The organism is Methylobacterium sp. J-067, from assembly GCF_022829465.1.
Taxonomy (GTDB): Bacteria; Pseudomonadota; Alphaproteobacteria; order Rhizobiales; family Beijerinckiaceae; genus Methylobacterium; species Methylobacterium litchii.
In genome coordinates this window covers 1-89,066 of record NZ_JAKSXZ010000074.1, presented here as the reverse complement: position 1 = coordinate 89,066, position 89,066 = coordinate 1, and the positions used below count along the sequence as shown (strand labels likewise).

General features: G+C 67.6%; 84 protein-coding genes, 1 tRNA gene and 2 pseudogenes. 51 read left to right on the top strand and 36 right to left on the bottom strand.

All coding sequences use genetic code 11. From position 1 onward, the window contains the following. Window positions 1-269, top strand: a pseudogene (locus tag MKK52_RS07885) (chemotaxis sensory transducer); the annotation flags it as partial. A 66-nt stretch (window positions 270-335) separates the two neighbouring features. Here MKK52_RS07885 and MKK52_RS07880 read toward each other — a convergent pair. The 4 genes from MKK52_RS07880 to MKK52_RS07865 all read right to left on the bottom strand — a co-directional run bounded on the left by MKK52_RS07880 (window position 336) and on the right by MKK52_RS07865 (window position 4,202). After that, window positions 336-1,814 carry a DUF2336 domain-containing protein gene (locus tag MKK52_RS07880; protein ID WP_243953254.1) on the bottom strand — a complete coding sequence of 493 codons (1,479 nt, stop codon included), beginning with the start codon at window positions 1,812-1,814 and terminating at the stop codon, window positions 336-338. Beyond that, window positions 1,811-2,905, bottom strand: coding sequence for a lytic transglycosylase domain-containing protein (locus MKK52_RS07875; RefSeq protein ID WP_243953253.1), 1,095 nt, complete (start codon window positions 2,903-2,905; stop codon window positions 1,811-1,813). The genes MKK52_RS07880 and MKK52_RS07875 overlap by 4 nt, the downstream gene beginning before the upstream one ends. A gap of 96 nt (window positions 2,906-3,001) precedes the next feature. Beyond that, the gene (locus MKK52_RS07870; protein WP_243953252.1) at window positions 3,002-3,631 is read right to left on the bottom strand and encodes a flavin reductase family protein; all 630 of its coding nucleotides are present in this window, start codon (window positions 3,629-3,631) and stop codon (window positions 3,002-3,004) included. 7 nt (window positions 3,632-3,638) lie between these two features. Next, on the bottom strand, window positions 3,639-4,202 hold the full coding sequence (locus MKK52_RS07865; RefSeq protein ID WP_243953251.1) for a nitroreductase: 564 nt from the start codon (window positions 4,200-4,202) through the stop codon (window positions 3,639-3,641). Window positions 4,203-4,333: 131 nt separating this feature from the next. Here MKK52_RS07865 and MKK52_RS07860 point away from each other — a divergent pair, with 131 nt between their 5' ends. Next, window positions 4,334-5,290 carry a hypothetical protein gene (locus tag MKK52_RS07860; protein WP_243953250.1) on the top strand — a complete coding sequence of 319 codons (957 nt, stop codon included), beginning with the start codon at window positions 4,334-4,336 and terminating at the stop codon, window positions 5,288-5,290. A gap of 132 nt (window positions 5,291-5,422) precedes the next feature. Further along, window positions 5,423-5,827 carry a PRC-barrel domain-containing protein gene (locus MKK52_RS07855; protein WP_243953249.1) on the top strand — a complete coding sequence of 135 codons (405 nt, stop codon included), beginning with the start codon at window positions 5,423-5,425 and terminating at the stop codon, window positions 5,825-5,827. A 36-nt stretch (window positions 5,828-5,863) separates the two neighbouring features. Here the strand turns inward: MKK52_RS07855 and MKK52_RS07850 are convergent, their stop codons facing one another. From MKK52_RS07850 to MKK52_RS07815, 8 genes are all read right to left on the bottom strand, one after another. Beyond that, entirely contained in the window at window positions 5,864-6,889 is a 1,026-nt protein-coding gene (locus MKK52_RS07850; RefSeq protein WP_243953248.1) for a YcjF family protein, read from the bottom strand. 19 nt (window positions 6,890-6,908) lie between these two features. Then, the gene (locus MKK52_RS07845) at window positions 6,909-8,348 is read right to left on the bottom strand and encodes a YcjX family protein (protein ID WP_243953247.1); all 1,440 of its coding nucleotides are present in this window, start codon (window positions 8,346-8,348) and stop codon (window positions 6,909-6,911) included. A 140-nt stretch (window positions 8,349-8,488) separates the two neighbouring features. After that, window positions 8,489-9,598: a hypothetical protein gene (locus MKK52_RS07840; protein ID WP_409564631.1), complete on the bottom strand. Its 1,110-nt coding sequence runs from the start codon at window positions 9,596-9,598 to the stop codon at window positions 8,489-8,491. Between the two features lie 19 nt (window positions 9,599-9,617). After that, window positions 9,618-10,406, bottom strand: a complete 789-nt coding sequence (gene hisN, locus MKK52_RS07835) for a histidinol-phosphatase (protein ID WP_243953246.1) — start codon at window positions 10,404-10,406, stop codon at window positions 9,618-9,620. 68 nt (window positions 10,407-10,474) lie between these two features. Further along, window positions 10,475-12,505, bottom strand: a complete 2,031-nt coding sequence (locus MKK52_RS07830) for an AI-2E family transporter (protein WP_243953245.1) — start codon at window positions 12,503-12,505, stop codon at window positions 10,475-10,477. A gap of 123 nt (window positions 12,506-12,628) precedes the next feature. Continuing rightward, window positions 12,629-14,101: an MmgE/PrpD family protein gene (locus MKK52_RS07825; RefSeq protein ID WP_243953244.1), complete on the bottom strand. Its 1,473-nt coding sequence runs from the start codon at window positions 14,099-14,101 to the stop codon at window positions 12,629-12,631. Between the two features lie 66 nt (window positions 14,102-14,167). Next, complete coding sequence (locus MKK52_RS07820) at window positions 14,168-15,463, bottom strand: nicotinate phosphoribosyltransferase (RefSeq protein ID WP_243953243.1); 1,296 nt, start codon at window positions 15,461-15,463, stop codon at window positions 14,168-14,170. A 114-nt stretch (window positions 15,464-15,577) separates the two neighbouring features. Further along, the gene (locus tag MKK52_RS07815) at window positions 15,578-16,078 is read right to left on the bottom strand and encodes a pyridoxamine 5'-phosphate oxidase family protein (protein ID WP_243953242.1); all 501 of its coding nucleotides are present in this window, start codon (window positions 16,076-16,078) and stop codon (window positions 15,578-15,580) included. A gap of 156 nt (window positions 16,079-16,234) precedes the next feature. On the opposite strand from MKK52_RS07815, the gene apbC reads away from it, so the two are divergent. Together apbC and mobA are read left to right on the top strand one after the other, a co-directional pair. Next, on the top strand, window positions 16,235-17,383 hold the full coding sequence (gene apbC / locus MKK52_RS07810; protein ID WP_243953241.1) for an iron-sulfur cluster carrier protein ApbC: 1,149 nt from the start codon (window positions 16,235-16,237) through the stop codon (window positions 17,381-17,383). Between the two features lie 6 nt (window positions 17,384-17,389). After that, window positions 17,390-17,995 (top strand): molybdenum cofactor guanylyltransferase MobA, encoded by a 606-nt coding sequence (mobA, locus tag MKK52_RS07805; RefSeq protein ID WP_313898736.1) that lies wholly within the window; start codon window positions 17,390-17,392, stop codon window positions 17,993-17,995. A gap of 42 nt (window positions 17,996-18,037) precedes the next feature. Here mobA and MKK52_RS07800 read toward each other — a convergent pair whose 3' ends face one another. The 6 genes from MKK52_RS07800 to MKK52_RS07775 form a co-directional block, all read right to left on the bottom strand. Then, on the bottom strand, window positions 18,038-18,499 hold the full coding sequence (locus tag MKK52_RS07800; protein WP_243953240.1) for a peptidylprolyl isomerase: 462 nt from the start codon (window positions 18,497-18,499) through the stop codon (window positions 18,038-18,040). A gap of 46 nt (window positions 18,500-18,545) precedes the next feature. Beyond that, a complete protein-coding gene (locus MKK52_RS07795; protein WP_243953239.1) occupies window positions 18,546-19,046 on the bottom strand; it encodes a hypothetical protein in 501 nt (166 codons plus the stop codon). Then, a complete protein-coding gene (locus MKK52_RS07790) occupies window positions 19,043-19,588 on the bottom strand; it encodes a peptidylprolyl isomerase (RefSeq protein ID WP_243953238.1) in 546 nt (181 codons plus the stop codon). The genes MKK52_RS07795 and MKK52_RS07790 overlap by 4 nt, the downstream gene beginning before the upstream one ends. A gap of 33 nt (window positions 19,589-19,621) precedes the next feature. Beyond that, window positions 19,622-20,122, bottom strand: a complete 501-nt coding sequence (gene coaD / locus MKK52_RS07785) for a pantetheine-phosphate adenylyltransferase (protein WP_243953237.1) — start codon at window positions 20,120-20,122, stop codon at window positions 19,622-19,624. A gap of 55 nt (window positions 20,123-20,177) precedes the next feature. Beyond that, entirely contained in the window at window positions 20,178-22,205 is a 2,028-nt protein-coding gene (gene thrS, locus MKK52_RS07780; RefSeq protein ID WP_243953236.1) for a threonine--tRNA ligase, read from the bottom strand. 106 nt (window positions 22,206-22,311) lie between these two features. Then, complete coding sequence (locus tag MKK52_RS07775) at window positions 22,312-23,655, bottom strand: RsmB/NOP family class I SAM-dependent RNA methyltransferase (RefSeq protein WP_243953235.1); 1,344 nt, start codon at window positions 23,653-23,655, stop codon at window positions 22,312-22,314. 68 nt (window positions 23,656-23,723) lie between these two features. Here MKK52_RS07775 and MKK52_RS07770 point away from each other — a divergent pair, with 68 nt between their 5' ends. Both MKK52_RS07770 and MKK52_RS07765 read left to right on the top strand, forming a co-directional pair. Next, window positions 23,724-23,942: a DUF1674 domain-containing protein gene (locus MKK52_RS07770; protein WP_243953234.1), complete on the top strand. Its 219-nt coding sequence runs from the start codon at window positions 23,724-23,726 to the stop codon at window positions 23,940-23,942. 67 nt (window positions 23,943-24,009) lie between these two features. Continuing rightward, complete coding sequence (locus tag MKK52_RS07765; RefSeq protein ID WP_243953233.1) at window positions 24,010-24,318, top strand: cupin domain-containing protein; 309 nt, start codon at window positions 24,010-24,012, stop codon at window positions 24,316-24,318. A 7-nt stretch (window positions 24,319-24,325) separates the two neighbouring features. On the opposite strand, the gene MKK52_RS07760 is transcribed toward MKK52_RS07765, so the two are convergent. The 3 genes from MKK52_RS07760 to bluB form a co-directional block, all read right to left on the bottom strand. After that, entirely contained in the window at window positions 24,326-25,183 is an 858-nt protein-coding gene (locus MKK52_RS07760) for a DMT family transporter (protein ID WP_243953232.1), read from the bottom strand. 113 nt (window positions 25,184-25,296) lie between these two features. Next, window positions 25,297-25,794, bottom strand: a complete 498-nt coding sequence (locus MKK52_RS07755) for a L,D-transpeptidase (RefSeq protein WP_243953231.1) — start codon at window positions 25,792-25,794, stop codon at window positions 25,297-25,299. 177 nt (window positions 25,795-25,971) lie between these two features. After that, window positions 25,972-26,616 carry a 5,6-dimethylbenzimidazole synthase gene (gene bluB, locus MKK52_RS07750; protein ID WP_243953230.1) on the bottom strand — a complete coding sequence of 215 codons (645 nt, stop codon included), beginning with the start codon at window positions 26,614-26,616 and terminating at the stop codon, window positions 25,972-25,974. Window positions 26,617-26,986: 370 nt separating this feature from the next. On the opposite strand from bluB, the gene MKK52_RS07745 reads away from it, so the two are divergent. After that, on the top strand, window positions 26,987-27,361 hold the full coding sequence (locus tag MKK52_RS07745) for a DUF2794 domain-containing protein (protein WP_243953229.1): 375 nt from the start codon (window positions 26,987-26,989) through the stop codon (window positions 27,359-27,361). Here MKK52_RS07745 and MKK52_RS07740 read toward each other — a convergent pair. The 4 genes from MKK52_RS07740 to MKK52_RS07725 all read right to left on the bottom strand — a co-directional run bounded on the left by MKK52_RS07740 (window position 27,327) and on the right by MKK52_RS07725 (window position 32,854). Further along, a complete protein-coding gene (locus tag MKK52_RS07740) occupies window positions 27,327-28,214 on the bottom strand; it encodes a dihydrodipicolinate synthase family protein (RefSeq protein ID WP_243953228.1) in 888 nt (295 codons plus the stop codon). The two genes, MKK52_RS07745 and MKK52_RS07740, sit on opposite strands and share 35 nt — an antisense overlap. 93 nt (window positions 28,215-28,307) lie before the next feature. Then, a complete protein-coding gene (locus MKK52_RS07735; protein WP_243953227.1) occupies window positions 28,308-29,084 on the bottom strand; it encodes a Bax inhibitor-1/YccA family protein in 777 nt (258 codons plus the stop codon). 247 nt (window positions 29,085-29,331) lie between these two features. Beyond that, complete coding sequence (locus tag MKK52_RS07730) at window positions 29,332-31,899, bottom strand: ABC transporter permease (RefSeq protein WP_243953226.1); 2,568 nt, start codon at window positions 31,897-31,899, stop codon at window positions 29,332-29,334. Window positions 31,900-32,152: 253 nt separating this feature from the next. Beyond that, window positions 32,153-32,854 (bottom strand): ABC transporter ATP-binding protein, encoded by a 702-nt coding sequence (locus MKK52_RS07725; RefSeq protein WP_243953225.1) that lies wholly within the window; start codon window positions 32,852-32,854, stop codon window positions 32,153-32,155. Window positions 32,855-32,998: 144 nt separating this feature from the next. On the opposite strand from MKK52_RS07725, the gene MKK52_RS07720 reads away from it, so the two are divergent. Both MKK52_RS07720 and thpR read left to right on the top strand, forming a co-directional pair. Next, on the top strand, window positions 32,999-33,622 hold the full coding sequence (locus MKK52_RS07720; RefSeq protein WP_243953224.1) for an arylesterase: 624 nt from the start codon (window positions 32,999-33,001) through the stop codon (window positions 33,620-33,622). Beyond that, window positions 33,622-34,161 (top strand): RNA 2',3'-cyclic phosphodiesterase, encoded by a 540-nt coding sequence (gene thpR / locus MKK52_RS07715; RefSeq protein WP_243953223.1) that lies wholly within the window; start codon window positions 33,622-33,624, stop codon window positions 34,159-34,161. The genes MKK52_RS07720 and thpR overlap by 1 nt, the downstream gene beginning before the upstream one ends. Before the next feature lie 6 nt (window positions 34,162-34,167). On the opposite strand, the gene MKK52_RS07710 is transcribed toward thpR, so the two are convergent. Continuing rightward, window positions 34,168-35,628 carry a methyl-accepting chemotaxis protein gene (locus MKK52_RS07710; protein ID WP_243953256.1) on the bottom strand — a complete coding sequence of 487 codons (1,461 nt, stop codon included), beginning with the start codon at window positions 35,626-35,628 and terminating at the stop codon, window positions 34,168-34,170. Between the two features lie 397 nt (window positions 35,629-36,025). Here MKK52_RS07710 and MKK52_RS26900 point away from each other — a divergent pair, with 397 nt between their 5' ends. The 3 genes from MKK52_RS26900 (at window position 36,026) to MKK52_RS07700 (ending at window position 37,565) form a co-directional block, all read left to right on the top strand. Then, on the top strand, window positions 36,026-36,160 hold the full coding sequence (locus MKK52_RS26900) for a hypothetical protein (RefSeq protein ID WP_279597690.1): 135 nt from the start codon (window positions 36,026-36,028) through the stop codon (window positions 36,158-36,160). Between the two features lie 119 nt (window positions 36,161-36,279). Beyond that, on the top strand, window positions 36,280-37,083 hold the full coding sequence (locus MKK52_RS07705; protein ID WP_243953222.1) for an ABC transporter permease: 804 nt from the start codon (window positions 36,280-36,282) through the stop codon (window positions 37,081-37,083). A gap of 92 nt (window positions 37,084-37,175) precedes the next feature. Continuing rightward, window positions 37,176-37,565, top strand: a complete 390-nt coding sequence (locus MKK52_RS07700; RefSeq protein ID WP_243953221.1) for a phage holin family protein — start codon at window positions 37,176-37,178, stop codon at window positions 37,563-37,565. Between the two features lie 10 nt (window positions 37,566-37,575). On the opposite strand, the gene MKK52_RS07695 is transcribed toward MKK52_RS07700, so the two are convergent. Beyond that, window positions 37,576-37,797, bottom strand: coding sequence for a hypothetical protein (locus MKK52_RS07695; RefSeq protein ID WP_243953220.1), 222 nt, complete (start codon window positions 37,795-37,797; stop codon window positions 37,576-37,578). A gap of 75 nt (window positions 37,798-37,872) precedes the next feature. On the opposite strand from MKK52_RS07695, the gene MKK52_RS07690 reads away from it, so the two are divergent. The 21 genes from MKK52_RS07690 to MKK52_RS07590 all read left to right on the top strand — a co-directional run bounded on the left by MKK52_RS07690 (window position 37,873) and on the right by MKK52_RS07590 (window position 55,166). Continuing rightward, window positions 37,873-38,586, top strand: coding sequence for an SDR family NAD(P)-dependent oxidoreductase (locus tag MKK52_RS07690; RefSeq protein WP_243953219.1), 714 nt, complete (start codon window positions 37,873-37,875; stop codon window positions 38,584-38,586). 49 nt (window positions 38,587-38,635) lie between these two features. Further along, window positions 38,636-38,710: transfer RNA gene (locus tag MKK52_RS07685), tRNA-Gln, on the top strand. A gap of 321 nt (window positions 38,711-39,031) precedes the next feature. Further along, window positions 39,032-41,257 carry a tyrosine-type recombinase/integrase gene (locus MKK52_RS07680; protein ID WP_243953218.1) on the top strand — a complete coding sequence of 742 codons (2,226 nt, stop codon included), beginning with the start codon at window positions 39,032-39,034 and terminating at the stop codon, window positions 41,255-41,257. Window positions 41,258-42,141: 884 nt separating this feature from the next. Next, window positions 42,142-43,632: a PAS domain S-box protein gene (locus MKK52_RS07675; RefSeq protein WP_243928207.1), complete on the top strand. Its 1,491-nt coding sequence runs from the start codon at window positions 42,142-42,144 to the stop codon at window positions 43,630-43,632. 128 nt (window positions 43,633-43,760) lie between these two features. After that, window positions 43,761-43,940, top strand: coding sequence for a hypothetical protein (locus MKK52_RS07670; protein ID WP_243928206.1), 180 nt, complete (start codon window positions 43,761-43,763; stop codon window positions 43,938-43,940). Between the two features lie 90 nt (window positions 43,941-44,030). After that, window positions 44,031-44,291 (top strand): GlsB/YeaQ/YmgE family stress response membrane protein, encoded by a 261-nt coding sequence (locus tag MKK52_RS07665; RefSeq protein ID WP_192710943.1) that lies wholly within the window; start codon window positions 44,031-44,033, stop codon window positions 44,289-44,291. Between the two features lie 49 nt (window positions 44,292-44,340). Next, window positions 44,341-45,327 carry a PhnA-like protein gene (locus MKK52_RS07660; protein WP_243928205.1) on the top strand — a complete coding sequence of 329 codons (987 nt, stop codon included), beginning with the start codon at window positions 44,341-44,343 and terminating at the stop codon, window positions 45,325-45,327. Further along, entirely contained in the window at window positions 45,324-45,830 is a 507-nt protein-coding gene (locus MKK52_RS07655; protein ID WP_243953217.1) for a YsnF/AvaK domain-containing protein, read from the top strand. Before MKK52_RS07660 ends, MKK52_RS07655 begins: the two co-directional genes overlap by 4 nt. Then, window positions 45,827-46,759, top strand: a complete 933-nt coding sequence (locus MKK52_RS07650; protein WP_243928203.1) for a YsnF/AvaK domain-containing protein — start codon at window positions 45,827-45,829, stop codon at window positions 46,757-46,759. Before MKK52_RS07655 ends, MKK52_RS07650 begins: the two co-directional genes overlap by 4 nt. A 48-nt stretch (window positions 46,760-46,807) precedes the next feature. Next, window positions 46,808-47,110, top strand: coding sequence for a hypothetical protein (locus MKK52_RS07645; RefSeq protein WP_243928202.1), 303 nt, complete (start codon window positions 46,808-46,810; stop codon window positions 47,108-47,110). Window positions 47,111-47,161: 51 nt separating this feature from the next. Further along, window positions 47,162-47,461, top strand: coding sequence for a hypothetical protein (locus tag MKK52_RS07640; protein WP_243953216.1), 300 nt, complete (start codon window positions 47,162-47,164; stop codon window positions 47,459-47,461). Window positions 47,462-47,501: 40 nt separating this feature from the next. Then, entirely contained in the window at window positions 47,502-48,002 is a 501-nt protein-coding gene (locus MKK52_RS07635) for a YidB family protein (protein WP_243953215.1), read from the top strand. Between the two features lie 97 nt (window positions 48,003-48,099). After that, window positions 48,100-48,297, top strand: coding sequence for a hypothetical protein (locus MKK52_RS07630; RefSeq protein WP_243928199.1), 198 nt, complete (start codon window positions 48,100-48,102; stop codon window positions 48,295-48,297). Window positions 48,298-48,386: 89 nt separating this feature from the next. Beyond that, window positions 48,387-48,734, top strand: coding sequence for a CsbD family protein (locus MKK52_RS07625; protein ID WP_243928302.1), 348 nt, complete (start codon window positions 48,387-48,389; stop codon window positions 48,732-48,734). Window positions 48,735-49,148: 414 nt separating this feature from the next. After that, window positions 49,149-50,321, top strand: coding sequence for a chromosome partitioning protein ParA (locus MKK52_RS07620; protein ID WP_243953214.1), 1,173 nt, complete (start codon window positions 49,149-49,151; stop codon window positions 50,319-50,321). A gap of 370 nt (window positions 50,322-50,691) precedes the next feature. Continuing rightward, window positions 50,692-50,991, top strand: a complete 300-nt coding sequence (locus MKK52_RS07615; RefSeq protein ID WP_243953213.1) for a hypothetical protein — start codon at window positions 50,692-50,694, stop codon at window positions 50,989-50,991. Between the two features lie 97 nt (window positions 50,992-51,088). Then, entirely contained in the window at window positions 51,089-52,303 is a 1,215-nt protein-coding gene (tal, locus tag MKK52_RS07610) for a transaldolase (protein WP_243953212.1), read from the top strand. Between the two features lie 61 nt (window positions 52,304-52,364). Continuing rightward, the gene (locus MKK52_RS07605) at window positions 52,365-52,742 is read left to right on the top strand and encodes an acyl-CoA thioesterase (protein ID WP_243907806.1); all 378 of its coding nucleotides are present in this window, start codon (window positions 52,365-52,367) and stop codon (window positions 52,740-52,742) included. A gap of 152 nt (window positions 52,743-52,894) precedes the next feature. Further along, on the top strand, window positions 52,895-54,175 hold the full coding sequence (locus MKK52_RS07600) for a cation:proton antiporter (protein WP_243953211.1): 1,281 nt from the start codon (window positions 52,895-52,897) through the stop codon (window positions 54,173-54,175). Between the two features lie 300 nt (window positions 54,176-54,475). Further along, window positions 54,476-54,829, top strand: coding sequence for a hypothetical protein (locus tag MKK52_RS07595; RefSeq protein ID WP_243953210.1), 354 nt, complete (start codon window positions 54,476-54,478; stop codon window positions 54,827-54,829). A gap of 52 nt (window positions 54,830-54,881) precedes the next feature. Beyond that, window positions 54,882-55,166, top strand: a complete 285-nt coding sequence (locus MKK52_RS07590) for a hypothetical protein (RefSeq protein WP_192710956.1) — start codon at window positions 54,882-54,884, stop codon at window positions 55,164-55,166. 485 nt (window positions 55,167-55,651) lie between these two features. Here MKK52_RS07590 and MKK52_RS07585 read toward each other — a convergent pair whose 3' ends face one another. From MKK52_RS07585 to MKK52_RS07575, 3 genes are all read right to left on the bottom strand, one after another. Next, entirely contained in the window at window positions 55,652-56,122 is a 471-nt protein-coding gene (locus tag MKK52_RS07585) for a regulator (RefSeq protein WP_243928193.1), read from the bottom strand. Window positions 56,123-56,198: 76 nt separating this feature from the next. Beyond that, window positions 56,199-57,377 carry a zinc-dependent alcohol dehydrogenase gene (locus tag MKK52_RS07580; protein ID WP_243928192.1) on the bottom strand — a complete coding sequence of 393 codons (1,179 nt, stop codon included), beginning with the start codon at window positions 57,375-57,377 and terminating at the stop codon, window positions 56,199-56,201. Between the two features lie 742 nt (window positions 57,378-58,119). Beyond that, entirely contained in the window at window positions 58,120-58,296 is a 177-nt protein-coding gene (locus MKK52_RS07575) for a hypothetical protein (RefSeq protein ID WP_243928162.1), read from the bottom strand. 204 nt (window positions 58,297-58,500) lie between these two features. Here MKK52_RS07575 and MKK52_RS07570 point away from each other — a divergent pair. Next, a pseudogene (locus MKK52_RS07570) lies at window positions 58,501-58,743 on the top strand (hypothetical protein); the annotation flags it as partial. 257 nt (window positions 58,744-59,000) lie between these two features. Here MKK52_RS07570 and MKK52_RS07565 read toward each other — a convergent pair. Beyond that, window positions 59,001-59,540, bottom strand: a complete 540-nt coding sequence (locus MKK52_RS07565; RefSeq protein WP_243953209.1) for an MAPEG family protein — start codon at window positions 59,538-59,540, stop codon at window positions 59,001-59,003. A gap of 361 nt (window positions 59,541-59,901) precedes the next feature. Continuing rightward, window positions 59,902-60,582, bottom strand: a complete 681-nt coding sequence (locus tag MKK52_RS07560; protein ID WP_313898735.1) for a FadR/GntR family transcriptional regulator — start codon at window positions 60,580-60,582, stop codon at window positions 59,902-59,904. Window positions 60,583-60,942: 360 nt separating this feature from the next. On the opposite strand from MKK52_RS07560, the gene MKK52_RS07555 reads away from it, so the two are divergent. The 7 genes from MKK52_RS07555 to MKK52_RS07525 are packed head-to-tail and all read left to right on the top strand — an operon-like array spanning window position 60,943 to window position 68,966. Then, window positions 60,943-62,370 carry an FAD-binding oxidoreductase gene (locus MKK52_RS07555; protein ID WP_243953208.1) on the top strand — a complete coding sequence of 476 codons (1,428 nt, stop codon included), beginning with the start codon at window positions 60,943-60,945 and terminating at the stop codon, window positions 62,368-62,370. Window positions 62,371-62,396: 26 nt separating this feature from the next. Beyond that, window positions 62,397-63,728: an MFS transporter gene (locus MKK52_RS07550; RefSeq protein ID WP_243953207.1), complete on the top strand. Its 1,332-nt coding sequence runs from the start codon at window positions 62,397-62,399 to the stop codon at window positions 63,726-63,728. Window positions 63,729-63,739: 11 nt separating this feature from the next. Then, window positions 63,740-64,840 carry a four-carbon acid sugar kinase family protein gene (locus tag MKK52_RS07545; protein WP_243953206.1) on the top strand — a complete coding sequence of 367 codons (1,101 nt, stop codon included), beginning with the start codon at window positions 63,740-63,742 and terminating at the stop codon, window positions 64,838-64,840. After that, window positions 64,837-65,865: a 4-hydroxythreonine-4-phosphate dehydrogenase PdxA gene (gene pdxA, locus MKK52_RS07540; protein WP_243953205.1), complete on the top strand. Its 1,029-nt coding sequence runs from the start codon at window positions 64,837-64,839 to the stop codon at window positions 65,863-65,865. The genes MKK52_RS07545 and pdxA overlap by 4 nt, the downstream gene beginning before the upstream one ends. 8 nt (window positions 65,866-65,873) lie before the next feature. Further along, a complete protein-coding gene (locus tag MKK52_RS07535; RefSeq protein ID WP_243953204.1) occupies window positions 65,874-67,001 on the top strand; it encodes an iron-containing alcohol dehydrogenase in 1,128 nt (375 codons plus the stop codon). Between the two features lie 11 nt (window positions 67,002-67,012). Continuing rightward, window positions 67,013-67,903, top strand: a complete 891-nt coding sequence (locus tag MKK52_RS07530; protein WP_243953203.1) for a dihydrodipicolinate synthase family protein — start codon at window positions 67,013-67,015, stop codon at window positions 67,901-67,903. Between the two features lie 43 nt (window positions 67,904-67,946). After that, window positions 67,947-68,966, top strand: coding sequence for an SMP-30/gluconolactonase/LRE family protein (locus MKK52_RS07525; RefSeq protein WP_243953202.1), 1,020 nt, complete (start codon window positions 67,947-67,949; stop codon window positions 68,964-68,966). A 292-nt stretch (window positions 68,967-69,258) separates the two neighbouring features. Here MKK52_RS07525 and MKK52_RS07520 read toward each other — a convergent pair whose 3' ends face one another. Beyond that, the gene (locus MKK52_RS07520) at window positions 69,259-70,950 is read right to left on the bottom strand and encodes a methyl-accepting chemotaxis protein (protein WP_243953201.1); all 1,692 of its coding nucleotides are present in this window, start codon (window positions 70,948-70,950) and stop codon (window positions 69,259-69,261) included. 704 nt (window positions 70,951-71,654) lie between these two features. Between MKK52_RS07520 and MKK52_RS07515 the strand changes: the two genes are divergently transcribed. From MKK52_RS07515 to MKK52_RS07500, 4 genes are all read left to right on the top strand, one after another. Beyond that, entirely contained in the window at window positions 71,655-74,153 is a 2,499-nt protein-coding gene (locus MKK52_RS07515) for an EAL domain-containing protein (protein WP_243953200.1), read from the top strand. A gap of 545 nt (window positions 74,154-74,698) precedes the next feature. Beyond that, window positions 74,699-75,754: a hypothetical protein gene (locus MKK52_RS07510; protein WP_243953199.1), complete on the top strand. Its 1,056-nt coding sequence runs from the start codon at window positions 74,699-74,701 to the stop codon at window positions 75,752-75,754. A gap of 805 nt (window positions 75,755-76,559) precedes the next feature. Further along, window positions 76,560-77,249: a hypothetical protein gene (locus MKK52_RS07505; protein ID WP_243953198.1), complete on the top strand. Its 690-nt coding sequence runs from the start codon at window positions 76,560-76,562 to the stop codon at window positions 77,247-77,249. Window positions 77,250-77,262: 13 nt separating this feature from the next. Further along, window positions 77,263-77,631 carry a DUF3768 domain-containing protein gene (locus MKK52_RS07500; RefSeq protein ID WP_243953197.1) on the top strand — a complete coding sequence of 123 codons (369 nt, stop codon included), beginning with the start codon at window positions 77,263-77,265 and terminating at the stop codon, window positions 77,629-77,631. 65 nt (window positions 77,632-77,696) lie between these two features. Here MKK52_RS07500 and MKK52_RS07495 read toward each other — a convergent pair whose 3' ends face one another. After that, the gene (locus tag MKK52_RS07495; protein WP_409564630.1) at window positions 77,697-77,945 is read right to left on the bottom strand and encodes a helix-turn-helix domain-containing protein; all 249 of its coding nucleotides are present in this window, start codon (window positions 77,943-77,945) and stop codon (window positions 77,697-77,699) included. Window positions 77,946-78,072: 127 nt separating this feature from the next. Between MKK52_RS07495 and MKK52_RS07490 the strand changes: the two genes are divergently transcribed. Both MKK52_RS07490 and MKK52_RS07485 read left to right on the top strand, forming a co-directional pair. Beyond that, window positions 78,073-78,627 (top strand): DUF805 domain-containing protein, encoded by a 555-nt coding sequence (locus tag MKK52_RS07490; RefSeq protein WP_243953195.1) that lies wholly within the window; start codon window positions 78,073-78,075, stop codon window positions 78,625-78,627. A 169-nt stretch (window positions 78,628-78,796) separates the two neighbouring features. After that, entirely contained in the window at window positions 78,797-79,513 is a 717-nt protein-coding gene (locus MKK52_RS07485; protein ID WP_243953194.1) for a hypothetical protein, read from the top strand. A gap of 574 nt (window positions 79,514-80,087) precedes the next feature. Here MKK52_RS07485 and MKK52_RS07480 read toward each other — a convergent pair. Together MKK52_RS07480 and MKK52_RS07475 are read right to left on the bottom strand one after the other, a co-directional pair. After that, window positions 80,088-82,697 (bottom strand): DEAD/DEAH box helicase, encoded by a 2,610-nt coding sequence (locus MKK52_RS07480; protein WP_243953193.1) that lies wholly within the window; start codon window positions 82,695-82,697, stop codon window positions 80,088-80,090. Further along, complete coding sequence (locus tag MKK52_RS07475; RefSeq protein ID WP_243953192.1) at window positions 82,694-83,767, bottom strand: DUF1837 domain-containing protein; 1,074 nt, start codon at window positions 83,765-83,767, stop codon at window positions 82,694-82,696. Before MKK52_RS07475 ends, MKK52_RS07480 begins: the two co-directional genes overlap by 4 nt. 585 nt (window positions 83,768-84,352) lie before the next feature. Here MKK52_RS07475 and MKK52_RS07470 point away from each other — a divergent pair. From MKK52_RS07470 to MKK52_RS07460, 3 genes are all read left to right on the top strand, one after another. After that, a complete protein-coding gene (locus MKK52_RS07470) occupies window positions 84,353-84,973 on the top strand; it encodes a tyrosine-type recombinase/integrase (RefSeq protein WP_243953191.1) in 621 nt (206 codons plus the stop codon). Window positions 84,974-85,606: 633 nt separating this feature from the next. After that, complete coding sequence (locus tag MKK52_RS07465; protein ID WP_243953190.1) at window positions 85,607-87,967, top strand: putative bifunctional diguanylate cyclase/phosphodiesterase; 2,361 nt, start codon at window positions 85,607-85,609, stop codon at window positions 87,965-87,967. A gap of 142 nt (window positions 87,968-88,109) precedes the next feature. Then, the coding region (locus MKK52_RS07460) for a cache domain-containing protein (RefSeq protein ID WP_243953189.1) at window positions 88,110-89,066 on the top strand (957 nt) is incomplete at its 3' end.

Below are 89,066 nucleotides of genomic sequence, written 5' to 3'. Positions count from 1 at the left end.
GGATCCGCGAGATCAACAGCGTGGCGACGTCCATCGCGGCGGCGGTGGAGCAGCAGGGGGCGGCGACGCAGGGGATCGTGCGGAACGGGGCACAGGCCTCGGTCGGCACGTAGGAGGTGACGAGCAACATCGTGGCCGTGGCGCGGGCCGCGGAGGATACCGGTGGGGCGAGGCGGCAGGTCCTGTCGGCGGCGGGCGAATTGGCCCGCCAGTCCGAGGACCTGACGGCCGAGGTGGCGCGCTTCCTCAACACCGTCCGCGCGGCGTGATCTGCAGACGAAAAAGCCCCCCGTCCTGACCGGGCGGGGGGCTTTCGTCGTTCCGGGGAAGCTGCTTCACGCCGCGATGGCGATGCCATCCTTGACCGGGGCGATGCGGCTCGCGCGGAACTCCGCGATGAGCGCGGCATCGAGGTCGGCGAAGACCGTGTCCGGCCCCGCCTGGACGGCCGTCCGGTCCCGGCCGCTGCGGAACCATTCCAGGATCTGTTCCGGCAGGGATTCGAGGATCGCGCCGACCGGGTCGGTGCGGCCCTCCCCTGCGGCGGGCGGCTCCACCGCCGGGGCCTCGGCGCCGGATTCGGCCCGGCGATGGGCCTCCAGCGCCTCGCGCCACGCTGCGTCGGCGGCGATCCGGCGGCGCTCGGCGGCCTCGCGGGCCGTCGCCTGGGCGAGGATCGCGCGGGTCGTCTCGCGCGCCTCGTCGCGGGCGGCCTCGGCCTCGAAGCGGGTGAGCAGGGCGACGACGCTGCGGATCTCCGGGCTCTCCCAGCCCTCGCAGGCCGCGATGGCGTGCTCGATCATCCGCCGGGACAGGCCCGCGCCTTTCGCGCCGCCCGCCGCCGTGTGGGCGGTCTCCCGCCACGCCGCGAGCACCGCGTGCATCGCCGGCAGGAGCGGCGCAGGCAGGCCCGCCTTCTCGTGCAGGTCCGCGACGGCGCGGGGATCGCGCATGGCGCGGGCGACGCCCGCATGGTCGAGGCCCGACAGGTCGGCGAAGGCGGTCTGGGCGAACTCGATCCGGCCGGACAGGATCGCCCGCAGGATCAGCCCGGCATTGAGCTGGTGGCTCGCGCGCAGGTAGCTCACGAGGCGGGAGGTCGCCGCCGCGCCGGCCCCGGCGCTGAGGTCGAGGGCCGTCCGCTCCGCCACCTCGCGGTTCATGCGCTCGCAGCGCGCCTCCCCGAGCCAGCCGCGCTCGGTGGCGAAGGCCGACAGGCTGCGGGCCAGGGCGACGGCCACGGCGTGGCGCACCTCCGGCGGCAGGTCGTGGCGGGCGAGCAGCGCCTCGCGCAGGTCGGCCTCGTGGCCGAAGCGCTCGATCATCCGCAGGAGACGCCCCCCGGTGATCCGCGCGGTCGGGTTGCCCGCGAGCGCCACGAGGGTCGGCAGGTCGGCGATCTCGGCGAGCGCCCCCGAGACGGCGGGGGTGAGGTGATGGCGCCGGGCAATGGCCGCCCGCGCGTCCTCGTCGCCGAGCGCCGCCGCCTCCACGAGGTCCGCCTCGGTGAGGACGGGGGAGCGCGCCAGGATCGGTTCCGCCACCGCGAACGCGTCGCAGGACAGGGCGACCACGATGGGACGCGGGCTGCGGGCGGAATCGGCGCAGACCTCCGCGAGCGCCCGGCGCACCGAGGGGGCCGGGTCGTCGAGGAGGCTGAGCAGCGCCGTCTTGGCCTCCCAGAGGGCGTCGGTGTCGAGGTCGCCGTAGAGATAGGCCCGCGCCAGCGCCGCCCCGCCCTGCGCCCGGCGGTCGGCCGGGGCGTTCAGGGTCAGGGCCAGGAATTGGCGGATGATCATGGACTTCTTGATCATGGGCCTCTCCGGGGCGCGAACAGGGAATTCGGAAGGGGGGCCGCGCCGAACTCCGCCGGGCGGCGGGGCGGCAGGGGCGCGTGGACGAGGGCCGGGCCGGCCGGCACCGGACTGTCCGCGAGGCTGCCCGTCGTCGCCGGGACGTCCTCGGGATCGGCCGAGGCCAGCATCGCCGCCGGGGCGGCGCTCGGGCCTTCGTCGGAGCGCGGGAAGTAGGAGGGCGCCGGCCGGGCCGTGGCGGTGCCGGAACTGCGCCCCTGCCAGAGCTTGGCGGCGGCGTCGGTGGCGGTGACGCGACGGTCGGTCTGGAACAGGCTGCGCAGGTCCGATCCGCCGCCGAAGGCCGTCGCCGTCATGGCGTAGGCGGCGGCGGAAGCCGGCACCTCGCCCCCCTCGGGACGGGACAGCACCACGACGGGATTCGTGCCCTGCGCCGCCCCCTGGGCCGCCGCCGCGAGGCTGGCATAGAGCTCGGCGGCCGTGCGCGGGCGGCCGGTGCGGTCGTAGAACAGGGCGCGGTTGGCGGCCGCCGCCTCGGGCAGGTCGAGGGCGGCGGCGCGCTCCGGGAAGGTCTTGGCGGTGGCGATAAGGCTCGCCGCGCCCTTCGCCCCCAGCACATGGGCGGCGTAGAGGTCCCCCGGCGTCGGCTCGTGGCCCAGGGCCGCCTGGAGCGCCTGCGCGTTCTTCTGGGTGAGGGCGCCGGCCAGGACGGCGGCCACCTTCGGGTCGCGCCGCAGGTCGAGGATCGCCTGCTTCTGGGAGGGGTCGGCGACGGCGTAGGTGCCGTCGGACTGGCGGGAGATGGCATCCGCCTCGGCCTGCAGGCCGAGCTGCGGGCCGGCGTTCTTCATCGTCCCGAGCCAGGTCTGCTCGATGAACTGGAACAGCCCCGTGGCCGAGGAGGTCGGCGCCTTGGCGGAGGGGTCGAGGGCCGATTCGCGGCGGGCGGTGGCGAGGAGGTAGTCGAACCCGACCCCCGTGGCGCTCGCCCCGTCGCGGATCGCCTGCACGACCGGGGCCGGCGCCGGGCGCACGAGGGCCGGGGGCGTCGGGATCTCCGGGGGGCTGGCCGTGGTGGTGAACAGGAACATCCGGCGTCGGCCAGTCTGGTGGGACCGGCCGACCCTGCTCCCGCTATGGTAAACAAAGCCTCAAGGATGACGGGGACTTAACGGGGGCTTGCGCCGCTAACGCTCGGTGAACTCCGCCGCCCCCTTGGGTCGACGCATGGTGAAGCGGCTTTCGGCCGTGATGTGGAAGTAGTCGAAATAGCCGCCGCGCATGATCGGATGCATCGCGCCGGTATCGACCATGCCGTCCGAGACGAAGCGGTCCTCGACGTAGATCGAGACCACCTGCCCGATCACGAGGAAGTTCTCGGCCTCGCCGCCGCCGAGGGGCACCAGTGGCACCGTCTGCAGCCAGCGGCATTCGAGGGCGGCGGGGGAGGCGGCCACGCGCGGCGGACGGACCTTCTGCGAGGGCGCCGTCTCCAGCTTGGCGAAGGCGAACTCGCTCTCCCCGCGCGGCAGGGGCGCGGAGGAATCGTTCATCCCGTCGCGCAGGTCCCAGGTGGCGAGGCTGCACACGAACTCGCCCCCCTCCTCCGCGAAGGTCATGGCGTCCTTCCGCCCGGAGGACGAGAAGGCCACCATGGCATCACCCACCGCGTTGAAGAACGAGTAGGGCGCGAGGTTCAGGCGGCCCTGCTTGTCCATGGCGCTGATCCAGCCGATGGGCCGGGGCGCGACGATGGCCTTCAGCGGGTTGTGCGGCAGGCTGCGGGCGTCGCGGGGCAGGTCGAGATCGTAATGCACGAAGGCCTCACAGGGTGGTGACGATGTCGGCGAGCGCCGGCCGGGGCCGGTCCGAGGGGATCTCCCGCCCCTTCCCGATATGCACGTAACCCGCGAGACGTTCCTGCGGCGCGAGGCCCAGCGCGTCGAGCACCCGCCGGTCGTAGGCGTGCCACTCGGTGAGCCAGGAGGTGGCGTAGCCCATGGCGTTGGCGGCGACGACGAGGTTCATCGAGACCGCCCCAGCCGAGAGCACCTGCTCCCATTCCGGGATCTTCACATGCGGTCCCGCCCGCGACACGACGGCGACGACGACCGGCGCGTGCTGCAGGCGGCGGCGCTCCTGGTCGAGCCTGTCCGGCCCGGCCTCGGGGTTGTCGGCGGCGAAGGCGGCGGCGATGATCTCGCCGACCCGCGCCCGCGCCTCGCCCGCGATGACGATGAACCGCCAGGGGGCGAGCTTGCCGTGGTCCGGCACCCGCGCGGCGAGGGTGAGCAGGGTCTGCATCTCGTCCACGGAGGGGCCCGGCCCGTCGAGGAGGGGCGGCGGCACCGAGCGGCGGGTGCGCAGGAGGTCGAGTGTTGCGGTCATGGCTCCCGTCCGAAGGAGGTCGCGGCGTCTCCGGCGGGTGTCGCACGGGGCGCCGCCGCGCGAAAGGTGCGGCCTTGCCGCCGCCATGGTCGCGCGGCACAGGGGCGGCGGCGGGCGAGAGGACGGACGGCATGGGCGCGGGACGGCGGACGAGGCGGGGCATTCTGCCGGCGGCTCTGGCGATGGCGCTCGTGCCCGCCCTGGCCCTCGCGCAGCAGAGCCTCGTGCCCGGCACCGGCACGCCGCTGCTGACGCCCTCGATCACCAGCCCCGCGCTGCCGCCCTCCCTCCCCCCGGCCGAGCCCGACGCGCAGCTCACCCTGTCGGCGATCTTCACCGGCAGCGGCACGCCCCTGCGCGACGGCCTCGCATGGCGGATCTTCGACGACCGGGGCGAAGGCGCGCGGCCGGCCATCGTCGCCCGCTCCACCGAGGCCGAACCGCATTTCACCCTGCCGCCGGGGGCCTACGTCGCCACCGTCACCTACGGCTTCGCCAGCGCCTCGAAGCGCATCGTCCTCGGCGGGCAGGCCGCCAGCGACACGCTGCGGATCGCGGCCGGGGCGCTGAAGCTCTCCGGCGCGGTGGGCGACACCAAGATCCCGCCGGACCAGCTGAGCTTCTCGGTCTTCGTGCCGGTGGGGACGAACTCGGAAGGGCGCCTCGTGCGCTCGGGCATCCACACGGGCGAGTTGCTGCGCCTGCCCGAGGGCACCTACCACGTGGTCTCGACCTACGGGGAATCGAACGCCATCCAGCGCGCCGACCTCAAGGTCGAGAACGGCAAGGTCACGGAGGCGACCCTCAACCACCGGGCGGCGACCGTCACCCTGAAGCTGGTGGCCACCCCCGGCGCCGAGGCCTTCGCGGGCACCGCCTTCTCCGTGCTGACGCCGGGCGGCGACACGATCCGCGAGGCGATCGGCGCCTTCCCGCAGGTGACGCTGGCCGAGGGCGACTACGTCCTCATCGCCCGCCACGACGGGCAGGTCTTCACCCGCGAGTTCAAGGTGGAGAGCGGCCTCGACCGGGACATCGAGGTGCTGGCGAAGTCGGAGCCGAAGCCGGAGCCCGCTGCGGCGAACTGAGTTGCCTCGCCATCGCCCGGCGAAGCCCCGTTCGGTTCCATGTTCCGGCCATTAACATTTCCGTGGGGCGGCGGAACGATCGGCGCGAACGGGCCATTCTATGCCGCCCGTTCCGGGTGGTTGGAGAATTCCATGCGCCGTCTCGTCCTTGCCTCGCTCGCCGCCGCGCTGCTCGCCGGTCCCGCCCTGGCCGCCGAACACAATGCCACCCCGCCGACCGTGGCGCCGAAGTTCGTCAGCGTCCCGCAGGATGCGGTGCTCAGCTACAACCTGATCGGCCTGAACGTCACGGACGCGCAGAACAACACCGTCGGCGAGATCAAGGACCTCGTCATCGAGAGCCAGAAGCTGTCGGGCTACATCCTGTCCGTCGGCGGCTTCCTCGGCATGGGCGAGCGCTACGTGGTCGTCGGCCCCGATTCCATCGCGCTGGGCTACGATGCCGACGCCAAGAAGTGGAAGGCGATCATCGGCGCCACCAAGGACCAGCTGAAGTCCGCGCCGGAGTTCAAGTACGACGGCAAGTTCAAGCGCTGAGCGGCGCCGGCCCCTCCCCCCTTGGGAGGGGCCCTCTCACGCGTCCTTGTCCTCGCCCGAGCGCAGCAATTCCCCGGCGACGTCGGTGAGGCGCGGCGGCTCGATCCGCACGAAGGGCAGCGGGCGGCACACGGCCAGGGCCGCGAGGCCGAACCGGGCGGTCATCAAGCCGTTCATCACCCCCTCCCCGAGCTTGGCCGAGACGCGGGCCGCGAGGCCGAGCCCCAGCACCTGCTGCATCATGCTCTCGCCGACCGCCATGCCGCCGGTCACGGTGAGATGCGCCAGCGCCGAGCGGGCGAGTCGCAGGAAGCCGAGGAAGCCCGGCCGTCCGCCGTAGATCGTCGCGATCCGGCGCAGCAGCCGCACCCCCGCGAACAGCACGAAGGCGACATCCACGATGGCGCGGGGGCTGAGCGCCGTCACCGCCGAGACCTGCTTGGCCGTCGCCGCGATGGCGTTGCGCGCCTGCCGGTCGAGATCGGTCAGCAATTCCCGCTCCGCGAGGCCGATCCGGTCGTCCACGTCGAGGATCGCATCCGCCGAGGCGTCGAGGCGGGCGCGGGCGGCACTCAGCCGGTCGCGGCCGGCATAGAGGGTGGAGACCTCCTTCACCACGGCGAGCGCCCCGGAATGGTCGCGGGTGGCGATGGCGTCGATGGCCGATTGGCGCAGGCGCTCGATCCGCTTCTCCCGCCGCAGGCCCGCCAACTCGCGCCCGAGGATGACGGCGAGCGCCAGCAGCGCGACGACGAGGAGGGCGAGCGCCACCCAGCCGAGCCAGGGCGCCGCCTGGAACAGCTCGGCGATCATCCGCTCGACGGAGAGGCCGATCCCGAGGGAGACGAGGCCGCCCGCCGCCGACCAGAACAGCGCCCCCCAGGGGGACCGGCTCTTCGGCGCCACCGGCACCGGCACGCCGTCGGCGGCGTCCACGATCTCGAAGGGCTCCTCGACGATCACCGGGGCGGGGGCGGCGCGCTCCGGCGGCGGCGCGAAGCCGGGGCCGGGCGGCGGCTCGGGGGACAGGCGGAAGGCGCGGGGTTTCTGGCCTGAGGTCATCGCGAGGGATCCGAGAGAGTCAGGCGAGCCGGTCGCCGATCAGGAACTGCATCGCCCGGTCGAGGCGGATCTGCGGCAGGTGGCCGGGGCGGCCGTGGGCATCCGGCCGGATGAGCGGCGGGCGGAAGCGCGGGAAGCGCAGGGAGCCGGGTGCGACGGCGCCCTCCAGCACCGCCTCCGGCCGGGCGGGCAACTCGCCTGGGAAGACCGCCGCCTCGCTCTGGCCGTCGAAGGTCTCGTCGCCGACCACCTCCCCGGCCTCGGGCGTGCCCGCCACCGCACGCAGCACCTCGCCGTCGTCGTGGACGGTGGTCTCGCGGGTCGCCCGCACGGAGGCCAGCGCCACCGTGCCGACGCGGGCGCCTGCCGCTTCCGTGCGGCGCATGGCGCGGGAGACGAGGAGGCGCAGCAGCGCGTCGAGCCGGTCGTGGCTGGTCTGGTGGAGGTGGTCGGCCTTGGTGGCCGCGAACAGCACCCGGTCGGCGCGGGGGGCGAAGAGGCGCGACAGGATCGAGTTGCGGCCGATGTTGAGGCTGAGCAGCACCGCATCGATGGCCTCCTCCAGTTCGGCGAGCGCCGTCGGGCCGGCATCCACCGCCGAAAGGACGTCCACCAGCACGATCTGCCGGTCGACCCGCTGGAAATGGTCGCGGAAGAACGGCGTCACGACCTTGGACTTGTAGGCCTCGAACCGGCGCTGCATCAGCCCCGCGAGGCTGTCCGGGTCGATGGTGTCGGGCAGGCGGTCGAGGGGGGCGAAGGTCAGCGCCGGGGAGCCGGCGAGGTCGCCCGGCATCAGGAACCGCCCCGGCGGGGTGGTGGCCACCGCCTCCGGCCCGGCCCGCAGCGCCGAGAGGTAGGTCTTGAACGCGTCGCTCGCCCGCTCGGCGGCGATCTCGTCGAGCGGCGAGGCCGGGTCAAACCCCTGGAGGGCGGCGAGCCACGGGGCGGCGATGGCGGCGCGGCCGGGCCGCCGCGTGCCCGCGATGGTCGAACGCGACCACGCCACGTAGTCGGTCTCGATGAGGGCGAGGTCGAGGAGCCATTCGCCGGGGTAATCGACCACGTCGAGCATCAGCGTCGCCGGGCCGGAGCGCCAGCCGGCGGCGCGCTCGTAGGCGATCTCCAGGCGGAACTGGCTGATCCGGTCGGTGGAGCGCGGCCACGCGCGGGCCTCGGTGAGGGTCGCGAAATGCTCCTCGAAGGGGAAGCGCGGCACGTCGTCGTCGGGCTGGGGCACGAGGCGGGCGCGGCGCAGGCGCCCCTCCTGCGCGGCGGCGAAGGCCGGCAGGGCGTGCGTCTCCACGAGGTGGTGGATCAGCGCCGTGGTGAACACCGTCTTGCCCGAGCGGGCGAGGCCGGTGACGCCGAGACGGAGCGTCGGCTGGACGAGGAGGTCCTGGGACGCCTCGGCGAAGGCGCGCAGGGCCGAGCCGGCGCGGGAGGTGAAGTCGGTCAAGGGAGGGGGCACGGGCCGGCGACGGTTGGAAAGGGGCGGGCGTCAGGTGGCGCGGGGACGGCGTGGCTGCAAGGGTGTTCGATGCGGCTGCGCCGACTCTCCCTCCCCAGCAGAGGGGGGAGGGAGTGCAGTCTGCCCCGTCAGTCCTTCGCCGCGCTCTCGCGGGGCGGCCCATCCTGTGTGAGCCGCCCGATCGCGCCCGCGACGAGGTCCGGCCCGGCGCGGAGGGTGCCGAGTTCCACCGCCGACATGACGAGCATCACGGCGGCGAGGTTGGGCAGGGGCGATCCGTCCGGCGCGAACAGGTGAAGGTCGTCGCCCGGCTTCACGCCGACGCTGCCCGCGATCCGCGCGGCATAGGCATTAATGCGCACCTCGTCGCCGGAGCACAGGGGGGCCGGCAGGCGCAGGTCGAGCAACGGGAGGCCGGCGGCGATGGCCGGCAGCAGGGCCGATTCCGCCACCATCCTGTCCGGGCTCGGCACCCGGCTGCCCGATAGCAGCGCGGAGGGGTCCGCGACCGGGCGCGGGGCGGGTGTCGCCCGCGTCCCGAGGCCGGAGGCGATGTCGGCCACCGGACGGGGTGCGGCGATCCGGGTGCGGGGGCGGCCACCGAGGCGGGCGAGGGGCGACCAGGGCTGGACCCGCAGGCCCCCCGCCGGCGCGCGCCGCGCCGCCGCGACGCGGGGGGCGCCGCCCGGCCGGTGGCGGGCGAGGAAGCGGGCGCGCAGGGTCTTGCTGAGCCCGCGCGGCGCCAGCGTCGTCGAGACGGCGGGCGTCGCGACGGAGGCCCGGCCCAAACTCAGGCCGGCGCTCCTGCACTCGGAGGGCGCCCAGCGGCGCACGATGGCGAGCGCGCTGCGGCGCTCGTAGTCGCGGTAATAGCGGCGCAGGAGCCGCGCGGCGGCGTCGGCCCCGTCGGCCAGCGTGGCGAAGGCGGTGTGCCCCTCCCCGTCGGCGCCGATCTCGCCGGGCCAGCGGGCCGACTTGATGCACCAGCCGTTGTTGAGCCGCACGCAGCGGGCGACGTAGGGCGGGTCCTTGCTGAGGCTCGCCGTGAGGGCCAGCGCCCGGGGCCGGAGCGCCTCAGCCGTCTGCGCGTGCCAGTTCGACACCGCCCGCGTCGCCGGGTCGAAGCGCGGCGCCTCGGCCGGCCCGGGACTCGCCGGGGGCAGGAGCGGGTGCGACGGCAGGGCGGCGTGCAGGCTGCCCCACAGGCTCGCGGTGGCGAGGAGGAGACTCAGCAGCACGGGCCGCCCATCGAACCTCTCACGGGTTCAGCACCTTGAGGGCCGCCTCGTGCAGCCTGGGGTCGCCCGCCGCGACCACCCGGCCCCCCTTGGCGGCGGAACCGCCGTCCCAGGCGGTGACGCGCCCGCCCGCGCCCTCGATGATCGGGATGAGCGCGCAGATGTCGTAGGGCTTCAGCCCAGCCTCGACCACGAGGTCGACCTGCCCCGCCGCGAGCATGCAATAGGCGTAGCAATCGGTGCCGTAGCGGGAGAGGCGCACCCGCCCCTCCAGGGAACGGAAGCGCTCCGCCTCCTCGCCGTCCGCGAACAGGCGCGGGTCGGTGGTGGCGAGGAGCGCCTGGGCGAGGTCGCCGCAGCGGCGAGTGCGCAGGGTGCGCTCCCCGGCCGGGCCGCGCAGCCGCGCCGTATGCCCGTCGCCCGTGAAGATCTCGTTCAGGTAGGGCTGGTGCATCAGGCCGCGCACCGGCACCCCGTGGCGGGTGAGGCCGATCAGCGTGCCCCAGGTCGGCAGGCCGGCGATGAAGGCGCGGGTGCCGTCGATGGGATCGAGCACCCAGACGCATTCCGCATCCTCCCGCTCGGTGCCGAACTCCTCGCCGAGGATGCCGTGGCCGGGGAAGGCCTTGCCGATCAGCGCCCGCAGGACGACCTCCGCCGCCCGGTCGGCCTCCGTCACCGGATCGAAAGGCGCGCCGCCCCGCGCCTTGTCCTCCAGGGCGAATTGCGCCCGGAAGAACGGCAGGATCGCCTTGCCCGAGGCGTGGGCGAGGTCTTCCATGAACCGGCCGAGTTCGACGACGCTCATGCGGGAACTGCTCCGACGGGCCGGCGGCCCGCCGGCGGTCAGACGAAGGCTGGCGCGGGGCCCCGGCGTCAAGCCCCCTGCCCTACGACTTCGGGGGCCAGAGCCGCCGGGGCGGGCGCCTCCGTCCGAGGCCGCGGCGCGACCGTCGCGTCCGCCTCGGCGGCGGCGAGCACCGCCTCCACCGCCTCGTGCAGGGAGCGGGCGGTGATGTCCGCGTCGAGGGTGAAGGTCGGGCGCCGCTCCTCCTGACCGGTGAGCCACAGCCCGGCGAGCACCGGCACGGCGGGCATGCGCTGCCGCAGGCGGGCGATGAGCCGGTTCAGGTGCTGCGGCTCGCCGCCATGGGCGATGGAGACGACGCAGGCGATTTGTGCCGCCCCCGGATCGAGCCGGGAGAGCCGGGCCGAGGCGGTCTCGGAGAAGGGCACCGTCCGCGCGCCGATGCCCCGCTTGGCGAGGATCTGCGCCAGGATCGCCACGGCGGCGGCATCGAGGAAGCCCCGGCCGGAGATGCACAGCACCGCCCCCTCGCGGGTCCAGCCCTCCGGCAGGTCGCCGGGAATCGGATGCACCGGCAGGGGGCTGCAGGCCCCTTCGGCCTCGCAGACATCGGCCGGGTCCTTGTCCCGGTGCGCGCCGCCGACGGGGCCGTCCGCCCGGTCGGCGAGGTCGTCGATCAGTTCGGAGAGCGTGCCGCGCATGGCGCTCTTCTGGGCGGGGGTGAGGACGCCCCGCGCCGCGTCCCTGGCCGCCAGTTCGAGCGCCTTCAGCACCACGTCCTCGTAGTACGAGGAGAGCGAGCAATGCTGGAGGATCAGCTCGGCATGGCCCAGCACCTCCTCGGAATCGCCCGCGAGGATGCGCTGGTAGAAGTTCTGCACGGGTGTCAGCGCGGGCCTGTCGCCGAACAGCACATCGAGGAACTCGAGATGGTCGGCATGGCGCCCGAGCACCACGAGGCAGGCGGTGAGCGGCGTCGAGAGCAGCAGGCCCACCGGCCCCCACAGCCACGTCCAGAACAGCGCCGAGACCAGCACGGCGGTGGGCGAGAGGCCGGTCGACTGGCCGTAGAGCATCGGCTCGATCACCTGCCCGGTGATCGGTTCGAGGATCAGGAACAGGATCGCCGTGGCGATGGTCATGTTCCAGCCCGGCTCGATCGCGGCGGCCAGCAGCATCGGCAGCAGGGCCGAGAGGAAGGCGCCGAGATAGGGCACGAAGCGCATCAGCGCCGAGACGATCCCGCACAGGACCGGATTCGGCACCCCGATCAGGTAGAGCCCGGCGCCGATCACCACGCCGAAGGCGGTGTTGAGGGCGAGCTGGGCCACGAAGTAGCGCGAGAGCCGCTTGGCGGCGTCGTCCATCGCCACCGTGGTGCGGTGGAGGTCGCGCGAGCCCGCCAGCCGGACCAGCCGGTCGCGCAGGTCCTCGCGCTGCATCAGCACGAAGAGCAGCACCACGAAGACGATACCGAGGGTGGCGAGCGGCTGCATGATCGGCGAGAGCAGCGTGCTCGCGGTCTCCAGCGGGCTCGGCGGGGTCGCCGTCATCTCCACGAGCATCGGCTTGCGCTCGGACGGGGGCTCCCCCTTCGCGGCCGGCGGCGGGGGCGCGGCGGCGGGCTTCGGCTGCGTGTCGGCGTTGCCGGCGTTGTGGATCGCCCGGCCGATGTTGGCGACGTAGTCGGTCATGCGCCCGGCGGGGCTGTCGCGCAGGCTGTCGAGCTTGCGCTCGATCGTGGCGCGGTAGCGGGGCACGTCGCCGACGAGGTCCGCGACCTGGATGCCGATCAGCGTCCCCAGCGCCCCGACGATCCCGAGGGTCATCAGGACGGTGAGCCCCACGGCGACGAGGCGCGGCAGGCGCCAGCGGCGCAGATAGTTCACCAGCGGCCCGAGGACGAAGGACAGCAGCAGGGCGATGGCGATGGGGATGAAGATCTCGCGGCCGAAATACAGTCCGGCCACGAGGATCGCCCAGACGATGAGCGGCGAGGCGAGCGCCGCCTTGGGCCGCTCGGCGGCGGTGACGCGGGTCGGACGGGGCCGGATCGACGGACCATCCATGCCGAGCCCCACGCTGCTCCTGTTCACCATCGACGACCCACGAGCCCCCACGACGCCACACGCGGCGCCGACCGGGGCCGGGGCGCCGGCTGAGGAACCGACCGGGAGGCGAAAACGATCCCGGCCGGATGAAGCTCAGCCGTCAGGCGCGGATCACGCCCCCTGCACCCCCGCCCGCGCGACCTCGCCCGCGTCCTTCAGGTCGGGCAGGGAGCGGCACAGGGCGAGCACGCGGTTCGCCTGCGTCGCGGGGAGGATGCCATCCGCGAGGTCCTTGAACTTCGCGTCGAGCTGGGCGTCCGTCATCGGCTTCTCGACGCTGCCGATGGCGTGGTCGATGTGGCGGTGGATCGTGCGGCCGTCGTTCAGCGTCACAATCATATCCACCTGCGCCGGGTCGACGCCGGGCGTGACCACCGGGTTCACCTTGCTCCGCAGCGCCACGACGCGGGGGTCGTTCACCGCCCGGTCGCTGAACTGCTTCTCGCCGCCCGCACCCTCCACGAAGGCCACCGCCACCGCGTGGTAGATGCTGAACTTGCCCTCCAGACCCGTCTTCGGCGCGGTCTTGCCCGTGAGCTCCAGCACCAGCGGATGGACCTTAAGGTCCACGGACTTGATGTCCTCCGGCTTCACGTGGTCCTCGTCGCGGATCTGGATCGCCGCGTCGATGGCCGGATGCATGACGATGCCGCAGGCGAAGGGCTTGTAGGTGTTGAGCGCGCTCTCGTAGCGGCTCCCCAGCCCGTCGGTGATCTGCGACCAGTCCTGCTTGGTCGAGATGGTCTGCGCCCAGCCCCGGCGGACCTCGATCATCTTCTCCGACGACGTGAAGCCCTTCGCGGCCAGGATCGCGGCGAACAGCCCGTTGGCGGCGGCGCGGCCGGGATTGAAGCTCTTGTTCATGGAGCCGAACGACTCGCGCAGGCCCACCGGCTGCGAGGCGGCGAGGCCGAGCGCGTAGATCGTCTGCTCCTCGGTGAGCCCCATCAACTTCGAGGCGGCGGCGGCGGCGCCGAACGGCCCGCAGGTGCCGGTGATGTGCCAGCCGGCATCGTAATGGTTCGGATAGACCATGTTGCCGATGCGGCACTCGACCTCGATGCCCACCACCAGCGCGTCGAGGAAATCCTTGCCAGAGACGGGCTTCATCTCGGCATAGGCCAGGATCGCGGAGGCGACCGGCCCGGCCGGATGGATGATCGTCTTCAGGTGGGTGTCGTCGAAATCGAAGATGTGGCTCGACACGCCGTTGAGGAAGGCGGCGTTCATGATGTCGAACCGCTCGGTGCGGCCGAACAGGCTGGCCTGCGGCGGCCCGGAGAAGGGCTGCAGCGCCGAGACCGCGATGTCGAGGGTCTCATGGTGCGAGCCGCCGATGGCGACGCCCACCCAGTTCAGGAAGCTGCGCACGCCCTCCCGGCGGACGTTCTCCGGCAGGCCGTCATAGGTGGAGCCGCGGATGAACTCCGCGAGGATCTTCGTCACGGGCGGAGGCGGCGGGGCCTTGACTGCCGGGGCCTTGACCGCCGGGGCCGGCGTCTCGGCCGCCTGCGCCGCATTCAGGGCCGGCGCGCCCAGCGCGAGGCCGGCGGCGCCGAGGAGCGAGCGGCGGTTCATACCCATCAGATTGTCCTCCCGCGCGGGCCGTCTCGGGCCCGTCGTGGTCGACCTTATACCCGCTGCGCGCGCTCAGACCAGAACGGGAAGGGCGGCCTGTTCGCCCACCCCGAACACACGGCGGTAGCGGGCGACCTCGTCGGCGGGCCCCTGCGCCTTGGTCGGGTTGTCGGAGAGCTTCACCGTGGGGTGGCCGTTCGCGTCGATGACCTTGCAGACGACGGAGATCGGATCGAGCCGCCCGTCCGGCATCAGGCCCCGGAAATCGTTGGTGAGCAGGGTGCCCCAGCCGTAGCCGATGCGCATCCGCCCGTGGAAGCGGGCATGGATGCGCTCGATCTCGGCGATGTCGAGCCCGTCGGAGAAGATCGCGAGCTTGTCGCGGGGGTCGCGCCCGTGCTCCTGCCAGAAGCGGATCGCCTCCTCCCCGCCCTCGATCGGGTCCTTGGAATCGATGCGGATGCCGGTCCAGTCCGCCACCCAGTCGGGGGCGTTGGCGAGGAAGCCGGTGGTGCCGTAGGTGTCGGGCAGGACGATGCGGAGGTTGCCCGCGTAATCCTCCTGCCAGTCGTCCAGCACCGCGTAGGGCGCCGCCGCCAGGGCGTCGTCGTCGGGGGCGAGCGCGGCGTAGACCATCGGCAATTCGTGGGCGTTGGTGCCCACCGGCTCGACCTCGCGCTTGGCGGCGATGAGGCAGTTCGAGGTGCCGAGGAAGCGCGGCTCGCCCAATCCCTCGGCCATGGCCTGCACACACCAATCCTGCCACAGGAAGCCGTGGCGCCGCCGCGTGCCGAAATCGGCGATGGAGAGGTCGGGCAGGCGCTGCAGCCGCTCGATCTTCTCCCACACGCGGGTCATGGCGCGGGCATAGAGCACCTGCAGCGTCAGCTTGCCGAGCCCGCGCAGCACCGAGCGCGCCCGCAACTCGTTGAGGATGGCCAGCGCCGGCACCTCCCACATCGTGGTCTCGACCCAGGGGCCGTGGAAGGTCAGTTCGTATTGCCCGTCGCGGGTGGCGAGCTCGTACTCAGGCAGTTGGAAAGTCTCGAACCACGCCACGAAGTCGGGTTCGAGGATGCGGCCCTGGCCCCGGAACACGTTGCCCCTCAGCCACGTCACCTCGCCCTTCGAGAGGCGCAGGGAGCGGGCATGGTCCAGTTGCTCCCGCAGCAGCCCCTCATCGACCTCGTCGGCGATGCGGACCCGGGCGGTGCGGTTGGCGATGCCGAAGGTCGTCTCCACCTGCGGGTGCCGGCGCAGGATCGTCTGCGCCATCAGGAGCTTGTAGAAATCCGTATCGAGGAGCGACCGCACGATCGGATCGATGCGGAAGCTGTGGTCGTACACCCGCTTCGCCAGATCGAGCATTTTTGGGACTTCGGGTCGCGCCGGGGGAGTGGGAGGGCGCATGGATTCACGCCCCGCGTCAATGCCCGGCGCGTTGTCCCTCCCCCTTTGCGGGGGAGGGAGAGGCGGTGGTGACTACGACAGGCCGACCTTCTTGGTCTCGGTCTTCGGGCTCTCGCCGGTCAGGGCGGCCTTCACGGTGCCGTAGAGGTGCAGCATCGTGGCGTTCGGGCTGTCCCAGTACTCGCCCTTCTCGGGGCAGACGCGGATCAGGGCGACCTCGGGGTCGTCCTTGCCGTTGGGAAACCACGTCTTCAGGCTGGCATTCCACTTCTCGTCGATGAGCGCCTGATCGCGGATCACCTCGGCCTTGCCGGCGACCGACACGTAGTTCTGGCTCGACGGGTCCGAGTAGGCGAGGTTCACTTGGTTGTCGCGGCTGATCTCGGCCGTCTTCGGCGAATGGAGCTTGGTGAAGAACCATAGGTCGCCGTTCGGATCGATGTCGTTGTTCCACATCGGGCGGCTGTTCAGCGTGCCGTCGGTGTCGACGGTGGTCATCATCGCGACCTTCACGTCCTTGATGAGTTCGAACAGCTTCTCGGCGCCCTCGTGGTCGCGATGGTTCTGGTGCACGGCGTGACTCCTGCCTCGACGGGGGCCAGCCTGGGGGGCCGGCCCGGATTCGCGTCTTCAACGGGCGAGGCTCCGGTTGGTTCAGGCCGCGCGCCAGGGTGGTGTTTCGCTCGGGCGCGTATAGATGGAGACAAACGAGTTTCGGAGCCCCTGACCTTGGCCATCACCCGCGACGACGTGCTGCGCGCCCTGCAATCGGTGACGATCGACGCCGCCGGCACCACCCTGCCCGGCTCCGGCCGCCTCTCCCAGGTCGTGGTCGATCCGACCAACCGGGTCATGTTCTCGATCCTCGTGGACGCCTCCGAGGCCGAGAAGTTCGAGCCGGTGCGGCGTCAGGCGGAGGGCCGCGTCCTGCAGATGCCGGGCGTCTCCGGCGTGTTCGCGAGCCTCACCTCCGAGCGGGACGGGAGCCATCCGGCGCAGAGCAGCGCCGCCCCGCACCCGGTGAGCCCGCCCCCCGTCGCCCCGCCCCGGCCCGGCGCCCCGCCGCAGCAGGGGCCGAAGCTGCCGGGCGTGCGCCACATCGTGGCGGTGGCCTCGGGCAAGGGCGGCGTCGGCAAGTCCACCACCGCCTGCAACCTCGCCCTCGCCCTCCAGGCGCAGGGGCTGAAGGTCGGCCTCCTCGACGCCGACATCTACGGCCCCTCGGTGCCGAAGCTGTTCGGCCTCACCGGCAAGCCGACCGTGGTCGACAACAAGGCGATGGAGCCGATGGTCGGCTACGGCCTGAAGGTGATGTCGATCGGCTTCCTGATCGAGCCCGAGGCGGCGATGATCTGGCGCGGCCCGATGGTCCAGTCGGCGATCACGCAGATGCTGCGCGACGTGCTCTGGGGCGAACTCGACGTGCTCCTCGTGGACATGCCCCCCGGCACGGGCGACGCGCAGCTCACCATGGCTCAGGCGACCCCGCTCTCGGGCGCGGTGATCGTCTCGACGCCGCAGGACCTCGCGCTCATCGACGCCCGGCGCGGGGTGACGATGTTCAAGAAGGTCGCGGTGCCGATCCTCGGCATCGTCGAGAACATGGCGACCTTCGTCTGCCCGAATTGCGGCCATGCCTCGCACATCTTCGGGCACGGCGGCGCGCGCAACGAGGCGCAGCGCCTCGGCGTGCCGTTCCTCGGCGAGGTGCCCCTGAACATGACGATCCGCGAGACCTCCGATGCCGGCCGCCCGGTGGTGGCGACCGATCCCGAGGGGCCGCAGGCCAAGGTCTACCGCGAGATCGCCGCGTCGCTCTGGGCGAACCTCTCCGGCGCGGGCCCCGCCCGCTCGGCGCCGAAGATCGTCTTCGAGTAGGCGCCGGTGGCGGGGCCCGTCCTCGGCCTGATCCTCGCGGGCGGCCTCGGGCGGCGGATGGGCGGGGTCGACAAGACCCTGCTGCCCCTCGGGGGACGGCCCCTCCTGGCGCGGATCGCGGCGCGCGTGGCGCCGCAATGCCCGGCCGGGCTGGCGCTCAGCGCCAACGGCGATCCGGCGCGGTTTGCGGGGGTATTCGACGGGCCGGTCCTGCCCGATCCCGTGCCGGGCGCCGTGGGGCCGCTGGCGGGCATCCTGGCCGGGCTGGAACACGGCGCCGGCCTGCCCGGCGTGACGCATGTGCTGAGCGTGCCGGGCGATGCCCCGTTCCTGCCGGAGGATCTCGTCGTGCGGCTCACCGCATCCCCCGGCGCGGGCCCCATCGCGGTCGCGGCCTCAGGGGGGCGGGAGCATTACACGGCGGCGCTCTGGCCCGTCGCCCTGCAAGACGACCTGCGGGCGTGGCTCGCGTCCGGCGAGCGCCGGGTCGGCGGCTTCATCGCCCGCCACGGGAGTGCGGTGGTGGAATGGCCGGTGCAGCCGGTCGATCCGTTCCTCAACCTCAACGCGCCGGAGGATGTGTCCCGGGCGGAGGCCTGGCTCGGGGCGTGAGGGGTCCCTCCCCCCGCCGGGCGGGGGGAGGAGCCGGAAGCCTTACGCGGCGGCGCCGACGGTGGCCTTCACGATCTTGTCCGGGGAGCGCGGCGGCTCGCCCTTGTTGATCGTGTCGATGACGTCCATGCCTTCCACGACCTTGCCCCACACGGTGTACTGCTTGTCGAGGAAACGGGCGTCCTCGAAGCAGATGAAGAACTGCGAGTTCGCCGAGTGCGGAAAGTTCGTGCGGGCCATGGAGCAGGTGCCGCGCACGTGCGGCTCGGCGTTGAACTCGGCCTTCAGGTCGGGGAGGTCGGAGCCGCCCGAGCCGGTGCCGGTCGGGTCGCCGGTCTGGGCCATGAAGCCGTCGATGACGCGGTGGAACAGCACGCCGTCGTAGAAGCCCTGGGAGGCGAGCGCCTTGATCCGCTCGACATGGTTCGGGGCGAGGTCGGGGCGCAGCCCGATGACGACGCGGCCCTTGGTGGTCTCGAGGACGATGGTTTCGTTGTCCGCCATGATCGGTTCTCCGTTGGTCGGGTGGGGGATGGGGGTCGCCGGCCGGTCAGGCCGGGGGATGGTAGACGAAGCGCAGGGCCAGCGGGCGGCCGGCGATGGCCCGGCCGAGGCCGGGGGTGAGGTGCGCCGGGGTGCAGCGCCCGAGCGCCGCGAGGGTGGCACGGGTGAGCGTGGTGCGGTCCCCGCCCGAGACGCCCGCCGCGTAGGTGATGCGCGGGGTGCCGATCACGCTGCCGTCCCGCCGAAGCGAGAACCGGGCCGTCACCTGCACGTCCGGCCCCTGCGGGGTGGCGGCGAAGTGGGGCGGGCTCCAGCAGGCGGCGAGCGCCGGGAAGAGCTGCCGCAGCGTGTTCGCCGCGCCCGGAGGCCGGTCCGCCATCGGCACGGCGATCGTCGCCGCCAGGGTCTCCGGCAGGGCCAGGGAATAGCCCCCGCCGGGTTCGTAGACATAGCCCGAGAAGAGATGCCTGCCGTCATAGGCGCGCGCCGGCAGCGCCGCGCCGAGGACGAGGGCGCCCCAGAGGACGGGCCGGAGGGTCCGCCTCACTGAGCCTTCCCGGCCAGCGTCATGCGCACGATCTTGTCGGGATCCTGCACCGCGCCGCCGGGGGCGCCGGGGGCCGCCTTCTTGATCTTGTCGAGGACGTCGAGACCGTCCGTGACGTTGCCGACGATCGTGTACTGGCCGTTCAGGAACGGCGCGTCGCCGAGGCAGATGAAGAACTGCGAGTTGGCCGAGTTCGGGTTGCCCGAGCGGGCCATGCCCACCGTGCCGCGCTTGAACTGGGCGCTCTGCGAGAACTCGGCCGGGATGTCGGGCAGGTCCGAGCCGCCGGTGCCGTTGCCCTTCGGGTCGCCGGTTTGGGCCATGAAGCCGTCGATCACCCGGTGGAACTTCAGCCCGTCGTAGAAGCCGCGCGAGACCAGCGTCTTGATCTGCTTCACGTGCTTGGGCGCGAGGTCGGGGCGCAGCTCGATGGTGATGCGGCCGTCCTTGGTCTGCAGGTAGACGGTGTTCGAATCGGCGGCGAAGGCCGGCGCGGTGAGCCCGAGGGAGAGGGCGAGCGCGAGGAGCGTGCGGCGTTTCATGGCTCGTATCGGATCCTTCTGGTCTGTCGGATGTCAGGCCGGCGCGAAACGCGCCTTGAGCCGGGCGGCGACCTCGGCGGGCACGAAGGGCGAGACGTCGCCCCCCATCCCGGCGATCTGCCGCACCAGGGTCGCGGTGATGGGCCGCGCGCTGGTCGAGGCCGGGAGGAACACGGTCTGGACCTCCGGCGCCATGGCGCCGTTCATGCCGGCAAGCTGCATCTCGTAGTCGAGATCGGTGCCGTCGCGCAGGCCCCGGATGAACACCGTGGCACCGCAGCGCCGCGCCGCGGAGACGGCGAGGTCGTCGAAGGTCACGACGTCGAGGGTCGCCCCCTCGGCGCCCGCCACCGGCCCGCAGGTGATCTGCAGCAACTCGGCCCGCTCCTCGGCGGAGAAGAGCGGCGCCTTGCCGGGATGCACGCCGATGGCGATCACGAGCCGGTCCACCAGGCGGCAGGCCTGGCGCACGACGTCGAGATGGCCGTTCGTGACCGGATCGAACGAGCCGGCATAGAGGGCTATACGGGTCATCGCCGGTTGCCCTAGCCTGTTTTGGGGCAGGACGGAACCTTCGGGTGGCCCGGCCTCAAGGGACCGGAGCCTCCCCGTGGTGCGAATCGAGCACCGTGTCGCTGGTCGGGACGGTCTCGGCGACCGCGTCGGCGCGGCGCCGGTCGGGGCTGGTGGCCTCCTCCACGAAGCTCGCCACGGCCTCGGTCAGCGGCAGGGTCCGCGTCTGCTGGCTGCCGAGCCGGCGGATCGAGACGGTGCCCTCCTCCGCCTCGCGCTTGCCCAGCGCCAGCAGCACCGGCACCTTCGCGAGCGAATGCTCGCGGACCTTGTAGTTGATCTTTTCGTTGCGAAGGTCCGCGTCCACGCGCAGGCCCGCCTTCTCCAGCGCCCGCACCACCTTGGCGGCGTAGGCGTCGGCCTCGCCGGTGATGGTGGCGACCACCACCTGCACGGGGGCGAGCCAGAGCGGGAAATGCCCGGCGAAATGCTCGATCAGGATGCCGGTGAATCGCTCCATCGAGCCGCAGATCGCCCGGTGGACCATGACCGGTGGCTTCTTCTGCCCGTCCGCATCGACGTAGAACGCGCCGAACCGCTCAGGCAGGTTGAAATCCACCTGCGTCGTCCCGCATTGCCAGTCGCGGCCGATGGCGTCGCGCAGGACGTACTCGAACTTCGGCCCGTAGAAGGCGCCCTCTCCGGGGTTGATGGCGGTCTTGATCCACCCGCCCGACTGCTCCTCGATCTGCGCCAGCACCCGCGTCATCACGCTCTCGGCGTGGTCCCACAGGGCGTCAGAGCCGACGCGCTTCTCCGGCCGGGTCGAGAGCTTCACGACGATCTCGCCGAAGCCAAAATCGGCATAGGTCGAGAGGATCAGGTCGTTGATCTTCAGGCACTCGTCGGCGAGCTGGTCCTCGGTGCAGAAGATGTGCGCGTCGTCCTGGGTGAAGCCGCGCACCCGCATCAGCCCATGCATGGCGCCGGAGGGCTCATAGCGGTGGACCACGCCGAATTCCGCCATGCGCAGAGGCAGATCACGGTAGCTCTTCAACCCATGCTTGAAGATCTGGACGTGACCCGGGCAGTTCATCGGCTTGAGGGCGAACCAGCGCTTGTCCTCGGCCTCCTCGCCCGCCGATTGCGCGGCGAACATGTTCTCGCGGTACCAGCCCCAGTGGCCGGAGGTCTCCCACAGGGCCTTGTCGAGGATCTGCGGGGCGTTCACCTCGGCGTAGTCGCCCCGCAGGCGGCGGCGCATGTAGGCGATCAGCTCCTGGAAGATCGTCCAGCCCTTGGCGTGCCAGAACACGACGCCCGGCCCCTCCTCCTGGAAGTGGAACAGGTCCATCTCCCGGCCGAGCCGGCGGTGGTCGCGGCGCTCGGCCTCCTCCAGGCGGTGGATGTAGGCGTCGAGGTCTTCCTTCGTGGCCCAGGCGGTGCCGTAGATGCGGGTGAGCATCGGGTTGTTGGAATCACCCCGCCAATAGGCGCCCGCGACCTTCATCAGCTTGAACGCCGTGCCGACCTTGCCGGTCGAGGTCATGTGCGGGCCGCGGCAGAGGTCGAACCACTCGCCCTGGCGGTAGATCTTCAGATCCTCCCCCGGCGGGATGGCGTCGACCAACTCGACCTTGAAGCCCTCCTTCTTCTCCGCGAACAGGTTGCGCACGTCCTCGCGCTTCCAGACCTCCCGGGTGAAGGGCGCGTCCTTCGCGATGATCTCGCGCATCCGCGCCTCGATCTTCGGAAAGTCCTCCGGCGTGAACGGGGCCTCGCGGTGGAAGTCGTAATAGAAGCCGTTCTCGATGACCGGGCCGATGGTCACCTGCGTCTCCGGCCAGAGCGACTGCACCGCCTCGGCGAGCACGTGGGCGCAATCGTGCCGGATCAGTTCCAGGGCGCGGGGGTCGGCGCGGTCGAGGAACTCGATCCGGGCGTCCCGGTCGATCCCGTCATCGAGGTCGCGGACGGTGCCGTCGAGGGCCATGGCCACGGTGCGCTTGGCGAGCGACTTCGCGATGCCCTCGACCACGCTGCGGCCGGTGGTGCCGGCGGCGACCTCTCGTGTGTTGCCATCGGGAAAGGTCAGGACGGGCATGGTCTGTCTCCTGGCTCACTCCTGCGAACGGGGCAGGTAAGCGGGTGGTCGGGTGTCGCGACGAGGCCGGCCGTTTAGACCGTTTCGCGGCGGGAGGGAATGCGGGTCAGCCCTGGTGCACCAGCCGGCCCGCGAAGAAGCCGTCGAGGCCCTGGCTCGGCAAGGTGCGCAGGTCGCCCGCCCCGTCGATCAGGTCGGCCCGGCCGCCGACCTCCTCGGGGCGGAGCGGCACGCGGGCGAATCGCGTGTTGCGGGCGAGGAAGGCGGCGATCTGCGCCTCGCCCTCGGCCCGCTCCAGGGAGCAGGTGCAGTAGACGAGCCGCCCGCCCGGCCGCACCAGCGTCGCCGCCCGGTCGAGGAGCCGGGTCTGCAACTGCGCGAGGCGGACGATGTCGGATTCGTCCTTGGTCCAGGCGACGTCGGGGTGGCGGCGGATCGTGCCCGTGGCCGAGCAGGGCGCATCGAGGAGCACCGCGTCGAAGGGCTCGGCCTGATAGACGGTCGCGTCGCCCACGGCGATCTCGGCCTTCAGGCCCAGGCGCGCGAGGTTTTCGCGCAGGCGCTCCAGGCGGGGGGCCGAGCGGTCCAGCGCCGTCACGGTCGCGCCCCGGCTCGCGAGCTGCATCGTCTTGCCGCCCGGCGCGGCGCAGAGGTCGAGCACGCGCTCGCCCGCCCCGACGCCGAGCAGGCGCGCGGGGATCGCGGCGGCAGCGTCCTGCACCCACCACGCGGCCTCGCCGAAGCCTGGCAGGTCGGGGATCGCCGCCCCGTCCGGCGGCATCCGCAGGGAGCCGGTCGGCAGCAGGGTGGCGCCGAGGCGTTCCGCCCAGGCCTGTCCCTCGCCCTCGTTCCGGAGCGTGAGGTCGATGGGCGCGTTGGTGAGATGCGCGCGGGCGATCTCGGCGGCCAGGTCCCCACCGTAGGCTGAGACCCAGCGGCGGGCGAGCCAGTCGGGGGTGTTGTCGCGCAGCGGTTCGACCGCCGCGAGGATCGCCTCGCGCTCCCGCGCCACCCGGCGCAGGACCGCGTTGACCATGCCCGCGAAGCCGGCGGTGCGGTGGTCGGCCTTGGCGAGGCGCACCGCGAGGTCGACGGCGGCGTGATCCGGCACCGCGAGGTCGAGGATCTGGGCCGTGCCGGTGGCCAGCAGCGAGAGCAGGCGAGGCTTGCCCTCCGGCAGGCCCTTGTCGAGGCGTTCGGCCAGCACCCGGCGGATCTGGCCCAGGCGGCGGAAGGTCGCCAGGGCGATGGCCCGTGCGAGCGCGGCGTCGCCCGATTCGAGGCGTTCGGCGCGCAGGGCGGTGGCCAGCGCCTCGTCGAGGGCGGGGGGGCGCTCCTGCCCGATCAGCTCGGCCACGGCCTGCGCCGCCGCCCGCCTCGCGCCGAGCCCCGCCGCGTCCTGACCCGTTTCACTCTCCGCCGCGTTGCGGACCTTGCCCCGAGATGCCACGTCTAGCCTTGAAAACCCTGTCGATCCCGACACGACCTCACACCCGAGCGAGTTCGATGCAAGACCACATGCAAGACCATCGCGACGATTCCGCCCCCGAGACGGCCCCGCCGCGCGCCCTCACGCCTGCCGCCGAGCGGGCCTTGGCCGAGGCCGCCGAGCGCCGCGCCGCCATCGACGCCCGCGCCGCCGCGATCCAGGCTCGCCCCGAGCGCCAGGGCCGGGGCGGTTTGGAGCCGGTGCGCTACGAGGATTGGGAGGTGAAGGGTCTGGCGGTGGATTTCTGACGCGGGCCCCGTCGCGGAACAGGGCCGCGTCACCCCCGGTTGCCCCGCCATTCACGGGAGAGCGACCATGGTGACGACGGTTTCGGCGAAGCAGGCGGTGACGGGTCCGCACGGGGAGATCGGCCTCGCCCAGGGCGAGCGCATCGGCATGCGGATGTGGCGCAACGAGGAACCGAACGCCGACAAGCCCATGACCCGCTCGGAGCACGAGACGGTGGGTTACGTGGTGAGCGGCCGCGCCGAATTGATCGTCGGCGGTGAGACGGTGACGCTGGCCCCCGGCGATTCCTACCTCGTCCCGGCCGGGGCGGAACACACCTACCGCATTCTCGAGACCTTCACTTCCGTCGAGGCGACCTCGCCCCCGGCGAAGTAGGCACGCCTCACGCGAAGCGCCGCGCTCCGGCGACGCAGAGCACCACCGCCGCGCTGACGGCGAGCATCGTCCCCGAGACGGGCTCGCCGACGATCAGCGCGGCCAGGGCGAGGCCGAGGAAGGGCTGGAGCAGCTGCAACTGCCCCACGCTCGCGATGCCGCCGAGGGCGAGGCCCCGGTACCAGAACACGAACCCCACCAGCATGCTGAAGACCGAGACGTAGGCGAGGCCGCTCCAGGCCAGCGCGCCGATGCCGTCCCACCGCGCCGGCCATGTGGCACAGGCGAGGATCGCCATGGCGGGGAGCGCCAGCAGCAGCGCCCAAGAGATCACCTGCCAGCCGCCGAGGCGCCGGGACAGGGCCGCACCCTCCGCGTAGCCGAGGCCGCAGAGCAGGATCGCCGCGAGCATCAGCAGGTTCGGTTCCACGCCCGCCGCCACGCCCTGCGACAGGGCGAAGCCCGCCACGGCGGCGCTGCCGAGCACCGAGAACAGCCAGAAGGCCGGGCGGGGGCGCTCGCCGCCGCGCAGCACCCCGAAGAGGGCGGTGGCGAGGGGCAGCATCCCCACGAAGACGATGGCCTGCGCCGAGGTCATGCCCCGCAGCGCCAGCGCCGTCAGAAGGGGGAAGCCCACGACGACGCCGAGGGAGACGAGGGCGAGGGCCGCGAGGTCGCCCCGCGCCGGGCGCGTCTGGCGCAGGAGCCAGAGTAGCGCGCCGCCGAGGAGGGCGGCGATCACCGCCCGCGCGGCCGTGAGGAACAGCGGCGCGAAGCCCGACACCGCCAGCCGCGTCGCGGGCAGTGACCCGCTGAAGATCAGGACTCCGAGAAGCCCGCTGCCAAACCCTGCCTTCGCCCGCATGATCCACCTGCCTTGGAAGCGGATGGCTTACGGGGCGGGGCCGCCGGGGGACACGGACGGAACCGGACGGTCGGCACGAACTGTACCGCTCGCCCGGCCGGGACGGAGGCGCGTCAGTGCGTCATCAGCACCGGGGTGCCGACATCGACCCGCTGGTACAGGTCGACCACGTCCTGATTGTACATGCGGATGCAGCCATAGGACGCCCAGGTGCCGATGGAGCTCGGGCGGTTCGTGCCGTGGATCGCGTATTGGCCACCGGCCAGGGTCATCGCGGCGGCGCCCATCGGGTTGTGCGGCGAGCCCCCGGCGATGACGTTCGGCAGGCGTGGGTTGTCGCGCTTCACCTCCCACGGGGGCGACCACGCCGGGGCGACGTACTTGCCGTCGATCTGCGCCGTGCCGAACCATTGCTTGCCCGGCTTGCCCACCGCCACGGGGTAGCGGATCGCCGTACCGTCCCCGTTCACGAGGTAGAGCTTGCGCTGCGACACGCTGATCACGATCGTGCCCGCCGAGCCCTCCCCGAAGGGCACCACTTCCCGCGCCGAGGCCGACCCCGCCGCGAGCAGGGCGGCCAATCCCATCACAACCGACACCCGACCCGACATGCCCGCGACTCCTCAAGCGTGAGTGTATGCGGGCGATCAATTCACGGCTGCGCGGCGCCGTTCCAGTGAAAGCTATGGTTGATCCCTGGCGAACCACTGAAATGCGTGGTGACGGTAAAGAGGATCGGTGAACACGCATCGTAAATGTGGAGTATTACGCAGAGGGACGGGACACGCTCACCGCTCGTAGAGTTCCGCGCCCCTGCGGTCCTCCTCCTGCCAGCCGTGCCGTTCGAGCTCCGGGTCGGGGTGCTCCTCCTGCGGCAGGCCGAGGCAGAGATAGGCGATGAGGTGCCAGCCGGGCGGCACGTCGAGGATGTCCGTCACCGCACAGGGATCGAGGATCGAGACCCAGCCGAGGCCGATGCCCCGGGCGCGGGCGGCGAGCCACAGGCATTGCACCGCGCCCACCACCGAATAGGCCAGGGTCTCCGGCATCGTCGCCCGCCCGAGGCCGAGGCCCGCGCCGGTCTCGCCGTCGCAGAAGACGGCGAGGTGGACCGGCGCCTCGTTCAGCCCGGCGAGCTTGAGCGCCCGGTAGCGCGCGGCGCGCTCATCACCGTAGGCGGCGGCGGCCTGCGCGTTGCAATGCCCGAAGCTCGCCGCCACCGCCGCCCGCCGGGCCGGGTCCGAGACGCGCACGAAGCGCCAAGGCCGGCTGTTGCCGACCGAGGGCGCCCGGTGGGCCGCCGCGAGGCAGGCGCGCAGGGCCGCCTCGTCCAGCGGATCGGGGCGGAAGCGGCGCACGTCCCGGCGCCACGCGAAGAGCGTGTCGAGGCGATGCGCGAAGGCATCGTCGAAGGCGGGCGGGTCCGTGGTCACGCCAGGGGCATATCCTGTCGGAGGCGCGGACGGCAAAAGCAAAAAGAGGCCGCCCGGGTGGGGCGGCCTCAAGTCCCTTGGGTCTCGAAACCTCGGAGTGCCGGCTCAAGCCGTGATGGACGTCGGCCGAGGCTGGGGAGCACGGGTTCGGCAGACGGCCGGACAGGATCCGGCGAGGTTCGAGCCGTGTTGTCGGGCCGCAACACGGCTCGCAAAAGGCGCCAATGGGGCGAAAGCGTGGAATTTGTCGCTTGGATGTGTCTCGCGCGGCACGGGCCCGCCGGAGCGGGGCGCGACGTCTCCCGCCCCTTGCGGCGGGCGGCGGCGGGGACCATCATCCCAGGCTAAGGACAGCGCGCCAGGAGCGACGATGAGCGAATGGACAGGTGCCGGGTCGCGGCCCGACGAGTCGGCGGGGCATGTGATCCCCTTCCCGTCCCGTGCGGAGCCCCCGCAGATTGCCTTCCAGCGCGACGAATTGCGGGTGATCTTCAACCTGTATGGGCGTCAGGTCGCCCAGGGCGAGTGGCGCGATTATGCCCTCGACTTCCGGCGGGACAAGGCGGTGTTCTCGATCTACCGCCGCGCCTCAGAGATGCCCCTCTACCGGATTGAGAAGGATCCGAAGCTCGCCCGCCGCCAGGGCGCCTACGCGGTGATTGCCGCCGACGGGCGGGTGCTCAAGCGGGGCACCGACCTCGCGCGGGTCATCACCGTGCTGGAGCCCGGCCCTCGAGCCGTGTGACGGCCGCGAGCGCCCGCGCCCTCACCTCCTCCGGCAGGGGCAGGATCGGGCGTGGCGGGATCGCGCCGGCGAGCGCGTGCACGATCCGCAGGGACGAGTGGGCCTTGAACAGGTCCCAGAGCGGGGCCATCGCCCCGTCGAGGGATCGGGCGCGGGCCGCGTCCCCGGCCTGAACGGCGCGGACGATGGCGAGGCAGGGCTCCGGGAACAGGCCGGCGGCCACGCTGTACCATGCGTCCCCGCCCTCGATCAGCGCCTCCGTCGCGTTCCAATCGCCGCTGAAGCCGAGGGGGAAACCCTCCGGCACGGCCTCGCGCAAGTGCGCGACGGTCTGCGCGGCCTCCTCCGGCGCCGGACCGGGGCACTTGGCGGCCACCACCCCCGGCAGGCGGGCGAGGCGGCCGATCAGGGACGGCGTGAAGCGGAAATGGGTGGTGGCCGGGTTGTCGTAGATGACCAGCGGCAGGCCCCCCTCCTCCGCCACGGCGGCGAAATGGGCGAAGACCTCATCCTCGGTAAGCGGCGTGTAGGAGACGGGGGCGAGCAGCCCCGCCGTGGCGCCGGCCGCCTTCGCGTCTTGGGCGAGGCGGATCGCCTCGTCGGTGCGCAGCGCCCCGATCCCCACGAGCAGCGGCACGCGCCCGGCCACCGCCTCGGCGGCAACGGTCACGGTGCGGCGGCGCTCCTCGCGGGTGAGGTAGGCGTAGGTGCCGGTGCTGCCGAGCAACCCAATCGAATCGACGCCCGCCTCGACCAGCGGCGCGAGGAGGCGGCGCAGGTGCGCCGCGTCGAGCCGCCCGTCTGCATCGCAGGGGGTGATCGGGAAGGCGGAGAGGCCGGTATACGCGCCCATGATCTCGCTCGGTCGGAGAATCCCAGGCGCCGAGCTTAAACGAAAAAGGCCCCGGCGGTCTCCCGCCGGGGCCCTTGCGTTCCGTCCGTTCGCTTAGCGGCGGTCGCCGACCAGCGAGAGCAGGAACTGGAACATGTTGATGAAGTCGAGGTAGAGCGTCAGGGCGCCGTTCACCGACATCTTGGCCGCCATCTCACCGTCGAAGCCGCCGTAGAGATACATCTCCTTGAGCTTCTGGGTGTCGTAGGCAGTCAGACCCGCGAAGATCAGCACGCCGAGCACCGAGATCGCGAACTGCATCGCCGACGAGGCGAGGAAGATGTTCACCAGCGAGGCGATGACGATGCCGATGAGGCCCATCATCAGGAACGAACCCATGCCCGACAGGCTACGGCTGGTCGTGTAGCCGTAGAGACTCAGGCCGCCGAAGGCCGCCGCCGTGATGAAGAACACCTGCACCACGCTCGCCCCCGTGAAGACGAGGAGGAGAGTGGACATCGACGCGCCCATCACCGCCGCGAAGGCGAAGAACATCATCCGCGCCGAGGAAGCCGACATGCGGTCCATGCGGAACGAGAAGACGAAGATGAAGGCCAGCGGCGCCAGCATCAACAGCCACTTGAGGGGGCTGGTGTAGAGCATCGCGCCGAAGGGCGTGAGCACCGGCCGCGTGCCCTGGTAGGCCGCGACAGACGCCATGTTGAGACCCAGCGCCACGAGGCCGGAAATCCCGAGCCCCACGATCATGTTGTTGTAGACGCCGAGCATGAAGGAGCGCAGGCCCTGGTCGACTTCGACCTGGGTCCCGGCATAGCCGGTGGCCGGCTGCTGCTGCTGGCCGTACCGGAAGGGGCTGTTATCGAATGCCATGGGAGTGTCCTTGCGGAGGCTCTCTCAGCGTGGTGTTTCGGGCGAGGCCCACGCAGGACCTCTGGCGCCGGATGGCGCCTCGTCCCAGAATATGTTGCGGGACGCCCCGGGGCACAAGGCCCGGCCGAGGTTCCGCGAGCGGTTTTCGGCACCGCGCGCATGTAAATTTGTCCATGTCGTCAGGGATTAAAACCCGCGACCGATCGGATCGACCGCAAGACGACTGGTAGAGCGATTCAAGCGATCCTTATAACTCGCGCAGGTACGGTGCCGGCTTCTGGCCGAGGATCCGCGCGGTGCCCGCGAGCCCGAGCAGCACCGCCAGCAGCACCGCCGCCCCGGCCGCGAGCAGCGCCCCGGAGAGGTCGAGGCGGAAGTCGAGGTGCATCACCTTGGCGACGATGACCCAGCCCGCGAGGCTCCCCGCGATCAGCCCGAAGACCGCCGTGGCGAGGCCGAGCGCCGCGTATTCCAGGGCGTAGGCCGAGAGCAGCCGCGTCCGGCTGGCGCCGAGCACCTTCAGCACCACGGCGTCGTAGAGCCGCGCCCGGTGGCCTGCCGCCACCGCCCCGCCGAGGACGAGGAGGCTCGCGAGGATCGCCACGCCGCTCGCCCCCCGGATCGCCAGGACGAGGCGCCCCACGAGATCGCCGACCGCGTCGAGGGCGTCCTTCACCCGCACCGACGTGACGGAGGGGAACTCCTTGGCGACGCCGCGCAGGATGCCGTTCTCGAGTCCCGCATCGGTGCCGCCGGGCAGGCTCAGGGTGGCGAGGTCCGAATGCGGCGCGCCCTTGAAGGTGCCGGGGGAGAAGACCATCACGAAGTTGATGCCGAGGTTGCGCCACTCGACCTTGCGCAGGTTGAAGATTGTCGCGGTGACGTCCCGGCCGAGCACGTTGACGGTGACGCTGTCGCCGACCTTGAGGCCGAGCATCCGGGCGAGGTCGCCCTCGAAGGAGACGAGGTGGCCGGCGCCCTCCCCCGAGTCCCACCAGCGCCCCTCCTCGACCTTCGTGCCCTCCGGCACCGAATCGGCGTAAGTGATGCCGCGATCCCCGTCGAGCACCCAGGCGGCGTCCTCCGGCGGGCGGATCTGGCGCACCGGCACGCCGTTGAGCGCCACGATGCGCCCGCGCATCATCGGCACGTCCTCGATCTTCGCGGCCGGGGCCTCCGCGTGGAGATAGTCCCGGAACCGGGCCGAGTCGCGGGAGGGGATGTCGAGGAAGAACAGGTTCGGCGCCTTGGCGGGCAGCGTCGCGCTGATCGTACGGCTGACATTGGCGTCGATGAGGCTGAGCGCCACGAGGAGCGTCACCCCGAGCCCCAGCGACAGCACGATGGTCGGCGTCAGGGCGCCCGGCCGGTGGAGGTTCGCCAGCGCCATCCGGGGCGCGGCCCGCTTCGGGTGCGGCAGGCGCTTGGCGCCGGCCATCAGCCCGAGGGCCACGAGGTGCAGCAGCCCGAAGGCGATGCCGGCGGCGGCAATGAAGATCAGCGCCACGCGGCGGTCGAAGGCGCTCGCCACCGACAGGCCGACGAGGAGCGCCAGCGCCGCGCCGAGCCAGATCCGGTAGCGCCGCCGGGGGGCGACGCGGGCGCGGTCCACCGTGTCGCGGAACAGGCCCGAGACCGGCACGTCGTGGGCGCGGCCGAGCGGCGTGATCGCGAAGGCGAAGGCGGTCAGGAGGCCGTAGGCGGCGGCGAGCGCCAGTTCGCCGGGGGCGAGCGACGGGTTCAGCGGCAGGGGCAGGCTGTCGGCAAACAGCGCGTCCACGAGGAAGGGCAGGCTCGCCCCGGCGGCGAGGCCGATCAGCGTGCCGAGGCCGGCGATGAGCATGACCTGCGTCAGGTACAGGCCGACCACGGTGGAGCCCGGCGCGCCGATGCTCTTCAGCGTGGCGATGGAGCCGCTCTTGCGCTCCACGAAGGCGTGGACGGCGTTCGCCACCCCGACCCCGCCGACGATCAGCGCGGTGAGACCGACGAGCGTCAGGAACTGCGTGAACCGCTCGATGCTCTGGGCGAAGCGCGGGTCGGCGTTGGCGCGGCTGCGGACCTGCCAGCCGGCCTCCGGCGCTGCCTGGCGCACCCGTGCCTCCACGGGATCGAGGGCGGTGCCCGGCGGCAACTGCACCCGGTAGCTCCAGCGGCTCAGGCTGCCGGGCTGGACGAGGCCGGTGCCGCGGAGCGCCGCCTGCGACACGATCAGCCGGGGGCCGAAGCCGATGCCGCCCGCGATCTTGTCGGGCTCGGACAGGATCGTTCCCCGGAGCACCAGCGGGTGGCCGGCCAGCGTGATCCGGTCCCCCAGCTTGAGGTCGAGGCGGGTCAGGAGCGCGGGGTCGGCCAGGGCGCCGGGCGCGCCGTCCCTGTCGGCGAGGAGGTCCGCGAGGTTGCCTGCCGGCTCGGTGACGAGCTCTCCGGCGGCCGGGTAGGTGGCGGGGTCCACGGCCTTGAGTTCCACCAGCGTCGCGTCGCCGCCGGGCGCCACCGCCATGGCGCGCAGCGCCGCCACGATGTCGAGCGTGCCCTCGCGGGCGAGGGTGGCGCGTTCCGCCTCCGTCGCCTCGCGGTTGATGAGGCTGTAGCTGAGATCGCCGCCGATGATCCGCCGGCCCTCGCGCCCGAGCCCGTCCGACAGGGAGCGCGACACCGAGGCAATGCCCGCGATGGCCGCGACGCCCAGCGCGATGCAGGCGAGGAACACGCCGAACCCGGACAGCCCGCCGCGCAATTCGCGCAGGGCGAGGCGCAGGATGAGGGGGCTGCGGCGGGGGGCGCTGGCCGTGGGGGGAAGCGAACCGTGCATGACTACTCGTTCCGAAACACGCGCATGTCCCTGTCGCGCAGGGAACGTCGTTGCGACACCGGCCTCGGACCGCCGGTCCCGCCCATCGCCCTCATCCTGAGGTGCGGCGACAGCCGCCTCGAAGGAGGGCTCCAGGGATCGCGGAGCCTTCTGGAGCCCTCCTTCGAGGCCCGCCGAGGCGGGCACCTCAGGATGAGGACCAGGGAGGGAGCCATGGCGCAACGATGTTCGCTGCGGGGGGCGGCCCGCCCACTCACGCCGCCACCGCCTCCTCGACCACCCCCGAGCGCAGGCGCACCGTGCGGTCGCAGAGGCGGGCGAGGCCGTTGTCGTGCGTCACGAGGACCAGGGTCGCCCCCCGGTCGCGCTTGAGGCGGAACAGCAGGTCCACGATCTGCCGGCCGGTCGTCTCGTCGAGGTTGCCGGTGGGCTCGTCGGCGACGAGGATCGCCGGATCGGGCGCCACCGCGCGGGCGATGGCCACCCGCTGCTGCTCGCCGCCGGAGAGCTGCGCCGGGTAATGGTGCAGCCGGTGCCCGAGGCCGACCGCCTCCAGCTCGGCGCGGGCGCGCTCATGGGCGCCGGGCCGGTCGGCGAGTTCCAGCGGGAGGGCCACGTTCTCCAGCGCCGTCATGGTCGGCACGAGGTGGAAGGACTGGAACACGATGCCGATCCGCCGGCCCCGGAACCGGGCGAGCGCGTCCTCATCGAGGCGCACGAGGTCGGTGTCCTCCACCAGCACCCGGCCGGCATCCGGCCGCTCCAGACCGGCCATCACCATGAGCAGCGTCGACTTGCCCGAGCCCGAGGGCCCGACGAGCCCCACCGCCTCGCCCCGCCCCACCGACAGGGAGATGCCCCGCAGCACATGGACGCGGGCAGGCCCCCTCCCGAGACTGAGATCGATGCCGTCGAGGCTGATCGCCGGAGGGGCGGGTGCCTTGCCGTCGCTCATGGTGTGTCCGATCTGTGGGCGATGACGAGCATGACACGCACGGCTCCGCGCCGGATTGGGTTGCGGCGCGATATGGGTGATGCATTGCGGCTCCGCCATGACAGGCGCCGCCGATTCCCCGTCTTCGCCGCGATTGCCGCACTGATGAGCCTGATCTTCGCCGCCCCGGCCCCATCGGCCGCCCAAGCCGCCCCCCGCCCGATCAAGCTGGTGGCCTTCGGCGACAGCCTCACCGCCGGCTACCGGCTGCCGGCCGACGCCGCCTTCCCCGCCGTGCTGGAACGGATGCTGAAGGCCCAGGGCCGGGACGTGCAGATCGCCAATGCCGGCGTCTCCGGCGACACCACGACGGGGGGCCTCGACCGGCTCGACTGGTCGGTGCCGGACGGCACGGACGGGGTGATCCTCGAACTCGGCGCCAACGACATGCTGCGCGGCACCGACCCCGCCGTCGCGAGGCGCAACCTGACGGCGATGCTCGACGCCCTGAAGGCCCGCCACATCCCCGTGCTGCTGGCCGGGATGCAGGCGGCGCCCAATCTCGGCCCCGATTACCGGACGAAATTCGACGCGATCTTCCCCGATCTCGCCCGGCAGGACGGCGTGATGCTCTACCCGTTCTTCCTCGACGGGATCATCGGCGACGCCGGCCTGCACCTCGACGACGGGCTGCACCCGAACGTGAAGGGCGTCGAGACCATCGCCGCGCGGATGCTGCCGACCGTCGAGCGCTTCCTCGACACCCTCCCGGCCCAGGCGACCCGCTGATGCCGCGCCTGTTCACCGCGCTGGCCGTCCCGCCTGAGATCGCCGACGCGCTCGCCGTCTACCGGTGCGGGCTCCAGGGCGCCCGCTGGGTCGAGCCCGCCGACTTCCACGTAACGCTGCGCTTCCTCGGCGATGTCGAGCGCCCGGTCGCGGAAGACTTTTTGGATTGTCTCGCCGAGGCGCGGCTGCGCGGGCCGCTCACCGTGACCCTCGACGGGCTCGGGACCTTCGGCGGGGGGAAGCCCCGCGCGCTCTACGCTGCGGTCCACCCCACCGCCGACCTCGCCGACCTGCAGACCGAGCAGGAGCGCTTCGCCCGCCGGGCGGGCCTCGCGCCGGAGACGCGCAAGTTCACCCCGCACGTCACCCTCGCCCGGCTGCGGCGGGAGGCGAGCCCCGAGGCCGTGGCGATGTACCTGTCTCAAGGACCGGTCTTCACGCCGCTGACCTTCACCGCCGACCGGGTGACGGTCTATTCGGCCCGCGAATCGACCGGCGGCGGGCCGTATCTCGCGGAGGCCGCGTTCCCCTTCGCCTGAAAGGCGTCAGCTCGCCTTCAGGAAGGTCTGCATACTGCCGCCGAGGCTGCTCGAATGCTCGGCGAGGCGTTCGGAGATCTCCCGGACCTTCTCGGCCAGCGAGCCCGTCGCCCCGGCCGCCGTCGAGACACCGGAGATGTTCACGGTCATCTCCTGGGTCGAGGCCGCCTGCTGCTCCACCGCGCCCGCGATGGCGAGGGTGAGCCGCGACAGTTCCTCCACCGCGCCGGTGATCGTGCCGATGGCCGAGACCGCCTCGCCGGTGGCCGACTGGATGGCGTGGATCTGCTGGGTGATGTCGTCGGTGGCCCGCGCCGTCTGGCCCGCGAGCTCCTTCACCTCGGCGGCCACCACAGCGAAGCCGCGCCCGGCCTCCCCCGCCCGCGCCGCCTCGATGGTCGCGTTGAGGGCCAGCAGGTTGGTCTGGTCGGCGATCGACTTGATCATCGCCACCACGGAATCGACCTTGCCGGTCTTCTCCGCGAGCGCCCGCACGGTCATGTCGGTGGCGCCCGCCTGATCGGCGATCTGGTTCGCCCGCTCCGAGACCCGTCCGACCTGGCCGGAGATCTCCTTGACAGTGCTGGCCATCTCCTCCGACCCGGCGGCCACCGTGGCGGCGAGGCCGCTCGCCTCGTCGGCGGAATGGTTCAGCCCCTCGGCCGACTGGCGCATCTCGTCGATGGCGCGGCCCAGGGCCTCGACCACCCGCGTCACCTCGCCCGCCATGGCGACCTGCGCCGTCACGACCGCCCAGGTCAGCATCGGGCCGAGGTAGTTGCCCTCGGGGTCCTTGATCGCGGAGACCTGCAGATCGAGGGTTTCCGGCCCGACCCGGATCCGCGTCCGGTGCGGCAGGCGGCTCGCATCGGCCAGCATGGTGCGCTGGTGGTGCGGGTTCTTGTGGAAGATGTCGAAGGAGCGGCCGACCATGTCGGCGACCTTCACCGGCAGGTGCTGCTCGATGGTGCTCAGCGTCTTGGTCGACGTCCGGTTGAGGTAGTTGATCTTGAACTCGTCGTTGATGTCGGCGGTCATCACCGCCACCGGCATGTCGTCGATCATGGTCAGCAGGCGGCTGACCTCGTTCTTCTTGGCCGTGATGTCGGCCGCGACCTTGATGACCTTGAACGGCTTGCCGTCCTGATCGAGGACGGGGTTGTAGCTCGCCTCCAGCCAGACCCGGCGCTTCGTCTTGTCGAGGCGCATGAACTCGCCGGAGACGAACTCGCCCGCGCGGAGCGTCCTCCAGAACGCCTCGTAGTCGGACGAGCCGGCCACGCTCTCTTCCATGAAGACGCGGTGGTGGCGGCCCTTGATCTCGGTGAGGTCGTAGCCGACCACGCGCAGGAAGTTGGCATTCGCCGTCAGGATCGTGCCGTCCATCCCGAATTCGATGACGGCCATCGAACGATCGAGGGCATCCATCACTGATTGTGAATCGTTGGGCTTTGCGCGTCTAAATATCACCGGATCGACCCTCACTCCTATGACGCACAGAGTGGCGGGAGAATTCTTAAAAATCACGATTCCCACTCGTCGAGTCCTTGGGCGATTTTCAGAAATTCATGCCGTGAAACCGCTCAGAAAAGAATTTATCTCAGCAATTCGAGGGGGCGAATACAAAATTTGCACTCCAATATTGTCCCAATTGATCCAACCGCATGGCTAATACGATCCAGTCATTCCGAGCGACAGACAGCGCCATCAGCCGGTCATGCTGCGCCGCACCCATGTTCAAGCCCCGGTCAATGCGGCCAGCGCGGGGCGGATAGATTGAATTTGCGCTCCTGCCCGGGGCTCGGTTCCGCCATGATGCTGCATCGCACCATCGCGCCGACAGGCTCTGCCGCCGGAGGTTTCCATGACCCAGATCGCCAAGACCGTCGCCCGCGGCCTCGCGAGCCGCTTCGGCCGCGCCCTCACCCGCTCGGTCGCCCACCGCTACGCCGAGCAGCGCCTCCACATGGAGCGCACCGGCTTCGGCGGGATGCTCTGAGCCCCCTCCCCCCTCGGACTGGGAGCGCGGCGGCGACGTAGTTTTGTCGCTTTCCCCCAGCATATCCTCCCGCGCCGGTCGCGCTGCGTCAGCGGCCGAGAGACGGGACCGTAAGGGCGATGGCGATAGGCCTGACGACGAGCGTGCGCGAGGGAGACCGGCTCAGTCCCCTCGAATCCTACCTGCACGTCCTCCACGCCCTGATGCTGCGCGACATGCGCACCCGCTTCGGGGGCACCCTGTGGGGCTACGGCATCGTGGTGATGTGGCCCTGCGTCCACGTCTTCATGCTGATCGCGATCTACACGTTCCAGCATCTGCCGGCGCCCGTCGGTAGTAGTGCGCCGCTCTTCTTCGCCACGGGCGCGGTGCCGGTCCTGATCTTTCAGTACATCTCCCGCGAGGTGATGAAGGCGACGATGGTCAACAAGCCTCTTACCTATTACCCGCAGGTGAAGCTGTTCGACCTGATCCTGGCACGTGTGCTCGTAGAGATCGTCACCGGCTTCCTCGGCCTTCTCGTCATCGTCGCCGTGTTGACCGCCCTGGGCACCGACCCCCGACCGGTAAACAGTTCCATTGCAGTCTTCGCCTACCTCGCGTCCATCCTGCTGGGCATCGGTGTCGGCGTGGTCAACGTAGCAATCGTGGGCTTCTTCCCCGGGTGGCTCGTCGGCTACGCGCTCTTCAATATTCTCATGTATGTCGCCAGTGGCGTGATGTTCATGCCGAGCTTCTTGCCTGAGAAAATCTACTACTGGATGAAATACAATCCGGCGCTCCAACTCGCCGAATGGATGAGGTCTGCCTATTATCCCTCGGCGGGCCTGAAAGTCGATCATCTCTACGTGGTCATGTTCGCTCTCACCTGCATGGTGATGGGCCTGCTGATCCTGAAGCACGTGGTCAGCAAGCGGAGCTGAGACGCCACCCCTCGGCGCGCGCGGAACCACCGGGCGCGGACGCCGTTGGCGCCGTGTCCGGCGACATCCTGTCGGGCCGGCCGAGGGCCCCGATGCGTCAGACCGTTCCGCTGCAGCACCTCCTGGCCTCGGCTCTGCGCGACAGCGCGGACCATGTCGGTCAGTTGCTTCGGCTTGCGCGCATCGAGACCGACGCGACCCTGCGGACTTGGCTCCGGCTGGCGGGGATCGTCGGGACGATCCCGATCCTCGCGATCGCGATCTTCTTCCTGGGGCTGGACGCGCTGGTGAAGATCATCGCCGCCTTGAGCGGCGCGCCGTTGATCTCCGCTCTGATCGTGGCGTCACCCTTCATCGGCGTCGCCCTCGTGCTCGTGCGCCTCGGCGCACGACGGATGGCCCTGTCGAACCTCGAACCCTGGCGCACGTGGCGCCAAACGGGCCGCCCCTCATCTCCGGCGCGCGCCCGCCCGGCCGCATGAACGGCCGAGATCAGTGCGAGGGGTCGTCCTTGGTGGAGGATTTCGCGAGGTGGAGAAAGCTCCGCTCTCCAGTCGCCGCCTCGGCGACGTGCTGGATCGCATCAAGTAGTTCCGCGACGGGGCGGGCCTTCATGGGCCGGAAGCAGGCGAGCCCTGCGACGCGCCGCGGCGCAATGCGCCCGACGGCCAATTGCGCCTCGCTCAGCGCGTCGAAGTTCCGATGTTTGACCATGCTCTCGAACCTCCACAGGGAGCCTGGGTCCACGATGGTTGACGAAAGGTTAATGTCCCGTCCGGAGGGGACGGCATGACGAGTGCGGTCATCGTAGGGGCCTCCGGCGGCATCGGCCGTGCACTGATCGACAGGATCGTCGCGGGCGGCGCGCATCGGCCAGTTTTCGCCCTGTCGCGATCGGGCGCGGACCTCGGAGCCGGGGTGGTCGCGGGTCTCATCGATGTAACCGACGAGGAGAGCATCCAGGCGGCGGCGGGCCGTGTGGCCGAGAACGGTCCGGTGGGCCTCACCCTCGTCGCGACCGGCCTCCTGCACGGCCCCGGCGTCGCGCCGGAGAAGGCGCTGAAGGCCCTCGACCCGGCCGCGCTGGCCCGACTTTTCGCGGTGAACACGACCGGTCCGGCCCTGGTAGCCAAGCACATGGTGCCACTGATGCCGCGTACGGGCCGCAGCGTCTTCGCGGCACTCTCGGCGCGGGTCGGCTCCATCGGCGATAACCGGCTGGGTGGCTGGTACGGCTACCGCGCCTCGAAGGCGGCGCTCAACCAGATCCTGCGCACGCTCGCAATCGAATTGGCCCGCACTCACCCGGACGCGATCGTGGCGGGCCTGCATCCGGGCACGGTGCGCACGGCGCTGTCACATCCGTTCCGCCCCGATGCCGACAGCCCCGACACGGTGACGCCAGAGGCCGCAGCGGCCCATCTCCTCGCTGTCCTCGACGGCCTGACACCGGCCGAGAGCGGAGGAGTCTTCGCCTGGGACGGCCGACCGGTCCCGCCTTGAGAGAAGACTTGCCAGAGCGGGGATGGCCGTCTAGAGGATCGCCGGTCCTTGGGGCGTCGCCAAGTGGTAAGGCAGCGGTTTTTGGTACCGCCATTCCCAGGTTCGAATCCTGGCGCCCCAGCCAAGCCTCCGTTAAGTCATTGATCTGATTGCATTCGGCTCTCGGCCGCTTCAGCGGCCATGCCGATTGTACGCAGAGCTGTTGCACGCGCTTGTCCACAGGGGCAGGCCGTTGACGATTTGTTCTAACGTGTTCCGCCGCGGGGCGGTATACTGGTGGCGAAGGCGATTCCGTTGCGATGAGCGGACGCGACCCTCTGGTGCCCCAGTTAGGGGGAAGTCCATCACGGTCGCTCTGAGCCTGGGCACCTCCGACCCAGCAAGTGCGCGCACACTCGGCTGGGGGCTTAACGCGGAAAGCCTCCGCGTCCGGGATGACCCCGCCATGCAAACAGCGGCTCAAATCCGCGACCACCTCCGCGCCTTCGTCGACCGGGAGCGAAGCGCGCGGATCGCGCGCTTGCAGCGTGACCTCAATCCACCGCGCGCGCCTCTCATCGGCGACTGGTCCACGCTCATGGAGAAACGGGAGCGGGAGTACCGGATCTTCGGACGCCTGCAGGCGCTGGCGGCGGAGGAAGGCTTCGACGCAGGGTACGACAGTGAACTCGATGCGCGCCTGAAGCGGGAAGGCTTCAGCCTACCGGAGCGTCGAGCCATTCGACGGCGCATCGAGAACGGTTACCTGCGCGATCTCGGTCGGCCAGACGAGACTGGTCGGCTCACGCCACCGCGCGCTTATCTTCAGACGATGCTGACCAGCATGAACGAGCCTTTGACGGAGGCTGGCCTCAATCGCTGCCTCCGTGGCCTCGCGGCGCTCTCCAGCCATGTTTCACGCGAATTCGCCTCCACCTATGCCGAGGCGCGTGCGGATCCACGGGAGGCTTGGGCCAACCTCTCGGCGATGCGTGCCAGGGGTGAGATGCCGCGTGACACGCTGGGCTGGGCCACATCCGACTTCGACGGCGCTGACAGCTTCGAGTGGGGCGACTTCGAAGTCCAGGCCTCCACAACAGCGCCGCTGTCAGAAAGCAGTTATACAGATCCGGCCACTCTCAAATCCGAACCCGTCGGCCAGCCAGCACCCGAGCAAGGCCCCATAGTCGACCGGAACCATCCACCCGCGGCGCCAGCTCCTGCGTCGTACCCTCCAAAAACGGAGGCCGCCGCGCCGGAAGAGGCGTCAAGGCCATCGTCTGGATCTTCGGAGCGCGACGGAGCGGATCATGGTCCAGCCTTCACCGATTGCGCTCCAGGCCTCGACCAGCGAGGCCTGAACGATGCGCATGTGGGTAGCGAAGTCGGTTCTGGCCCGGTCACGAACTCGCTGACCGAAATGGTCGAAGAGCTCATCACGCACAAGGGCGCCACTTGGGACGAGAAGACCCAACGGCAGCATCGGGCGGTCGCGGCAATGCTCGGCGACATCGCTGGCACCGATGACCTGCGGCAGATCCGGCATGCCCATCTCACTGCCTATATCCAGAATCTCTCCAACCTGCCGAAATCCTACGGCAAGAGTTCACGTGATGCGGCACTGTCGATCGCGGACCTAGTCGAACGCGGCCGAACGATGCGGGCCGCGGGGCAGACAGAGAAAGTGGGGCTCAGCCCCGCGACCGTGAACCGACATATCACGCAGCTCTCGACGATCGCGAAGTACTGTCGGGCCAAGCAGCGTCCGATTGGGCAGGTCGAACTTCTGGGCGACTTCCGCCTGATCGACCCGGAGCGGGATGGCGAAAAGCGACCGGCCTTCGAGATCGACGAGTTGAAGACCCTGTTCGCGCACCCCGTCTGGACGTCGACGGCCTCGGAAGCGGAGATGCTGCGGGTCGCACGGGGGCAGCAGATCTTCGCGGCCGTCTACTGGCTGCCGCTCCTGGGCTACTACACCTGCGCGCGCCTATCCGAGTTGGTCTACCTCGAGCTCGGTGACATCGACCTGGAGCAGGCCACGCTCAAGATCCGGCCGACACGCAGACGGCGCCTGAAAAACGCGGTGTCGCGTAGGACGCTGCCGCTCCATCCAGAGCTGATCCGCCTCGGCTTCCTAGATTACGTGCGGGGCAGATCCGGTGCACGAAGCGATCTGATCTTCGCGGAGATCGCGCAATTTGGCGAGAACACGCCGTTGTCGAACCTGTTCGACAAGCGCTGGGCGGTCGTTCTGGACGAAGCCGTGCCCTCGGCCCGTGAGGAGCGCAAGACATTCCATTCCTTCCGGCATTTCGGCAATACGGAGATGATCCGGCGGCTGGTGCTCGATCCGATCCGCGAGTCGATGATGGGCCATGAGGGCTCCACCGTGAACTCACGGAACTACAAGAAGACGCTCAAGCCTGAAGATCTGCGGACGGCCATTGCCGCCATTCCCGAAGTCACGCGTGGACTTCGGGCGTGTGACTGGGCGCTCATTGGATCATCGTTGACGCTCGGCTCTCTGGAAGGCCAAGAATCGGCAGAGGGACGTTGCTTGCGCCGCCGATGGCTCTTGTCTTCGTCTCCTCACTACGCGCGCAAAGCTGCGGCGAAAGGACCTGGACGGTCCTCCCCATATACGGAAGCTTGTCCGCGCCGAAACCAGAAGCCGTTTAACGTGCCGTGAAAACCCATGCAGCACGTCAGCTTCGGCAACCAACTCGCTGAAGCTGCGGTGCCGCTTTGTGGTCCATCTCGGCCATTCAGCAGACTTCCGGCATCTCAGAGGCGGACACTCTTCTACGCGGCAGCCGTCATGAACCTCGTCAGGCGGCTTGCCCGCTCAGCCTGACTTCTCGGATGGACTCTCAGATGCGCCAAGAGCTGACATCAGCTCGCTGCCCGAAACCAGACGTTCGGCTTCGCGCCCAATTCAGCCATTCAGGGGCATCTGCCGACATCTCCGAAGCGGACATCGGCGCGGAGCGAGTCAGATGTCACAGTTACGTCGCTTCCGAACCTTCATCTGTAGCCAGCGGATGCTCGCTCGTGACATGACGAATATAGCGGATGCGGACGGCCCTAAACTCGAAGCTCGGGTTTCCCATTCTGGGTCGGGCTTCGCGACGCTTCCGGAGATCCTGCGGCGCCGGAACAGGCCCCGGAAGATGCGGAACTGCAGGAAGCGAGCTTCAGGACGGCCCGGGCGAGCAGGACCGCTAGCAACGCGAGGACGGCCAGGAAAGTGTTAAGCACCGCCGACGACCGCCGATGCCTGGCCCGGAAGGCCGACCGGGTCATTCGGAAGGGGGGATTCTTCCTATCGGACCTGGCGGATGCGGTCAGGCCGTTCGTCATGCCCGAGCCCGAAGTGGTCGAGAGCCGAGGGTCGGATCACAGGGGTGTCCAAGTCTGGAAACGCGTGTCAGGCCGAGGCGACGACCTTCCCGACGAAGGCAAGGATGTCGGCCGGCAATGTCCGGGGTACTGCCCGACCCATCGTTTGGGACGTTGGCACCCATGCGTGGTTGCGAGGCGGCCACTGACGCCCTTCGAACGAGCCGAGCCATCATGACCCAGTTCGAGCAGCGGCAACTGGCACAGGTCGTCGCCGGCCTCGCCGAGGGCGTGATCCTGATCGAGCCGGATCACACCATCGCCTACGCCAACGACGCCGCCCTCGCAATGCATGGAGTCGCCGAGATCGGCGACCTCGGAGCCACGGTCGCCGAGTACCGGGCCAACTTCGTCCTGCGCTACCGCAACCACCGCGAGGTCGGCCCCCTGCAGCATCCGGTCGAGCGCATCCTGGCCGGCGAGGCGTTTCGCGACGCGGTGGTCGAAGTCCACAATTTCCGGGATCCCGCGAGGATATGGACGCATCGGATGCGGGGACTGGTGACGACGAACGATGCCGGTGCACCGACCGGCCTCGCGCTTCTGATGCAGGACGCCAGCGACCTTTACGAGGCGGAGGAGCGGTTCGAGTGCATGTTCCGGGCGAACCCGGCCCCAGCCGTGGTCTGCCGGCTCTCCGACCTGCGCTACCTCAAGGTAAACCAGGGTTTCGTCGAGCTCACCGGATACGTACGCGACCAGGTCATCGGCCGGACATTCACCGAAGTCGACCTTCTCGGACAGGGCGAGCATCGCGCCTCCGCGGTCGAGCACCTCCATGCCGGCACGACCATCAGGCAGCGGGAGGCGTGCCTCTCGGTCCCGTCCGATGCCGAGAAATATGTCATCGTCGCCGGCCATCCCATCGAGATGCCGGGCGGCGAACGTTGCATGCTGTTCACGTTCGCCGACCTGGAGGACCGGCGGAAGGCGGAGGCCGAGCTCCGTCTCAGCGAGGAGCGCTTCGCCAAGGCGTTCGAGCTCAGCCCGATCCCGACGGTCCTCCTCAGCTCGGCCACCGACCTGCCGACCAACGTCAACGACGCCTACGCCTCCACCTTCGGCGATGCCGAAAGCGCTTCCGTGATGCCCTGGGTGGAGGAGGCGGAGCGGACGCGCTTCAAATGGGAACTCCAGCGCTACGGCAGGGTGCGCGCCTTCGAGGGGCGCCTGCGCACGCGCGACGGCGACGTCCTCGACTGCCTCGTCTCCGCCGAGAAGGTCACCGTCGGCGGCGGCGAGGGCCTCCTCTGTGCCGTGCAGGACATCTCGTCCCGAAAGCGGACCGAGACTGAACTCATCTCGGCCATCGAATCCGTCATGGCTGACGCGTCGTGGTTCAGCCACGGCGTGATCGAGAAGCTTGCCCTGCTGCGCAACCCGCCCAGGCCGGGCAAGCCGCAGGCGGTGGCCGAAAAACTCACGACCCGCGAGTGTGACATGCTGGAGGGCATTTGCCGCGGCGACACGGACGAGGAGATCTCCAAGGCGCTCGGCGTCTCGCTGAGCACCGTGCGCAACCACGTTGCCAGCCTGTATCGCAAGATCGGCGTCAACCGACGAAGCGCCGTGGTCGTCTGGGCCAGGGAACGCGGCATAGGCGAGAAAACATCATTTGAGCATTACGGCAAAAATACAACGCGAAAACCAGGTCGAAAACACTAAACGGCCTAAGCTGAAATACTTTAATGTAAATCGGCGGAACATTGGTTCGATAGAATTATTCGGTGGGTGTAGCTCTGCTCGTTCCGGGCATCTCGACGACGGCTAAGCCGGACAGAGAGGTGCCGCGAATGGGCAAGGGCCGCAAGGTTCTGTCGAGCGATCACGCCCGTGCCCTGATCAAGCAGGCCATCGGCATGATCTTCGGGGACACCAAGGTTGAGGCGGAGGCCACGACCGAGATCGCTACGATTGAAGCGCGGCACACTACGGACAAGCCAACCCGACCCCGGCGCCCCGCGCGCACCTAGCCCCGGCCCCGCAGGCCATCGAGACCCATGCCCCAGCCCGCGCAGGCCCTGCGTCGGGACCCTTCCGCACGCCGAAAACCGGAGCCCGTCATGTCCCTCCTCGCCTGGATCGTCCTCGGCCTGATCGCCGGCTTCATCGGCAGCAAGATCGTCAACAACACCGGCCAGGGCCTGCTTGTCGACATCCTGCTCGGCGTCGTCGGCGCGGTCGTCGGCGGGTTCCTGTTCAACCAGTTCGGCGAGCCCGGCGTGTCGGGGGTCAACCTCTACAGCCTGCTCGTCGCCATCGTCGGCGCCGTGATCGTGCTGTGGCTCTACCACATCGTCATGGGCCGCCGCCGGGTCGTCTGACCCACCGCGCCCTTCCAGCTTACCGACCTCACAACTCAGGAATACCACCATGGCCACCGTTACCGAGCCCACCCCCGTATCCCCCAGTCGTCCGATCACGGATCGCACCGTCGTCGACCGCGACCTGCCGCAGACCACCATGGTCACTCCGGCCGAGGACATGCGCACGATGATGCTGTATTCCGTCTCTTGGGGTGCGGTCCTCGCCGGAGCCACGGTCGCGCTGATCTCGCAGGTCATCCTGAATATGCTGGGGCTCGGCATCGGCCTCTCGACAGTCGATCCGATGGGCGACGGCACCCCGGCGGCGAGTTCGCTCGGCATCGGTGCCGGCTTGTGGTTCGTCGTCTCCGGCGTGCTGGCGGCTGTAGCCGGCGGCTACTTCGCCGGACGCCTGTCCGGCAAGCCGTCGACCTCAACGGCGGGCTATCACGGCCTCCTCGCCTGGGCGGTCTCGACGCTCGTGGTCCTGTACATGCTGTCGTCGGCTGCCAGCGGCATCGTCAGCGGCGCCCTCGGCACCGCCTCCTCGGCCATCGGCGGGGTCGGCAACGCCATGGGCGGCTCCGCCTCGACCCTGGCGCAGGCTGCCGCCCCGTCGCTGACCAAGGTCACCGACCCGTTCTCGAACATCGAGTCCAATGTCCGCAACGGCACCGGGTCCGATCCGGCCGCGCTGAAGGACGCCGCTGTGACCGCGATGCGCGCCGCCGTCTCGGGTGACGGCGCACAACAGGCCGCCGCCCAGGAGAAGGCCGCCGTGGCCCTTTCCAAGGCGCAGAACATCCCGGTCGAGCAGGCCCGGACCCAGGTCGCGCAGTACACCCAGCAGTTCAGGGAGACCGTCACCTCGGCCAAGGAGCAGTCCAAGCAGATTGCCGACGCCACCGCGCGCCGTGTCTCCCAGGGCGCGCTGTTCGGAGCCCTCGCGCTGATCTTCGGGGCGCTCGCATCCTTCTTCGCCGGCCGTGGTTCGGCCGTCGATCCGACCGTCACCCGCACCGCCCCAAACACCTTGACGCCTCGCCGGGCATGAGCGTCGGCGACCGCGCCGCGACCGAGCCCCGCGGGCTCGGGACGCCCTTCGGTACCGCGGCGGAGGTCGCCATCGGCGAGGAGGCGGTTCTCTCGCTGATCGAGGAGACCGCGCGCATCGAGAAGCGTGCGGTGGAGACCGAACGGGTCCGTGTCAGCACGCGAACCGACACCGTCGACCAGGTCCTGCGCGAGACTCTGCGCAGCGACATGGTCGGCGTGACCCGGGTGCCCGTCAACCGGACCCTCGCCGAGGGCGAGGTACCCCCGGTGGTCAGGACGGAGGCCGGGGTGACCATCATCCCGGTGCTGGAAGAGATCCTCGTCGTCGAGAAGCGCCTCTTCCTGAAGGAGGAGGTGCACATCCGTCGGACCACGGCGGACGAGGACGTCGAGATGCCGGTGACGCTGCGCAGGCAGCACGCCGTGATCGAACGCGTGTCCCCCGAGGGGCACGTCACGGAACAGGCCGCCATGCACCCGTCACAGGAGCCGACATCATGACCCAGACCATCACCGCCATGTACGACACTCATCCCGAGGCGGTCGCCGCCCAGGGCAAGCTCGTCGGCCTCGGCATTCCCGCCGGTGCCATCAAGCTCATCTCCGGTACCCAGGCCGGCGCGGCCGGAACCGCGACCAAGGCCGACGAAGGCATGTGGGGCTCGATCAAGGACTTCTTCATGCCGGAGGAGGACCGTCACGCCTACGGCGAGGGCCTGCACCGCGGCGGCACGATGCTGAGCGCCGAGGTTGACGACGCGCACGTCCACGCCGCCTCCGATATCCTGGAGGAGCACGGTTCGGTCGATCTCGACGAGCGCGAGGCCGCCTGGCGCAAGGAAGGTTGGGACGGCCGTGCGACCGGTTCCACCACAGGGACCGCGCCGGTTGCCACCGCAGCGCTCGGTGAGGGTGCGATGTCGTCCGACCACGCCGCCACGACCCGCGACACCGGCCTGCACGCCGCCGCAACGTCCGAGGCCGTCGCCGCCCACGGTACCGCCACAGGCACCGATTACATCCCTGTGGTCGAGGAGCGCCTCAACGTCGGCAAGCGCATGGTCGATGCCGGCCGGGTCCGGGTTCGGTCCTACGCCGTCGAGAAGGATGTCAGCGAGAACGTCACCCTCCACGACGAGAAGGTGAACGTCGACCGTCGCGTCGTCGACCGCGCCGTCACCCCGGGCGACATGGCGCTGTTCGAGGACAAGGTCATCGAGGCGACGGAGATGCGCGAGCAGGCGGTGGTGTCGAAGAACGCCCGCGTCGTTGGTGAGGTCGGCATCCGCAAGGATGCGGCCCAGCGGGTGGAGACCGTGACCGACAAGGTCCGCCACACCGAGGTCGAGGTCGAGGACGGTCGGGGGGCGGTCAGCCGTACCGGCACCACCGGCACCTCCACGGAAACCACCCCGCGCAAGCCGCTCTGAGCTCAAGTCCGGGACCGATTCGAGCCGGTCCCGGCTCCGTACGATTCCATGTCCACCTATCGCGAAAGCCCCGTCGCCGTGACCAATCTCCGCCACCTCGTCGTATTCGCGGCCCTCGCATCGTCATGCGTCCCGCTCGGCGCGCAGGCTCTTGAGAAGACCGGTTCAAGGGCATCGCTGAAGCCGTTCTGTTCGGCCGACTACGCCCGTTTCTGCAACGGCCTCGACCTAAACGGACCCGAGGTCGTCGCCTGCTTCCGCAAGAACGCCCGGGAGGTCTCGCCTGGCTGCCGGGCTGCCATTGCCGACTACGTCGTGACGGCCTCCGAACAGTCCGCCCCCTCGCGGTAGCGGTCCCTCGCCTGCCCGGTCCGCATCCTATCCCAACCCGAAGGAAACCCCATGAAGATCCTCAACACCCTGTCCGTAGCGGCGGCGATAACGCTCCTTGGCGCCGGCATCGCCTCGGCCAAGCCATGTGCGGTCGGGACGACCACGAACAGCACCGGCCAGGTGGGCTCGGCCGACGCTTCCTCGAAGGTCGACGGTGACACGACCGCGAAGGTCTCGCCCGGTGCCAAGGCAGAATCCTCCGGGACGGTCGGCGCGATGAACAATGTCGGCTCGAATGCGACGCCCGCCACCAACGAGGCCAAGCCGCCCGAGGGCAAGGTCGTGAAGCCCGGCGACGACGATTGCTGATCGGCCCAAAGGTTTCATCGAAACGGAACGGAGACACCCGATGAGTGACGGCTTTCCCTCGATGACCGCGCTGCTCGGCCTGTTGGCCGTGGCGGGCTTCCAGAACCGGGACAAGATCCAAGAGATGCTCGGCGGATCTGGCCACGGTGGTCCCGCAACCGCAGGTACGCCCGCCGGACAGGGCGGGATCGCGGGACAGGATGGTCTCGGCGGCCTGCTCGGTAATCTCGGAGGCGCCCTTGGGGGTGCTGGTGCCGGTGGCCTGCTCAGCGGCGGCCTTGGCCAACTCGTTGACCGCTTTCGCGAGAACGGCCACGGCGAGGCGGCCGACTCTTGGGTCAACCACGGGCCGAACGCCGAGATAAAGCCCGATCATTTGAGATCGGCCATCGGTCCTGACGTCCTCGATACGCTGTCGAGGCAGACCGGCCTCTCGCACGACGACCTTCTGTCCAGGCTCTCGCGCGAACTGCCGTCCGCGGTGGACCGCTACACCCCTGACGGCAGGCTTCCGTCCGCGGTCGCTGGCATGCCCGCCTGAGAAGCCACCCGGTCGATCCCGCTGGTATCGAAGCCGCAGAACCGACCGGCCACACGTTTGCACCGGGGCACGTAAATCCCCGTCACGGGAGGGACAGATGTCCGGAAGCGTGCACGCCAAGGCCGCCGAACACCACAAGGCGGCGGCCAAGTCACACCAGAAGGCCGCTCGCCACCTCGACGACGGCAACGAGAAGAAGGCCGCCAAGCACGCTTCGAAGGCCGACGACCGGGCGAAGAAGGCCAACCAAAGCTCGATCAAAGCGCGACCCAGGAAGGCCGTGTCGAAGAATTAGTCAGCGCCTCGCATCGGCTCGAAGCATGTTTTGCTGCGGGCCGGCTCTACTTTGAACCAAACGGAGATTGATCAGAGGACGAGAACCGCATCACCGGCGCCGCCAAGGAACTCGGCGGCAAGGTTCAGGGCGCTGTCGGTGACGTCACGGGCGACCGGGAGACCCAGGCCAAGGGTACGGCTAACGAGGTCAAGGGGGCCGCCGAGAACCTCGTCGGACAGGCCAAGGACGCCGTGCGCGACGTTGCCAGACAGGCGAGCGACCTCGCCGACAAGGCGATCAACCGGAGCCGCGACGCCTTCCCCGAGGCCGAGCGTGCCTACCGGCAGGGTGGCGATGCCGTCGCACAGTATGCGAAGGAGTCCCCGCTGGTGCTGGCGGCCATGGCCGGAGCCATCGGATACCTGCTCGCGATGGTCGTTCACGGCCGTCGCTGAACGGTCGTCGCCCACGGCTACGCTTCCGACGAGGGCGGTCCTCGGACGGGGACGAGACATGGCGGACCCTCCGATGTCACCCATGCGCACGCTGATCCATGACGGGTCGAACGACGACCGCTGGTACCTATGCCGCGGCGGCGACCCTGCCGACGTGTACGTCTTCCATGAACCAAACGGGCCATCCGGCGGGAGGCCGTCATGCATCGAGATCGCGGATTTCCTCGCCTCGGCGAACGGATCCCCGAGCACCGCGCGCTCCTCGTCATGATCGGCTCCCTGGTCGGGGCGGGTCATGGCGGTCTCGCATCGAGTGTTTCCACCCCCGAGCCGGGGGCTGCCAGTGCCGAACCGACGCCTGGCGAGGCTGCCTCGTCGATCTGATCCGTTCCCTCCAACGCCCGCGAGAACGCCATGGCCATCGACTACCGTTCCGAACTTCGCAGGCCCCTTCCGTTCAGCCTCGCCGTCGTGGCGGTGGTACTCCTGGTCTGGCTCGTCGTTGCCTCCATTGCGGGCGCACGGCAGAGGACCGCCCGGGACCATCGCATCCAGGACCTGGAGACGCGGCAGGTCTCCCTGCAATCGGACCTCGATCAGCAGCGGGCGGCGGCGGGTACCCTCGACGGGCTCCAGGCGAGGATCGCATCGGCCCAGCAGCAGGAGCGGGATATCACTCAGGCCGGCGAACAGGCCAAGACGAAGGCGGCAAGCCTGGCGACGGAACAACAGGAGGCCGAGCGCAAGGCCGGCGAGGCCAAGGCCACCACCGAGGCCGAGACGACCAAGCTCACCGGGCTGCAGGCCCAGGTCACCCAGGCTGAGCAGAAGCTCGCTCCTATGAAGGAGGCCACCACGGCAGCCGAGCAGGCGGCGACCGCCAGGACCAAGGAACTGTCCGACGTCGGGCGCCGGCTGGAAGAGACGCGCCAGCAGGAGGCAAAGCTGCGGTCCGATATCGCCGCCATGTCCCAGGAGGCGACCGCTAAGACTGCCGACCTCGCCAAGGCCGAGGAGAGCCAGCAGAAGGCGCGCGAGGGCTCGGCTGCCGCTCAGAAGGAGCTGGCCGATGCCCGCGCCGCGACTGAGCAGGCGACGAGGCAGAAGGCCGAACTGGAGCGGGCCGTCGACGGTCTGACCGCCAATCGTGAAAAGCTGGCGAGCGACGTCTCGCAGGCTGGCCAGCAGGTGCAGCAAGCCAAGGATGGGTTGGCTTCGACGCAGAAGCAACTCGCCAAGGCGCAGTCCGAGCGGGACAGTGTGATCTTGGAACGGAGCCAGGCTGAGCAGGCTGTCCAGAAGCTGGCTTCCGACCGCGACGGCGCGGCCTCGGCGGTAGAGGCGCTGCAGAAGCGGCAGGCCGACGCCCAGGCGCAGTTGGCGACCCTGACCGAGACGCTGGCCTCCCGCAACAAGGAGATGGCTGCCCTTGAGGACCGGCTGGGAACGACCCGTCATGACCTTGCCGCGGCCCAGGCTAAGCTCGCCGAGGCACGTCAGCAGCTATCGGACCATCCTCCTGCCATGACGGTGCATCCCGGCCCATCCCAGCCGCAAGCGCCTGCCATCGCTCCCAAGTCCGAATGAATCCCGCGGGACGGGGGTCGAAGGGGGCTGAACCAGGATGAGCCCAGCCTCAGATGAGGCTGGGCCCGTTTTTTCGCCGGGCAGGGAACGGACAGGGGGCTGCAGATCGGCGGGATAGGGAGGAAGCGCTCTGACCGGCGGATTTTCGGACATGGCGTCACAGACGCCCAGGGTGGGTGCTTGCTGCGATTTGAACCGTAGTGGTCAATGCAGCTTCGGATTGCATTGTGAATTCCACCCTCGCGTCCGTATTAACGGTTCGCCACCGGAACGGTCCCGCGCGCCGGCCCTTTGCCAAAGACGATGGAAGTCGATCCCGAATGTTCTTTCGAGGTCCTTCCGGACCCATCGACAATAAACCGGAGGCGACATGTCCAGGACGATCTCAGCCGATTTCAAATCCCGCCGGGATGCGGAGATGGCCGTCGAGCACATCGTGCAGGATCACGGCCTTGATCGGAACGCGGTGCAGGTCGGCCCTGCCTCGGACGAGAACACGGCTGGGACCGAGGCGGCGCGGGCGGATGTCGAGGACGGGCACCTGAAGGCCGGGAATGAGGGCGAACCCGCGCTGGCCGGCAAGGTCAGGGTTTCCGTCGCGGTCGACGACGCCATCGCCGAGAAGGTGCTGTCGTCCTTCGCGACCTTCCACGGTGACGTCGGCGGCTGAACCGGCACCCGACGGTCACTCACGGGGGTTGGTCGGCACGGCCGACGCCGGCCCACGGGGGACGGCTCCCACCCATCCGCCCTGACGGAAAGAACCGATGACCGATCCCCTCCATGACCTCGCAGCGGCCGGCGTCGCCATTTGGTTGGATGACCTCAGCCGGCCCATGATCGAGTCCGGCGCCCTTGCGGAAGCGGTCGAGCGCGATGGTGTCATCGGCATCACCACCAACCCGACCATTTTCGCCAAGGCCATCGGGGCCGGCGAGGGCTACGACGGCCACGTGCGCGATCTGGCGCTGCGTGGGACCGCCATCGGCGAGACGGTTCGGCTGCTGACCGCCTGGGACGTCCGGACCGCCTGCGACGTCCTCCGTCCGGTCTACGACCGTACCGGCGGCCGCGACGGCCGGGTATCCATCGAGGTCGATCCGCGCATCTCGGGCGATACCGAGCGCACTGTGGCCGAGGCGCGCGGCCTGTGGTGGCTGGTCGACAGACCGAACCTCTATATCAAGATCCCCGCGACAGATGCCGGCCTGCCCGCCATCTCGACCTGCCTGGCGGAGGGCATCTCGGTCAACGTGACCCTGATTTTCTCGGTGGCCCGCTACGAGGCGGTGCTCGACGGGTTCCTCACTGGACTCGAACGTCGGGCGGCCGCCGGCGAAAGCCTCGTTGGGGTGGAGAGCGTCGCCTCGTTCTTCCTCAGCCGCGTCGACATCGAGGTGGACCGCCGGCTGGCGGAGGGGGCAGGCAATGCCGTCGAACGCGACCGCGTCCGTGGCCAGGCGGCCATCGCCAACGCCCGCCTCGCATACGGGGTATGGGAGGACAGCGTCGCCTCCGCGCGCTGGCACGCCCTGAAGGGAGCACGGCCCCAACGCCTTCTATGGGCATCCACCGGGGTGAAGGACAAGGCCCTCGACGACACCCGTTACGTCGTCGAGCTCGCCGGGCCCGAGACGGTCAACACCATGGCGCAGCCGACGCTTCGCGCCGTAGCAGATCATGGCCGTATCCGGCCGGACACGATCCATGCGCCCGCCGGCGCGGCCCAGGCCATTCTCAACGAATTGGAGCGGCTCGGCATCGACATGGCGGACGTCGCCACCACGCTGGAGGCCAAGGCCGTCGCCTCGTTCGAGGCGAGCTGGAACGAGCTCATCGCCTCGGTCACCGGACAACTCGAACGGGCCGGCGCCGGCGTCATGCCGGCCGGGGCGGTCTGCCCTGCATCCGGCCAGGACGCCCCGAAGGGTGCCCCGGCCGCGGCGGCCCCGGTGCGATCAGGGAACGGCGCTCGGACATGAACTTTTCCACGCCGATTGTCCGTTTTTCGACCCGACCGAAACCAGGGGCGAGGCATACGATATGAGCGACACGGTCCCGAACGTCTCCGATGGCCCACACCTGCGCACCATCGCCATGCCACGCGACACCAACGCGGCCGGCGCCATCTTCGGCGGCTGGACGGTGTCCCAGATGGACCTGGCGGGCGGAACCTTCGCCGCCCAGCGCACCAGGGGGCGCGTCGCGACCGTCAGCATCGACGCGATGCGCTTCCTACGGCCGATTGCGGTCGGCGACGAGGTGAGTTGCTACTGCGCCCTGCAGCAGGTCGGCGAGACGTCGTTGGGCGTGAAGGTCGAGGTCTGGGTGCGTGATAGGACAGGCGGCGATCCCGAGAAGGTCACCGAAGGGGTCTTTACCTACGTCGCCCTTGACGACGATGGAAAGCCGCGGAAGTAGGAGGGGGCCGGCGGAACTGGACATGGCGACATCCTCGGTCCGCGGGCATTCCATCAGACTTGTCCGACCGGCCCGGTCGGCACGGACCTGTCGCCATCGTCGCGGATAGTTCGATTCATTGAACCGAGGTTTCCGAAATCACTTGAGTCCACATGGAAACCTATGTCGTCGTCGCCGGGTTCGGTGTCCTGGTGCTTCTGACGGCTTGGTTGCCGATGGTGCTTCGGGCTCTGCCCCTGTCGCTTCCCATCTGTTGCGTCGGGATCGGCGCAGCCCTGTCGGTCATCCCCGCCATCGGTGAGCTCACGCCCCATCCTGGCTCCCATGCCAAGCTCATCGAGCATGCCACCGAGGCCGTGGTCGTGATCTCGCTGATGGGGGCCGGCCTCAAGATCGACCGCCTCTTCGGTTGGCGGAGCTGGTCGATGACGTGGCGCCTCCTCGGCATCGGCATGCCCCTGACCATTCTCGCGCTGACCGCGCTGGGGTCGGCCCTTCTCGGGCTCGGTCTTGCCTCGGCCCTTCTCCTAGGGTCGTCCCTGGCCCCGACGGACCCGGTTGTGGCATCCGACGTCCAGGTCGGCCACCCCGACGAGGCCCACGAGGACGAGCCGCGGTTCGCCCTGACCTCCGAGGCGGGTCTCAATGACGGCCTCGCCTTCCCGTTCGTGAACCTCGCCATCGCTCTGGCTGGTACCGGCGGCCTGGCCGGTTTTTCGTGGTCTCACTGGCTTGCCGTCGACGTGCTCTGGAAGATCGCCGTCGGCGCCGTCCTCGGGGCGGCGATAGGGCGGGCGCTAGGATGGCTGATGTTCCACCTGCCCAACCTGTCGAAGCTCTCCCGCACCGGCGACGGCTTCGTGGCACTCGGCGTGACCTGCATCGCCTACGGATGCGTCCAGATCGTCGACGGCTACGGCTTCGTTGGCGTGTTCGCGTCGGCCGTCGCGCTGCGCTCTTCCAGCCGCGGGCATGACTACCATCGCAAGATGCATGACTACGCCGAGCAGCTCGAACGTCTCCTGATGATGGTTCTGCTCGTCGGGTTCGGGGCGGTGCTCATCGGCGGGGGACTGCTATACGACCTGACTTGGCCCGCCGTCGCCTTCGCGCTGGTCGCCGTCCTGATCGTCCGGCCCCTTAGCTGCTGGATTGGCCTGATCGGTAGCGGTCGGTCCTCGGAGGACCGTGCCGTCGTCAGCTTCTTCGGCATCCGCGGGCTGGGGACGGTCTACTACTTGGCGTTCGCGACGGGTCATGCGTCCTTTGATGGAACGGATCTTCTGTGGTCGACGGCCGGCCTCACCGTCCTGATCTCCATCCTCCTACACGGCTTCACGGTTACGCTGGTGCTGCGCGCCCTCGACCGCAGGATGGGACGGGACACGGAAAGCGCTCAGCTGGACCTGACCCTTCCCCGTCCCACGGCCTGACCGCGCGTAGCTAAAGGCCGTTTCCTCGTGCCCCCCTCATCAATAGTCGATCAACGGAATACTGCCGAATGCCGATGGACCGGGTGAACCAGTCGACAGCGAACCGAGCTCGCCGACGGGTCGTCCGGCTCGGCGCCATGCCGAAACGCAATCTAGTCCCGCGTCTGATATTGCAGTGCAACAACACGCCTTCTCCGCCGTTGTACCGACGCTACCCTTGCAGTGCCGCGTGAGGGACGGCATCGAGTTAATCGCTCGTCGAGCGCAACTGCGATGCTGCCACCCACCGAAAGCACCCCAATGCGCTTAGCACCCATCCTGGCAACCCTCATCCTCACAATCTCGCCGCTTCCGGCCCTGGCGTCCTCCTGCGCCGAGCAGATCGGCACCATCGAGCGCCGCCTCGACAGTGCAGGTGCGGTGCAGGTCGCTGGCCTGCAGGCCGGGCGCTCGTTGCGGACGGGCTCGCCGCGCGGGGTGACCGCCGCCCGCAAAGACACGCCCAGCGACCCCGCTACGGTCTCGACGGCCGACCATGTCGTCGGCGCGCGGACCCTGATCCTGCGGGCGGGCGAGGAGGACCGGCGTGGAGACCAGCGCGCCTGCGAGAACACGATGACCGAGGCCAAGGGCATGATCGGCGCCCTGCCATAGGCACGCGTTCAGACGCATGGACCTGCCGACACCAGCATAGGGAAGCCCGGACATGATCGGACCTGCCGAGATCGATGACATGCGGCTGGATCTTCTAGCCATGAACGAGCGGGCACGTCTTTACGATGCCGCCCTGATCCCCCTGAACCGGCACTGGGCCGAGCGCGGCGCCGCCTCCGTCGGCAGCGTCAGCCAGATTTGCGAGCGCGTCTTCGCCCGGGCGGAAGACCGCCCGCTCTCGGACTGGAAGGCGGTCGCCACCGAGGCCGTCGCGGATGCCGGGTTCGGCATCGTCTGGAACGGCGACGCGGTGGCCTCGCTTGAAGCCCACAGGTGATCCGCCAAACTTACGTAACGGTCTCGATCCCAACGCACCGCCGTCAAGCTGGCGCCGTGCACTCTTAACCGGAGGGGCAAATTCAGCCAGGTCCGACATCGGGATCTCGGCGATGGCGGACCTCCAACCTGAGGGCCTCTAGGCGTAACGGCCGCCGGGGGTCGGCAGGAAGCCTCGGGAGCATCCGTATGGCCGCAGGCACCGGAAGATCCGAGGCTGACCTCCGACGCTTTCGGACACCATCGCGCGAGGAGCGCGTTGAACACGCTCTTACGTTGGAAGTCGGTGCGACAGGGCAGCCCTAAGACCGACGCCTCCGACCCGCATCTCAGGATGCAGACCCCGTCCACGCAATACGTGCAGCCGCCGTTCAACGACCAACGTAGGCAGGCGTAGGGTCACGCCTGCAGTTGGCCTTTCTATAAGCTCCGCGCGATAGGAGTCTCGCACGTGCGATCCAGCGCCCGGAGAGCGGTTTTAGTCGCTCAGACGAGTCTTCCCTCGACCCTGGCATAGGTCCCGGAGGACACCTGGTCGGCAAGCTGTGCCTTGAAGTCCGCGATGCCGAGGACCTGCACCGGGTTTCCGCTGTCGTCGAGGAACTCGTAGAGCGCGTCTTCTATGTTGCGATTGCTAAAAAACACGATGGCGTCCTCATCGCCGCCGCCCTCCATGTGAGGCTCGCCGTTGGCAGCACCGGAGACGTAGCTTCCGGTCGGACGGACCTCCTTCATCTCCCCGTTCTCGCGGTAGAACCGAAGCTCGCCCTGCATCACCAGGGTGACGTAGGGGCACTTGTGCCGATGGAGCATCACCTTTTGGTTGGCCGCGAACTTGAACACGACGTCGACGATGCGGCTCTCCTCGTCGACCTTGTAGACGAAGAACGCGATGTGCGGGAGCCAGTCCAGCGTCCGCCAGGTGATGTTGCCCTCTTCGAAAGCATAGTTCGGCATCGGTTGTCATCCATTTATTATTGTTGTTTGGGGCCAGATGTGCTTGGCGCACGTGTTCCGGCCCCGTCGGGGGTGTTTAGCCGTGCGGCTTGAACACGACCTTGGTGCAGTTGTCCTTCTTGTCCCGGAACATGTCGTACAGCGCCGGGCCATCCTCCAGGTTGGTGGAGCGGTGGCTGATGATGAAGGACGGGTCGATGTCGCCGTTCTGGATGCGCTCCATCAGCGGCTTCATGTATCGGACCATGTGGGTCTGGCCGGTCTTCAGGGTCAGGCCCTTGTTCATCAGGACGCCGAGGGCGACGGGACCGACCGGCCCCGCGAAGACGCCCGGCATCGAGACGTTTCCGCCCGGACGGCAGGCCAGGATTGCCTGGTTTAGGGCGAAGGGACGCTCCAGGCTGACGGTGTGCTCCATGATGGCGGAGGACACCTTCTGGAGGGTGGTGTCGGCCCCGTGCGACTCCATGCCGACCGCCTCGATGACCGAATCCGGACCCAGGCCATGGGTCATCTCCATCAGTGTGTTTTGGACGTTCTCGGTCGACAGGTCGATGGTCTCGGCGCCGGCCTCGCGGGCCAGGGCGAGGCGCTCCGGCACGCTGTCGATGGCGATGACGCGCTTTGCGCCCAGCATCAGGCAGCACTTCACCGCGAGTACGCCGACCGGGCCGCAGCCCCAGATGGCGACGGTGTCCTCCGGGCCGATGTCGCAGTGCTCGGCGGCCTGATAGGCCGTCGGGAAGATGTCGCTGAGGAACAGAACCTGCTCGTCACTGAGACCCTCGGGGACCACGATGGGGCCGACGTCGGCGTAGGGCACCCGCAGGTACTCGGCCTGGCCGCCGGCGAACCCCCCGGTGATGTGCGAGAAGCCGAACAGGCCGGCCAGGGGGTAGCCGTAGGTCTCGGCCTGGAGCTTGCCGTTCGGGTTGGTGCGCTCGCAGCAACTCCAGTTGCCCCACTTGCACTGCCGGCACTCGCCGCAGCAGATGGTGAAGGGCACCACGATGCGGTCGCCGACCTTGAGCTTCCGGTTGTCGCGCCCGACCTCGATGACCTCGCCCATCGTCTCGTGCCCAAGGACGTCGCCGCACTCCATCGTCGGCATGAACCCGCCCATGAGGTGGAGGTCGGATCCGCAGATCGCGCAGGCAGTCACCTTGATGATGACGTCGCGGCCATGTTCGATCTTCGGGTCGGGAACGGTCTCGCAGGAGATCTTGCCCCTGCTTTGCCAAGTCAGCGCCTTCATGCGTGTCATTTTCTCCAGTGGCGCCGAACCACTGGATGGAAGAGCCTTCCACCGGTCGACGCCAGTCCAGGATCAATCGCTTCGGAAGCGCGGATGATCCTCCGCCACCGGAATTAGGTTGCCTCGAACGGGGAGTGATGCCGCAGCAAGTAGGCCGGCGTGGAGGCTTTGCTCGGTCCACGCCCTGTCACCCACCAGCCACCACTACGACGAGTAGCAGTGGGGCGATGATGTTGGTGATCTTGATCGCCGAGTTCACGGCGAGTTCGGCGTTGCCATAAGCAAGGTAGCTTGACCGACCGGAGAGGTGCCGTTTGCGTCTAACCGAACGCTCGAAGCCGGGGGGTCGAGGTCCGGTTACCTACCGCATAAACTCCGAAGCAGCCATTCCGCTTACGGCCAACTTCGGTCGCGTTGGCAGACGCCGCTGAACGGCTGGGTTGGGTAGAAAGCCGCAGGTCCGCTCTCGGACGTCAACGCAGAGAAGCAGACGTCGCCATCGCGCGCGTTTCCAACCTTTCTTTATGGTTCGAAAAATTTACTTGCAGGCAACCTGATCCGCCGCTGCGACCAAGTCTGATCAGACCCGCTGCACCACAGCGTTCCACACGAGTCATAGGTGTCGGCCTTTTGAGCGTTCCAAACTCTGCACATACCTCTTGGAACGACTTGGCCGAAATTTTAGATCGTCCCACTGGGGCAAGCTTTAACGGAACGGTGATTCCACGTTATGGTCGCGATTTCAATGCTCCGTCCCCGGCATGTTTGGACGTGGCACACCGCCGTGGTCCTTGATGAGGTTGGAGCGTTCCGGGTCACCTTTTAAATTAGCGACTTGCTTCCGCGCGCCCAGTGCGAGGAAGCCGACGCCGCCGATCGTGCCAAGCGCCAAAAATAAAAGGAAGATGCCACTGCCCATGAGACGTGCCTTTCGTCGGGAGAACCGTCGAAGGAAGGGCGACGGGGAGCACAATGCTATAAGATGAACTTGGCACCCGACCATAAGTTACTGATTTTGATTGGAATGAGGGTGCGACATCTTCCCTCAATATTTTTAGTCAGGATCATTCAGGGCTCGAGCCACGTTGATTTTGGCGGCCTCTACTGCAGCCTGGAGAGTCTTATGTACAATCCTTTCTTTTCGTCGATGATGCTAGCGATTGAGGCTCAGCGCGTCATCGAACTACGCATGGTCCGTCTCGCCTGGGGCGGCCGTGAGGGCCGAGCCGAGGCTCAATCCATGGTCGTTGAGAAAATGCATGCGGCGAGCGAGGCGATGACAACGTTGATGTCGGGTGGATCGCCTGAGATGGTCATCGCGCGCTACCGCGAGCATGTCGCTTTCAATACCAAGCGCTTGACCGCAGCCCAAACCCCATCACACGAGCCACACGAGGCGCTACCATTGGTGTGCCACTCGCGAAGCACTCGGAAACATTCCTCAACTTAAGCGTTTGGCGTTCCGCACCGTAAGCCCTATTGGAACGCAGACCCCACGTCTGCATATGGGTGCAGCTCATATCGGTAGTAACGGCGAGGTTGGGTCGCTATCCGACCGGCTGTTCGGGTCGAGATTGCGCCGTCGCGCTCTCGACCACACGAGGCGACGGGGCCTTACTGGTCTCATCCTATAACGACGTCGACTGCTGATATCCCCAGCAACGCAACAGTTGGGTAGAATGTCAGGGCGAACCCGAGCGCACGACCGTGTGCACCACGCTGATAGCCGATCCAAAACATTGCCCGGCCGACGCAAAACAGCGCAGTGACCGTCATCAACACGCTCATCGGATGGACTGCGGCCGTCGCGAACGCCAGGTGTGTTGGGATTGCTAGAATGCTCTGCTCTAGAGTGTTCTGTAGAAATGCTACGGCATCTTGCACGGGTTTTGATCCGGGCCCTGCCTTGCTTCCTGCGATATCATCAAGTGAGAAAAACCTCAGTCGCGCGACATTCGCGATTGCAGCAGCAAGCCAGACGATGACGAACAGTTCTGTTCGCAGTGCAGCTTGCAGACGTTCAGCAAGCGGTTTCACCGGCATTCCCACCGGCTCCCACGAAGTAGCCAGCGTCAATGCCAGGGCAGTGATTGCTAAGCCCGACGCCATCCCCACCGCTACCCGGCGCTGCTCCATATGGAATTCGTCAGTGTCTTGCATCATCTGCCAGCAGCGTTCGCGTATCCCATGCACACTTCATCAGCACGACGAGCGGCTTGCAACGAAGGTTCTCCGAAACGGCGTCCGCTCCCGGGAAAAGCGAAGCAGGGATTAAGTGGCAGAGTTGGGTCGGATGCGGAATGACCGGGTTGGGTGGGATGCCGTAGGACCGCTTGGGGTGGTTTCCGGCCCGTCCGTTATGAGCGTCGAATTCAAAAAAACGGACATAGGACATTCGGCAGGGTCTGGCCGAAAGCGATCCGTCCGGTTCGTATAACGCTACTTCGGAAAGCGGACGGGCCTCCGGGAATCTTACTTCGTCGTATGATCTAATTGACAATCGGCCTGGCCAAGATCCCGGCGCTCAGAGCGAAAGATCGAGCAGCCGTCCTTCGAACAAGCGGTCCCGCGACGTGCGTATATGTGCCGCCATCGAGTGACGCGCTGCTTCGGCATCCCCATCTCGGATCGCGAGGAAAATACCCTCGTGCTCTTCGAGCACGCCTTTCAGACCCGAATTAGGTCCGAGCAGGGACAGGCCATGGATCTTCATGCCTACCGCGATGTGCGAACGCAGCGCCTGAAGTGAGGCCGCATAATAGTGGTTGTTCGAAGCCTCCGCGATCGCATGGTGGAACGTGAAGTCGGCATCTTCCCGGTGCTGCTCCTGGCGCGTTGCCGCCGTGAGAAGCTCCAGCGCCGCCTCGATGCGGTGGAGGGCGGCCTCGTCGCGCCGTAGGGCCGCGTGGAAGGCAGCATCCGGCTCGATCGTGAGCCGAAACTCATAGCACCGTTGAATGTCGGCGATGCTCTCCACCGGCGCGAAGCCAAGCGTCTGCTTCGCCTCGCTCGCCCGGACGAAGCTTCCCGCGCCGCGCCTCGACACAATGGTCCCCTCGCGCCTCAGCCGGTCGAGGGCTGAACGCACCACGGGTCGCGAGACCCTGAACTGGCCGGCGAGATCGTGCTCGCTCGGCAAGCGGTCATTCGGCGCATAGGTGCCGTCCGCCACGCCGGCGAGGATCGCCCGGTAGACGGTATCCACCAGACTTGTCGGGCGAGGCGTTGGCGTCTCGGGAGATAGGGCCAAGGATGCTGTCACTGCCGTTCTGTTCCCACACTGCCGCTCTGATGGGAGTCGGTTCGAAAAAGCCTCAACCTGACACATCTTGGTGCTCGCGTCATCCGAGTTGTCAAAAAGATGTCAGGTGCTTCATGGCTCTTGCCGAACCGTCAACGCGCTGCCCCTGATGCGCGCATTGCGGGAGGCATGAGTCTCCCCGACATAACCTGTCTTAAATTGGGCGGCCAAGACCACTTGACCTGTCGCAAAACGAAGGGTATCTACATTACAACTTTATAACAAGTAGATGCAGGGCTGGGGCCCGCTCGTAGGGAGATCGCCGTGAGTGATACTCAAGGCTTCATCGATCGCCTGTCCGGCATCGTCGGCCTACGGAATGTGATGGGCCCGCAGGACGACCTCGCCCCTTACGTGACCGATTGGCGCGAGCGCTATCACGGCCAGGCCGACGCGGTGGTGAAGCCCGCGAATGTCTCCGAGGTGTCGCAGGTCGTCGCACTGGCTCACCGCGAGGGCGTCGCCATCGTCCCGCAGGGCGGCAATACCGGCCTGTGCGGCGGCGCCACCCCGACGGCGCCCGGCCGCAACCTCGTGATCCGGCTGGACCGGATGCGGGCAATCCGGGCGGTCAGCCCGCTGGCCAACACCATCACCGTCGAGGCCGGCTGCGTGCTGGCCGACATCCAGGCCGCGGCCGAGGCGGCGGACCGGTACTTCCCCCTGAGCCTCGGGGCCGAGGGGTCGTGCCAGATCGGCGGTAACATCGGCACCAACGCGGGCGGCACCGCCGTGCTGCGCTACGGCCCGACGCGGGAGCTCGTGCTCGGAATCGAGGCGGTGCTTCCCGACGGCCGGATCTTCGATGGCCTGCGCGCCCTGCGGAAAGACAACACCGGCTACGACCTGAAGCAGCTCTTCATAGGCGCCGAAGGCACCCTCGGCATCATCACGGGCGCGGTGCTGAAGCTCTTCGCTCGGCCCCGGGTGTCGCTCACGGCGCTGGCGATGCTGCCTGGCGTCGAGCAGGCGCTGGAAGTGATGGGTCTGCTCCGCTCCCATGTCGGCGACCGGCTGGGTTCGCTGGAGATCATGAACCGCAGCCAGATCGAGGCGATCCGCAATCATGTGCCGGACACGGCGATCCCGTTCAGCCTCGACACGCCGTGGTATCTCATCATCGAGCTTACCGACACGCTGGCCGGGACGGATCTCGCGACCCCCCTCGAAGCCGCCCTGGGCGAGGCTCTGGAGCGGGAGCTGATCTCGGACGCGCTGATCGCGTCGAGCGAGGCACAGGCTAAGGGCATCTGGAAGGTCCGCCACAGCGTCTCGGAGGGCAACAAGCGGTCCGGCTTGGTTGTCTCCCACGACAGCGCCGTTCCCCTCGATCGTCAGGCCGCCTTCGCGGTGAACGTCGAGAGGCGGATCCAGGAGGCGGTGCCGCACGCCATCGTGGCGATGCACGGCCATATCGGCGACGGCAACATCCATGTCTGTGCCCTCATCGACCGGGCGCGGCTCACGGAGAGCGGCGAAACCGAGCGGGTCGTCGCGCTCATCAACGGCATCGTCGACGACGAGACCCGTCTGCAGCGCGGCGCCATCAGTGCCGAGCACGGCATCGGCCTGTCCAACCGAGGCCGGCTCGCCCGCGTCACCGATCCCCTGGAACTTGACCTGATGCGGGCGATCAAGGGCGTGCTCGATCCGGCCGGCCTAATGAACCCCGGCAAGGTCTTGATGGACTGAACGACTATAAGAGGGAGGAACACGCCATGACGGGACAGGCCACGATAAAACTACCGAAACAGCGCTGGACCATCGTTTTGATGTGTTTTCTGGCGGTGGCGATCAACTACATCGACCGCGCCAACCTCGGCGTCGCCGTGCCGATGATCCAGAAGGAATACGGGATCGATCCGGCCCTGATGGGCCTGATCCTGTCGGCGTTCTTTTGGTCCTACGTGCTGATGCAGCTGCCGGGCGGCTGGCTGATCGACAAGTTCGGCTCGCGGCTGACCTACACGGTGGCCACGCTGATCATGTCGGTCGCGACCCTGGCGACGGCGTTCGCGGGTGGCGTGGCCTCGCTCATCGCCTGCCGCATGGTGCTCGGGATCGGCGAGGCGTTCTGCTATCCCGTAAACGCCAAGGTCACCTCCCTGTGGTTCCGCCGCTCGGAGCGCGGGCTCGCCACCGGCGTCTGGGCCTCGGGCTCGCGCGTCGGCTCGGCGATGACCCTCCCGCTCGTCGCCTTCATCATCGCCAATTTCGGCTGGCGCGAGGCCTTCCTCGTCACCGGCGCCATCGGCCTCGTGTGGATGGTGCTGTGGTACGTGCTCTATCGCGATCCGAAGAACCATTCCGCCGTCACGGCCGAGCAGCTCGCCGTGCTGGAAGCCGACTACGCGGTGAAGGCCGGCGCCAAGAAGATCCGCTACGCCGAGTTGTTCCGCTATCGGACAATCTGGGGGATGATGATCGGGTTCTTCTGCCTGAACTTCGTCATCTACTTCTACACCACGTGGTTCCCGTCCTACCTCACCCAGTCCCGCGGCTTTTCCCTGGCGAAGCTCGGCACGCTCGGGCTGGTGCCCGGCCTCGTCGCAATCCCAGCCGGCTGGCTCGGCGGCTACCTGTCCGACCGCTTATTCAAGGGGGGCTGGAGCCTCACCGCCGCCCGCAAGACCTGCCTCGTCGGTGGCCTGCTTGCCTCCTCAGTGGTGGCCCTCGCGCCGCTGGTGCCCGGTGACGCGGCGGCCCTGACGCTGCTGGCGATCTCGTATTCCGGCCTCGCCTTCGCCGGCGCCAACATCTGGACGCTGCCGGGCGACGTTGCCCCGACCCCGGCCCATGTCGCCTCGATCTCCGGCATCCAGAACTTCGCCTCCAACCTCGCGGGCATCGCCATCACCACCTTCACGGGCGTGATGGTCTCGATCACCCAGGGCTCGTTCGTGGTGCCGCTCGCGGTGGCGGGAACGCTGAGCATCGTCGGCGCCTGCTCGTACCTGTTCATCGTCGGCGAGATCGCGCCGTTGAAGAGTCGGGACGACGAGGCCGAGGGCAGCGCCCTCGCGGCCGGCGCCACCCCGTCCAAGGCCTGAGGCAGGCTCCGATGCCCACCCTGCGCCTGATCGCCGACGATCTGACTGGGACCCTCGACACGGCGGCCGGACTCACCGGCCTCTGTGGCACCATCCCGGTCGTCTGGCCGGAGATCCTGCCGGATCGGGCATCGGGTTCGCTCGCCATCGATTCCGGGACGCGGGAGCGCGCGTCGGAGGAGGCGGTGCGGATTACGCACGGCCTCCTGCCCTGTTTCGCCGAGGCGGACATCGCCTTCAAGAAGCTCGACAGCCTCATGCGCGGTCCCTGGGCGGCGGAACTGGCGACCACGGTGCAGGCGGGCGACTGGCAACGCTGCGTCGTGGCGCCCGCCTTCCCCTACCAAGGCCGGGCGACGGTAGAAGGCCGCCAACTGATGAGGCGCGGCGAGGACTGGACCCCTGTCTCGGCCGATATTGCCCAGACTCTGCGCGAGGCCGGTCTCCCCGCCCGCCGGGCTTCCGTCGCGGACGGGCCGGTCGAGGGCGTCGCCGTCTACGATGCACGCAGCGATGAGGATCTTGCCGCCATCGCGGCCCTGCCGGCGGATGGCCCCGTCCTGTGGTGCGGCAGCGGCGGCCTCGCCGCCGCTCTCGCCAGAGGGGTGACGCCGCCGTCCAACGTCCGGTTGGAAGGGCCGGTCCTCGGATTGTTCGGGTCCGACCGCGAGGAGACCGGGGCTCAGCTCGCAGCCTGCGGGGCCCTGCGGCTCGTCCTCGACCACGGCGCGCCTCATCGCGACCTCATCATGGACCGCCTGTCCCGCGACGGTGCGGTGATGGCGAGCCTCGACCTTCCCCCCGGCACGGCCCGCGAGGCCGCCGCCGGGCAGATCGCCAGGGCCTTCGCGAGACTGGCCGACGATCTTCCCCGGCCAGGGAGCCTTCTCGTAGCCGGGGGCGAGACGCTTAAGGCGCTCTGTCTCGCCCTGTCTGTCGAATGCCTCGACGTGACGGGGCAGATCGCCCCCGGCCTCCCACGCTCGGTCCTGCGCGGCGGACGCTGGGATGGCCTGCCGGTCGTGTCGAAATCGGGGGCCTTCGGCGCGCCCGGCCTCTGGCGCGACCTCCTCCACCAGAACGGCTTTCCGCACGACAGGAGCGGCACATGACCCCCCATCTCGCCATCACCATGGGCGATCCCGCGGGCATCGGCCCCGAGATCATCGTCAAGGCCGCCGCGCGGCTGAAGGACCGTATCGATGCCGGAGACCTTAAGCTGATGGTCATTGGCAGCGTCCCGGCCCTGCGCCGGGCGGAAGAGGCCTTGAGCCTTCTCCCGGAGCGGATCGTCGAAATCTCCGAAGCAGCGACCTGGCCTGCCCTCTGCTGCCTGCAGGCGGATGCGGAGGGCGCCCCCATCGAGCCCGGCAAGCTCTCCGCCGATGGCGGCCGCTTCGCCTACAAGGCGATCGAGGCTGGCGTCCGTCTGGCAATGGCGGACAAGGTCGGCGGCATCGTCACGGCGCCGCTCAACAAGGAGGCGCTCAACAAGGCCGGCTATCACTATGCCGGCCATACCGAGTTGCTGGCCGAACTCACCGGCGTGCGCGGCTCGGTGATGATGCTCGCCCACGGCAACATGCGCGTCTCGCACGTCACCACCCACGTCGCCCTGCAGGACGTTCCGAAGCGCCTGACGCCGGAGCGCCTGCACCTCGTCATCGACCTCACTCACAAGGCGCTGAGGAGCCTCGGCCTGGACCGGCCGAATATAGCGGTGGCCGCGCTGAACCCCCACGCTGGCGAGGGCGGCCTGTTTGGGCGTGAAGATCTCGACGTCAGCACGCCGGTCATCGAGAAGGCCAATGCCGATGGCCTGAACATTCACGGCCCGGTGCCGGGCGATACGGTATTCGTGAAGCTGCGCGCCGGCCAGTACGACGCTGTCATCGCGATGTACCACGATCAGGGGCACATCCCTGTGAAGCTGCTCGGCTTCGAGATCGACCCGGCAACCGGCAAGTGGATGGACCTCTCGGGGGTGAACATCACCCTCGGCCTGCCAATCATCCGCACTTCGGTCGATCACGGCACCGCCTTCGACATTGCCGGCAAGGGTATCGCGAACGAGCGCAGCCTGATCGAGGCGATCGAGTTCGCCGAGAAGCTCGCCGCCAACCGCCGCGCCGCGTGAGGGTCGCCATGAATATCGCCTCACCGATCGACCTCGTCCGGCCGCAGGAGATCGCCTTCGGCGCGGGCACCCTGTCCCGCGTGGCGCGCTTCCTCGCCGAGCGCGGCTACCGCCGGCCCCTCGTCGTGGCCGATGCCTTCAACGCCGGCCGAGTGGATCTGCTCGGCCTTTCCGGCGACTTCACCGTGTTCGGCACGGTGAAGCCAGAGCCGGACCTCCCGAACCTCGATGCCGTGATCGCGCTCGCGGAAGAGGTCCGCCCCGATTGCGTGATCGGCTTCGGCGGCGGCAGCGCCATGGATCTCGCCAAGCTCGTCGCCGTCCTGCCGGGCAGCGGCCAAACCCTGCGCGATGTCGTGGGCCCCGAGAAGGTGCTCGGTCGCCGGATCGGCCTCGTCCAGGTCCCGACCACCGCAGGCACCGGCAGCGAGGCGGGCACGCGCTCCCTCGTCACGGACCCGGAGGCGCAGGCCAAGCTCGCGGTGCAGAGCCGCCACATGCTGGCGGACCTAGCGGTGATCGACCCCGACCTGACCATGACCGTGCCGGCCGCCGTGACCGCCGCCACGGGCGTCGATGCCATGGCCCATTGCGTCGAGGCTTTCACCAGCCGGAAGGCGCACCCGGCCATCGATCTCTACGCGCTGGAAGGCGCCCGCCTCGTCGGCCGCTACCTGCCGCGTGCGGTCGCCGATGGCTCCGATCGTGAGGCCCGGGCCGGGCTGTCTTTGGCCTCGCTTTATGGCGGGTTCTGCCTAGGACCGGTGAACACCACAGCCGGGCATGCCGTGGCCTATCCGCTCGGCACTCGGCACCATGTCGCCCACGGGCTCGCCTGCGCGGCGATCTTCCCGCACACCCTGGCGTTCAATGCGCCCGCCGTCCCGGAGAAGACCGCGCTCGTGCTCCAGGCGCTCGGTGCGCCGGCCAGCTCCGACGAGGCCCTCGTCCGCGAGTATGCGACCCGCTTCTGCGCGGATCTCGGCGTGGAGCTGCGCCTGTCGCGCATCGGCGTGCCGGAGGACGATCTCGACGCGATGGCGGGCGAGGCCCACGCCATCCGTAGGCTCCTCGACAACAATCCGCGCGACATGAGCCGCGCCGACATCCTCACGCTCTACCGAGCCGCCTACTGAAGGTTCCTGTGATGACCGTCCTTCATCCCCGCGGCGTGTTCTGCGCCGCCGCTACGCCGCTCACAGCCGATTACGCGCCCGACCACACGCTGTTCGTTGCCCATGCCAAGCGGCTCATCGCGCAGGGCTGCGACGGCGTCGCCCTGCTCGGCACGACCGGGGAAGCGAACTCGTTCTCGCCGGTTCAACGCAAGGCGCTATTGGAGGTCACGGTCGAGGCTGGCGTCGCCCCGGAGAAGCTGATGCCTGGCACCGGCGTCGCGGCGATTGCGGAGACGATCGACCTGACGAAGCACGCTCTTTCGCTCGGCGTGAATACGGTCGTGATGCTTCCGCCCTTTTACTACAAGGGTGTCACCGATGACGGCTTGTTCGCCGCCTATTCGGAGGTGATCGAGCGGATTGGCGATGCGCGGCTTCGTGTCGTGCTCTACCACATCCCCCAAGTCTCGGCCGTGCCGATCTCCCACGACCTGATCGAGCGACTGCGGGCGCGCTATCCGGAGACCGTCACCGGCATCAAGGATTCCTCCGGCGACATCGCCAACCACGTAGCGATGATCGAGCGGTTCCCTGGCTTCGCCGTTCTAACTGGCGCCGACCCGCTGTTGCTGCCGCTTCTGGCAAAGGGCGCTGCGGGTTGCATCACCGCCACCTCCAACCTTTGTGCGGCCGATCTCGCCTTCGTCTACCGGCACTATGCCGACCCATCGAAGGCAGATGAGGTTGCGGCTGCTCAGGCCCGCGTCGTCACAGAGCGAGAGCGAACCGTCGGCCCTCGTCAGATGGCCGCGATCAAGACCCTGATCGCCCAGGCGACGGGCAAGGACAGTTGGCTTCGCCTGTGCCCACCTCTCATGGCCCTCACCACGGACCAGCGACGCGCATTGCTCGGCGCTTGATCAGATCAACCTGAACTCAGGAAACGTCGGGGAGATCGAGAGCATGACGACTACCACGCGCCGGGACCTGTTCTCGCTTGCGACCGGTGCAGCCTCTTTCCTGGCGGCGGGGCCTGCGGCCGCGCACTGGGACGACACCGTGCGCTATCCGGATCCCGCTTTCGAGATCCTCGATCCGAGCTTCGCCAAGTACAGGTTGGATGCCGGTGGTGTCGAGCGCCTCTGGACGGGAGCCCGCTGGAGCGAGGGCCCCGTCTGGATGGCCGATCAGCGCTGTCTGATCTGGTCGGATATTCCCAACGACCGAACTCTCCGCTGGCAGGAATCCACCGGCCTGGTTGACGAGTTCCAGAAGCCGGCCGGCTATCCGAATGGCCATACTCGCGACCGTCAGGGCCGGCTTCTCACGTGCGAGCATGGCGGCCGACGTGTGACGCGGCTCGAACCGGACGGCAGCCTCACCGTCATCGCCGACCGTTTCTACGACAAGCGTCTGAACTCGCCCAACGATATCGTGTGCAAGTCGGACGGCTCCATCTGGTTCACAGATCCGCCGTTCGGCATCCTCGGCAATTACGAGGGCGACACCGCCCCTCAGGAGTTGCCGACCAACGTCTACCGCGTCGACGGCCGGGACGGGCGCATCACGATCGTCACGGGGGATGTTGGGCGACCGAACGGTCTGGCCTTCTCGCCCGACGAGTCCTTGCTCTACGTCGTTGAGGCCGCCGCAAATCCGCGGGTGATCCGCGTCTTCGACGTGGTGGATGACGGCACGAAGCTCGCCAACAACCGGGTTTTCATCCAGGCGCAGCCCGGAGAGCGGCCGGACGGGTTCCGGGTGGACGTCGATGGAAATCTCTGGTGCGGGTGGGGGATGAGCGAGGCCTTCGATGGCGTGCGCATTTTCGATAAGACCGGCAAGGCCATCGGTCATATCCATCTCCCGGAACGATGCCCCAACGTGGCCTTCGGCGGGCGCAAGCGAAACCGGCTTTTCATGGCCGCAAGTAAATCGCTTTATGCTGTCTACGTAAATATCCAAGGCGTGGCGGGCGGATAAGCTGATGCATTCAATCTGGAATACCAGAGTATTGGGTTGAATGTGCCATCAGTGTCCGCTTCGGCTTGCCAACCGTCACATCCGCTTCCAAGCGAACGACCATCCTCATTGAATGCCTGCGGTAGGCACGTGACTGCTGGAGAAGTGGCGGAAAACATGTCCGCATTCGGGAGCCGCACGACCATTCGTGTAAGACTGCGTTGGGTCGGACGCGGAAGGGCAGCTTGGGGTGGTTTCCTGCCCGTCCGCTTCTGCTCGGTTATGTGCGGAAGCGGACGGGTGAGGGTTCGTGTCAGGCCGTGCGCACGGTGGCAAGGAAGCGCTCGACCTCGCTCCGCAGTTGCTCCGACTGGCGCGACAACTCCGAGGCCGCCCCCAGAACCTGGTTCGCGGCGGCGCCCGTCTCCTCGGCCGCCCCCGCGACGCCAGCGATGTTGCTCGTTACCTCGCCCGTACCTTGCGCCGCCTGGGAGACGTTCCTGACGATCTCTTGCGTCGCCGCGCCCTGCTGCTCCACTGCTGCCGCGATCGAGGCTGCAACGCCGTTAATCTCGCGGATCCGTCCGGTGATGCCGGTGATAGACGTGACTGCCTGCCCGGTCGAAGCTTGGATCTGCGCAATCTGCCCTGAGATCTCACTGGTAGCCTTCGCGGTCTGCTCGGCCAGCGCCTTCACTTCAGCGGCCACTACGGCGAAGCCCTTGCCCGCTGCCCCGGCCCGGGCCGCCTCGATCGTTGCATTCAGCGCCAGCAGGTTGGTCTGCCCGGCGATGTTCGCGATCAACCCAACCACGTCGCCAATTCGAGATACGGCCGAGCTTAACTTCTGAACGAGCGAGCTAGTTTGGTCCGCCTCGTGTACGGCGCACTGAGCCAGATCAGCAGAACCGGCCACCTGGCGGCTGATCTCCTGGACAGAGGATCCCAACTCCTCCGCTGCTGCGGCAACCGTGTTGACGTTCGACGCGGCTTCCTCGGCAGCAGCGGCTACCGTGGTCGACTGGCTGGCCGTCTCCGTCGCCGTGGCCGTCATGGTCTGTGCCGTGGCCTGTAACTCCGTTGCCGATGAGGACACCATGCCAATGATGCCGCCGACTGCCTGATCGAAATTGTCCGCCATCTGCCTCATGCCGGCCTTGCGCTGTTCCTCGGCAGCCAAACGCGCTTGAGCGGTCTCAACTTCTAGCTGCCGCGTGTGGAGGAGGTTGTCCTTGAACACCTGTACCGCCGCCGCCATCGAACCGATTTCGTCGCCACGCCGGAGGAATGGCACCTCAACCCCTGCATCGCCAGTCGCCAGTTCGGTCATCCTGCCAGTCATCAACTGGATCGGGCGCGATACGCGCAGGAAACCGAACATAGCGGCTGCTGCAGCGGCAGTGAGAGCAAGGGCGATTGCGATATAGACCGCGATCATCGCCTCTCCTGCTGCTGTCATAGCTGCGTCGGATTCTGCCCGAGCGCCACGCTCGTTGAGAGCAACATCGCGGCTCAGGGTCTGACGGACATCATTATAAAGGTTGATGTTGTCGGGCCGGCCAATGAGTCCCAATCCCTCGTTGGTATGGCCTGCATCCGCAAGACGCATTGCTTCGCGGCCGACGGCTTCATACCGGTCCCAGGCGGCAACGAATGCGTCGTAGAGACCGCGCTCCTCATCCGAGGATATCAACGGCTCGTATGTCTTTCGCGCTGTTGTTAGCGCGGCAAGGGCATCCGTTAGCTGCCGTCTGTTGTCAGTTCGCTGCTCGGTGTTGTCGGAGTTCGCCAGGAAGCGCAACTGTTTGATGCGAACCTCCGACGCGGTAGCTCTGATGTTCGTTACGGCGACGACCGAGGGAAGCCAGTTGGTGGACACCTTGGCAACCGAATGCCGGATGCCCGAGAGTTTGACTATCGAGAGCGCCCCCTGGCCTACGCAGATCAATGCCAGGAAGCTGAATGCTATGGTGAGACAAGCTCTGATAGATAGATTGAAGTGCATGGTTCGAATCTGCGCGGGAGAGACCAAGCGATGCACCGCGCATTCAGTCGCTGGGTTTAGTCAGCCTTCAACACTCCCAGGGCCTGATTAACCAAAATGTTATTTCTGACCAAAAATTTGATCACATATACGTGTCAATATGAATTCGATTTACTTGTTTTCTGGTTAATAGCGCTGCGTCGTAACAACCTAGAGTTGCTTAGTTTCACCGGCATCGGCGGTGCTCGCTGTAGGTGCGCTTTCTGGTACTGGCGGTGACGTCCGAAATGGCTGGGTTGGGTCGCTCTAGAGTCTGATACAGACCTGCGCCTTTGCCAGTTTCGGAGGGATGCAGTCCCGTTACTTCCGGTGGAACTGTTGATCGAGGACCACCCCTTTTGCCCATCATGTCGCTTTTAATAGTCCGTCAAATTATTCTTGGCGACATGCGTTTTCTGAAGGTGTTCTATCATACGATTTTGATCCTTTCGTGCGCCGAAAAATCTTCGAACTGTCTGAAATTGGGCCATAGCGAGTGAAGATATTAATTCAATTTGAGATGCGAACGCTGATCGGCTCATTTGCCCTTAACCAAGCGAGCGCTACCAACCGTTGAATACGTTCCGAGACAGCGAACCATGACGCGTGACGAGATCGCTCCACCTGAATGCGTCCGGCCCACGCCGACTCCGGAATATCCGGGGCGCTTCGCTTTGGATGCGTCCATGAACACGCATCAGACTAGAGCCGAAGACTCCCATCGATGGGACGTCCTATGGGAAGGCCGGGAGGCTGAACGGTGGGCCGAAGATGCGGCCGGCTTCGGAAGATGGTCGATCGACCTGATCAACGAAAGCGTCGTCTGGTCTAGAGGGCTCGCGAACCTGTTCGGCCGCGCGGAACTGGCCGAACGGGCCATCGACCTGGAACAGCATATCGCGTGTTACCATCCCGACGAGCGCACACCCGCGCGGTGGGCGATCAGGAAAGGGGGCGGCGGCGCTGCGACGGGCGTAGGCGAGTTCACCCGTCATAGTCGGATTTTGCGGCCCGACGGCGAGGTTCGTGATGTTGTCCTTCACGGGCGGACGATGCACGATGCGCACGGTACCGCGGTGGGCGTCTGCGGCATCACCCTCGATGTCACGCCCTTGATCCGCTCCGAGCGCGGTCTACGGGCTTCGGAATTCCTTCTGCGCAATACCTTGGAGAACCTGGACCAGGGCATCATCCAATTCGGCCCGGACGGACGAGTACGTGTGTTCAATCAGCGGGCCGGAACCCTGCTCGACCTACCCGAGCCGGTCCTGTGCGAGGGCGCGGAGTTCGAGGCGCTCCACGGCATCCTCGTCACGCGGGGCGATTTCGATAGCTTGTCGGCATCGACGCGAGCCGAACTGGAGCGACGGCGGCAGGCTAGACTGCCCCATGGTTTGGAGATCACACGCGCAGACCGCACGCTGGAGATCCGCTATACCCCTCTCGCGAACGGGGGCACGATCTGTACGTTTCTCGATATCAGTGCACGCCGTGCAGCCGAAGCCACGGTGCGGGAGAGCGAACGCCGCTTCCGTCTGATCGCCGAAAACGTCAACGATGTGATCGTGCTCGGCGATCTCAGCATGCATCGACGCTACGTCTCACCGAACGTCCGTTCCCAGCTTGGCTATGCAACAGAGCAGTTCCTGGAGGAGTGGGTAACTGACCGCATCCACCCAGATGATCGGCACGTTTTCGCCGAGCATTGGAGTCGACTGTGCGGAGAGCATGACACTTGCTCGATCTGCTGTTGCCGGTTGCAGCATGCGGAGGGACACTATCTCTGGATCGAATTCTCCGTGCGGCTGGTACGCGACCCAGATAACGGAAGGGCGACAGGCTATGTCGCGGCCCTCCGGGATGTGAGTGCCCGAAAGGCGGCCGAAGAGCAGGTCCAGCACATGGCCTTGCACGACGGTCTGACCGGGCTACCGAACCGTATCCTGTTCCACGACCGGCTCGACCGCGCCATCGTCCATGCAGAGCACTCTAGCCGCGCTTTCGCGGTATTAGCTTGTGACCTCGATCGGTTCAAGGCCGTCAACGACAGCTTCGGTCATCCGGCGGGCGATGTCCTCCTGCGCGTGGTCGCCGAGCGGATGCAGGCGGTGCTGCGTCCCTACGACACCGTTGCTCGTCTTGGCGGAGACGAGTTCGCGATCCTACTCACAGACCTGGACGAGCCGGGCGCTGCCGCACGGCTGGCCGAGGATCTGATCGCAGCTGTCGGCGTGCCGGTCGACCTCGATGGACAAACGGTCGAGGTCGGCGTCAGCATCGGTCTCGCCGTGGCGTCCGGAGAGATCGCGAACGCGGACGAATTGTTCAAGCGCGCCGACATCGCACTGTACGAAGCTAAGGCGGCGGGGCGCAGCACCTACCGTGTGTTTTGCCCCAATACAGGGGCAAAAGTCGCTTCGCGAAGTCAACTCGGCCTCGACATGAAGGAGGCGATCCGACACGGCGACTTCCGGCTGGTCTATCAACCGGTGGTCGATACCGCCACGGGCGCGGTCAAGAGCTTCGAGGCTCTAATGCGCTGGCGCCATCCGCAGCGCGGTGAAATTTCACCGGGCGAGTTTATCCCACTGGCCGAGGAGAACGGGCTGATCGTACCGCTCGGCAAGTGGGCTCTCGAAGAAGCCTGCCGCGAGGCGATGCACTGGCCCTGCCGCATTCGCATCGGCGTCAACGTCTCCCCGGTCCAGTTGCGCCAGCATGGATTGGAGGCGACAGTGCTGAGCGCGCTGGCGGTTAGTGGCTTACCCGCCAATCGCCTGAAGCTGGAGGTGACCGAAAGCGTCTTGATGGAGGACGCGGAAGAGGTCATCGCGCGCCTGCACCGGCTGCGGGCGCTCGGTGTGCGTATCGCCTTGGACGATTTTGGCACGGGCTATTCCAGCCTGAGCTATCTGCGCCGGTTTCCCTTCGACAAGATCAAAATCGACCGGGCGTTCATCCGTGACATCGCCGACCCGGACGCGGCCGCCATCGTGCGGGCGGTGGTGGGGATCGGCGAAAGGCTCGGCATGGGCATCGTCGCCGAGGGAGTCGAAACGGCTGAACAGCTCGAACTCGTTCGCCGCGAGGGCTGCGGCGAAGTGCAGGGCTTTCTATTCAGCCGTCCCCTGCCAGCGCCCGAAGCGCGTATTTATGCGAAAGGACCGAAAGCCCGCGTGGCCTGAGGTGCCCGTTTGCCGTATCTGGCCTCCGGCGGGCTTCTCGCTCAGCGAGGTAGCTTGGTCGTCGCCAGAGCAAAAGAAGTTATTAGGCGGCCAATTCTGACGTTGTGGTGTCGCCGAAGAACCAAGGGTTGGCGCTACCGCGCCAGCGGGGCCGGCTGCGCCGCAAGGTTCATAGGCGCTCACACGAACAGCGTACAGCCGTGCTCGCTCTGGCAAGGGGTGGGTCCCCGCCATGCTCGGCTAAACAACTAGTGAACCGCGCGGCAGTCAATAGCTTTTAAATTGATCGAAAGCATTGATGCTATAGTAATATTCACACTATCTAATGATCATCCCAGATCACACCAAATGAATTATTTGTTGTAATTACATCTATCAAGTAATGTAAAAAATATTGAATTATTTTTATCTCGTATTATCCGAGGTCCGCTTTTAGGCGGCCGCCGCACAAGTCTGCACGACCGAATTGGGTCGAAATCGGAATGTCCGCTTTCCCCGGCGACTTATATTCGGACCGAATTGTCGGCTGAGCTTGACTGGTCTATTTGCTGATCTGGCAGGCTTGGCGAATGAGCCTTGCAAACCCCATAATCTCGCCTCCCCAAAGCAACTGGCAACACCTTCTGCTCATCAGCCAACCAGCCCTTGCGCTCGCGCCGCCATCCTTCGTCGATCGCCTTCGGACCAGCATGGCGTTCGAGGGGCTTTCCCTCGCCGTCCGTTCCCACGACACCGGGCCTATCTTCGATTTAATCATGGGTCTGGTCCCGCTGCAGGGAATCTCCGACGGCGTCGCGCTGCGATATAGTAAGCAGCATGGAAGCGCGCGCCTCGACGCAATCCTCGATCAGTTGGCGTCGGCCCCAAGCTGCGATCGCCTCACGAGCTATTGGCATTTCGCCGAATGCAGCTACGAGAAGACTGGCCCAACTTGCGCCGAGCCAGCCCATTTCTCTACGTGTCCGCTGCCTTCCATCAAGCTTAGGAAGGGGGTGCTGAATCGTGCGGCCTACAGCCTCGCCTTGTTCATCCGAGACGTCTGCGAGGGAGATCTCGTCGGCTGGATCGACGCTCGTCTCGCCCAGGCCGATCCTGGAACGGACCATCCTGATCGCGGGCCTTTGCTGCGGGTCGCCATCCTTGACCCCCTTTGCGAGATCCACGGCATAGGGCCCAAGCTTTGGGCGATGATCCTCGCTGACCTGCTTCTCGGTGCCGACCCGAACCGTGAGCGATGGGTTACGGCCGGCGCCTGGATGATCGCCGTAGACTCCCTCATTCATAACTTCCTACACCGCACCGGTACTTTGGCCCACTTCGGTGCCGAACATCCCTATGGGCCAGCTTGTACCGCTCCCGGGGGCTGTCGCGACCTACTCGAGGGCCTTTCCCGGCGGATCGACGCTCGAGCCTACAACCCGAATTTCCCCGCGACTTTCCCGCGCTTCGTCCAAGCGGCGTTGTGGAGCTTCTGCGCCGAGGGGGGCTGGAACATCTGCAACGGCAATCGCATCGACGATCGGCTCGGTTGCCGTCAGACCGCCTGTCCTAATTTCAAGGTCTGCGATCGACGGGGGCTTTGGCAGCCCACCAAACGATAATCAGTGCCCCGCTATGCCGCGAACCATTATCGCCGAGATGATGAGACCCTGTCGCATTTGGGGCGCCGAACATCGAAATGCCCAATCTTGATATGCGCCTGACGCGTCGAAGGCATTCATCATATGCATATAACTCTACGCTTGGGACCGCAGTAAACAGTATGAGACATCATGGGACGCCCTGCGATTCGTTCCTCGAATATTAGAATATTTATCTGTATTTCGTTTCACGATTAGAGCTGGCTTGATCTCAGGGTAATGGAAGGGACCCTGAGGATGTCGAGATACATTGCTGAATTTGTTGGCACCGAAAACGACGATCGTAAGCTCTTTGCCGTTGCGAGAACGGCAAATGTCGCGATTGAAGAACTGAAACGCGAACTCTCCCGCATTGTGACGGACTTGTCATCACAAGAGATTGAGGACGCACTGAAATCTAGCGTAGTCCCGGACCAACTGCGACAATCCAGTCTCGAACGCGATGCACGCGCAGTGCTTTTTGGATCGAGCGATCTTCGACCACATATTAGGATCCGCACCCCTCCCCCGTATGCGTGAAATTCCGAAGCTACAGCTTCATCTTTCCAACGATGAAGTTGTAGCTTGACACTAGGATTATTATCCTTTAAGGTTATGTTCGGTGGCAAGCTTCGCCACCTGATTTCGAGGCCACGATGACCCGACCGCCGCCAAAGCCGCATCGATCGCCGAGTTGGCGCTGTCTATCCGCTTCCTACCTCGAGCACGCATCCACACCGAGCAAGGGGCCCCATCCGGGGCCCCTTTCGCATTTCTGGAGCAAGCTATGATCAAACTTACCAAAGCAGCTGCCAAGTCGCCGCCAGAAGCGGATCGCGGGACCGTCGCCCAACTCCCCGAGGAGCTCAACGCATCGGCCGAACCAGGATCCCCAAAGCCAACGCCGGCGCTCATCGTGTTCGGTCCGGACAGGGATGGGAAACCGCACGCCTCATGGTTTGCTGAGGCGGATGTCGTTCTCGCGACGAAGGCAGCCGGGGTGATGGGGATGCGAACCCTGCCACTTGCGGACGAGGCCGCGTTCGCGATCGCAGCCCAACTGCCCCAAGGGCGGGTGTTCGCTTCCGGCCGGGCCTTCGTGCCGTTTGTCGCCAAAGGCGCGTACGGCCGCCTCAGCGCCCTCGCAGGCCCGGGTGAGCTCACTGCCCCCGCCGAGGGTGCGAAAGCTGCTGGCGGGCCTGCCAACGCGCCCGGTGGGCCTTCGACAAGCGAAGCCCCTTTGGGGGGCGAGGACGGGCGCTATCCACGCAGCTGGGCCAGCGTTGGGGTGGGCAGCCTCGTGCTGATCTCGGAGGGGGAGCAGGACGGCTGGTACGAGGCTGAAGTAGTCGAGGCTAAAACCGGCGGGATCTACACCCTGCGCTGGCGTGATTGGCCGGACCTGCCGCTCCTCGTGCGCCGGCGTGAGCACATGGCCCTGCTCCATCCCAACACCGCTGCGGCTGAAGCGGCGTAAGGGAGGCGGTTCGATGGAAACCCAATCCCAGAATCATTGCTCGAGCGCTCAGGCGCTCAACCCCACCATTCGCATCAGGACGCTCAACGATGCCTTTCGGCGCAGCTTCGCCGGGGGGCAGGTGGTCGAAACACTGGGCGTCGTCGAACTCGCTGAAGCTGATCGCATCGCCCTCCTGCTGGCCGTACGGCGGTTCGATCGCTTCGACGCCAGCAATGACCCCTACGGCGAGCATGACTTCGGGGCGGTCGAGGTCGGGGGTGAGCGCTTCTTCTGGAAGATCGACGCGTATGACCGGGCCTTGCGCGGCGGATCATCGGATCCCGGCGACCCCGCGGTCACGACCCGCGTCCTGACGATCATGCGGGCCGATGAGTACTAAGGCGACGAGGGTCAATAGAAGGCCATTCGCGTTGTCCGGGTCACGGGTACGCGCCGTTGATGGTTTCACCGCGTCGACTTGCGCCCGGGCCGCAAGCCAGCTGGCATTTCCGAACCTGGTTCGGGGATCACGAAGAAGGCTGCAAGCGGAGCCCCGAGCACATCGGCGAGCCCCTCCAACGTTTCGATCGTGGTGTTTTCTCGACCTCGCTCGATTCGGCCGATGTAGGACGGTTCAAGGCCCGCCAGCAGGCCGAGAGCTTCCTGCGATAGCGCTTTGGCCACTCGCAGGCGGCGCAAATTCCAACCGACCAAAACTCGAGCTCTCATCGACGGCGAGAGCGCATCGCTTGCCCGCTATCAAACCAGGCAATAAAAGTTCACCAATATGATTGCTGGAAGCGGACGCTGTCAGCGATCGCAAATTGTGAGGGGCGCTTCGATGGGTGGTTACGTTCGGGCGATGCAACAGTACGCGGTGTTCCGGGGGCGGGCCTCACGCGGCGAATTCTGGCCGTTCGCCGCAGTAATGCTGGCCCTCACCCTGGTGGCCCTGGCCCTGGATACCGCTACCGGTCAGGGGACTGAAAAGAGCCCGGGTGGGGTCCTGACCGCTTTGGTCATCCTAGCCCATCTCATCCCCTCCTACGCCGTCACCGCCCGCCGGCTTCATGACACCGATCGGTCAGGGTGGATGATCCTGCTGGTGCTGATCCCCCTCGTCGGATTGGTGCTGGTCGTGTTTGCCTGCCTGCGCGGTACCCCCGGGCCCAACCATTATGGGCCGGATCCCCTCATCGCTCCCGGCGTGATCGGAAACAGAGGGATGCCTGCTGCAGAGGGTCCCGCACTCAGCCCCGTCGCGCCGGCTGCGTCAGGCCGGGTCGATGTGATCGCCGAACTCGAACGCCTTGGGCGGCTGCGCCGGGAGGGGCACCTGAGCGAGGCCGAATTCGAGGTGATGAAGGCCGAGACCCTTACTAAATCCCGTAGCTAAACCGGCCTTAGCCCATCCTTTTTCAGCTGCACGATGCCCATCAATTCAGGAGGATAGGATGAGCCGAGCGCGCGACGTATTATTCGCAAGCGTTCTTGTTTGGGGCTTACCTCAGGTCGCGACCGCAGCGGAGTGGCCAGAGTTAAGCCTTATCCGGGAAACCACACCAGTGTTCGACAAGGCCCTCAGCTGGATGGATCATGCGCCCTTCCAGCGGAGCAACGATGCCGATCCCGACTGTCTCCCGTCGCCCGAAGCCAGTGCTTTCCTGCAGGATCGGAAGCAGGGTCGAACGGGAACTGATGCGCCCCCGGAAACGGTGCAGGTGCTGGAGGGCAGCGACGCCCGACGCTTCATCGCTGCGGCTTGGCCCGCCAACGGAACGCTGCCCAGCGGGGTCTATTACATGCGGGTCGACACGATCACCCTGCGCACCCGTCCCGACATTCCCGGGTTCGCTCTGGTGCATTTCGGCTCGACGGAGAAGGGCATCACCTGCGGCTTCCACCGGGCGGTAATCGTCGGCATCGAACGGATGCAGGCGGGGATCACGGGCGTGCCGAAATTCCCGCCGGTGAGGCAAGGCAACAGCTTGCCTGGGCTGACGGAGCAGGAGACTGAATCGCTGCAGTTAATGTTCGGTCTGACGAACCAAGCTACGCGCGGCACGGAGGCCGAGCAGAACGAAGCAATCCAGAATATGCTGCGACTGGCAACGCCATCGAGCCGCGCCAACCAGAATTTCCCATCCGGGACGCAGCCGGTCGAGCGACCGAGCTACGATCGCCGCTACGAGCCGACGGAAGCGGAGATGATGCAAGGGATGGTCGCCCCTCCGCTTTGCCGCGATCAGCCTCAGCGCCGCGACTGCGTTCTCATGCGGTAGGCCCCACAGATCTAAACAGGAAGCGACCGAGCCGCCAATGAACCTCATGCACGGGATGCACACGATGCACGGGGTTTTGCGAATGGGTGGTGGGGTAGCCTGATTGACACCGAAGTGCAGTTGCCCGAACCCAGTTTGACCCCTCAAACGCCCTCCCGTTGACCGCAACACGGCTGCCGATGCTCACGAAACCCTAGCTTTCGAATTTGCCTGCAATGACCGTCGGGTTCACAGCGCCAAACAATGTACTGCCAAGCTTTGATCGCAGGGGCTGATTGGGCAAATGCCATTCTTCCGGACATGACCCAAAGTAGACCCTTCCAAGGTCTGCTTCCGGCCATTATGATTGCCGACATGAGCGACTGATGCTGACCGAAAGCCATCTGTCTGCTTTCAGGCGAACAGGCTGGAAGCTGCCCTTGCGTTTAGGACCCGTCGGCGACGTTGCGACGGGGAAACGAGGGCCTGTTTGCACTGGAATGGACGACATCGCTGTCATCCCCGAGGCCGCATCCGTGCTAGCGACAATGTCGCCGTCCAGATGAACTACGCTGGAGCGTCCACTCAAGTCGGATCACCCCGCCGGGCGGACGAGTTTCAAGCGCCGCAGTTCATCAACGATTACTGGCCCGAGGCGCAGCGTGCCGATGTCCTCGATTCCCGCCAGCCAACTGCGCGCCGCCTCAGGCGTAAGGTTGCTATCGGGAAACTCCGGCTGGAGGGCCGCCGCGGCGATCCGGGATAGGCCGAGCTCCATAAACGACCAGCCGGATTTGGACGAGATACCCAACTCCAACGCCAACGGAAAATCGTAGACGTCGCCGATCAACCCTTCCTGTCCGCTCTCCCGAAGGATGATGTTGAGGATGTCGATGTACGCCTTGCCGAGCTGGACGAAGCGGAAGCGTACCTGGTCCTCGATGAGGTCGAACTCCCGGCGGACGACGTCGTCCACAACGATCTCGTCGGGATCCCGAACCCTGCTGGCGGGATTCTTCTCACGAATGATCCTATTGGCCTCGATCCTTTTCGCGTCGAACCTCGTCTGCCGCCTGACCGCCTTGGCGAGCATGACGGGATAGGGCACCCCGCGCATCCAATCGAGAGCGATGCCGGACACGAGGCCCGCGAAGTTGACACTCCCCCTGTTCACCTCCCTGTGAATCCTTGAGAAGATCGAGCTGTACGACTTGTAGGCCCCCATCCCAAGCGGGCTGACGGGTATTAGCTTGCGCGTCTTCTCCTCCTCGACCTTCTCGAGCATGTTGTCGTAGAGCCGACGCAGACCGAAGGGGTCGACAGTCCAGTTGGTCGCCAACAGCGTCGCCGGAAGACCGATCCGCTCGGTGGCGGCGATGCTCGCCTCGGTCAGGCGGGTGCGCAGCTCCTCATTGAGGCTGCCGAGGGTACGGTCGACGTACCTGCGGACCTCGCCCCCGGCGGCCTTGGAGATCAGCAGCCCGGCGGCTGCCCTCACGCGCTGAGCGTCGTCGTCATTCGGCAACTCGGCTGGCATGGCGCCGCCCAACGCCCCGAGCAGGCGGTCCGGAACCTCCGAGGCCGTCCGCAGGAACGCGGACTGAACCTCGTAGCCGACGAACACGTCGAGGGGTTTGTCCGGCCAGTCCTCGTAGTCGACGAGGAACACGTTTCCCACGATGTCGGCGGACATGCGACCAGCGCGCCCGGCGAAGTTCCACAGGGCCGCGGGAGCGAGCGGTTTCCTCGTGCCCCTGGTGGGTGTGTCGATGAAGACGTTCCGAGCTGGGAGGTTGATGCCCTCGAACAGAGTCGTCGTGCAGACGAGGAAATTTACGTGGCCGTCGCGGAAGGCACCCTCGAGGGTCTCGCGAAGGAGCGTCGGCATCTTGCCGTAGTGGAACGCCACGCCCTTCCGGATCATCCCGGCGAGCGTGTATTCGGGATGAATGTGCTTTCTCACGAAATCGGAAATCGTGGCCAGCGCGGGGTCGCCGCCGTCCTTGAGATCGTGAGCCAATTGCCGCGCGACCCTCTCCGCGTCCGTTGGGCCGGTTGCGTAGACAAGAGATCCCCCTGTCGAGCCCAGTTCGAGGGCCGCGGCCGCCAGTCGGCTGTCCGGTACGTCGAAACCCCGCCCGCTCCGGTAGGTGCCGAGCCGCCGCGGACCATCCGGCGTCAGAAGGTCTAGTTCGAGCGCGTTTCCGACTTCCGCCTTCCTCAACTGGATCCTGTTCTGGAGGACGGAGGAAAGCTCGGAACGCGCCACGGTGAGGTCGGGCGCGCCGAGCGAGGCGCCGACCGCCTCGAAGCCGCGGGCACCCGGCGCGAGGAGCACGAGGCGGGTCGTTTCGCTTCGGCTGACAGCCTGTTCAACGCTGTCCTGGAGGATCATACCCCGGGAGCCGTCCGAGAGGTTCTGGGCCTCGTCGACGACGACGAGGTCGAACGTCACGGCCGAGGCGGCGAGCAGCACCTGGAGGCGTTCCTGTGTCAGCACGAAGACTTGGCGGTCCGGGCCGGAGGGATCCTGCGTCGGCACGGTGGTGATTCTGACGTCAGCCGCCTCGCCGAGGCGCCTCTGGATCTTCGCGCTCACCTCCGACAGGAGCGCCCGCGTGGGAGCGACGTAGACGGCGCAAAAGGACGCCGCCCGCTCGACCTGCCGGCACAAGTGCTCGATGACTAGGAACGACTTGCCCGCCGACGTCGGCGCCGAGATGGCGATCGCCCGTGCGTCGGGCAGCTCATCCCAGGTGTCCTTCTGGAAGTCGGTCAGGGGTATCCACTGGTCGCCGACCCTGACGGTGTTCAGTTCGCACGAAAGCGTCCGGCGGAGCGCGTCGAGGAACGAGGCCCCGGTCTCGGCACCCTCGCTCCTGACGCGGTCGAGCGCGGGGAAGTTGCCAAGGTCCGTCAGGATGCGGCGGCCGCGCTGGTACGCTCCCTCGTCGCCCCCCGCGACGATGAGCGAGTTCAAGGCAATAGACTGCGCCATGCGCCTGTAGGCGAGAACGTCCGTCTGCACGAAGACTCCCGCGCAGTAGAGAAGCTTGTGCAGGTCCTCGCGGGAGGGCGGCTCCGTCACGATCTCGATCTCGGCGGCAATGAAGCGGGCAGCGCCCGAGCTCTCCAGGCGCCACAAGATGTCCGAGAACGCCGCGTGGCCCGCCATGCGGTCTGAGAGATCCAAGGCAAAGCTCATACCGGGTCGCCTTCCGCGTCCTCGTCGTCGTCCATCTCGAGATCGTCGCCGTCCAGCGGCAGCTCCCGTTCGTCCACGCCCATCGCCGCGTAGAACGCCTTCCGCAACTCGCGCACGTCGGGCACGGCCACGAGGAGAACGATCGCCTTCGCGGGGTCTGCACCATGCTTCAGCAACTGCTTCCTCGCGGCAAGCCGATGCTTGCCGTGGTCGGCGGCGTAACGTTTCGCGAAGTCGCGCTCGTGGATGTCGGTGGGTTGGTCGTCGCGTATGCGCAAGCGCTTGCCGAAGTGCCTTGGTTCAGAATGGCAGATGATCCCAACGAACCGTTCCCTGCGCCGGAGTTCGGGGTGGCCGATCACGTCGAAATGGTCGAGTGCGCGCTGTCTTGCCTCGCCCTCAAGAGCGTCTAGGTTCCCAAGGTCCGCGACGATCTCGTACTCGCGGAGGTACTGGCGGCGGTCGCTCAGGAACTCGGCGGCCGAAGCGGCGTAAGACGCCACGCCCCGCCGGCCCTCGCTCGCCAGCTTCGACTCTAGGAAGTAGACCGTCAGTGCGCCGTTCTCGAAGACTGCGTGGATCCCGTCGAGCCCGTGGACTGGCATGTTGGCCGCCGTCTTCAAGGACATCTTACTCGCCACCTGCGCGGCCCCGAGGTGCTCCTGCACCAGGCAGTAGGCCAGCACTTCGCCCAATTCGCTCGCGCGCTCGGGATGGCGCGCGTTGAAGTCGATGAAGAGCTCCCTGACGGCCAAGTAGCATCGCACGACCGCCGTCATGTCCGCCGCGATTTCGCGTCGGAACCTCTCCTGCCTGCGCCGGGGGAGTGCGTAGTACATGCACTCCGACCAGAGGATATAGGCGAGGTCCTCCACCCTCGGCTTGTCCTCGCCGAACCGGACGTGCAGCAGGCCGGTCCGGGGGCCCTCCCAGGCCTCATCATGAACCGCCCGAACGCAGCAGTTCACCACTCCATCAATTTTCGAAGGATTCAGGAGGGTCTCGAGCGCGCGAGCGAGGGCTTCCGCCTCCGCATCAGGGCCTTCGCGATCCGCTCCGCCATTCGCCATCCTAGTTCGAGGCACGGGTGCCGGTGCTTGGGTTCCCCGGGTGGCGGCATGGCGGGTATGATTTGATTTCGGTCGGCTGCATCGATCCGGCTCGTGCGGAAGCGGCCAAGTAGAGCCGATGGTCGACCCAACCGCAACCTGTGGGCGAACGGCTAGTTGCTGCATACAAGAATTCATCGGCGCTCGCGGGGGGCGGCGCTTCCGGCACAGTTCCGAAGCACTCGATGTGCGACAAGTGAATGATCGACGACGCGGGAAGTAGCCATCGCCCCTAAGATGGGCTTCATCTCGAAGGCGATGACCATGCGCTAGCCGAACGCAACTGCTCATTCCAGCAGTCAGAAGCGCCCTCTACTTCCCAGCAGGATTTGATCCGATGCGGGGAAATTCATGCGGCCACTAAGGGCTTGATGAACGACCAGCAGGTTTCGAGATTGGGCCGAACCTAGCTGAAGGGCGAGAATGGACGCGAAGCCGAACGTCTGGTTTTCGGCAGCGAGCTCATGTCGGCTCTTGGCGCGCTGCGGCGAAGGCGAATCGCTAGTCTGAGAGAGATGCTGATGGCTTCTCTACCGGAGTATCAGCATGCCTTCGCCGATCGACACCTCCCGCCGGCCATGGAATCTTGGGCGCCTGATCGGCCCCAAGCCGCCGTTCAAGCCTAAACACATCTGGGCGATCCGCACCCGCCTGCAGCACGAGGGCCAAATACGCGACCTCGCCCTTTTTAACACCGCAATCGACAGCAAGCTGCGTGGGTGCGACCTCGTCCGCCTCCGCGTGGCCGATGTTCACCTTGGGGATAGCATCCGGCTACGCACTACGATCATGCAACAGAAAACAGGCCGACCGGTCCCGTTCGAATTGACCGAGACGACACGAGAGACATTGGCCGCTTGGCTCAAGCTTCGGGGTCTACGTGCTGGGGATTGGCTATTCCCCAGCCGAAGCCGTCCTGGCAAACATCTGACGACACGACAATACGGCCGACTCGTCGATGAGTGGGTGGCGCTGATCGGGCTCGACCCAGCGGGGTACGGCACGCACAGCCTGCGCCGGACCAAGGTCGCGCTGATTTATCGGCGGACCGGCAATCTGCGCGCCTGTCAGCTACTGCTCGGGCACACCAAGCTTGAAAGCACGGTGCGCTACCTCGGCATCGAGGCAGACGATGCCCTGGTGATGTCTGAGCAAACTGACATTTGACGATTGCCGCGGCGGTCTGTCACGCCGTCGCGGCCCCAACGTGACGTCCAAAAGCGGACATGGTCCATCGACGACGAATGACGTTGACTGGCCGAAAGCGGAATGGCCGCTTTGGATAAGGCTCGCCGGAAAAGTGGACGGCCTCCTATCGACCCAATCTCGCCGTAGCAGCTCACCTGCGTCATGTACGAAAGGAGTCATTCATGTGGCGACAGCTCGCAACTTACGTGTCCGACTTGGCATAGCTGGCGCGCAGCATGAGCGCCTGGATCTAACCATCGACCACGACCCATGGGAGCGGTCTCTACGATCTCCGCCCCCGATACTGCTGGTCACGCCGTCCGAGTGACGAGGGTTTGTCAGCGTCTGAGTGAGGACCTCAATCCGGGTGCGACTCTCGGAGTCGAGACCGGCGATGTCGCCTACTGCCGCTGACGAGCGACCAGCTATCTGGTTCTCCAGCCCGTCGGCAACGATCGCTACCCGTCATCGCATTTTGGCAGGCGACAAAAGTTCGGCGTCGTTTCTAAATGTTTCTCAGTCATAGCCCAATCAAGTGGCGCATGAAATCGCCGGGAAAAACTTCATGAAAGAATAATCTCCGTCAGGTACAAGTCGTCCTGGGAGTTTTACATGCGTGCCATTCTAACCTGCGTTACGCAGCAGCATGATGAACGATTGCTGCTGTTGGCGGCGCTCGTCTGTATCGTGGGCATCTACGCGACCTCCGCCATCGCCTCCCATGCGGGCCGTTCCGAGGGGCTGCTGCGCAGGAAATGGGGCATGGTCAGCATCGTCGCCGGGGGATGCACGGCCTGGGCGACGCACATGATCGCCCTGTTGGCGTTCCAGCCCGGCATGGCGGCGGGCTTCGAGCCGATCCTGACCTCAGCGTCCCTGCTGCTGGTCATCGGCGGCATCGGACTGGGGGTCGGACTGTCCATTGGCGCGCAACGCCGCCTGCGTCGCTTCCTGGCCGGCGTTATCATCGGCCTGGGTGTGACGGCGCTCCATTACGTGGGGCAGGCGTCCTACCGGGTTACGGGGCATGTCGTCTGGGACATGGGCGTGGTCCCCCCGACCATCATGGCGAGCCTCGGCCTGTCGGGTTTGGCCTTGATCCTCGCCGCCGAGCGCGAGCGTACCCTGCGCCGCCTCGCTGGCCCCCTGCTCCTGCTCGCCATCGTCGTCCTCCACGTCGGGGGGATGACCGCGATGACGCTCACCTACGATCCGGCCGTCCCATTGCCGGACACCGCGATCGCGCCGGAGACAATCGCCCCCGTCATCGCCGCCGTGTCGTTCGGTCTGCTGACGCTCGCCTTCTTCGGGCTGCGCATGACCCTCAACGCTCGGGCGCAGATGCGCCGTGATCGTGAGCGCCTGCGCGAACTGGCCGGCGTGGCACTCGAAGGGCTGGCGGTGTGCGACGGCGAGGTCATCACCACGGCCAACCGCAGCCTCGAAATCTTGTCGGGTATGAATCAGGCTCAGCTCGTCAATTGCCGCCTCACGCGGCTCCTGCCGGGGCTCGTGGCGTCCGACCTCCCGGAGCAGGAGGAGCGCGAAGCCGAACTCGTCGGCGCGGACGGCCAGTCCGTCCCAGTTCGCGTGTTGCGGAAGGAGATCTCCCTCGGTCACAAACGGCAGACGGTCATCGCCTTCCGCGATCAGCGCGAACGCCTGCGCTCGGAGGCTCGCCTGCGGACCCTGGCCTTCACGGATGCTGTGACCGGGCTGCCGAACCGGGCGCGGTTCGGCGATCTGCTGGCGCACCGCGTCGCCGCCCTGCGCGAGCAGGAGGGAGGCTTCGCGGTCCTGATGCTCGACCTCGACCGCTTCAAGTTCGTCAACGACACCCTCGGACACGCGATGGGCGACGAGTTGCTGCGCAAGGTCGCCGCCCGACTGCAATCCGCCCTCGCCGAGGGGGACGTCGTCGCGCGTTTCGGCGGCGACGAATTCGCGATCCTGCTACTCGACAAAACCGCCGTCTTGGCCCCCGAAGCGGTCGCTGCGCGGCTCGTCGCGGCGATCGACCGGGCCTTCCTGCTCGACAATCAGCTGGTCCATGTCGGCGCGAGCATCGGCATCGCCATCGGCCGCCAAGACGGACATGACGGGGACGAATTGCTACGGCACGCCGACCTCGCCCTGTACAAGGCGAAAGCCGAGGGCAAGGGGACGTTTAGGCTGTTTGAGCCTTCCTTGGCGGCGCAGATGCTGGTGCGCAGCCGCCTCGAGGCCGACATGCGCCGCGCCCTGACGGCCGGCGAATTCGAACTGCACTATCAGCCCCTGGTCGATGCCCAGACCGGCGCGGTGACTGCCGCGGAAGCCCTGGTCCGCTGGCGTCACCCGGAGCAGGGCCTCATCCCCCCTGCGGACTTCATCCCCCTTGCGGAGGAGACCGGCCTTATCGCGCAACTCGGCGCCTGGGTGCTCCGCACCGCATGCACCCATGCAGCGGGCTGGCCGAGCACCATCGCCCTTGCGGTCAACCTGTCGCCGGTCCAGTTCCGCGACGACCGGCTTCCGGACGTTGTGGCGTCGATTCTGGCCGCCACCGGGTTCGCCGCAGACCGGCTCGAACTGGAGATCACCGAAGGCGTGATGCTCGAGGACGAGGCTCGCACCCTCGCGCTGCTGACCAAGCTTAAGGCGATCGGCGTGTCCCTCGCGATGGACGATTTCGGGACCGGCTACTCGTCGCTCAGCTACCTGCGCCGCTTTCCGTTCTCGAAGATCAAGATCGACCGGTCCTTCATCCGCATGCTCCCGGAGGACAGCGAGAGCGCCGCCATCGTCCGGGCCATCATCACGATGGGAGCGTGCCTCGGCATGGCGACGACGGTCGAAGGTGTAGAGACCGCCGAGCAATATGCCTTCGTCGCCGCCGAGCAATGCGATCAGGTTCAAGGATACCACGTCAGCCGCCCGCTGCCGTACTTGGAATTCCTAGCCTTAGTTAACCTTTCGAAGATGGCCGCTTGAGTATCCGAGTGACGGGTCGTTAGGTTTATCGAACAAATCCTGCAAAGTACGCGACGCTCGGTCCGGAAGATCGTTGTCTGGCCGCCGAAGAACGGCGGCTCACCCTCGGCAGAGCCTAATCATTTCCATTTTTGGACCGGTTATGACCATCCGCATCGGTACTCGCATCCAGGCGATCACAGTGACCGCCCTCATCGGCATGGCCGCGTTGATCGCGCTGGCCACCTGGGATCTCTCCCGCGCCATTACCGATGCACGCGAGTTGAAGACGCGCGATCTCGTCCAGACCGCGCAGGGGGTGCTGACGTATTTCGAGGGTGAGGAGCGCGCGGGCCGCCTCAGCCGCGACGCGGCGCAGAAGGCGGCCGTGGCTGCGGTGCGCGGCCTGCGCTACGCCGGCAGCGAGTATTTCTGGATTCAGGACATGGCCCCCCGGATGGTGTTCCATCCGAAAGCGGAGCTGATTGGGACCGATCTTTCGGCCGTGACCGACCCGAGCGGGAAGCACTTCTTCGCCGACATGGTGGCGGTGGTGAAGACCTCCGGCGGCGGCTCCGTCCCCTATCTTTGGCTGAAGCCCGGCGTGGAACAGCCGGTGGCAAAGATCTCCTACGTTCAGGGCTTCGCGCCCTGGGGCTGGATCATCGGCTCGGGCATCTACGCCGACGATACGGCCGCGCAGTTGCAGCCGACCCTGATGAGGCTCTTGGCGGGCGCGGCGTTCGCGTTCTGCCTCATCGCGATCTTGGCGACGCTGATCGGTCGCGGCGTGACGCGGCCGATCCGCACCCTTACCGAATCCATGGAAGGGCTCGCCTCCGGCCAGCTCGATCAAACGATCCCGAAGGCCACGCACGCCGAAGAGATCAACCGCATGATCGGCGCCGTCCAGGTGTTCAAGGACAACCTGATCCGCACCCGGCAGCTCGAAGCCGACACCGCGCAGGCCCGGCTCGCAGCCGAGGAGCAGCGCAAGGCCGGCATGCGGCAGATGGCCGACGGCTTCGAGGCGGCGGTGGGCGGGATCATCGGGATGGTCTCGTCCTCGGCCACTGAGCTGCAGGCCACGGCCGGCACCATGAGCGGCACCGCCGCCGAG

Excerpts from the sequence above, each read along its gene's own strand:
- coaD (WP_243953237.1), bottom strand. The coding sequence starts at position 20,122 with ATGACCCGTATAGCCCTCTATGCCGGCTCGTTCGATCCGGTCACGAAC.
- MKK52_RS07690 (WP_243953219.1), top strand. The coding sequence starts at position 37,873 with ATGACGAGTGCGGTCATCGTAGGGGCCTCCGGCGGCATCGGCCGTGCA.
- MKK52_RS07695 (WP_243953220.1), bottom strand. The coding sequence starts at position 37,797 with ATGGTCAAACATCGGAACTTCGACGCGCTGAGCGAGGCGCAATTGGCC.
- MKK52_RS07830 (WP_243953245.1), bottom strand. The coding sequence starts at position 12,505 with ATGGTGAACAGGAGCAGCGTGGGGCTCGGCATGGATGGTCCGTCGATC.
- MKK52_RS07530 (WP_243953203.1), top strand. The coding sequence starts at position 67,013 with ATGACCGTCCTTCATCCCCGCGGCGTGTTCTGCGCCGCCGCTACGCCG.
- MKK52_RS07875 (WP_243953253.1), bottom strand. The coding sequence starts at position 2,905 with ATGTTCCTGTTCACCACCACGGCCAGCCCCCCGGAGATCCCGACGCCC.
- MKK52_RS07660 (WP_243928205.1), top strand. The coding sequence starts at position 44,341 with ATGGCCACCGTTACCGAGCCCACCCCCGTATCCCCCAGTCGTCCGATC.
- MKK52_RS07550 (WP_243953207.1), top strand. The coding sequence starts at position 62,397 with ATGACGGGACAGGCCACGATAAAACTACCGAAACAGCGCTGGACCATC.
- MKK52_RS07590 (WP_192710956.1), top strand. The coding sequence starts at position 54,882 with ATGATCGGACCTGCCGAGATCGATGACATGCGGCTGGATCTTCTAGCC.
- MKK52_RS07730 (WP_243953226.1), bottom strand. The coding sequence starts at position 31,899 with ATGCACGGTTCGCTTCCCCCCACGGCCAGCGCCCCCCGCCGCAGCCCC.
- MKK52_RS07850 (WP_243953248.1), bottom strand. The coding sequence starts at position 6,889 with ATGACCTCAGGCCAGAAACCCCGCGCCTTCCGCCTGTCCCCCGAGCCG.
- MKK52_RS07505 (WP_243953198.1), top strand. The coding sequence starts at position 76,560 with ATGATCAAACTTACCAAAGCAGCTGCCAAGTCGCCGCCAGAAGCGGAT.
- MKK52_RS07655 (WP_243953217.1), top strand. The coding sequence starts at position 45,324 with ATGAGCGTCGGCGACCGCGCCGCGACCGAGCCCCGCGGGCTCGGGACG.
- MKK52_RS07545 (WP_243953206.1), top strand. The coding sequence starts at position 63,740 with ATGCCCACCCTGCGCCTGATCGCCGACGATCTGACTGGGACCCTCGAC.
- MKK52_RS07670 (WP_243928206.1), top strand. The coding sequence starts at position 43,761 with ATGGGCAAGGGCCGCAAGGTTCTGTCGAGCGATCACGCCCGTGCCCTG.
- MKK52_RS07500 (WP_243953197.1), top strand. The coding sequence starts at position 77,263 with ATGGAAACCCAATCCCAGAATCATTGCTCGAGCGCTCAGGCGCTCAAC.
- MKK52_RS07565 (WP_243953209.1), bottom strand. The coding sequence starts at position 59,540 with ATGATGCAAGACACTGACGAATTCCATATGGAGCAGCGCCGGGTAGCG.
- MKK52_RS07605 (WP_243907806.1), top strand. The coding sequence starts at position 52,365 with ATGAGCGACACGGTCCCGAACGTCTCCGATGGCCCACACCTGCGCACC.
- MKK52_RS07720 (WP_243953224.1), top strand. The coding sequence starts at position 32,999 with ATGAGCCTGATCTTCGCCGCCCCGGCCCCATCGGCCGCCCAAGCCGCC.
- MKK52_RS07855 (WP_243953249.1), top strand. The coding sequence starts at position 5,423 with ATGCGCCGTCTCGTCCTTGCCTCGCTCGCCGCCGCGCTGCTCGCCGGT.
- MKK52_RS07535 (WP_243953204.1), top strand. The coding sequence starts at position 65,874 with ATGAATATCGCCTCACCGATCGACCTCGTCCGGCCGCAGGAGATCGCC.
- MKK52_RS07860 (WP_243953250.1), top strand. The coding sequence starts at position 4,334 with ATGGGCGCGGGACGGCGGACGAGGCGGGGCATTCTGCCGGCGGCTCTG.
- MKK52_RS07725 (WP_243953225.1), bottom strand. The coding sequence starts at position 32,854 with ATGAGCGACGGCAAGGCACCCGCCCCTCCGGCGATCAGCCTCGACGGC.
- MKK52_RS07675 (WP_243928207.1), top strand. The coding sequence starts at position 42,142 with ATGACCCAGTTCGAGCAGCGGCAACTGGCACAGGTCGTCGCCGGCCTC.
- MKK52_RS07700 (WP_243953221.1), top strand. The coding sequence starts at position 37,176 with ATGCGTCAGACCGTTCCGCTGCAGCACCTCCTGGCCTCGGCTCTGCGC.
- MKK52_RS07475 (WP_243953192.1), bottom strand. The coding sequence starts at position 83,767 with ATGGCGAATGGCGGAGCGGATCGCGAAGGCCCTGATGCGGAGGCGGAA.
- MKK52_RS07490 (WP_243953195.1), top strand. The coding sequence starts at position 78,073 with ATGGGTGGTTACGTTCGGGCGATGCAACAGTACGCGGTGTTCCGGGGG.
- MKK52_RS07865 (WP_243953251.1), bottom strand. The coding sequence starts at position 4,202 with ATGACCGCAACACTCGACCTCCTGCGCACCCGCCGCTCGGTGCCGCCG.
- MKK52_RS07820 (WP_243953243.1), bottom strand. The coding sequence starts at position 15,463 with ATGCTCGATCTGGCGAAGCGGGTGTACGACCACAGCTTCCGCATCGAT.
- MKK52_RS07595 (WP_243953210.1), top strand. The coding sequence starts at position 54,476 with ATGCGCTTAGCACCCATCCTGGCAACCCTCATCCTCACAATCTCGCCG.
- MKK52_RS07630 (WP_243928199.1), top strand. The coding sequence starts at position 48,100 with ATGTCCGGAAGCGTGCACGCCAAGGCCGCCGAACACCACAAGGCGGCG.
- MKK52_RS07760 (WP_243953232.1), bottom strand. The coding sequence starts at position 25,183 with ATGCGGGCGAAGGCAGGGTTTGGCAGCGGGCTTCTCGGAGTCCTGATC.
- MKK52_RS07470 (WP_243953191.1), top strand. The coding sequence starts at position 84,353 with ATGCCTTCGCCGATCGACACCTCCCGCCGGCCATGGAATCTTGGGCGC.
- pdxA (WP_243953205.1), top strand. The coding sequence starts at position 64,837 with ATGACCCCCCATCTCGCCATCACCATGGGCGATCCCGCGGGCATCGGC.
- MKK52_RS07665 (WP_192710943.1), top strand. The coding sequence starts at position 44,031 with ATGTCCCTCCTCGCCTGGATCGTCCTCGGCCTGATCGCCGGCTTCATC.
- MKK52_RS07575 (WP_243928162.1), bottom strand. The coding sequence starts at position 58,296 with ATGGGCAGTGGCATCTTCCTTTTATTTTTGGCGCTTGGCACGATCGGC.
- MKK52_RS07745 (WP_243953229.1), top strand. The coding sequence starts at position 26,987 with ATGAGCGAATGGACAGGTGCCGGGTCGCGGCCCGACGAGTCGGCGGGG.
- MKK52_RS07615 (WP_243953213.1), top strand. The coding sequence starts at position 50,692 with ATGTCCAGGACGATCTCAGCCGATTTCAAATCCCGCCGGGATGCGGAG.
- MKK52_RS26900 (WP_279597690.1), top strand. The coding sequence starts at position 36,026 with ATGACCCAGATCGCCAAGACCGTCGCCCGCGGCCTCGCGAGCCGCTTC.
- MKK52_RS07640 (WP_243953216.1), top strand. The coding sequence starts at position 47,162 with ATGAAGATCCTCAACACCCTGTCCGTAGCGGCGGCGATAACGCTCCTT.
- MKK52_RS07790 (WP_243953238.1), bottom strand. The coding sequence starts at position 19,588 with ATGAAACGCCGCACGCTCCTCGCGCTCGCCCTCTCCCTCGGGCTCACC.
- MKK52_RS07585 (WP_243928193.1), bottom strand. The coding sequence starts at position 56,122 with ATGCCGAACTATGCTTTCGAAGAGGGCAACATCACCTGGCGGACGCTG.
- MKK52_RS07635 (WP_243953215.1), top strand. The coding sequence starts at position 47,502 with ATGAGTGACGGCTTTCCCTCGATGACCGCGCTGCTCGGCCTGTTGGCC.
- MKK52_RS07465 (WP_243953190.1), top strand. The coding sequence starts at position 85,607 with ATGCGTGCCATTCTAACCTGCGTTACGCAGCAGCATGATGAACGATTG.
- MKK52_RS07800 (WP_243953240.1), bottom strand. The coding sequence starts at position 18,499 with ATGGCGGACAACGAAACCATCGTCCTCGAGACCACCAAGGGCCGCGTC.
- MKK52_RS07825 (WP_243953244.1), bottom strand. The coding sequence starts at position 14,101 with ATGGGTATGAACCGCCGCTCGCTCCTCGGCGCCGCCGGCCTCGCGCTG.
- MKK52_RS07755 (WP_243953231.1), bottom strand. The coding sequence starts at position 25,794 with ATGTCGGGTCGGGTGTCGGTTGTGATGGGATTGGCCGCCCTGCTCGCG.
- MKK52_RS07705 (WP_243953222.1), top strand. The coding sequence starts at position 36,280 with ATGGCGATAGGCCTGACGACGAGCGTGCGCGAGGGAGACCGGCTCAGT.
- MKK52_RS07740 (WP_243953228.1), bottom strand. The coding sequence starts at position 28,214 with ATGGGCGCGTATACCGGCCTCTCCGCCTTCCCGATCACCCCCTGCGAT.
- MKK52_RS07620 (WP_243953214.1), top strand. The coding sequence starts at position 49,149 with ATGGCCATCGACTACCGTTCCGAACTTCGCAGGCCCCTTCCGTTCAGC.
- MKK52_RS07525 (WP_243953202.1), top strand. The coding sequence starts at position 67,947 with ATGACGACTACCACGCGCCGGGACCTGTTCTCGCTTGCGACCGGTGCA.
- MKK52_RS07580 (WP_243928192.1), bottom strand. The coding sequence starts at position 57,377 with ATGAAGGCGCTGACTTGGCAAAGCAGGGGCAAGATCTCCTGCGAGACC.
- thpR (WP_243953223.1), top strand. The coding sequence starts at position 33,622 with ATGCCGCGCCTGTTCACCGCGCTGGCCGTCCCGCCTGAGATCGCCGAC.
- MKK52_RS07880 (WP_243953254.1), bottom strand. The coding sequence starts at position 1,814 with ATGATCAAGAAGTCCATGATCATCCGCCAATTCCTGGCCCTGACCCTG.
- MKK52_RS07480 (WP_243953193.1), bottom strand. The coding sequence starts at position 82,697 with ATGAGCTTTGCCTTGGATCTCTCAGACCGCATGGCGGGCCACGCGGCG.
- MKK52_RS07515 (WP_243953200.1), top strand. The coding sequence starts at position 71,655 with ATGAACACGCATCAGACTAGAGCCGAAGACTCCCATCGATGGGACGTC.
- MKK52_RS07735 (WP_243953227.1), bottom strand. The coding sequence starts at position 29,084 with ATGGCATTCGATAACAGCCCCTTCCGGTACGGCCAGCAGCAGCAGCCG.
- MKK52_RS07650 (WP_243928203.1), top strand. The coding sequence starts at position 45,827 with ATGACCCAGACCATCACCGCCATGTACGACACTCATCCCGAGGCGGTC.
- thrS (WP_243953236.1), bottom strand. The coding sequence starts at position 22,205 with ATGCCCGTCCTGACCTTTCCCGATGGCAACACACGAGAGGTCGCCGCC.
- MKK52_RS07680 (WP_243953218.1), top strand. The coding sequence starts at position 39,032 with ATGCAAACAGCGGCTCAAATCCGCGACCACCTCCGCGCCTTCGTCGAC.
- hisN (WP_243953246.1), bottom strand. The coding sequence starts at position 10,406 with ATGAGCGTCGTCGAACTCGGCCGGTTCATGGAAGACCTCGCCCACGCC.
- MKK52_RS07645 (WP_243928202.1), top strand. The coding sequence starts at position 46,808 with ATGTCCACCTATCGCGAAAGCCCCGTCGCCGTGACCAATCTCCGCCAC.
- MKK52_RS07770 (WP_243953234.1), top strand. The coding sequence starts at position 23,724 with ATGCAAGACCATCGCGACGATTCCGCCCCCGAGACGGCCCCGCCGCGC.
- tal (WP_243953212.1), top strand. The coding sequence starts at position 51,089 with ATGACCGATCCCCTCCATGACCTCGCAGCGGCCGGCGTCGCCATTTGG.
- MKK52_RS07600 (WP_243953211.1), top strand. The coding sequence starts at position 52,895 with ATGGAAACCTATGTCGTCGTCGCCGGGTTCGGTGTCCTGGTGCTTCTG.
- MKK52_RS07765 (WP_243953233.1), top strand. The coding sequence starts at position 24,010 with ATGGTGACGACGGTTTCGGCGAAGCAGGCGGTGACGGGTCCGCACGGG.
- MKK52_RS07520 (WP_243953201.1), bottom strand. The coding sequence starts at position 70,950 with ATGCACTTCAATCTATCTATCAGAGCTTGTCTCACCATAGCATTCAGC.